The 107,690-nt window shown below is 71.1% G+C and carries 99 protein-coding genes and 3 pseudogenes; 52 read left to right on the top strand and 50 right to left on the bottom strand.

The features are described 5' to 3' along the window. Positions 1–60 precede the first annotated feature (60 nt). Both AB0959_RS38160 and AB0959_RS38155 read left to right on the top strand, forming a co-directional pair. The gene (locus AB0959_RS38160) at positions 61–936 is read left to right on the top strand and encodes a helix-turn-helix transcriptional regulator (RefSeq protein WP_366831366.1); all 876 of its coding nucleotides are present in this window, start codon (positions 61–63) and stop codon (positions 934–936) included. Continuing rightward, entirely contained in the window at positions 933–1,142 is a 210-nt protein-coding gene (locus tag AB0959_RS38155) for a DUF397 domain-containing protein (RefSeq protein ID WP_366831359.1), read from the top strand. Before AB0959_RS38160 ends, AB0959_RS38155 begins: the two co-directional genes overlap by 4 nt. Positions 1,143–1,204: 62 nt before the next feature. On the opposite strand, the gene AB0959_RS38150 is transcribed toward AB0959_RS38155, so the two are convergent. From AB0959_RS38150 to AB0959_RS38135, 4 genes are all read right to left on the bottom strand, one after another. Further along, positions 1,205–5,362, bottom strand: coding sequence for a DNA methyltransferase (locus AB0959_RS38150; protein ID WP_366831358.1), 4,158 nt, complete (start codon positions 5,360–5,362; stop codon positions 1,205–1,207). Continuing rightward, complete coding sequence (gene drmD, locus AB0959_RS38145; protein WP_366831357.1) at positions 5,362–8,631, bottom strand: DISARM system SNF2-like helicase DrmD; 3,270 nt, start codon at positions 8,629–8,631, stop codon at positions 5,362–5,364. Before drmD ends, AB0959_RS38150 begins: the two co-directional genes overlap by 1 nt. A gap of 208 nt (positions 8,632–8,839) precedes the next feature. Beyond that, complete coding sequence (metG, locus tag AB0959_RS38140; RefSeq protein WP_366831356.1) at positions 8,840–10,555, bottom strand: methionine--tRNA ligase; 1,716 nt, start codon at positions 10,553–10,555, stop codon at positions 8,840–8,842. 161 nt (positions 10,556–10,716) lie between these two features. Beyond that, positions 10,717–12,285, bottom strand: a complete 1,569-nt coding sequence (locus AB0959_RS38135) for a VWA domain-containing protein (RefSeq protein ID WP_366831355.1) — start codon at positions 12,283–12,285, stop codon at positions 10,717–10,719. A 246-nt stretch (positions 12,286–12,531) separates the two neighbouring features. On the opposite strand from AB0959_RS38135, the gene AB0959_RS38130 reads away from it, so the two are divergent. Next, positions 12,532–14,628, top strand: a complete 2,097-nt coding sequence (locus AB0959_RS38130; RefSeq protein ID WP_366831354.1) for a PhoX family protein — start codon at positions 12,532–12,534, stop codon at positions 14,626–14,628. A gap of 29 nt (positions 14,629–14,657) precedes the next feature. On the opposite strand, the gene AB0959_RS38125 is transcribed toward AB0959_RS38130, so the two are convergent. Further along, positions 14,658–15,674 (bottom strand): LysR family transcriptional regulator, encoded by a 1,017-nt coding sequence (locus AB0959_RS38125; RefSeq protein ID WP_366831353.1) that lies wholly within the window; start codon positions 15,672–15,674, stop codon positions 14,658–14,660. 239 nt (positions 15,675–15,913) lie between these two features. Between AB0959_RS38125 and snpA the strand changes: the two genes are divergently transcribed. Next, positions 15,914–16,576: a snapalysin gene (gene snpA / locus AB0959_RS38120; RefSeq protein ID WP_366831365.1), complete on the top strand. Its 663-nt coding sequence runs from the start codon at positions 15,914–15,916 to the stop codon at positions 16,574–16,576. A 103-nt stretch (positions 16,577–16,679) separates the two neighbouring features. Here the strand turns inward: snpA and AB0959_RS38115 are convergent, their stop codons facing one another. From AB0959_RS38115 to AB0959_RS38100, 4 genes are all read right to left on the bottom strand, one after another. Continuing rightward, positions 16,680–16,877, bottom strand: coding sequence for a hypothetical protein (locus AB0959_RS38115; protein ID WP_366831352.1), 198 nt, complete (start codon positions 16,875–16,877; stop codon positions 16,680–16,682). Positions 16,878–17,046: 169 nt separating this feature from the next. After that, complete coding sequence (locus AB0959_RS38110) at positions 17,047–18,048, bottom strand: endonuclease/exonuclease/phosphatase family protein (RefSeq protein WP_366831351.1); 1,002 nt, start codon at positions 18,046–18,048, stop codon at positions 17,047–17,049. Positions 18,049–18,199: 151 nt separating this feature from the next. Continuing rightward, positions 18,200–19,102 carry a hypothetical protein gene (locus AB0959_RS38105; RefSeq protein WP_366831350.1) on the bottom strand — a complete coding sequence of 301 codons (903 nt, stop codon included), beginning with the start codon at positions 19,100–19,102 and terminating at the stop codon, positions 18,200–18,202. A 150-nt stretch (positions 19,103–19,252) separates the two neighbouring features. Further along, the gene (locus AB0959_RS38100; protein ID WP_366831349.1) at positions 19,253–19,711 is read right to left on the bottom strand and encodes a hypothetical protein; all 459 of its coding nucleotides are present in this window, start codon (positions 19,709–19,711) and stop codon (positions 19,253–19,255) included. A gap of 296 nt (positions 19,712–20,007) precedes the next feature. Between AB0959_RS38100 and AB0959_RS38095 the strand changes: the two genes are divergently transcribed. Then, entirely contained in the window at positions 20,008–21,423 is a 1,416-nt protein-coding gene (locus AB0959_RS38095) for a hypothetical protein (protein ID WP_366831348.1), read from the top strand. A gap of 205 nt (positions 21,424–21,628) precedes the next feature. Here AB0959_RS38095 and AB0959_RS38090 read toward each other — a convergent pair whose 3' ends face one another. Both AB0959_RS38090 and AB0959_RS38085 read right to left on the bottom strand, forming a co-directional pair. Beyond that, on the bottom strand, positions 21,629–22,951 hold the full coding sequence (locus AB0959_RS38090; protein WP_366831347.1) for a HAMP domain-containing sensor histidine kinase: 1,323 nt from the start codon (positions 22,949–22,951) through the stop codon (positions 21,629–21,631). Beyond that, the gene (locus AB0959_RS38085) at positions 22,939–23,670 is read right to left on the bottom strand and encodes a response regulator transcription factor (RefSeq protein WP_366831346.1); all 732 of its coding nucleotides are present in this window, start codon (positions 23,668–23,670) and stop codon (positions 22,939–22,941) included. Before AB0959_RS38085 ends, AB0959_RS38090 begins: the two co-directional genes overlap by 13 nt. Positions 23,671–24,299: 629 nt before the next feature. On the opposite strand from AB0959_RS38085, the gene AB0959_RS38080 reads away from it, so the two are divergent. The 7 genes from AB0959_RS38080 to AB0959_RS38050 all read left to right on the top strand — a co-directional run bounded on the left by AB0959_RS38080 (position 24,300) and on the right by AB0959_RS38050 (position 30,622). Beyond that, positions 24,300–25,652 carry a tetratricopeptide repeat protein gene (locus tag AB0959_RS38080; protein ID WP_366831345.1) on the top strand — a complete coding sequence of 451 codons (1,353 nt, stop codon included), beginning with the start codon at positions 24,300–24,302 and terminating at the stop codon, positions 25,650–25,652. 350 nt (positions 25,653–26,002) lie between these two features. Then, positions 26,003–27,013, top strand: a complete 1,011-nt coding sequence (locus AB0959_RS38075; protein WP_366831364.1) for a permease — start codon at positions 26,003–26,005, stop codon at positions 27,011–27,013. Next, positions 27,010–27,753, top strand: a complete 744-nt coding sequence (locus tag AB0959_RS38070) for a TIGR03943 family protein (RefSeq protein ID WP_366831363.1) — start codon at positions 27,010–27,012, stop codon at positions 27,751–27,753. Before AB0959_RS38075 ends, AB0959_RS38070 begins: the two co-directional genes overlap by 4 nt. Before the next feature lie 30 nt (positions 27,754–27,783). Next, positions 27,784–27,939, top strand: a complete 156-nt coding sequence (locus AB0959_RS38065) for a hypothetical protein (RefSeq protein ID WP_366831344.1) — start codon at positions 27,784–27,786, stop codon at positions 27,937–27,939. 266 nt (positions 27,940–28,205) lie between these two features. Then, positions 28,206–28,709, top strand: coding sequence for a SigE family RNA polymerase sigma factor (locus AB0959_RS38060; RefSeq protein WP_366831343.1), 504 nt, complete (start codon positions 28,206–28,208; stop codon positions 28,707–28,709). After that, positions 28,699–29,556 carry a L,D-transpeptidase gene (locus AB0959_RS38055; RefSeq protein ID WP_366831342.1) on the top strand — a complete coding sequence of 286 codons (858 nt, stop codon included), beginning with the start codon at positions 28,699–28,701 and terminating at the stop codon, positions 29,554–29,556. The genes AB0959_RS38060 and AB0959_RS38055 overlap by 11 nt, the downstream gene beginning before the upstream one ends. Before the next feature lie 121 nt (positions 29,557–29,677). Next, a complete protein-coding gene (locus AB0959_RS38050; RefSeq protein WP_366831341.1) occupies positions 29,678–30,622 on the top strand; it encodes a hypothetical protein in 945 nt (314 codons plus the stop codon). A gap of 54 nt (positions 30,623–30,676) precedes the next feature. Here the strand turns inward: AB0959_RS38050 and AB0959_RS38045 are convergent, their stop codons facing one another. Continuing rightward, entirely contained in the window at positions 30,677–31,741 is a 1,065-nt protein-coding gene (locus AB0959_RS38045; RefSeq protein ID WP_366831362.1) for a hypothetical protein, read from the bottom strand. 160 nt (positions 31,742–31,901) lie between these two features. Then, positions 31,902–32,420: a hypothetical protein gene (locus AB0959_RS38040; RefSeq protein WP_366831340.1), complete on the bottom strand. Its 519-nt coding sequence runs from the start codon at positions 32,418–32,420 to the stop codon at positions 31,902–31,904. A 299-nt stretch (positions 32,421–32,719) separates the two neighbouring features. Here AB0959_RS38040 and erm point away from each other — a divergent pair, with 299 nt between their 5' ends. Continuing rightward, positions 32,720–33,529 (top strand): 23S ribosomal RNA methyltransferase Erm, encoded by an 810-nt coding sequence (erm, locus tag AB0959_RS38035; RefSeq protein WP_366831339.1) that lies wholly within the window; start codon positions 32,720–32,722, stop codon positions 33,527–33,529. Here erm and AB0959_RS38030 read toward each other — a convergent pair. From AB0959_RS38030 to AB0959_RS38020, 3 genes are all read right to left on the bottom strand, one after another. After that, the gene (locus AB0959_RS38030) at positions 33,512–36,055 is read right to left on the bottom strand and encodes a SpoIIE family protein phosphatase (protein ID WP_366831338.1); all 2,544 of its coding nucleotides are present in this window, start codon (positions 36,053–36,055) and stop codon (positions 33,512–33,514) included. The genes erm and AB0959_RS38030 overlap by 18 nt on opposite strands. 126 nt (positions 36,056–36,181) lie before the next feature. Further along, on the bottom strand, positions 36,182–36,634 hold the full coding sequence (locus AB0959_RS38025) for an SCO5389 family protein (protein WP_366831337.1): 453 nt from the start codon (positions 36,632–36,634) through the stop codon (positions 36,182–36,184). 47 nt (positions 36,635–36,681) lie between these two features. Next, a complete protein-coding gene (locus AB0959_RS38020) occupies positions 36,682–37,641 on the bottom strand; it encodes an ATP-binding protein (RefSeq protein WP_366831336.1) in 960 nt (319 codons plus the stop codon). A 255-nt stretch (positions 37,642–37,896) separates the two neighbouring features. Between AB0959_RS38020 and AB0959_RS38015 the strand changes: the two genes are divergently transcribed. The 4 genes from AB0959_RS38015 (at position 37,897) to AB0959_RS38000 (ending at position 42,103) form a co-directional block, all read left to right on the top strand. Next, a complete protein-coding gene (locus AB0959_RS38015) occupies positions 37,897–38,883 on the top strand; it encodes a helix-turn-helix domain-containing protein (protein ID WP_366831335.1) in 987 nt (328 codons plus the stop codon). Positions 38,884–39,004: 121 nt separating this feature from the next. After that, positions 39,005–39,400: a hypothetical protein gene (locus tag AB0959_RS38010; protein WP_366831334.1), complete on the top strand. Its 396-nt coding sequence runs from the start codon at positions 39,005–39,007 to the stop codon at positions 39,398–39,400. 1 nt (position 39,401) lies between these two features. Beyond that, entirely contained in the window at positions 39,402–40,718 is a 1,317-nt protein-coding gene (locus tag AB0959_RS38005; RefSeq protein WP_366831333.1) for a tetratricopeptide repeat protein, read from the top strand. Then, a complete protein-coding gene (locus AB0959_RS38000) occupies positions 40,718–42,103 on the top strand; it encodes a Clp protease N-terminal domain-containing protein (RefSeq protein ID WP_366831332.1) in 1,386 nt (461 codons plus the stop codon). Before AB0959_RS38005 ends, AB0959_RS38000 begins: the two co-directional genes overlap by 1 nt. Here AB0959_RS38000 and AB0959_RS37995 read toward each other — a convergent pair. Together AB0959_RS37995 and AB0959_RS37990 are read right to left on the bottom strand one after the other, a co-directional pair. After that, entirely contained in the window at positions 42,052–42,207 is a 156-nt protein-coding gene (locus tag AB0959_RS37995; protein ID WP_366831331.1) for a DUF397 domain-containing protein, read from the bottom strand. The genes AB0959_RS38000 and AB0959_RS37995 overlap by 52 nt on opposite strands. Beyond that, complete coding sequence (locus tag AB0959_RS37990; protein WP_366831330.1) at positions 42,155–43,102, bottom strand: helix-turn-helix transcriptional regulator; 948 nt, start codon at positions 43,100–43,102, stop codon at positions 42,155–42,157. Before AB0959_RS37990 ends, AB0959_RS37995 begins: the two co-directional genes overlap by 53 nt. 112 nt (positions 43,103–43,214) lie before the next feature. Between AB0959_RS37990 and AB0959_RS37985 the strand changes: the two genes are divergently transcribed. From AB0959_RS37985 to AB0959_RS37970, 4 genes are all read left to right on the top strand, one after another. Further along, positions 43,215–43,658 (top strand): hypothetical protein, encoded by a 444-nt coding sequence (locus AB0959_RS37985; protein ID WP_366831329.1) that lies wholly within the window; start codon positions 43,215–43,217, stop codon positions 43,656–43,658. A 210-nt stretch (positions 43,659–43,868) separates the two neighbouring features. Then, positions 43,869–44,810 carry an LAETG motif-containing sortase-dependent surface protein gene (locus AB0959_RS37980; RefSeq protein WP_366831328.1) on the top strand — a complete coding sequence of 314 codons (942 nt, stop codon included), beginning with the start codon at positions 43,869–43,871 and terminating at the stop codon, positions 44,808–44,810. A 212-nt stretch (positions 44,811–45,022) separates the two neighbouring features. Continuing rightward, positions 45,023–45,451, top strand: a complete 429-nt coding sequence (locus tag AB0959_RS37975) for a nuclear transport factor 2 family protein (protein WP_366831327.1) — start codon at positions 45,023–45,025, stop codon at positions 45,449–45,451. 116 nt (positions 45,452–45,567) lie between these two features. Further along, the gene (locus AB0959_RS37970) at positions 45,568–46,035 is read left to right on the top strand and encodes a hypothetical protein (RefSeq protein WP_366831326.1); all 468 of its coding nucleotides are present in this window, start codon (positions 45,568–45,570) and stop codon (positions 46,033–46,035) included. A 42-nt stretch (positions 46,036–46,077) separates the two neighbouring features. Here AB0959_RS37970 and AB0959_RS37965 read toward each other — a convergent pair whose 3' ends face one another. Together AB0959_RS37965 and AB0959_RS37960 are read right to left on the bottom strand one after the other, a co-directional pair. Further along, the gene (locus AB0959_RS37965; protein WP_366831325.1) at positions 46,078–46,533 is read right to left on the bottom strand and encodes a DUF6174 domain-containing protein; all 456 of its coding nucleotides are present in this window, start codon (positions 46,531–46,533) and stop codon (positions 46,078–46,080) included. 69 nt (positions 46,534–46,602) lie between these two features. After that, positions 46,603–46,749 (bottom strand): annotated as a pseudogene (locus AB0959_RS37960) (Uma2 family endonuclease); the annotation flags it as partial. Between the two features lie 107 nt (positions 46,750–46,856). On the opposite strand from AB0959_RS37960, the gene AB0959_RS37955 reads away from it, so the two are divergent. Next, the gene (locus tag AB0959_RS37955) at positions 46,857–47,807 is read left to right on the top strand and encodes a hypothetical protein (RefSeq protein WP_366831324.1); all 951 of its coding nucleotides are present in this window, start codon (positions 46,857–46,859) and stop codon (positions 47,805–47,807) included. A 26-nt stretch (positions 47,808–47,833) separates the two neighbouring features. Here the strand turns inward: AB0959_RS37955 and AB0959_RS37950 are convergent, their stop codons facing one another. From AB0959_RS37950 to AB0959_RS37935, 4 genes are all read right to left on the bottom strand, one after another. After that, positions 47,834–48,712: a carbohydrate ABC transporter permease gene (locus AB0959_RS37950; protein ID WP_366831323.1), complete on the bottom strand. Its 879-nt coding sequence runs from the start codon at positions 48,710–48,712 to the stop codon at positions 47,834–47,836. A 6-nt stretch (positions 48,713–48,718) separates the two neighbouring features. Next, a complete protein-coding gene (locus AB0959_RS37945; RefSeq protein ID WP_366831361.1) occupies positions 48,719–49,588 on the bottom strand; it encodes a sugar ABC transporter permease in 870 nt (289 codons plus the stop codon). 196 nt (positions 49,589–49,784) lie between these two features. Beyond that, positions 49,785–51,155 carry a sugar ABC transporter substrate-binding protein gene (locus AB0959_RS37940; protein ID WP_366831322.1) on the bottom strand — a complete coding sequence of 457 codons (1,371 nt, stop codon included), beginning with the start codon at positions 51,153–51,155 and terminating at the stop codon, positions 49,785–49,787. Positions 51,156–51,209: 54 nt separating this feature from the next. Continuing rightward, the gene (locus AB0959_RS37935; RefSeq protein WP_366831321.1) at positions 51,210–52,232 is read right to left on the bottom strand and encodes a LacI family DNA-binding transcriptional regulator; all 1,023 of its coding nucleotides are present in this window, start codon (positions 52,230–52,232) and stop codon (positions 51,210–51,212) included. Positions 52,233–52,413: 181 nt separating this feature from the next. Here AB0959_RS37935 and AB0959_RS37930 point away from each other — a divergent pair, with 181 nt between their 5' ends. Continuing rightward, positions 52,414–53,766, top strand: coding sequence for a mucin-1 (locus AB0959_RS37930; RefSeq protein ID WP_366831320.1), 1,353 nt, complete (start codon positions 52,414–52,416; stop codon positions 53,764–53,766). A 134-nt stretch (positions 53,767–53,900) separates the two neighbouring features. On the opposite strand, the gene AB0959_RS37925 is transcribed toward AB0959_RS37930, so the two are convergent. Then, complete coding sequence (locus tag AB0959_RS37925; protein ID WP_366831319.1) at positions 53,901–54,659, bottom strand: helix-turn-helix domain-containing protein; 759 nt, start codon at positions 54,657–54,659, stop codon at positions 53,901–53,903. Positions 54,660–55,195: 536 nt separating this feature from the next. Here AB0959_RS37925 and AB0959_RS37920 point away from each other — a divergent pair. The 4 genes from AB0959_RS37920 (at position 55,196) to AB0959_RS37905 (ending at position 58,313) form a co-directional block, all read left to right on the top strand. After that, positions 55,196–56,104 carry a hypothetical protein gene (locus tag AB0959_RS37920; protein WP_366831318.1) on the top strand — a complete coding sequence of 303 codons (909 nt, stop codon included), beginning with the start codon at positions 55,196–55,198 and terminating at the stop codon, positions 56,102–56,104. Positions 56,105–56,257: 153 nt separating this feature from the next. Continuing rightward, the gene (locus AB0959_RS37915; protein ID WP_366831317.1) at positions 56,258–56,827 is read left to right on the top strand and encodes a hypothetical protein; all 570 of its coding nucleotides are present in this window, start codon (positions 56,258–56,260) and stop codon (positions 56,825–56,827) included. Positions 56,828–56,871: 44 nt separating this feature from the next. Continuing rightward, on the top strand, positions 56,872–57,237 hold the full coding sequence (locus AB0959_RS37910) for a DUF4180 domain-containing protein (RefSeq protein ID WP_366831316.1): 366 nt from the start codon (positions 56,872–56,874) through the stop codon (positions 57,235–57,237). A gap of 218 nt (positions 57,238–57,455) precedes the next feature. Beyond that, on the top strand, positions 57,456–58,313 hold the full coding sequence (locus tag AB0959_RS37905; RefSeq protein WP_366831315.1) for a calcium-binding protein: 858 nt from the start codon (positions 57,456–57,458) through the stop codon (positions 58,311–58,313). 206 nt (positions 58,314–58,519) lie between these two features. Here the strand turns inward: AB0959_RS37905 and AB0959_RS37900 are convergent, their stop codons facing one another. Further along, complete coding sequence (locus AB0959_RS37900) at positions 58,520–59,725, bottom strand: sensor histidine kinase (protein ID WP_366831314.1); 1,206 nt, start codon at positions 59,723–59,725, stop codon at positions 58,520–58,522. 151 nt (positions 59,726–59,876) lie between these two features. Between AB0959_RS37900 and AB0959_RS37895 the strand changes: the two genes are divergently transcribed. Continuing rightward, complete coding sequence (locus tag AB0959_RS37895) at positions 59,877–60,266, top strand: DUF4333 domain-containing protein (RefSeq protein WP_366831313.1); 390 nt, start codon at positions 59,877–59,879, stop codon at positions 60,264–60,266. Between the two features lie 23 nt (positions 60,267–60,289). After that, positions 60,290–60,388, top strand: a pseudogene (locus AB0959_RS37890) (ABC transporter ATP-binding protein); the annotation flags it as partial. Between the two features lie 58 nt (positions 60,389–60,446). Here the strand turns inward: AB0959_RS37890 and AB0959_RS37885 are convergent. Further along, on the bottom strand, positions 60,447–61,388 hold the full coding sequence (locus tag AB0959_RS37885) for a MerR family transcriptional regulator (RefSeq protein ID WP_366831312.1): 942 nt from the start codon (positions 61,386–61,388) through the stop codon (positions 60,447–60,449). A gap of 171 nt (positions 61,389–61,559) precedes the next feature. On the opposite strand from AB0959_RS37885, the gene AB0959_RS37880 reads away from it, so the two are divergent. After that, positions 61,560–63,161, top strand: coding sequence for an alpha/beta fold hydrolase (locus tag AB0959_RS37880; RefSeq protein ID WP_366831311.1), 1,602 nt, complete (start codon positions 61,560–61,562; stop codon positions 63,159–63,161). A gap of 44 nt (positions 63,162–63,205) precedes the next feature. Here AB0959_RS37880 and AB0959_RS37875 read toward each other — a convergent pair whose 3' ends face one another. The 3 genes from AB0959_RS37875 to AB0959_RS37865 all read right to left on the bottom strand — a co-directional run bounded on the left by AB0959_RS37875 (position 63,206) and on the right by AB0959_RS37865 (position 64,871). After that, the gene (locus tag AB0959_RS37875; protein WP_366831310.1) at positions 63,206–63,676 is read right to left on the bottom strand and encodes an NUDIX domain-containing protein; all 471 of its coding nucleotides are present in this window, start codon (positions 63,674–63,676) and stop codon (positions 63,206–63,208) included. 77 nt (positions 63,677–63,753) lie between these two features. Then, positions 63,754–64,143, bottom strand: coding sequence for a hypothetical protein (locus tag AB0959_RS37870; protein WP_366831309.1), 390 nt, complete (start codon positions 64,141–64,143; stop codon positions 63,754–63,756). Then, a complete protein-coding gene (locus tag AB0959_RS37865; protein WP_366831308.1) occupies positions 64,137–64,871 on the bottom strand; it encodes a TIGR03086 family metal-binding protein in 735 nt (244 codons plus the stop codon). The genes AB0959_RS37870 and AB0959_RS37865 overlap by 7 nt, the downstream gene beginning before the upstream one ends. A gap of 52 nt (positions 64,872–64,923) precedes the next feature. On the opposite strand from AB0959_RS37865, the gene AB0959_RS37860 reads away from it, so the two are divergent. Beyond that, positions 64,924–65,448, top strand: coding sequence for a MarR family winged helix-turn-helix transcriptional regulator (locus AB0959_RS37860; protein ID WP_366831307.1), 525 nt, complete (start codon positions 64,924–64,926; stop codon positions 65,446–65,448). A gap of 23 nt (positions 65,449–65,471) precedes the next feature. Here the strand turns inward: AB0959_RS37860 and AB0959_RS37855 are convergent, their stop codons facing one another. The 5 genes from AB0959_RS37855 to AB0959_RS37835 all read right to left on the bottom strand — a co-directional run bounded on the left by AB0959_RS37855 (position 65,472) and on the right by AB0959_RS37835 (position 74,683). Next, positions 65,472–66,290, bottom strand: a complete 819-nt coding sequence (locus AB0959_RS37855) for a YceI family protein (protein ID WP_366831306.1) — start codon at positions 66,288–66,290, stop codon at positions 65,472–65,474. A 300-nt stretch (positions 66,291–66,590) separates the two neighbouring features. Continuing rightward, positions 66,591–68,975, bottom strand: coding sequence for an MFS transporter (locus tag AB0959_RS37850; RefSeq protein WP_366831305.1), 2,385 nt, complete (start codon positions 68,973–68,975; stop codon positions 66,591–66,593). Between the two features lie 233 nt (positions 68,976–69,208). Next, positions 69,209–72,331, bottom strand: a complete 3,123-nt coding sequence (locus tag AB0959_RS37845; RefSeq protein ID WP_366831304.1) for a beta-N-acetylglucosaminidase domain-containing protein — start codon at positions 72,329–72,331, stop codon at positions 69,209–69,211. A 956-nt stretch (positions 72,332–73,287) separates the two neighbouring features. Continuing rightward, positions 73,288–73,725 carry a hypothetical protein gene (locus tag AB0959_RS37840; protein WP_366831303.1) on the bottom strand — a complete coding sequence of 146 codons (438 nt, stop codon included), beginning with the start codon at positions 73,723–73,725 and terminating at the stop codon, positions 73,288–73,290. 436 nt (positions 73,726–74,161) lie between these two features. Further along, a complete protein-coding gene (locus AB0959_RS37835; RefSeq protein ID WP_366831302.1) occupies positions 74,162–74,683 on the bottom strand; it encodes a substrate-binding domain-containing protein in 522 nt (173 codons plus the stop codon). 128 nt (positions 74,684–74,811) lie between these two features. Here AB0959_RS37835 and AB0959_RS37830 point away from each other — a divergent pair, with 128 nt between their 5' ends. Continuing rightward, complete coding sequence (locus tag AB0959_RS37830; RefSeq protein ID WP_366831301.1) at positions 74,812–76,464, top strand: TlrC/CarA/OleB/SrmB family ABC-F type ribosomal protection protein; 1,653 nt, start codon at positions 74,812–74,814, stop codon at positions 76,462–76,464. A 207-nt stretch (positions 76,465–76,671) separates the two neighbouring features. Then, a complete protein-coding gene (locus AB0959_RS37825) occupies positions 76,672–77,412 on the top strand; it encodes an NAD(P)H-binding protein (RefSeq protein WP_366831300.1) in 741 nt (246 codons plus the stop codon). 154 nt (positions 77,413–77,566) lie between these two features. Here the strand turns inward: AB0959_RS37825 and AB0959_RS37820 are convergent, their stop codons facing one another. Beyond that, on the bottom strand, positions 77,567–77,764 hold the full coding sequence (locus AB0959_RS37820) for a DUF397 domain-containing protein (RefSeq protein WP_366831299.1): 198 nt from the start codon (positions 77,762–77,764) through the stop codon (positions 77,567–77,569). Between the two features lie 12 nt (positions 77,765–77,776). After that, positions 77,777–78,631 (bottom strand): helix-turn-helix transcriptional regulator, encoded by an 855-nt coding sequence (locus AB0959_RS37815; RefSeq protein ID WP_366831298.1) that lies wholly within the window; start codon positions 78,629–78,631, stop codon positions 77,777–77,779. Between the two features lie 270 nt (positions 78,632–78,901). Here AB0959_RS37815 and AB0959_RS37810 point away from each other — a divergent pair, with 270 nt between their 5' ends. The 3 genes from AB0959_RS37810 to AB0959_RS37800 all read left to right on the top strand — a co-directional run bounded on the left by AB0959_RS37810 (position 78,902) and on the right by AB0959_RS37800 (position 80,045). Further along, a complete protein-coding gene (locus AB0959_RS37810) occupies positions 78,902–79,372 on the top strand; it encodes an ATP-binding protein (protein WP_366831297.1) in 471 nt (156 codons plus the stop codon). Positions 79,373–79,440: 68 nt separating this feature from the next. Further along, entirely contained in the window at positions 79,441–79,797 is a 357-nt protein-coding gene (locus AB0959_RS37805) for a hypothetical protein (protein WP_366831296.1), read from the top strand. Beyond that, complete coding sequence (locus AB0959_RS37800; RefSeq protein ID WP_366831295.1) at positions 79,794–80,045, top strand: hypothetical protein; 252 nt, start codon at positions 79,794–79,796, stop codon at positions 80,043–80,045. Before AB0959_RS37805 ends, AB0959_RS37800 begins: the two co-directional genes overlap by 4 nt. 159 nt (positions 80,046–80,204) lie before the next feature. On the opposite strand, the gene AB0959_RS37795 is transcribed toward AB0959_RS37800, so the two are convergent. Together AB0959_RS37795 and AB0959_RS37790 are read right to left on the bottom strand one after the other, a co-directional pair. After that, on the bottom strand, positions 80,205–81,053 hold the full coding sequence (locus tag AB0959_RS37795) for an SDR family NAD(P)-dependent oxidoreductase (protein ID WP_366831294.1): 849 nt from the start codon (positions 81,051–81,053) through the stop codon (positions 80,205–80,207). A 46-nt stretch (positions 81,054–81,099) separates the two neighbouring features. Then, complete coding sequence (locus AB0959_RS37790) at positions 81,100–81,513, bottom strand: PPOX class F420-dependent oxidoreductase (protein WP_366831293.1); 414 nt, start codon at positions 81,511–81,513, stop codon at positions 81,100–81,102. 121 nt (positions 81,514–81,634) lie between these two features. Between AB0959_RS37790 and AB0959_RS37785 the strand changes: the two genes are divergently transcribed. Further along, positions 81,635–82,174: a TetR family transcriptional regulator gene (locus tag AB0959_RS37785; protein ID WP_366831292.1), complete on the top strand. Its 540-nt coding sequence runs from the start codon at positions 81,635–81,637 to the stop codon at positions 82,172–82,174. 110 nt (positions 82,175–82,284) lie between these two features. On the opposite strand, the gene AB0959_RS37780 is transcribed toward AB0959_RS37785, so the two are convergent. Continuing rightward, entirely contained in the window at positions 82,285–82,602 is a 318-nt protein-coding gene (locus AB0959_RS37780) for a hypothetical protein (RefSeq protein ID WP_366831291.1), read from the bottom strand. 201 nt (positions 82,603–82,803) lie between these two features. Here AB0959_RS37780 and AB0959_RS37775 point away from each other — a divergent pair, with 201 nt between their 5' ends. Further along, positions 82,804–83,187, top strand: coding sequence for a helix-turn-helix domain-containing protein (locus AB0959_RS37775; RefSeq protein ID WP_366831290.1), 384 nt, complete (start codon positions 82,804–82,806; stop codon positions 83,185–83,187). 13 nt (positions 83,188–83,200) lie between these two features. On the opposite strand, the gene AB0959_RS37770 is transcribed toward AB0959_RS37775, so the two are convergent. Then, a complete protein-coding gene (locus AB0959_RS37770; RefSeq protein ID WP_366831289.1) occupies positions 83,201–83,884 on the bottom strand; it encodes a glyoxalase in 684 nt (227 codons plus the stop codon). 101 nt (positions 83,885–83,985) lie between these two features. Then, the gene (locus AB0959_RS37765; RefSeq protein WP_366831288.1) at positions 83,986–84,834 is read right to left on the bottom strand and encodes an alpha/beta hydrolase; all 849 of its coding nucleotides are present in this window, start codon (positions 84,832–84,834) and stop codon (positions 83,986–83,988) included. Between the two features lie 81 nt (positions 84,835–84,915). Here AB0959_RS37765 and AB0959_RS37760 point away from each other — a divergent pair, with 81 nt between their 5' ends. Further along, positions 84,916–85,518 carry a TetR/AcrR family transcriptional regulator gene (locus AB0959_RS37760; RefSeq protein WP_366831287.1) on the top strand — a complete coding sequence of 201 codons (603 nt, stop codon included), beginning with the start codon at positions 84,916–84,918 and terminating at the stop codon, positions 85,516–85,518. 178 nt (positions 85,519–85,696) lie between these two features. Here the strand turns inward: AB0959_RS37760 and AB0959_RS37755 are convergent, their stop codons facing one another. Further along, complete coding sequence (locus AB0959_RS37755; RefSeq protein WP_366831286.1) at positions 85,697–85,909, bottom strand: DUF397 domain-containing protein; 213 nt, start codon at positions 85,907–85,909, stop codon at positions 85,697–85,699. Then, positions 85,906–86,358, bottom strand: coding sequence for a DUF5753 domain-containing protein (locus tag AB0959_RS37750; protein ID WP_366831285.1), 453 nt, complete (start codon positions 86,356–86,358; stop codon positions 85,906–85,908). Before AB0959_RS37750 ends, AB0959_RS37755 begins: the two co-directional genes overlap by 4 nt. A gap of 30 nt (positions 86,359–86,388) precedes the next feature. Between AB0959_RS37750 and AB0959_RS37745 the strand changes: the two are divergent. From AB0959_RS37745 to AB0959_RS37720, 6 genes and pseudogenes are all read left to right on the top strand, one after another. Next, a pseudogene (locus tag AB0959_RS37745) lies at positions 86,389–86,613 on the top strand (LuxR C-terminal-related transcriptional regulator); the annotation flags it as partial. Positions 86,614–86,751: 138 nt separating this feature from the next. Next, positions 86,752–87,117 (top strand): DUF4333 domain-containing protein, encoded by a 366-nt coding sequence (locus AB0959_RS37740; RefSeq protein WP_366831284.1) that lies wholly within the window; start codon positions 86,752–86,754, stop codon positions 87,115–87,117. Between the two features lie 20 nt (positions 87,118–87,137). Beyond that, positions 87,138–87,821: an ABC transporter ATP-binding protein gene (locus AB0959_RS37735; RefSeq protein WP_366831283.1), complete on the top strand. Its 684-nt coding sequence runs from the start codon at positions 87,138–87,140 to the stop codon at positions 87,819–87,821. Between the two features lie 79 nt (positions 87,822–87,900). Further along, entirely contained in the window at positions 87,901–89,961 is a 2,061-nt protein-coding gene (locus AB0959_RS37730; protein WP_366831282.1) for an FtsX-like permease family protein, read from the top strand. 149 nt (positions 89,962–90,110) lie between these two features. Beyond that, positions 90,111–90,806 carry a type 1 glutamine amidotransferase domain-containing protein gene (locus tag AB0959_RS37725; protein WP_366831281.1) on the top strand — a complete coding sequence of 232 codons (696 nt, stop codon included), beginning with the start codon at positions 90,111–90,113 and terminating at the stop codon, positions 90,804–90,806. A 132-nt stretch (positions 90,807–90,938) separates the two neighbouring features. Further along, complete coding sequence (locus AB0959_RS37720) at positions 90,939–91,823, top strand: NAD(P)-dependent oxidoreductase (protein ID WP_366831280.1); 885 nt, start codon at positions 90,939–90,941, stop codon at positions 91,821–91,823. A 25-nt stretch (positions 91,824–91,848) separates the two neighbouring features. Here the strand turns inward: AB0959_RS37720 and AB0959_RS37715 are convergent, their stop codons facing one another. Both AB0959_RS37715 and AB0959_RS37710 read right to left on the bottom strand, forming a co-directional pair. Further along, the gene (locus AB0959_RS37715; RefSeq protein ID WP_366831279.1) at positions 91,849–93,135 is read right to left on the bottom strand and encodes a SpoIIE family protein phosphatase; all 1,287 of its coding nucleotides are present in this window, start codon (positions 93,133–93,135) and stop codon (positions 91,849–91,851) included. Positions 93,136–93,295: 160 nt separating this feature from the next. Continuing rightward, on the bottom strand, positions 93,296–94,780 hold the full coding sequence (locus tag AB0959_RS37710; RefSeq protein ID WP_366831278.1) for an alpha/beta fold hydrolase: 1,485 nt from the start codon (positions 94,778–94,780) through the stop codon (positions 93,296–93,298). A 194-nt stretch (positions 94,781–94,974) separates the two neighbouring features. On the opposite strand from AB0959_RS37710, the gene AB0959_RS37705 reads away from it, so the two are divergent. Both AB0959_RS37705 and AB0959_RS37700 read left to right on the top strand, forming a co-directional pair. Continuing rightward, positions 94,975–96,273 (top strand): serine hydrolase domain-containing protein, encoded by a 1,299-nt coding sequence (locus AB0959_RS37705; protein WP_366831277.1) that lies wholly within the window; start codon positions 94,975–94,977, stop codon positions 96,271–96,273. Between the two features lie 177 nt (positions 96,274–96,450). After that, on the top strand, positions 96,451–96,813 hold the full coding sequence (locus AB0959_RS37700; protein WP_366831276.1) for a DUF952 domain-containing protein: 363 nt from the start codon (positions 96,451–96,453) through the stop codon (positions 96,811–96,813). Between the two features lie 16 nt (positions 96,814–96,829). Here AB0959_RS37700 and AB0959_RS37695 read toward each other — a convergent pair whose 3' ends face one another. After that, positions 96,830–97,870, bottom strand: a complete 1,041-nt coding sequence (locus tag AB0959_RS37695) for a hypothetical protein (RefSeq protein WP_366831275.1) — start codon at positions 97,868–97,870, stop codon at positions 96,830–96,832. A 408-nt stretch (positions 97,871–98,278) separates the two neighbouring features. Between AB0959_RS37695 and AB0959_RS37690 the strand changes: the two genes are divergently transcribed. Next, positions 98,279–99,976 (top strand): lysyl oxidase family protein, encoded by a 1,698-nt coding sequence (locus tag AB0959_RS37690; RefSeq protein ID WP_366831274.1) that lies wholly within the window; start codon positions 98,279–98,281, stop codon positions 99,974–99,976. Between the two features lie 95 nt (positions 99,977–100,071). On the opposite strand, the gene AB0959_RS37685 is transcribed toward AB0959_RS37690, so the two are convergent. The 3 genes from AB0959_RS37685 to AB0959_RS37675 are packed head-to-tail and all read right to left on the bottom strand — an operon-like array spanning position 100,072 to position 103,625. Beyond that, positions 100,072–102,639 (bottom strand): FtsX-like permease family protein, encoded by a 2,568-nt coding sequence (locus AB0959_RS37685; RefSeq protein ID WP_366831273.1) that lies wholly within the window; start codon positions 102,637–102,639, stop codon positions 100,072–100,074. A gap of 3 nt (positions 102,640–102,642) precedes the next feature. Further along, positions 102,643–103,395, bottom strand: a complete 753-nt coding sequence (locus AB0959_RS37680; protein ID WP_366831272.1) for an ABC transporter ATP-binding protein — start codon at positions 103,393–103,395, stop codon at positions 102,643–102,645. Beyond that, on the bottom strand, positions 103,392–103,625 hold the full coding sequence (locus tag AB0959_RS37675) for a hypothetical protein (protein ID WP_366831271.1): 234 nt from the start codon (positions 103,623–103,625) through the stop codon (positions 103,392–103,394). The genes AB0959_RS37680 and AB0959_RS37675 overlap by 4 nt, the downstream gene beginning before the upstream one ends. A 185-nt stretch (positions 103,626–103,810) precedes the next feature. Here AB0959_RS37675 and AB0959_RS37670 point away from each other — a divergent pair, with 185 nt between their 5' ends. The 4 genes from AB0959_RS37670 (at position 103,811) to AB0959_RS37655 (ending at position 107,599) form a co-directional block, all read left to right on the top strand. Beyond that, complete coding sequence (locus AB0959_RS37670) at positions 103,811–105,148, top strand: sensor domain-containing protein (protein ID WP_366831270.1); 1,338 nt, start codon at positions 103,811–103,813, stop codon at positions 105,146–105,148. A gap of 1 nt (position 105,149) precedes the next feature. Continuing rightward, positions 105,150–105,809, top strand: a complete 660-nt coding sequence (locus AB0959_RS37665; RefSeq protein WP_366831360.1) for a response regulator transcription factor — start codon at positions 105,150–105,152, stop codon at positions 105,807–105,809. A 118-nt stretch (positions 105,810–105,927) separates the two neighbouring features. Beyond that, entirely contained in the window at positions 105,928–106,854 is a 927-nt protein-coding gene (locus AB0959_RS37660) for a type II CAAX endopeptidase family protein (protein ID WP_366831269.1), read from the top strand. Positions 106,855–106,903: 49 nt separating this feature from the next. Further along, the gene (locus AB0959_RS37655; protein ID WP_366831268.1) at positions 106,904–107,599 is read left to right on the top strand and encodes a DUF4328 domain-containing protein; all 696 of its coding nucleotides are present in this window, start codon (positions 106,904–106,906) and stop codon (positions 107,597–107,599) included. Positions 107,600–107,690 lie beyond the last annotated feature (91 nt).

Here is a 107,690-nt window from a genome sequence, read left to right as displayed (position 1 = left end):
GCCCTACCGGTCCTACGGGTACGGGCGTTGCGGCACGGCGGTACGACGAAGGGGTGCGGTATGTCGGTGGACGGCGAGGTACGGCGGCTCAAGAGCGAGGCGGACGAGCCGGGGTGGGAGGTGGACCCGGACGACGACTGGGGAGTGGCCGTCGTCGCCACCGTGGGGCGGCAGTTGAGGCTGCGGCGGGAGTCTGTGGGGATGCGGGCCGCCGAGTTCGGGGACGCGGTCGGGTACGGCGAGGACATGGTCTACAAAATTGAGGGAGGGAAGCGGATCCCCCGGCTCGACTATCTGGACAAGGCGGACGAGGTGCTGGGGGCGGGTGGGCTGCTGGCGGCGATGAAGGAGGACGTGAAGAAGGTCAGGTATCCGAAGAAGGTTCGGGAACTGGCCAAGTTGGAGGCGCAGGCGGTTGAGATCGGCGTGTACGAGAGCATCAGCATCAACGGCCTGTTGCAGACTCCGGAGCATGCACGAGCGCTGTTCGAGTCGTGGCAGCCTGCGTACTCGCCGGAGGAAGTCGAGCGGTTGGTGGCCGCCCGAGTGGGCCGGCAGTCAGTCTTCGAGCGATCACCCGCGCCAGCACTCAGCTTCGTGCAGGAAGAGGCGACGCTCCGGCGTCCTGTCGGAGGCACAATGGTGTGGCGACAGCAGCTTGAATGGCTGCTGGAGGTAGGGCGGTTGCGCAACGTCACACTGCAAGTAATGCCGACAAGCAGCGATGCTCATCCCGGCCTCAACGGGAGGATCGAGATGTTGAAGTTCGAGGATGGTACGGCGACTGGGCGCTCGGACAGCGCGTTCAACGGTCGGCCGACCTCAGATCCAAAGCAGATCCGGATCCTGGAACTGAGGTATGGCACCATCCGGGCCCAGGCTCTCCCACCACGGGAGTCGCTGGCGTTCATCGAGCACCTGCTGGGAGAAACATGATCGACAAGGCCTCTGTCGGGGGCGCCTCCGAACTGGCGTGGTTCAAGAGCAGCTACAGCAGCGGCCCCGAGGGTGACTCGTGCGTCGAGATCGCCACCGCCCCCGGTACGGTGCACGTCCGTGACTCCAAGAGCATCGAAGGCCCGCAGCTCGCGCTCATGCCTGGCGCTTGGGCGCACTTCGTTACGTACGTCTCCGAAGGCTGACGCCTTAACGGTACGCGCTCCGAACCTGGTTGTCGCCAGAAGCGGAGCGCCTTGGCACACGCTCAAAACAAGGCGTCCGGTTTGGAGAACAGCCCGCCGTCGTCGAAATTTTCTTGGGAGCGCTGGGGACTCCGCGCTGTGGCCCTCGCTTTCGCCTTGACCTTACGAGCGGCGGCCCGCCGCCGCTTCGCTTCTGGCGTGTGCTCCCCCAGCTTCACTTCTTCCTCATACCGGCTGTGGTTCAACTCAAGGAGTAGGTCCAAGACCTCAGTCTGGGCGCCGGGGGACATCGTGTAACGGGTGCCGCGTCGTGTCTCGTGAAAGCCATAATTGAGGTCTACGTCCCAGCCGTACTCGGCCAATACGGCATAGTCGATCCTCTGATGGACTTCTCTGAGTGCGACGATATGGGTAGAGGCATCCTCACGGGAGTGAATGCGCTGCGACAGTGGTGTTAGAGCGAGACCTGTCTTCTTTTGGAGAGTTTCCAGCTCCATGCCAAGCCCGGCGAGTTCGTCGCTCAGTTCCGGGAGAGGAAGTGGGGAACAGCATGTTGTCGGCGTATAGACGAGGTCAGCTGTGCGTTTCGGGCCGTGCTCTACGGTCCACCAATACTGGAATTCGCTGCTGCGGAAAGCAAGCTCGGCGTAGCTTTCGGTTGGGAAAACTACTAGTTGTTGATCGAATACGGATGTGTTGGGTACAAAAGATGGCAGCTGGGTGCTGCTAGTTTGGGCAATTACCATCACCCGCGCTAGGCCGTTAATGGCATCCAGCATAGCGGGGCGCTCTTTCTCGTACCGCCACCAGTGGTCCCTATTTGACTTGGTCTTGCTCAACATCCTGGACGGCTTGACATCGCGCTCCGCGATGGCGAAGACGTCAGCGTAGCCTTCTGCTTGGGCCATGGTCATTTCGGAAAAATTGATCACCCATCTGCTGGCGGAGCGGTCTGTGCGGGAGTTGAGATCGCTTCCATTAAGGTACGGGAACAGGACATCCTTATTCTTAGGATCCTCAGAAATCAGCTGGTGGGCCAGGGGGGTTTCGATTGCGAAGCCGATTCCTGTAAGGATTACGCCTTGAAACGAAGTCCCCTCGTTCGCGGCAAGTTGGATCGGCCTTCCCGTTGCCCGCGATTTAGGTGTCAACAATGTTGTGATCTCGTTTACGCGCTCATTAGCGAGAAACACGCCCTCCCGGGGGGCCGCCGTCGCAGTGAGCCATACGAGCGCAACCTCGATGCTGGCGGTACCTGGCCATGGGAGGGATTTGATCGCTCTATAGATTCGCCATCCGTTCTCAGTCGCTTGGTTGAGTCCGACCTCACGAGTTTTTCCCTCGGAAATGCTCTTTGTGGCGATAATTCCACAGCGTCGTTCGCGGGCCAGAGTCAGATTGCGCAGCATGAAATATGCGCACAAGTCTGCACTCCCTCGCTTCCCGTCACCAATCCGACTGATTAGATACTCGCGATAATCCTGGCCCAGGGAGCCCGTAATCAGCTGACCGCCACTGAATGGCGGATTCCCCACCACCACATCAAACCCAGTTGAGCCCCCCACCCCCATAATCTCCGGAAACTCCAACGGCCAATGCAACGGCCGCACCGCCTCCGCCCGAGGCCCCTTCAGCCATCCCTCAACGATTCCCCGCGCCCGAACCGCCGCCTCCTCAGCCCCAGGACCACCCCCCATCGCAGTCACGATCAGCCCGGCCACAGCCTCCAACCGGTTCCGATACGCCCGCGCCTTCGCGTCCTCCTTGGCCTCCGCGAACGCCGCGCGCCCCCGCGCCCCGCCCACGTTCTCCTCACCGGAGATCTCGGATGCTTCCTCATCAGAGATGCCCTCGGCCGCCAAGGCCGCGCCCACCACCGCGTCGGCCGCCAGCCGCAGCCGGTCACTCAGGGACTCGGCTTCCGCCAGCAACTCCGTCTTGTCCCGGACCACGCGGATGTCGTTCACCGGAGTGGACTCGATCTTGCGCCGCAGCTCCGCAGCCTCCGACAGCAGCGTCTCCGTGATGTCCAGAGCCCGCGACACCTCCGGACTCAACTGCCGTGCCCCGGAGTCCAGATGGAACGCCTTGATCTGCTCGATGTCGATGACGCCGACCAGCGAGTCCCCGCACCTCAACGCATGGTCCAGGAACGAGAACGGACGGCCCTTCGCCAGCGTCACCAGCCACAGCGACAGCTTCGCCAGCTCCACCGCCATCGGGTCGCGGTCGACGCCGTACAGGCACCGATCCGCCACCAACCGCCGTGCGATCTGTTGCAGCTGCTCGTGGTCGTCGCGGTCCACGTCCTTCGCGATCTCAGGAGGCAGCTCCTCCTCCCGCAGCCACGCCTCCACCACCCGATCCGACAGATACCGGCAGGCGGACACCAGGAACGCCCCCGACCCCATCGCCGGGTCCAGCACCCGCAACTTCAGCAGCGCGTCCGCCGACTTGGCCTGCCAGACACCCGGCGCCGCGCCCTCGGCAGGGCCCGGCGCGTAACACAGCGGAGCCAGCGTGTGCTCGACGATCTCCTCGGCCAGCGCCTTCGGCGTGTAGTGCGTGCCCGTGTCGCGGCGGTTGCCGGAGCGGACCACGACGACCGAACCGGCCGGCCACACCTTCGGCTCGTCCCGCAGATCGAGCCCGTACAGGCCGGAGAAGGCCACCGCCCGCTCCACCAACGACGCGTCACTGCCGCACGCCGTCTCCAGCTGGGCCGTCACCGTGCCGGACTTGGCCTGCGCGGCCGTCACCGTGGCCGGCTTCGTGCCCGCCGCCGCCGCGACCGCGTCCGCCAGAGTCCCGGCGGCGGCCCACTCCTCCAGGCGTGCCAGCGGCAGCACCGCCTCGTACTTCCTGTCCCGCCCGAACGAGACACCGACGTACGGCTCGTCCGCCCACTGGCAGCCGTACTCCAGCAGACCCTCGTAGACGTGGCCGATCTGTTCGACGTCCAGGCCCTTGTAGGAGAGGCGCTCCTCGCCCTTGAAGCCCTTGCGGGCGCGCAGGGTCAGGAGCGCGTCGAGGATCTCGTACACCACCCGGTCGGTGACCGTGGCCCCGACCAGCCACGGGTAACGCGACGGGTCGAAGAGCGAGCCGCCGTACGCGGGGATCCACAGCCGGTCGTGCGTGCAGCCGCCGTGGATGGCGGCGAACAGGGCGAGCAGGCGTGGCCAGGTGGCCTCCTTGCGGTCACCGAGTTCGTCGCCGTGCAGACGCTTGGCGGTCCTCAGTTCCTCGTGGAGCGGGCCGACGGCGTACGACTCGTCGTACAGCTCGTCCCCGGCGGGCAGCAGCCGCTGCTCCTCCGCGTACAGGAGGAAGACGAGGCGCATCATCACGGTGAGCGCGCCCTCGTACACGTCCTTTGCGGGGACGCCGTCGAGGAGCTGCCCGCGCGCCTCCCGGTCAAGACGGGACACCTCCGCCACCAGCAGCGACACCGCCTCGCGGACCTGGCGGCCCAGCGTGTCGGTGACCTCGGACTGCGCCTTGGCGGTGCGTTCGAACAGGCCCGCCGTCGACTCGGTCGGCTTGCCCTCGGCGTCCAGCGGCGGACGGATCACCCGGCGGGCGGTGAGCAGGCTCGCGAAGGCGCGGGCCAGGATCGGTTCCTCGGACCACAGGTCCGCGTCGAAGACGGCGACGGTCGTCGCCTCCTTCGGGCGGGCGTGGACCAGTGCCCACTCGCGGCCGTTGGTGACCAGCGCCAGCGGTACGTTGCGGGCCCGGCACAGGTCGGCGGCCCGGTCGGTGAGGCCGGGCTGTTCGCCGCGCGGGCGGTTGAGGGAGGCGCCCCAGTCGTCCGTACGGAAGAACAGGGCGCGGGGAGCCAGTCCCGACTGCCCCGGACCGAGCAGGACCGCGTCGGGCGTGTTCGCGCCCGCGCGCAGCGACTCGGGGATCGCGGCGCCCTCGCGCAGGCCGGGCGCACGCCAGTCGAGCAGCTCGGTCAGGACGAACCGCTCCCAGGAGGACCGCAGCAGGGCCGGGTCCTCCTGGACCTCCGCCCAGGCCTGCCGCAGTCTGGCCCGTACGTCGTCGGGGATGGTGTCGAGGCCCGTCTGGAAGGCGCTTACCAGCACCGGCAGCGAGACGAACGGGCCGTCGGGGCGCAGCAGCCGCAGCCAGTCCTCGTGCTGCTCGGTGGGGGTGGGGACCGAGCCCTTCGGCGGGAACTTCCTCCGTGCGGCGGGGGCGGCGGTCGGCATCAGTGGCTCTCCTGGCGGGCGGTGGCGGTGGCGGTGGCGGTGGCGGCGACGGGCGAGAGGGAACGGGGGACTAGGAAGGTCACGGCGACCGGGAACCAGCGCGGCGAGGGATCGGCCCAGCGCCGGCGCAGCGCGGCCGTTTCCGTCTCCATCACCTGCGGCAGCCGCTTCCAGCGCTCCTCCAGGGCCTCACGGTCCGCGTGCAACTGGTTCCGTTCGTCGTCGATCTTGAACAACGACTCCTGCTCCCAGTACTCGCTGCCATCCAGGCGGTCCCGGATCGACTGCCTCAGGTCCGTGAGGACCGCCCGCATGCCCTCCACCTCCTCCTCGCAGCGCTTGGCGAGCAGTGTTTCGAGGGAGCGGAAGCGGCGGTTGGCCTGCGTGTTCAGGGCACGGCCGAGGCGGTCCTCCAACTGTGGCCACAGCGCCGTCAGTTCGGTCCGTACGCCGTCCGCCGGAAGTTCCTCCGTCGCGGCCGCCAACCATGCCTCGACCTCGTCCTTCTTCGCCGCCGAGAGCTTGCCGCCCTCGATGAGCCCGCCCGCCGCGATCACTTCCTCGTGCAGGCGCGCGCCGCCGCTGCCGGTGATGACCACGCGGCCGTGCGCGACCACGGCGGGCTGCCGCAGCAGCCCGTCCGGCACCACGCGCGCCGTCACCCGGGACAGCTTGGCCCTCGATGCCTTCTTCCAGAGATCGGCCCGCAGCAGCGTCAGACACATCTGCACCAGCCGGTGCCCCAGGTGCAGGTGCACCACGTCCGTACGGTCACGCGCCTCGGTCTCGTCGAAGACGACCGGGCGCTCTTTGCCGGTGAGGGGGTGCCGTAGACCGTCGTTGCGGGCCCGCGCCCAGGCTCCGGTCAGCTCCGGAAGCCGGAAGCAGCGGGCGCCCAGCCGGGGCTGGGGATCGGGGACCTCGGTGAGGTCCTTGCCCTGGCCCAGCAGCAGTCCCGTGCGGACCACCCGCTCGACCGTCGCCGCGCTGAGGTGCAGCTCCTGACGGCTGCCGGCCAGTGCCTCCACCAGGCGTTCGAGATCCCGCGCCAGATCCCGCTCGACCTTCAGGACGGCCCTCCCGGACCGCTTGGTGATCTCGGCGTCGGCGGTGGTCCAGCTGGAGCGGCGGCCCAGCATCTTCTGCTCCACCTGCGCGGCGATCACCTCGCCCGCGCTGCCCAGGTCCTCACGGATGCGCTCGGTCTTGCGGGCGGCCACGGCGAGGAAGTGCAGCTCGTCCTCCAGGGCCCCGTCCTCGTAACCGGAGTCCGTCTGGAGGTCGTGGGCCGGGTCGAAGCCCTGCCAGCCGCCGGGCACGAAGTGGAACACGTCCACCTGTTCGGCCTTCTGCCCGTGCCGGTCCACGCGGCCGTTGCGCTGCTCCAGACGGTTCGGGTTCCAGGGGATCTCCCAGTGCAGGACCCGGTGGCAGTGTGCCTGGAGGTTGATGCCCTCGCTGGCCGCGTCCGTGCCGAGCAGGATGCGTACGGGCGACAGGTCGGGGCTCTCCTGGAAGACCTGCTTGACGCGTTCGCGGTCGTCCCGGTCCTGGCCGCCGTACAGCTGGGCAATCCGATCCGCCGGGTAACCGGCGGCCAGCAGCTGCCCGTACAGCCAGCGCTGGGTGTCGCGGTACTCGGTGAAGACGATGACCCGCTGGTCCTCCCAGTCGCCCTTCGGCCCGTCGGGGCAGACGATCCCGTCCAGCCACTCACGGAACCGCTCGAACTTGGCATCAGGGCGCTTGCCGGCCTCGCCCGCCCAGACGTCCAGCTCCTTGAGGAGGGTGTGCTCCTGGACGCTGAGCGGGCGCATCGCCTGACGGGCCGCGGTGAGCGCGCGCTCGGCAGCCTCGGCCTGCTCCTGCTCGTCCGCCTCCTCGGCCTCCTCGACCCCTTCGATCAGCGGTCGCAGTACGCGGACGCTCGGGGCGGGCTCCTCCTCCGTGGTGGCCCGCCGTGCCGTCATGGTGCCCAGGTGGGTGTGCACGGTCTCCGCGAAGGCCTTGGGTGACGACAGGAAGCGCTTCTTCAGCAACGTCGTCACGAAGTCGGCGGCCGTCCCTCCCGCCTTTCCGTCGCCCTGGTCACCGCGCCGGGAACGGGCGTACTCCGCCAGCTTCGCGTACGCCGCGCGTGTCTCGTCGCTGTGGTCGATCTCCAGCGCGTGCGGCAGACGGCGAGGGAAACGGGGCTTGCCGTTCCACAGCGGCGGCAGCTCCGACTTCATGCGGCGCACCATCACGCGCTTGAGCTGCTCGTCGGTCGGCTTGACGCCGACGGCGAACCGGTGCGGGTCCAGCATCTCCAGGAGAGCCGTGAAGGAGTTGAGGAAGCCGTTGTGCGGGGTCGCGGAGAGGAAGAGCCGGTGCTCACAGTGGGGAGCCAGCAGCTTCACCGCCTGGGTGCGCTGCGAGTCCACCGCGTACTTGCCCGTCCCCGACGGGGCACAGGTGTGCACCTCGTCCACGACCAGCAGGTCGAAGGCGCGCGGGTACTCCGGCACCTGGGGCAGTACCTCGCGCAGCATCCGCAGCGGACGCTCACGCTTCAGCCAGTCGATCGAGACGATCAGCCGCGGATGGTGCGTCCACGGGTTGGCGTATGGACCGGCCGCCCGGCGCAGCTCGCGCAGCATCTTCGTGTCGACGATCCGGAAGTCCAGACCGAACTTGTCCCGCATCTCGTCCCGCCACTGGAGGGTCAGCCCGGCGGGACACACGATCAGCATGGAGCGGGCACGGTGCCGCAGCATCAGCTCCTGCATCACCAGACCGGCCTCGACGGTCTTGCCGAGACCCACGTCGTCGGCGATCAGCAGATTCGTACGGGGCATGGAGAGGGCACGGACCACCGGGTCCAGCTGGTAGTCCTGGATCTCCACACCGGAGCGGAACGGCGCCTGGAGCGCGGTCTTGTCGGCGGAGGCGATGGCGCCCCAGCGCACCGCGTCGAGAAAGGCGTCCAGCCGACCGGGCTCGTCGAAGCCGTTGTCGGGGGACGGCAACTCGTACTGGTCGTGGACGTCCGTCGCCTGCTCCAGCTCCCACACGACCCGCAGTTCCTCGTCGCGGCCGTCGCTCTCCAGTGAGGACAGCTTGACCAGGTGGGTTGTGGCGGCCTCGGCGGCGCGTGCGGGGTCGTCGCTCGCGGCGGTCGAGCGGACGACGTCGGTGACCACCCAGGGGCGGTGACGAACGGTGACGCGTTGACCGGGGGCCGGTACCGGTGCGATTGACGCATCCGGATTCGCCGACTGCGTGGTCATCTCGCTCGTCCCCCCAGCTTTCACGGACATCCCTTTCCCCAGCGGTCGTAAAAGTCTAGGTGCGGAGTGGGCGCTGATAAGCGGGTTGGACGGATGTGCTCCTGCTGTACCTGCTGCCCGTGAATGTCTCGTCAGCGTCTCCCACGGCAACAGAAGGGCCCGGTGACGCCGTATGACGTCATCGGGCCCCTTCTTGGAGGTGTGTGCGCTACGCCGCCTCGCCGCCGAAGCGCTCCCTGTACGTCTCCAGGTCCTCGTCCGTGAGCTTGGCGAAGAGAACCGGGGGGACCGTGAAGGGGGTGCCGGCGGGGACCGAGGTGAGGGTGCGGGCCTCGTCGGCCGTCACCCAGGTCGCCGTGTCGTTCTTGAGGGCGAAGGCGGTGCGCATGGCCGCCGACGACGTCGGGATGAAGGGCTCGGAGACCACCGCGTAGAGGTGGATGAGGTTCATCGCCGTACGGAGGGTGAGAGCGGCGCCGTCCTTGTCGGTCTTGATCTCCAGCCAGGGGGCCTTCTCCTCCAGGTAGGAGTTGCCCGCCGACCACAGGGCGCGCAGTGCGGCCGCGGCCTTGCGGAACTGGATGGCCTCCATCTGGGACTCGTACTCGGCGAGCAGGCGGGCGATCTCCGCGCCCAGCTTCGCCTCGGCCTCGCCCGGCTCGCCGCCCTCGGGGACGGAGTCTCCGAAGCGCTTGCGGGAGAAGGACAGGACGCGGTTGACGAAGTTGCCGAGGGTGTCCGCCAGGTCCTTGTTCACCGTGGCCGTGAAGTGCTCCCAGGTGAAGGACGAGTCGTCCGACTCCGGGGCGTTGGCCATCATGAAGTAACGCCAGTAGTCGGCAGGGAGGATCTCCAGGGCGTCGTGGGTGAAGACGCCTCGCTTCTGGGAGGTGGAGAACTTGCCGCCGTAGTAGTTCAGCCAGTTGAAGGCCTTGATGACGTCGACCTTCTTCCACGGGGCGCGGGTGCCCAGCAGGGTCGCCGGGAACATCACGCTGTGGAACGGGACGTTGTCCTTGCCCATGAACTGCGTGTAGTGGACGTCCGCGCCGGACTCCCACCACCACGAGCGCCAGTCGCGGTTCTCCGGGTCCTGGTCCGCCCACTCCTTCGTCGAGCCGATGTACTCGATCGGGGCGTCGAACCAGACGTAGAAGACCTTGCCCTCGGCGGCCAGGTCCGGCCAGGTGTCGGCCGGGACCGGGACGCCCCAGTCCAGGTCACGGGTGATCGCGCGGTCGTGCAGTCCCTCGGTCAGCCACTTGCGGGCGATGGAGGAGGCGAGGACGGGCCAGTTGTCGGCTCGCTCGTCGACCCACGACTCCACCTCGCCGGCCAGCGCCGACTGGAGGAGGAACAGGTGCTTGGTCTCGCGGACCTCCAGGTCGCTGCTGCCGCTGATCGCCGAGCGCGCGTCGATCAGGTCGGTCGGGTCCAGGACGCGCGTGCAGTTCTCGCACTGGTCGCCACGGGCCTTGTCGTAGCCGCAGTGCGGGCAGGTGCCGATGATGTAGCGGTCCGGGAGGAAGCGGCCGTCCGTGATCGAGTAGACCTGGCGGATCGCCCGCTCCTCGATGAAGCCGTTGGACTTCAGTTCGCGGGCGATCTCCTGGGTGATCTCGTGGTTCTGCGGGGAGGAGCTCCGGCCGAAGTAGTCGAAGGCCAGGTTGAAGCCGTCGTAGATCGCCTTCTGCTGCTCGTGCGCCTGGGCGCAGAACTCGTCGACCGGGATGCCCTGCTCCTTGGCGGCCAGCTCGGCGGGGGTGCCGTGCTCGTCCGTGGCGCAGATGTAGAGGACGTCGTGGCCGCGCTGGCGGAGGTACCGGGAGTACACGTCCGCCGGGAGCATGGACCCCACCATGTTGCCCAGGTGCTTGATCCCGTTGATGTACGGAAGGGCGCTGGTGATGAGGTGTCGAGCCATCGGGGGATGCTCCCAGGTCGGGTTCGTGGTTCTCGTTCCTTGCGAACCTTGAAATCGTAGCCGACATGGGTGGGCCGCCCGCTTCCCGTTTTGTGGGTGGGAAGGGGCGGCCGACTGGTGAGGGGTGGTGAGGGGTGGTGAGCGGTGGTGGTCCGTGGTGGCTACGGGCGCCAGTTCGCCAGTACGCCCTCGTAGAGCTCGTTGTCGGTCAGCTCGCGCGGGGTCTCGCCGGCCAGGAAGTGGGCCGTGTTGTCCGTCTTGAGCTTGCGGAGGTAGTCGAAGGCCTTGTTCTCCGGGTCACCGAAGGCGACGAAGGAGAAGAACACGGCGGGGTGCTTCTTCGCCGCCTCCGTGAGGGCCTGGGTGGCGGGGGTCTTCGCGTCGGGGGCGCCGTCCGTCTGGAAGATCACGAGGGCGGGGTCCTTGGTGCCCGACTTCTCGTAGTGGGCGAGGATCTCCTCCACGGCGGCGTGATAGCTCGTACGGCCCATGCGGCCGAGGCCCGCGTGGAGGTCGTCGATCTTGTTCTCGTGCTCTTCGAGGGTGAGCTCGCCGGTGCCGTCCAGCTCCGTGGAGAAGAACGTGACGTGGACCGTGGCCTCGGGGTCGAGGTTCGCGGAGAGGGCGAGGGCCTGCTCGCCGAGGGCCTGGGCGGAGCCGTCCTTGTAGTACGGGCGCATGGAGGCGGAGCGGTCGAGGACGAGGTACACCTTGGCGCGGGTGCCGGTGAGGTCGTGCTTCTTGAGGGCGGCTGCGGCGGCCTTGTAGGCGGTGGTGAGGGAGGGGGCGCGGGTCTTGAGGCGGGCGAGGGTCGCTGCCGCGGGCTCGGGGGTCTTTTCGGCCTCGGCTTCGCCTTCGGCCTGGGTTTCTTCCCCGCCCGCACCACCCGTGCTGCTTTCGTCGTCGGGTGCGGGTGGCCCCTGTGGGGCCTGGTCGCCGTCGGCGGCTGCCGGCTCGGACGCCGCTGCGGCCGCACTGACGGGCTCGGGCTCGGGCTGAGCTTCGGCTTCCGGCTCGGGCTGAGCTTCGATTTCCGGCTCGGACTGAGCTTCGGTTTCCGGCTCGGGCTGCGGCTCGGGCGCGGCGGTGGCCTCGGGCTCCGGGGTCTTCTCGGGCTCCGGGGTCTTCTCGGCCTCCGAGGACTTCTCGGCCTCCGGTTCCGGGACCTCGGTGGCCGTCGGCTCGGGCTCCGTCGTCGGCGCTGCGGCCTCCGGCTCGGCCGCCACCACAGGTTCAGGCTCGGCCACCACGGGCTCAGGCTCCGCCGCGAGGGCGGGCTCGGGGGCCTTCTCGGCCACCGGCTCCGGCTCGGGCGTCACCTCCGGCTCCGGCTCCGGCTCTGGCTCCGCAGCCTTCTCGGCCACCGGCTCGGGGGCCTTCTCAGCCACCGGCGTGGGCGCGGGCTCGACGACGGGCTCGGGCTCGGGGGCCTGCTCGGCCGCCGGAGGCGTCGGCTTCGGGACCGTCACGTTGTCGAAGGCCGCCGAGACCAGGTCGTCCACCGGGGACGGGGCCTGCTTCGGCTCGGGGGACGGGGCCGGGACCTTCGGTTCCGGCTTCGGTTCCGTCTTCGCCTTCGGCTCCGGCGAAGGCGCCGGCGCAGGCTCCTTCGCCGGCGAAGGAGCCTGCGTGGACTCGGGCGAGGGCTCCCGCGAAGAGGCCGTCGCGTCGGCGTCGCGCCCCTTGCGTGAGCGGCCGAACGCGTTCCGCAGGAGAGAAAGAATGCCCATGTTGCGCAACCCTTCGCGTGAGGTGAAGCCCGTCGATCCCTGGCCAGGACGGACACGTAAGGTTAGCGGCCGATCTCGGTGATCTTGGGGTGGGGCGGAGGGGAGGCTGTAACCCTCGCCTTGTCATGGTGTCAATACCGCCTCAACTTCCTCAGGTTCACCCCCTGTTCACCCAGCGTCCGTGTGCTCGAACGCGTTCGCCCTTACCGTCACGAACACATCAAGGGCACGTATGGGGAGAGCAAAGTGCGCAAACTGCTGCCAATGGTCGGAGTGAACGGGGCGAGCGCGTCCCACCCCGGCGGGCGGTCCGCCATGACCTGCCGGTTCCGGTGTGGTGACGCCTGTTTCCACGACGTCCCCAACACCTCCACCAACGAATACGTCGGCGACGTCATCGCCACCGCGCTGAGCCGGCGGTCGATCATGCGTGCCGCCGCCGTCGTCACCGTGGCCGGTGCCGCGGGCGGCGCCGCCCTCACGCCCGCCGCAGCGGCCGGGACCGGGGCAGCCGGGGCAGAGGCCGGCACCGACGCCTCCGCCACCGCCGCCAAGACCCGCAAGAGCGCCCGCGGACTCCGTTTCAACCCCGTCGCCCCCAACACCGCCGACGCCGTGGTGATCCCCGACGGGTACCAGCAGAACGTCGTCATCCGCTGGGGCGAGCCCATCCTGCGCGGCGCCCCCGCGTTCGACCCCGAGAACCAGACGGCCAAGGCCCAGGCCGGGCAGTTCGGTTACAACAACGACTTCCTCGCTCTCCTCCCGCTGCCCGGTGAGCGCGGTCGGCAGCTCCTCGTCGCCAACCACGAGTACACCGACGAGGTGCTCATGTTCCGCGGGTACGACGCGGCCAACCCCACCCGTGAGCAGGTCGAGGTCGCCTGGGCCGCCCACGGGCTGTCCGCGGTCGTCGTCGAGGGCGACAAGCGCACCGGCAAGCTCACCGCCGTGCCCCGGCACCCCCTCAACCGCCGCGTCACCGCCACCACCGAGTTCCGGCTCACGGGGCCGGTCGCCGGGTCGGACCTGGTGAAGACCTCCGCCGATCCGAGCGGGACCAAGGTGCTGGGCACCCTCAACAACTGCTCCGGTGGCACCACGCCCTGGGGAACCACCCTCCATGGCGAGGAGAACTTCAACCAGTACTTCGCCAACAGCAGCCGCGCCACCGACAAGCGGTACGGCATCGGCACCGGGGCCTCCGAGCGCAAGTGGGAGAGGTTCGACAAGCGGTTCGACGTCGCCCAGGAGCCGAACGAGGTCCACCGGTTCGGCTACGTCGTCGAGTTCGACCCGTACGACCCCTCCTCCACGCCCCGCAAGCACACCGCCATCGGCCGCTTCAAGCACGAGGCCGCGACCATCCGGCTCACGGCGGACGGCCGTCCCGTCGTGTACTCCGGTGACGACGAGCGCTTCGACTACTTCTACAAGTTCATCAGCAGCAAGCGGATGAAGCACGGGACCTCCCGGGCCGTGCGTGAGCACAATCTCTCCCTCCTCGACGAAGGGACGCTGTACGTCGCCAAGCTCACCGGCGACTCCCCCGCGATCGAGATCGACGGCACGGGCAAGCTGCCGGCGGACGGCGAGTTCGACGGGAGCGGCGAGTGGATCCCGCTGGCCACCGCCACCGCGAAGGGCGCCGTCTCGCACGTGGACGGGATGACCGCCGAGGAGGTCTTCGTCTTCACGCGGCTCGCCGGTGACAAGGTCGGCGCCACGAAGATGGACCGCCCCGAGGACTTCGAGCCCAACCCGGTCACCGGCAAGGTGTACGTCGCCCTCACCAACAACACCAACCGCGGTGTCGGCTCCAACGCCAAGGCGGACGAGGCCAACCCGCGCAACGCCAACAAGCACGGCCACATCCTGGAGCTCACCGAGCGCTGGAACCGGCCGGAGAGCACGAAGTTCGCCTGGCTGCTCTTCCTCGTGGCGGGTGACCCGAACGACCCCGCCACCTACTTCGCGGGCTTCCCGAAGGACCAGGTCAGCCAGATCTCCTGCCCGGACAACGTCGCCTTCGACCCGCACGGCAACCTGTGGATCTCCACCGACGGCGCCCAGCTCGGCTCGCACGACGGCCTGTTCGGCGTGGCGACCAAGGGCGAGAAGCGCGGTGAGCTCAAGCAGTTCCTGACCGTGCCGAACGGCGCCGAGACCTGCGGCCCGATCATCCAGGACCGCCGTGTCCTCGTCGCGGTCCAGCACCCGGGCGAGATCGACGGCGCCTCCGTGGAGAACCCGAAGAGCGCCTGGCCGGACGGCGAGGGCAAGATCGTACGGCCCGCCGTGGTCTCCGTGTGGCGCGCGGACGGCTGCGACATCGGCGTCTGACGGGCGAGTACCAGGCAAGTACCGCTCGCCTACGCGGGTTTCGGCTCGCGGTACGTGTGCTCGTACGGCTGATCGTAGGGCTGCTCGTAGGGCTGCTCGTACGGCGGAGGGGGCGTTCCCAGGCCCGGGGACGCCCCCTTCGCCATGAGCCACTCCCGGTACGCCGGCGCCTGGCGCACCGTGTCCCAGTACGCCTCGACCAGCTGCGGGTACACCGACTCCAGCACCTCCTCGGTGCGGGCCGCGAGGATGAGGCGTACGCCGAGGGGGTCGCCGTACAGGCGGCGTACGGCCATGCCGGGGCGGGACTGGCAGGTCGGCTGGCAGACGGTGACGACCTCGCCGGTCGCGACGAGGGACGCGGTGGTGTGGTAGTCGCCGTGCAGGATGCGGGGGCTGAGGCCCGCGGCGCGCAGCATGCGGTGCACCGCGTCCCACTCGCCGTCCACCGTCGGGTCGACCATCCAGCGGTCCTGGGCCAGATCGGTCAGGCGTACGACGGACCGGGCGGCGGCCGGGTGGTCCTCGGGCAGTGACACGAACTGTGGCTCGCGCTCGACGAGGACGCGCAGGTCGAGCTCGGGCGGGACGCGCAGCGGGCAGCCCTCCACCTCGTGCACGAACGCGACGTCGAGCTGGCCGTCGGCGACCATGCGCAGCAGGGCGTTCGCGGAGACGTCCATCTGGAGGAGGGGTTCGCGCCGGCCGTCGCGGAGGCGGCGCAGCCAGCCCGCGAGGGCGGGGCTCGCGGTGGAGCCGACGCGCACCTGGGGGCCCGTCACGGCGGCGGCCCGGGCCTCGGCCACCAGGGCGCGCATCTCGGCCACGAGGGGGCGGGCCCGGCCGAGGACGACCCGGCCCAGCGCGGTGGGGCGGCAGCCGGTGCGCTCGCGCAGGAACAGGGCGCCGCCCAGCTCCTGCTCGATGCGGCGCAACTGGGTGCTCAACGAGGGCTGCGCCACACCGAGTTGACGTGCGGCGCGATGCAGGCTGCCGGTGTCGGCGATGGCGCACAACGCGCGTAGATGCCTCACCTCAAGCTCCATGCCTGTGGAGGGTAAAGCGGAAGCAAGGGATTCACCAGACGCACAAACCACTCACAACGCAGGCGAGTTGGGCGTTGCGTACGGCACGGTTGCCCACGGAGCGGTACCGGGCTGCTGCGGCCTGGCAGGGGTGATAGCTCCGTGCTATCGCCACTTGCCATCATCACAGCCCTCGCACAGGCGCCGACACTCACCGATGACGACTTCCACCCCCCACACAGAAGGAGTCATCGATGCGTATGCGTACGCGCATGCCCAAGTCCGCCCGCGCCATGGCGATCGGTCTCGCTCTCGCGGGTGCCGGTCTCGGCACGGCGGTCCCCGCCACGGCCGCGCAGGCTCCCGACTCGTACGCGAGATACGCGGGTTCGGCGGAGGAGGCCAAGGCCAACGAGGCGTTCTTCGAGGCGGTGGTCCGGTCGGTCGCCGAGAAGCGTGCCGCCGCCCCCGAGGCCGCGGCCGTCACCGTCGTCTACGACGCCTCCCGCGCGCCCACGTTCGCGAGCCAGATAGCCCGCAGCACCCAGATCTGGAACAGCTCGGTGTCGAACGTGAAGCTCCAGTCGGGCTCGGCGTCGAGCGCCGACTTCAGCTACCGGGAGGGCAACGACTCGCGGGGCTCCTACGCCTCCACGGACGGCCACGGCGGCGGCTACATCTTCCTCGACTACCGGCAGAACCAGCAGTACGACTCCACGCGCGTGACCGCCCACGAGACCGGGCACGTGCTCGGTCTGCCCGACCACTACTCCGGACCGTGCAGCGAGCTGATGTCGGGCGGCGGTCCCGGCACGTCCTGCACGAACGCCAACCCGAACGCGGCCGAGCGGGCCCGCGTGAACCAGCTGTGGGTCAACGGCTTCGCCCAGGCCCTGGACAAGGCCCTGAGCAAGGCTCGCTAGCGGGGCCGCCCGTCAGCCGCCACCCCCCACGGGTGCGGGCCGCCCTCCTGCACAGGGCGGCCCGCACTCATTTGTCCGTCTCTCTGTCTCTCTGTCCGAGGGGTCACGGAGCCAGGCAGGACACCCCCGGGATCTCGGTGGGCACGGCGGGGGCGGCGGGGTCGACCAGGCCCACGACGTCGGCGGGGGTCTGGACGAAGCAGTTGACGGTCGCGACCGGGTCCGGCACCGCGACGGCGGGTGCGGCCAGGGCCCCGACGAGGGCGAGGGTCCCGATCAAGACGGCAGCGGCACGCTGCATGAACATCCCCTTATCGGTAGGAAGAGTGACAAGGGCGATCATTGCCCTCTCGGCTCCCGCGCATGTGAAGCCTCACCCCTGCGGGAGTGACGTAACGATTCGCCAGGGGTACGGGGTTGACCGGTGCGGAGTAACGCGAAGTAACGCGGAGTAACACCGTGCCCGGGGATCAGCTCCGCCGGTGCAGGGTGAGGTCCACGAGCAGGGCACGGTGGTCGGTGCCGTCGACGCGGAGGAAGCGGGCCCGCCGCGCGGCGAAGTCCGGGGACACCAGGACGTGGTCGATCTGGGCGCCGAACGTCGGGGTCGTCCGCGCGGGCCAGCTGGGCGTACGGGTGTTCCCGGCGAGCCGGGCGCCGTCCCGCAGCCCGGCGTCGAGGATGCGGCGGAAGGCGGCGTGGTCCTGGGAGGCGTTGAAGTCCCCGGCGAGGATCGTGGACGTGGAGGTGTCGGCCGCGGCGTACGCGCGCAGGCGGCCCAGCTCGCGGCGCCAGGTGTCCACCTGCCCGGGCAGCGGCGGCATGGGGTGCGCGAGCTGGAGCCGTACCGTCCGGCCGTTCACCTCGGTGCTGGCGCCGGGCATGCCCATGGTGCCCGGGACGCCGGGGGCCCGGGTGAGCGGGAGGCGGCTGAGGATGACGGAACCGTCGGAGCCGTACCCCTCGACGGCCTGCCGGTACGGGTAGCCGTCCTGCTCGAAGGCGTCCCTGAGGGCCGCCGAGCACGTCTGCTCGCACTCCTGGACGAACACGATGTCGGGGTCGTCGCGGCGGACGGCGTCGATCAGCGCGTCGGTCCCCCGCCCGAACTGCACGTTCGACGTCAGCACCCGCAGCTCGGCGAGCGGCGGCCCGCTCGGCTCGTCCGTCCTGCCGTACGGCTCGATGTACCACGCGAGGCCGCCGAGGACGACGACGCCCCACACCAGGCCGGTCCGCCAGCGGGCGCGCAGGGCGAGGAGCAGGGCGAGGGCGGTGGGGGCGAGCAGCCACGGCAGGAAGGCGAGCAGCTGGGGCACCGGCGTGACGCCGTCGCTGTCGGCCACCCGGCATCCGAGCACCGCGCTGACCCCGGCGAGCAGGAGCCCCGCGAACCAGGCGCCCGACCTGCGCCGGGACGCCCGCTCGGCCTCCTCCGCCGTCGTCGTCCGTTCAACCGCCACCGCGTCCACGCCCCGGCCTCCGCCCGCTCGCTGGGTGCCCGAATCCTCCCTCAAGGACGGGGGTGGTGGTGGGACGGTTGCGAGGCGTGTGAGATGTCGGACCCGTGGGATGTCGGACCCGTGGGATGTCGGACCCGTGCGATGTCGGACCAGTGCGTTGTCAGACCTGGGCCTGTGGCCGCTCCTGCGGGGCGGGAGCCGGCTGGTGCTCCTGTGAGTGGCGGTGCTGGTGGTCCTGGAAGCCCGTGATCCACGCCACCAGTGCCACCGACAGGCCCAGCACCACCAGCAGCCACGTCACGGTGCGCAGGGTGGCCGTCACGGCGTCGTAGACGGAGGCCGCCGCCGCGCGCGACACGTCGGGCGGCAGGTCGGTCAGCGTCACGCGGCGTCCCACGGCCACGGCGATGCCCAGCAGGGCGCCGCCCAGCGCCGTACCGAGCCCCGTCGCGAACACCGCGCGACGGCGGCAGGCGGACACGAGGAGACCGGCCGCGGCCAGTGCCAGGGTGAGCGACGGCAGCCAGAACGAGGTGAGTTCGAGCACGCGGTATCCCTTTCGGAGCCGGTCCAGGTTCTCGGGCGACAGCACGACGACCTCGGTGTGCTCGACCGGGATGCGGTGCGCGAACGGCACGCCGTCGTGCACGAGCCGCTGCTTCACCCGCTCCGTGACGGGCGCGACGTCGAGCGTCACGGGCGCCGTGCCGTCGTCGTGCACCGCCCGCAGCACCGTGTCGTGCGCGGCCCGGTTCGCCGCGGTCCACGCCACGCGGTACGCGTCGGTCTGCGTGAAGGAGCGCACGGCGTCGTGCGTGAACGCCCGTAGCGGCCCCTTCAGCGGCGGCCCCACGTGGATCTCCCGCATGATCCCGGCCGTGACCGCGTCCGCGATGGCGTTCCGTACGTGGGGGTCGGCGGCCAGCGGCGCCGTCGCCGCCTCGTACCGTCCGGTGTCCCCGATCTCGTACGTCGCCCACGCCGCCAGCGCGCCGAGCGGCGCGAGCAGGGAGGCGAGCGCGGTCAGCAGGGCCGACAGGGCGCTCCGGACACGTCGAGGCACGCTTTCAGGCAAGGCCCCCGGGGCGGGGCGCGCGACCGGTCGGGGCGCCGATGACTGCATATGGGGGCATACGGCAATCCGTACGGGGGCAACGGGTCCCCGTACGGGGAGAACGGTGCGTCATTGTCACCTTCACCTTCACCGCCACCGTCACCGGACTCGGTGGCCCGCCGCGTCCTCGTGCGTGTAGTACCAGTAGTAGGTCATCACGCCCACGAGCGCGGCGACCGGCAGGGACAGGAGCGAGGAGCGCTCGATGCTCGCGTCGGTCAGGCTGTAGAGGAAGCCGAAGGCGATGCCCGCGAACGAGGCCCACAGCGCGGCGTGCGGCTCGCGGGGCAGCCAGGGGGTGACCATGCGGACGGCGGTCAGGACCAGCATGAACGCGAGCGCGCTCATGAAGCCGAAGAAGATGTTCCAGCCGGTGATGGGGCCGCCGTCGCGGTCGACGGCCGCGGCCCAGTAGCCGTACACCAGGCCGGACAGCACGGTCAGGGTCCAGAGCGCGATGGTGTGGGTGCGTGCGCTGAAGACGTCGGGGAGGGGGGCGCGGGGGGCCGTCTTGGGTGTCCCCGACACCGGTGTCGCCTGAGCGTGAGCGTGAGCCATGGGAGCACTCCTCTCTCTCCACCGCCCTGCCTTCCAGCGCACACCTGGCGGGGTCGGCTGGCAAGTCGGGCCGCACGTGTTTTTTCGCCCCCGCCGCCCCTACCCGTCCCATCCTCGGGGGCTCCGCCCCCATGCCCCCGGGCGGGCTGTCTGGGGTGGGTGGGTTGGTGCGGGTTGGGTGTGGCCGGTCGCGCAGTTCCCCGCGCCCCTAAAACCCCTGTGAAGCCCACGGCGTCGCCCCTTTGCACGCGCACCGGTTACCGTGCTGCTGTACGTGATCGATGGGGGAGGAACCGATGCCCGGAACCGTCCTACTGCTCGCCGCCGCGCCCACGGGCAAGGGGTGCCTGGTGGACGCGGCCTCCGTGCTGCCCATACTCGCCGCCGTCGCCCCACCCGTCCTGTCCGGCACCGACACGGCCAACGTCGTCGAACTCGCCGACCCGCTGGAGCCCCAGGCCGTCCTCACCCGGCTCCGCGCCGCGGCGGGAACACCCGGCCCGCTCACCATCTTCCTCACCGGCCAGCTCCAGCTCGACCGCCGCCAGCACCTGCCCCATCTCGCACTCGCCCGCACCACCCCGGCAACCGTGCGCTACACCGGCTTCCCCTGGCACTGGATCCGCGAGGAGCTCCGTCTGCGCACCCCGGGGACCACCGCCCTCGTCGCCGACCTCCACGCCGACGCCGAGACCTGGCAGCACCTGCGCACCCTCTCCCTCGACGTGGGCCCCGGCATCACCGTCCTCGGTCGGGTCGCCCCGCCGCCCCCGCGCCGCGCGGTGGCGCAACCCTCGTACATGAAGGCGATCGCGACGATCCTGCGCAGCGGTCAGCGGCCCCCGCTGTCACAGCTCCATCACCAGGCGCTGTCCCGGATCGCGAGTGACGGACAGGGCGCGTACGGCGATGTCGTGCTCTCCTGGGGGGAGCCCACGCCCACGGCCGGAGGTCCGGTTCCCGGAGGTCCGGTTCCCGGAGGCTCCGCCCCCGGCGCCCCGTACCGTTCGGCACCGCCGCGCCCCCGTACGCCTCCCGCACCGACCGGGACCACGGGAACCACAGGGGCCACCGTGACCACCGAGCCTGCCGTGCCCACCGCTCCTGGCACGGTCACCGTCAGCGGCCCCCGGAGCCCTCAGAGCCCTCAGAGCCCTCAGGCGGACCAGGCACCCCGGGCACCCCAGGACCCCCGCATCCTCCTGGACCCCCGAGACTCCCAAGAACCGCGCGACTCCCAAGACAGCCACGACCCCCAAGACCCCCACGCCGCCATCACCGCAGCCGTCCACGCCGAGCGTCACGACGAGGCCGACGCGCTCGCCGCGCGGCACGAGGCCGATGCCCTGCGTGCCCACGGGCCCGCCTCCGAGCAGGCGCTGCACTGGACCGAGGTGCGGGCGGATCTGGCGATGTTCGCGGGGGACGCGGGGCGCAGTTGCCGTACGTGGATGGCGGTCGCCACCGCGCGGCTGGCCGCGGGGCAGGCCCCGGACGCGCCCGCCGTCGAGACCGCCGTGGACCGGGCCCACCATCAGTGGGGACAGGTCGAGGACGTGGCGCGGGCCCGTGAACTGGGGCCCGCGCTCGCCGAGTTGCGGCACCGGGTGCCGGGTCGCCGCGAGGGCGCTCTCCAGCACGTCCAGCGGCACTTGGAGGACCTCCGGCAGGACCCGCCGGAAGTGAGGCCGGCCCAGCACGTGCCGGGATAGCGGACCGATGAGCCGTCGGTCCACCGCCGGCCGATGAGCCGTCGACCGGGGCAGGGTGCCGGACCGGCCCGCCGGGGGGAGGGGCGGGACGCGGAGTACTCGTCCACAGTCAACCGGGCGACGGTGTCCATGTGATCGGAAACGCATCGGAATTCGATCAGAAATCCCTTCGCGCGTAGAGTCGGTGCCCGTCCCGTCCCACCCGTTACGACGGTGCCGGCAGCTTCACCCTGAACCATGCCCCGCGGTCCGACGGTTCCAGCGTCACCGAGCCGCCGTGCGACGTGGCGATCGACGCGACGATGCTGAGGCCGAGTCCGCTGCCCGGGGCGCCGGTGTCCTCGCCGCGGACGAAGCGGTCGAAGATCACGGACCGGAGGGCGTCCGGGACTCCGGGGCCGTCGTCGGTGACCTCCAGGACGCGGTGGTCGTCCTCCGTGCCGAGGCCGAGCGTTGTGGTGGTGCCCTCGGGGGTGTGGACGCGGGCGTTGGTGAGGAGGTTGGCGACCACCTGGTGCAGGCGCAGGGGGTCGCCGGTGACGGTGTGTTCGCCGGGGGCCACCAGCAGGCGTACGCGGTGGTCCGGGTGGACGTGGCGTTCGGCCTCGACCGCGTCGCGGCAGATCTGGGCCAGGTCCACGCAGTCCAGTCGCAGGGGCTGGCCGAGGTCCAGGCGGGAGAGCAGGACCAGTTCGTCTATCAGCGAGTCCATGCGGCGCACCTCCGCCGCGACCCGGCCGAGCGCCTCCTGCCGCATGGGCTCGTACGACTCACCGTCGGTGCGGGCGAGTTCGGTGTACCCGGAGATGGTGGTCAGCGGGTTGCGCAGTTCGTGACCGGCGGCGGCGAGGAACTCGCGCAGCCGCCGCTCCGAGTCCGCCCGCTCCCGGGCCGCCCGGCGCCCGACCCGCCGGGCGCCCACCAGCACGAGGCCGACCAGCGGCAGCGAGACCGCGGCCTCGGCCTGGACCAGGCGGTGGACCGCGCTGGTCGTGTCGGACATCGAGCGGGCGTGGATGACGTAGCTGCCCTGGTGGCCCTTGCCCGACCGGGACTCGCGGATCACCTGGGCCCGGTAGGCGCCGCCGAGGGCCACCGGGTGCTCGTGCCGGGCGTAGGTCTTGAGCCGGTCCGGGGTGAGCGAGGGGAAGTCCGGCATGTCCCCGGAGCCCGCGTACCGCTCCAGAACCCGGCCCTCGGTGTCCACCACGAGGATCAGGCAGCCGTCGAGCAGGTCGAACCGCGCCATGTCGGCGGGCAGCGGGTTGGCCGCGAACTTCTGGATCTCCTCGTCGGCGCGGGCCACGAGATAGTGGCCCAGCAGCATGGCGGAGAGCGTGGTGACCGCGCCGAGCGTGGCCAGCGTGGCGACCAGCCAGAGGGCCACGGTCCGCCGGACCGTCCGGTCCCGGGTCGCCTCCTCTTCCCTCCGGCGGGCGTCGGTACGGCTCGACGCGGTGCGCGTACGGGTCGTCCCCGGGCGGAGCAGGCCGATGGACAGGGCCGGCCCGCCGCTCAGTCCCCGCACAGCCGGTATCCCACGCCGCGCACCGTACGTATGAGCGACTGTCCGGTGCAGCCCAGCTTGCGGCGCAGGTAGTAGATGTAGGTGTCCACCGCGCCGGAGCCCTCGTTTCGGTGGTTCCAGACGCGTTCCAGTATCTGTGTGCGGGTCAGCACCCGGCCGGGGTTCTCCATGAGGTAGCGCAGGAGGGCGAACTCCGTCGTCGTCAGGTCGACCGGCTCCCCCGCGGACCACACCTGGTGTGCCTCCGTGTCCAGGTGCAGTTCGCCGACGCGCAGTTGGCGCCGTTCCGGGTGCAGGCTGCCGGAGGAGCGGCGCAGCAGGGCGCGGATGCGGGCGGCGACCTCCTTCAGCTCGAACGGCTTGGTGAGGAAGTCGTCGCCGCCCAGGTCGAGGCCGCGCACCCGGTCGTCGACCCGGCCCACGCCGGTGAGGAAGAGCACGGGCACGGTGACGCCGCGTTCGCGCAGCGTCCGGCAGACGTCGAAGCCGCTGACGTCCGGGAGGTTGACGTCCAGGAGCACCAGGTCGGGGTTGTGCCGGCCGACGGACTCCAGTGCCTGTCGGCCGGTGGCGGCGCCGGTCACCGCGTAATCGAGGAATTCCAGCGCCATGGTGAGCATGGAGCGGACGTTCTCCTCGTCGTCGACGACGAGAATGCGTGCCGTGGGGGTCGAGGTGGGGGCCAGGCTGTGGCCGACCGCGCGGACAGGCTTGGTCATGTCCTGTTCCTTTGCTGACCGTGACCAAATTGAGGGCTCAAGTACCTGCGGGCCTCGTATCGTCACACGTACCCGCAGGTAGGGAAGAGCCCTTCCCCGACGCGTCGTTCCGCACGGTGACGAAACGCCCCGCGGGCTCGTCCACGCATCCCGCGTAGATTCACCGTCGCGAACTCCGCATACCGTCCTTGATCCGGACGATTGCCTTCCGTGCGTGGTCGTTCTGCGCGCGCGGCGGTTCGCGTGTGATGTGGCGGACATCACCCAGGTCGCATATGCCCCCAGAGGGCTCTCGAAACCGCTCTGACCGATCGGCGTCTCCCCTCCGGTGGGGCTCGGCAGGAAGCGGTTGTCCGGGGAGGTGTGAGGGAGAGTGGCGGATCAGTGCGGACGCACGGCGTTCGCCGCCGCGATCAGGGCCGTCACAGCGAGCAGCGCGGCGAAGACGGGGCGGGCGTGGCGGATGAGCAGGTGTCGGAGCACGGCAACCTCGCGGCGTTGGCGTCAGCAGCGCATTAAGCGGGTTTAACGCGTTGCTTAACGTAGGGCGTTGAAGGCTCAACAGCAAGAGCGCCTGGGGGAGTTGAGGAAAGCGCGAGCTCAAGTGCGTTTACTGGCATGCTTACTCCATGGCAGCCACGGCCGATCGCGACGACCCAGAGACCATTGGGCGAAGAGTCCAGCAGCTGCGTGCCGAGCGCGGGTTGACCCAGAAGCAGTTGGCCGACCAGGCCTACACCCCCGCGTACATCTCCACCGTGGAGGCCGGACGGGTGCGGGCCTCCGACGACGCGCTGAAGCACATCGCGCAGCGACTCGGCATCGCCTACGAGGAACTGGCGACCGGACGCCCGGCCCACCTCGCCATCGACCTGAGGCTGAGGCTGACCGACGCGCAGCGCACGCTCGCGACCGGCGAGGCCGCGGTGGCGGCGGAGAGTTACGCGGCGCTCCTCGCGGAGGCCGAGACGCACGGACTCGTCGCCGAACAGGCCACCGCGCTACTGGGGTTGGGGGAGTGCGGGCTGGACACGGGGGACCTGACCGCCGCCCGGCAGTACTTCGAGCGGGCGGAGAGCGTCCTGCACGACGCGCCGCTGACCGCCCGGGCACCCGCCCTGCGCGGCCGGGCCGTCGCCCACTACCTGGCCGGTGAACTCCGGTACGCCTGCTACCTGCTGGAGTCCACGCTCGACGAGCTGAACCGCGGCGGCCTGCACGACCCGGACGTGCTGCTCCCGCTCTACGCGAGCGCCATCGCCCCCTACATGGACATGGGCGCGCACGCGCGGGCGGCCAAGGCGGCCGAGCTGGCCCTGGCGCTCTCGCCCCAGGTGCAGGATCCGGCGCTGGTGGCCCGGATGCACCGCCAGGTCGCGCGCACCCTGGTCGCCGAGGGGCGCGTCGCCGAGGCAGACGCCTCCCTGGCCAAGGCTTCCGAGCTCTACCGCCAGCTCCAGATCCGCACCGAACTCGCCAACTGTCACTGGATGCGCGGGTACCTGTACGCCCAGAACGGCGAACTGGGCCGCGCGGAGGGCGAGTTGCGTGAGGCGATGGCCATGCACAGCGGCCGCAACGCCGCGCTCTACAGCAGCCAGGTGGCGGTGGAACTGGCCGACGTCCTGCACCGGCTCGGCAGGTCGGAGGAGGCCGCCGCACTGCTCCGCGACGTCCTCGGGGACCTGTCACCGGAACGCGGCGCCGTCCACTCCGCGGCCGCGCACCGGCTGCTCGGCATCATCGCGGAGGACGCGCGGGATCCCGAGACGGCGGAGGAACACTACGTCCGGGCCCTGAGCCTGCTGGAGCGCGCGGGCGCGGCCGGCGACCTGGCCGACCTGTGCCGGCTCCTCGGTGACCTGCTCCGCCGCACCGGGCGGGTGGAGGCGGCGCTGGACGCGTACCGGACGGGACTCGGGCACCGTACGGTCCCCGGGACGACGACTCTCGGGCCGGCCCCCGCACAGCCTCCTCTCTGACGAACCAGAGATGCCGCACAGTTCCGCCGGATAATCTGCGCACGACGCACACACGGGTGAGGCGTGAGGCGTGAGGGGCGCGAGCGGCGAGCTCGGAGCGGCACGAGGCGGAAGCAAGGCGCGTGGAGAACCAGCGGAGCGCGGTCGACGACGGCCGGAGCGCGGTCGACGACGGCCGGAATGTGGCCGACGGTGGTCTGAGCGTGGCGGACGGCGGTCGGAGGCTGGCGGACGGCGGCTGGAGTCTGGCCGACGGTGGTCTGAGCGTGGCGGACGGCAGCCAGACCCTGGCCGACGGCAGCCAGACCCTGGCCGACGGCGGCCGGAGTCCGGCCGATGATGGTCGGAGGGTGGCCGACGGCGTACGCCTCGTCGTGCGCGCCCTCGTGTACACCGTCCTCGGCGGTGTCGCCCTCATCGCCATCGCCACGGTCGCCTCGGTCCTCGGCCCGGCGCTCGCGCTCGACCTCGCCACCCCCGCGATGGCGGCCTGGTGGACGGTCTTCACGGCGGTCGTCGTCCAGGGGGTGCCCTTCCTGCTGCTGGGCACCCTGGTGTCGGCGGCGATCGGCGCGTTCGTCCCCGAACGGGTCTTCAGCCGCCTGCTGCCCCGCAACCCCGCGCTCGCCGTCCCGGTCGCGGGCGCGGCGGGCGTCGTCCTGCCGGGGTGCGAGTGCGCGTCCGTCCCGGTCGCCGGGAGCCTGATGCGCCGGGGCGTCGCTCCCGCCGCCGCCCTCGCCTTCCTCCTCTCCGCGCCCGCGATCAACCCGGTCGTGCTCGTCGCGACGTCCATCGCGTTCCCGGGGCAGCCGATGATGGTGGCGGGCCGTCTGGTCGCCTCCCTCTCCGCAGCCGTGGTGATGGGCTGGCTGTGGGTGCGCTTCGGGAGGGAGGAGTGGCTGAGCCTCCCGAGGAGCCGTACGGCTCGTACGTCCCCCGAGGCACCCTCTTCCCGCTGGTCCCGACTGCACGACTTCCGCTCCGGCCTGCAGCACGACTTCCTGCACGCGGGCGGGTTCCTCGTGGTGGGCGCGGCAGCGGCGGCGACCTTCAACATCGTCGTACCGCGCTCCGTCCTCGACGTCTTCACCGGCTCGCCCTGGCTGTCCGTCCTCCTCCTCGCGGCCCTCGCCGTGGTGCTGTGCGTGTGCAGCGAGGCGGACGCCTTCGTCGCGGCCTCCCTGACCGGCTTCTCCCCGACCGCGCGGCTGGCCTTCATGGTGGTGGGCCCGATGGTGGACCTGAAGCTGATCGCCCTGCAGGCGGGCACGTTCGGCCGCGCCTTCGCGCTCCGCTTCTCCTCGGCCACCTGGCTCGTGGCCGTGACGAGCAGTGTCCTGGTGGGGTGGTGGCTCCTGTGAAGCGCTACGGCCCCACGGTCGTCCTGCTCCTCTCCGGCGCGGCGATCCTTCGCATCTCCCTCATCTCCGACCTGTACCTGCGCTACGTCCAGCCGGGCCTGCGCCCCTACCTGATCGCCTCCGGGGCACTGCTGGTCCTGCTGGCCCTGGCCTCGGCACTCAGAACGGCCCGCGGCGGCGAGACCCACGACGCGCACGACAGCGAATACGCCGGCCACGACCACCAGCACTCCGGCGGTGGCCCCCGGGTCGCCTGGCTCCTGGCCGTCCCTGCCCTCGCCCTCCTGCTCTTCCCTCCCCCGGCTCTCGGCTCGTACAGCGCGGACCGCGAGGCGGCGAAGTACGCGGCGCGGGGCGTGGGCACGTTCCCGGAGCTCCCGGCCGGGGACCCGGTCGAGCTGACCCTCGGCCAGTTCAGCTCCCGGGCGATCTACGACCGGGACCGGTCCCTGAAGGGCCGTACGGTCCGCATGACGGGCTTCGTCACCCACGGAACCGGTGCCGACGCCGGCACCTGGTACCTCACCCGTCTCCTGGTCTCCTGCTGCGCCGCCGACGCCAGCCCCTACAAGGTCGAGATCCGCGGCGCCGACGCCCCGCCCACCGACACCTGGATCACCGTCACCGGCACCTGGCACCCCAAGGGCACCCTCGGCTCACAGGCGGCGTGGCCACCGGTACTGGACACCGGGTCGGTGAAGAGGGTCACGGAACCGGAGAACCCGTACGAGAAGCGCTGATCGCGCCCCGCTGCCGTCCGGTCCACCACGATGCTGGACATCGGCGTCTCGGTCTGGGGCGTCTCGGTCGGGGAGGTCTCGACGGAGGTCACCTCGATGCCGTACGCCGCTTCGCCCTGGGCGACGGCGTACGACACCCAGGACGCTCCGGCCAGCACGGCGAGGAGCGCGGCGGTGGTGACGTAGGTGTCTCTCCGTGCCATGAGTGGACAACTCCAAGTGATCGATGGTCAGTTGCTGACGAGCAGTGGTCGGCCGAGGTGTTTTCGTTCCTTCCGACTGCACGTGTCCGGCACCCCGGCGACAGTGACACCCGAGTTTCTTGTCGGCGTCACGTCAGGGTGTGTTTCGATGTAGGCGTCGTACGAGACCGACGTACGGGACCTGTACGCACCACGGGGGCTGCCGGGTTGCATGGAACTCGGAAAGAACTGGACACGCGTGGCGGGGGCATGACCGAGGAAGAGTTCGACGCGTTCTACTCCAGCGCGTTCCCCCGGCTGACCGGGCAGCTCTACGCGTTCACCGGGGACCACGGTGAGGCGCAGGACGTGGTGCAGGAGGCGTTCGTCCGTGCCTGGGACCGGCGGCGGGAGTTCCTCCTCGACGGGGCGCCCGAGGCGTGGATCCGGACCGTGGCGATGCGGCTCGCGGTGAGCCGCTGGCGGCGGGCGCGGCGCTGGCTGGAGCTGGTCCGCCGTACGCCGCCGCCCCAGCACACGCCCGGCCCCGATCCCGAACGGGCCGTGCTCGTCGCGGCGTTGCGCAAACTTCCCGAGGTCCAGCGGATGGCGGTCGTTCTGCACCATCTGTGCGACCTCAGTCTTGAGCAGGTAGCCTCCGAGACCGGTGCTCCCGTGGGGACGGTCAAGGCCCGGCTGTCGCGCGGCAGGGCGGCGCTGGCGCGGGAGCTGGCCACCGGCGAGGGTGAGAGGGAGGACGACCGTGTCCGATGAACTCACCCGCGAACTCACCCTGGGGCTGCGGGAGCTGGCCGAGGGCGCCGAGGCGCCGCCGCCCGGCCCGGGGGCCGAGGTCCGCCGTGCCGCCGTACGCCGTCGTCGACGCCGCCGTACGACCGCGGCCGTCGCCGGGGCATCCGTCACGGCCGCCCTCGCCGTGCTCCTGGCGGTGCACCTCACCGGCGGCGGCACCGAGGAACGCCCCGCCCCGGCCGCCAACCCCACCAGTACCCCTTCTACCTCGACTCCGGCGGCACCCGACGCGACGGTGGACCTGTCCCGCAGGGTGCTCGTGATCGGTGAACGGGAAGTCCCGATCTCCTCGGGCGCGGAGGAGGCGCCCACGCCCACGGGCCGTATGACGGTCACCGGCAAGGTGCGGGCCAAGGCCGAAACGGGCGCGGATGTCGGCTTCGAGGACTCCTACGCCGTGAAGATTCCCTGGATGACCGAGCTCAGGGCGCCGGACGGGAGCACCACGTTCATCGGTGCCATGACGTACGACGAGAAGGCGCCGGGCGCCTACGACAGGACGAGCGGCTGGATCGGTCTGCGCGACGGCGACGCGCAGTTGGTGTACAAGCTGCTGGCCGAGGGGGCGGTGGTGGAGGTGACGGGGACCGCGCCGACCCCGACATCGACCACGACGCCTTCACCCACACCGACGTTTTCACCGGCCCAGAACCGGGTCGCGTCACCGACGGCGAGGACGTCGGCCGCCGAGCCACCGGCCGACGCGGCGGCCGAGCCACCGGCCGAGACACCCGCCGAGGCGTCGGCCGAGCCGGCGGCGACGCCTTCCTCGGCGGTGGACGAGGGGTTCTTCGGCGGAGTGCCGTAACCCCGGGGCACATTACGCCGCCCGGGGGACCCGCTCACCCGGACGACCCCCCTGCGCTGGTGGACGCTCCCCGGCGGTGGTGGCCTGGGACGAAACGTCACGTTCTCGGGAGACCGGCGCCATGCGACATCCGTATCGACTTCCCGTCCTGGTGTTCGTCGCCGTGGTGTTCGTGGTGGGGGCGGCCTGGCTGTGGCAGGCGGGACAGGCGGGACCCGAGGCCACCGCCCCGGCGCACCGGCGGACCTCCGCCCCGCCGTCGGCGACCGGCGCCCCCGTCCGTCCGGACGCCCGTCTCGAACGCGCCCTTCTGAGCGCGGGCGACCTCGGCGCGGACTGGGCCGCGACGGGTGGCGCGGCCACCTGGCGGGACGGGCTGCTCAAGGGGCAGGCGGACCGGTCCGAGTGCCAGGAGCTGCTGGACGCCGTGTACGCCGAGGACCTGCTGGGCGAGCCGAGCGGAGCGCCGGCCGTCGCGGGCTTCGACGACACCGAGTACGGCGCCCAGGTGCGGTACCAGGTGGGCACGTACCGGAGGGACGAGATCGACGCGAGGCTCGACCACTTGGGCCAACTGGCCGAGGAGTGCCAGGAGTTCACCTCGACCGGGGCCTCGGGGCGGACGTACGGCATCCAGGTGGCCCCCATCGGGCTCCCGGGCATCGGCGACGCCAGCCAGGCGCTCCGCATGACCGTCAAGGGCGATGTCGACGGCTCGCGGGGCGCGTTGACGCTGGACGTCGCCGCCCTGCGCGTCGGCGACAGCGCGGCTCTCCTCACCCACGGCGGCCTCTACGGCGTCAGCGTCGACACCACCCGCCAGGCCGCCCAACTCGGCGCCCAGCGCCTGCGGGACGCCCTCGGGGGCAGGTCGACGCGCTCCGCCGCCCCCTCCGAGCAGCCGACGGAGGCGGGGCAGCGGGAGGACCCGGCGTACGAGGAGGACCAGGTGTACGAGGACGACCCGGCGTATGAGGAGGCCCCGGCGCAGGATGAGGACCCCGCGTACCAAGAGGACCCCGCGTACCAGGAGGGCGGGTCGGGCGAGGGCGACCAGGAGCGGTAGCCAGGACCAGTAGCCAGGACCAGTAGCCAGGAGCCCTCGCCCAGGAGACGGGACTCAGCCCGCCGGTGTCACGGGCGCTCCCGGTGTCGCCGGTGCTCCCGGTGTCGCCTCCGGCTCCGTCGCCTTGCGCAGGTTCTCGATGCAGACCGACAGGGCCTGGTGGAGGGACTCCAACTGGTCGAGCATGTCGGCCTCGTAGATGTCGTCGAGGTCGGCCGCGTCGTCCAGGGTCAGTTCCTCGAAGACCTTCGTGGCCCGCTGGAGGCTGTTGTAGAACTTCGTCCGGCGTTCCTGGACGCGTAGCTCCGGGTCGGCCTCGACGGTCTGGGCGACGAGGGACTTCACGGTGTCGTACGCCTCCGTCGCCCACTCGCCGGCGTCCTCGTCGTCGTCCAGCTCGTCGAGGAGGGAGAGGCGGCGCTCGGCCTCGGCGCGCAGCTCGGCGGGTGCGTCGATGGTCTGCCCGGCCGGGGTCTTCACCTGCCCGCTGTCCACGACCTGGCGGACGTACCCGATGCGGTCGGCGGCCCGGTTCTCGGTGGCGACCGCCTTCTTCAGCTCCTCGGTGTGGACGACGTCACGCGCCAGCTCGGCCTGGAGCGAGGGATCCTCCCGCATCCGGTCGAGGAGCGCGGCGCGGGCCGCCTGGGCGGTGGAGGGGTCGGCGAGGATCGCGGCCCGCAGCGCGGTGGGGTTCTCCGCGACCTCCAGCGCCTTGGTCGGCCGGATGCCCTCGGCCTCGGCGGCGGCGGTGATCGCGGTACCGCGCACGGAGGTGGCGCTGTTGCGGGAGCTGTAGTACGACAACCACACGTCGGCGTCCGGCAGTTCGATGTCGTCCCCGGGGCCGAGCGCCTCGAACTGCGGGACGAGCCCGTCGTCGGCCGCCATGTCCCACGCCTTGTAGTAGCGCATGACCCGCTCCGGCGAGCACCCGGCCAGCTCGGCGAACTCCTTCGCCGACACCTTCGGCGTCTCCCCGGCCGCCTGCCCGCCGGGCCGCACACTCCGCGCCACTTTCAACGCGAACGCCCAGCCACCGGTCCGCGCGTACACCCCGAACTCCCGGGCGTCGGCGGCCACGAGCTCGTGCACGCCGCCCCCGGACGACTCGGTCACGCCGCCTTCGGCGGCCGGCTCGACCCAGTACTCCTCGCTCGCGGAGCCCTCGGAGTTCTCGGACGTCGGGTGGATCGCTACGGTCAAAGGACACTCTCCCGGGGAGTACGGAACGCAGTTGCCGGAGCGACCGGCAGAAGGCGCATCCTATAGAGGACGGTCAGGTCTGGTCCGCACCGCTCTCCGGGACCTCGGTCTCCTCGGCGAACAGGTCCTCGGCCGTGGTAGCCGTGAGGGACCGGTCGAACCAGAGGGTGAGGGTGGCGAGGTCGGTGCAGCCGAGGACCCGCTCACGGACGTCTTTCGTGACGGCGATGCCGCGCCGTTCCAACAGACGCAGGATCAACGTTGCCTCGCCTTCGGCCTTGCCCTCGGCTTTGCCCTCGAGGTACGTCTCCTCGAAGAGGGTCCCGTGGCCCGGGAAGTAAGTGGCGACCATCTTCTGCAGCGCTTTCCATGTCTCTCTGGCCGGAGTGTCCTTCAGGCCGACTTCCAGGAACTCGCACCAGTACTTCGCTGTGGCTTTGTCGAACGACCGCATCCCGCGGGCCAGCATGTCCAGTATGGCGGCGATGTTCTTGCTTTCGCTGTGAACGATGGCCGAGATCGTGGCCAACGCCGGTTCCCGTGTGATCACCGACTCGTCGGTGATCTCCGGCACGCTGTCCGGTCCCAGCACGAAGGTCGTGGATCGAAGAAACGTCTCAGTGCTCCCCCAGTGCGGCCCGGAAAACCAGTTGCCCGAGGCGGTGCGACACCTTGTAGCGTGACCCGCATGTGTGCGAGCGCAGCAATGACCAGGACCCGCCGCTTCTAGCGGTGGTCCCTTCCGTGACCCTCGGTTCGAGTCGGCCGCACCTCTGCTGACGCCGCTCGACCTCCCTCAGGTGATCCGCGAAGTGATCCGCCGTTCCCGAGAGACCTCGTCGGGCGGCCGCTGAGTGCTGCCCGGCTTCCCCTCGAAGCCGCGGAGATCCCTTGCGCACCCCACGACCCGGCCGACACGAGCTCGGCCAGAACTTCCTCGTCGACCGCACCGTCATCGAGCGCCTCATCGATACGGTCACCGGCCTTCCGTCCCGCTCCGACGCGCCCATCATCGAGATCGGCGCCGGTGACGGCGCGCTGACCCTGCCGCTTGAGCGGCTCGGCCGTCCGCTGACCGGAATCGAGATCGACGGACGGCGTGCCGCGCGGCTGGCCCGCCGCACCGGTCCGGCGACCGAGATCGTCCACGCCGACTTCCTCGACTTCCGGCTCCCGGCGACGCCGTACGTCCTGGTCGGCAACCTGCCGTTCCACCAGACCACCGCGATGCTGCGCCGCGTCCTGCGGGCGCCCGGCTGGACCGAGGCCGTGCTGCTCGTGCAGTGGGAGGTGGCGCGGCGGCGCGCCGGGGTGGGCGGGGCGACCCTGATGACGGCGCAGTGGTGGCCGTGGTTCGAGTTCCGGCTGGTGTCCCGGGTGCCCGCCTCGGCGTTCCGCCCGCGCCCCGGTGTCGACGGCGGACTGATGACCATGGCCCGCCGGTCGCGGCCCCTCGTGCCGGTCCGGGACCAGCGGAGCTACCAGGACTTCGCGCACCGGGTGTTCACCGGTCGCGGGAACGGCCTGGAACGGATCCTCGCCGTCGCCGCCCCGGAGATCCCCCGCCGCGAGGTCCGGCAGTGGCTGCGGCAGCACCGGATCGGCCCCGCCACCCTGCCCCGCGGCCTCGGTGCCCACGAGTGGGCGGAGCTGTTCGCCCTCCGGGACCGCGGACGCCAGGGCCTACGGCCCCGTCAGTGACTGTTCCGCCCAGATCACCTTGCCCTCCGGCAGGAACCGGCTCCCCCACCGCTGGGTGAACTGGGAGATGAGGAACAGGCCGCGCCCGCCCTCGTCGGTGGTGCGCGGGTGGCGCAGGTGGGGAGCGGTGGGGCCGCCGTCGAAGACCTCGCAGATCAGGGTGCGGTCGAGGACGAGGCGCAGCCGGATCGGGCCCGTGGCGTGCCGGATCGCGTTGGTGACCAGTTCGCTGACGACCAGTTCGGTGGTGAACGCGAGGTCCTCCAGGCCCCAGGCGCCGAGCTGACGGGTCGTGGTCTTGCGGGCCTCGGCGACCAGCGCAGGGTCGGCCGGGACGTCCCAGGACGCCACCCGGTCCACGGGCAGCCGCCGGGTGCGGGCCAGCAGCAGGACCACGTCGTCGTACGGACGGGCGGGCACCAGCGCGTCGACCACGGTCTGCGCCCGGCGGTCGAGGGAGGCCGGGGCAGTGTCCGGCGGGGATCCGGGTCCCGTGCGGGCCGTGCGGGCCCCCGCCGTCGCCGACCCCGAGAGCGCGCGGCACAGCATCTCGGGGGTGGCCTCGGCGAGCAGGCCGTCGGTGTGCAGGGCGATCAGCGTACCCGGCGGCAGGTTCAGCGTGAGGGACTCGAAGGGGGCGCCGTCCACACCGAGGGCCGGCCCGATCGGCAGGTCGTCCGGGAACGACACCGTGCCGTCCGGTGCGATCAGCGCCGGCGCCGGATGCCCGGCCGCGGCCATCGCGCACTCGCCCGACACCGGGTCGTGGACCACGTACAGACAGCGCGCCCCGACCGTGTGCCCGCTGCCCGCGTCCGGGTCGGAGCCCTCCTGCCGGGCGGACTTGGCGACCAGGTCGTCGAGGTGGGCGAGTACCTCGTCCGGCGGCAGGTCGAGGTCGGCGAGGGTGCGTACGGCGGTGCGCAGGCGGCCCATGGCGGCGGCGCCGTCGATGCCGTGCCCCTCGACCTCGCCGACGACGAGGGCGACGCGGGCGCCGGAGAGCGGGATGACGTCGTACCAGTCGCCGCCCAGGCCGGTGAGTTCGTCGGCCGGCCGGTAGCAGGCGGCGACGTCCGCCGCGTCCTGCTGCGGCAGACGGCGGGGCAGGAGACTGCGCTGCAGGACCAGGGCCGCGCCGCGTTCGCGCGTGTAGCGGCGGGCGTTGTCGACGCAGATGGCGGCGCGGGCGACCAGTTCCTCGGCGAGGCTCAGATCGATCTCGTCGAAGGGGTCCTGGCGCCGCTCGCCGCGGAAGAAGGTGGTGATGCCGAGCGTGATGCCCCGCGCCCGGATCGGCACGATCATCACGGTGTGCAGCCCGAGGTCCATGAAGGTGGCCTCGCGGCCGCCGGGCACGGTTTCGGACCACTCTCTGGCCAGCGGGTCGAGCCGCTCCCGGTACCAGGACGTGCCACCGGTCAGGGCGCGCGCCGGGGGCGTGCCGGGCAGGTACGAGGCCAGGCCGCCGATGCCGACGACGGCCTCCGGTACGCCCGAGTTCACCGACTGCTGTCCGGCCCGCCGCAGAGGCACCGCGTCGGCGCCGCGCACCGGCCCGGGGTCGGCGCCCGTCAGGACGGACTCCAGCAGGTCCACGGCGACGAAGTCGGCGAGGTGGGGCACGGCCACGTCCGCGAGCTCCTGCGCGGTGCGCGCCACGTCGAGGGTGCGGCCGATCTGCTCGCCGGCGCGGTCGAGGAGGGCGAGCCGCATCCGCGCACGATGGCGTTCGGAGACGTCGACGACCGTGTAGTACACGCCGAGCGGGTTGCCCTGGTCGTCGTCGAGCCGGACGAACGACATCGCGTGCGCCGTCTCGCGGTGCGGGGCCGAGCGGACCCGGCCCACGTGCTCGTAGTCGAAGACCGCCTCGCCGGTCTGCAGCACCCGCCGCATCACGGTCTCGATGCGCTCGGCGTCCAACCCGGGCTGTACGTGGGCGAGACGGCGCCCGATCCGCTCGTGCGCGGGGCCGCCGCCGAACGCCTCCAGCGCGGTGTTCGACCACACGAACCGCAGGTCGGTGTCCACCATCGCGATCCCCACGGGCGACTGGACGACCATCCGCTCCAGCACGACCCGGCTCATGTCCCACCCGGGCGCGTCGGCCATGTCGGAGAGCAGCAGGACCCAGCGGGAGGTCCCGCCGCCGCCCGCCGGTGCGGGTCCCGCGGGTGCGGGCCCTGCCGGGATGTTGCCGGCCGGGGTGCTCCCCCGCATCGGCACGGCCCGCACCATGAGCCGGACGACCCGGTCGCCGTCACGGTGGCGGGCGGTGAGGACGCCGGACCAGCCGTCCTTGTCGCGGTACGCCTCGGCCAGGGGCGCGAGGCGGGCCGCGTCCTCGGGTACCAGGAGCTCGGCGACGCTCCGGCCCACCACCTCGGCGGCCGGATACCCGAGGAGGCGTTCGGCGTCCCGGGTCCAGCTCGTCACCGTCCCGCGTGAGTCGAGCAGTAACGGCGCGGCATCGGCCACGTCGAACCGCTGTCCGGTGACATCACTGTCCCTGTCGGTCCCCACGGCGACCCTCTCTGCTCTGAGACGCCCAGGGGCACCATTATTCACCTGGTGTGATCGCCGGACAGCACTCCTGCACTACTTCTGCCCTTTTTGGATGGCCCGCCTCAGCAGTCGCGCAGCAGTTGCTCAGCAGTCGCGGAACTCCGGGGACTGGTTGAGGATCTGGGAGCGCAGGGAGGTGAAGCGGGCGTACGTCTCGCCACCGCGCGCCTGTGGCGGGAAGACGGCGACCCGGTGGCAGTTCTGGAAGGCGAGCGCGACACCGAAGTGCCGTTCCAGGCTGCCCCTGATCGCGTCGCTGGACAGCGCCCGCAGCAGCTGCCCGCGCTCCCTCTCGGACGGCGGCGGGGTCTGGTTGTCGGCGAACTCCGCGGTACCGGACGCCGAGCCGACCGCGGTACCGGACGCCGAACCGACCGCGGTACCGGACGCCGAACCGGCGCGCAGTTCGGTGACGAGACCGGCGATCAGGTCGTAGGCGTAGGGCAGGGACGTACGGACCGTTTCCACGAAGTCCTCCTCCCGGACCTCGCCGTTCTCGGCTTCGGCGAGCAACTGCGGGGAGACGTCGAGAGACATGGGGGTGCTTCCTGTTCTGTGAGTGCTGTGGGGGATGGGGGTGGGGCTCAGTCGGAGGCCGCGAGGGCCTCGGGGCCGTGCCGGAAGTCGGGGTCGACCTGGGTGGCGAGGTTCTGGCCGGTGGCCTCGTCGGCCCAGGCGGTGGCGTTGCGGAGGTGGAACTCGACGGCGTGGCGCTGGAAGGCAGCCCAGTCCTTCGGACGGGAGTCGACGGCCGTACGGAGCCGGCGCAGCGTCTCGGTGTTGTGCGCCTCCAACTCCCCCTCCTCACGCCCCTGTTCCTGGGCGCGTACGAAGGACGACTGGACGCAGTGCGCCAGCAGGTCCTCGCCGACGTGCTCCTTGAGGAAGAGCAGGTCGTCCTCGCCGGTGACCTTGTTGCCCACGACGGCGACGGGGACCCCGAACTCGGCGGCGTGGTCCCGGTACTGGCGGTAGACGGAGACGCTCTTCCGTGTCGGCTCGACGACCAGGAAGGTCATGTCGAACCGGGTGAACAGTCCGGAGGCGAACGCGTCGGCACCCGCGGTCATGTCGACGACGACGTACTCCCCGGCCCCGTCCACCAGGTGGTTGAGGTACAGCTCGACGGCCCCGAGCTTGGAGTGGTAGCAGGCCACGCCGAGGTCGCTCTCGCCGAAGGCCCCGGTCACCATGAGCGGCACGCCGCCCACGTCCCGTACGTGGTGGCCGTGGATCTCGTCGTCCCCGAGCAGCCGCAGCAGCCGTGACCCGCGCCCCGGCGGCGTGGTCTTCACCATGGACTCCCGGGACGCGATCCTCGGGTTGGTCCCGCGCAGGAAGTCCTTGATCTCCCCGGTCCGCGAGCTGAGCGGCGGGGCAGGGAAGGTGTCGTCCTCATCGAGCCCCAGCGCGTACGCCAGGTGCTGGTTGATGTCACCGTCGATCGCGACGACCGGCGCACCGGAGCCGGCCAGGTGCCGCGAGAAGAGTGCGGACAGAGTCGTCTTGCCGCTGCCGCCCTTACCGACGAAGGCCACACGCATGGCCAGGCACCTCCCCGAGCCCCGAGGCCTCCGAGGCACTATTGAAAATGAGTTTCATGAGCATAGACTCGGGAGGAGCGGGTGACCTTGTCAAATCGCTCGAGTAGTCAACTCACCTGATGAGATGGGGAGTTGGGGGACATCTCGCGCTTGACCCCCAATTGCGTGCACCGACCACGCGGTTGTTCACCCGGCAGCCGTAAGATTTTGGCCACCTGGCAGTAAAGCGACCACGAGCGCAAGATCAAGTGGGCGGTGAGAAGCGTGGTGGCCGAGATCGTGTTCCGCAGCGAGGACGTTCCCGCGGGCGACCGTTTCGAGTGGTGGCGTGAGCGGATGAGCCGGACGCACGCGCCCATGGACCTGAGCAGCGACTATGCCGCGGACTTCCGCGCGCACCAGCGGATCATCGGGCTGGGCGAGGTGTCGGTGTGGCCGGCGGTGTTCCAGCCCCTGGTCAACACGAGAACCCCGAAACACATCAGACAGTCCGACCCCGAGGTCTACCACCTGTCCCTCCTGCTCGGCGGGAGGGCGACCATGACCTGGGACGACCGGCAGGCCGTCTACAGTCCCTCCGACTTCCTGATCAACGACTCCTCCCGACCGGTCGAGATCCGTGCCGGTCAGGAGCCGATCAGGACCATCGGCGTCGAAATCCCCAAGGCGCGGCTGCCGTTGCCCCCGGCCAAGGCCGACCGGATCGTCGGACACCGGTTGTCCCGGCTGTCCGGGCAGGAGGGCATCGGCGCCCTGCTGGCCCAGTTCCTGACCCGGCTGGCGGCCGACAGCGGCAGCTACCAGACCGCCGACGGCCCCCACCTCGCCACCGTCGTGGTCGACCTGGCGTCCGCGCTGTTCGCCCACGTCCTCGACGCCGAGGACGCGCTCTGCCCCGAGTCCCGCCGACGGGCCCTGGTCCTGCGCATCCAGGCCTTCATCCGACAGCACCTGCACGACCCGGGTCTGACGCCGCGTACGGTCGCAGCGGCCCACCACATCTCGCCCAGCTACCTGCACCGGCTCTTCCAGGACGAGCACGACACCGTGGCCGCCTACCTGCGCCGCGAACGCCTGGAACGCGCCCGCCACGACCTGGCCGACCCGGCCCTGCGCGGGATGCCCGTGCACGGCATCGCGTCCCGCTGGGGCTTCAGCCACGCCGCCGCGTTCAGCCGGGCGTTCCGTACCGAGTACGGGTACCCGCCCAGCCATCACCGGGAGCGGGTCGGCAGCCCTTGACGTTCTGAGAGCTCCTCGGGGCAATCCCGGGGACTGCTTGCGAGTGGACGGACGGAAGGGGCGCCCGGTCGTACACTGATGCTTCTCAACTGCGCTGATTTACAGGTAAATCGGGGGAACAGTGGCAGCTGCACAGGTCTCGGTCCTGAGTGAGGACCCGGTCGCGGACACCGAGTCCCTGGCGGACTGGCTCCGGGGCGAGCCGCGGCTCGCCGGACGGGTCCGCGCGTCGGGAAGCGCGCCGAAGCCGGGGGAACTCGGCGCCGTACTCGACACCCTCACCGTGGCGCTCGGCGCGGGCGGCGCGGGCGGCCTGGTCACGGCGCTCGTCCCGGCACTGCGTACGTGGCTCGCGCAGCCGCGCCGGAGTGACGTACGGCTGAAGATCGGGCGTGAGGGCGGGCCCAGTGTGGAGATCGACGCCAAGCGCGTGAAGACCGGTGAGATCGAGCACCTGCTGCGGCGGGCCCTGGAGCACGACCGGAACCACGGCCAGGACTCTGACGTACAGGAGTGACGTGCGCCTTCCCGACCGGCACCGTTCCCGGGTCGTGCTGATCGGCGCCAGTCAGTACGCCGACCCGAAGCTCCCCGATCTCCCGGCCGTCCACCGCACCATCACGGACCTGGCGGAGCTGTTCACCGACCAGTACTACGGCCTGGTCCCCGAGGAGCACTGCACCGTCCTGCTCGACGAGGGCGACCTGCGGACCGTCGGCCAGCGGCTGAGGGGCGCCGTGGACGAGGCCGAGGACCTGCTGCTCGTCTACTACGCGGGGCACGGGCTCGTCAGTGGTCGGCGCCACGACCTGTATCTGGCCCTGCCCGACAGCGAGTGGACCGGCCCGGAGTTCAACTCGCTCGAGTACGACAAGCTCCGCAACGCCGTGCTGGACAGCCCGGCGGACAACAAGCTGGTCATCCTGGACTGCTGCTTCTCCGGCCGGGCCGTGACCGACTCCCTGGCCGCGGACGAGGCCGTACAGCTCGGGCAGCTCGACGTGTCGGGCACCTATGTGCTGACGTCGGCGCAGCGTGACCAAGTCGCCCTGGCGCTGCCCGGAGAGGACCACACCGCCTTCTCGGGGCGTTTCATGCGGCTGCTGCGCGAAGGGGTGGTCGGCGGGCCCGAACTCCTCACGGTGGAGGACCTGTACAAACGTCTCCGGACGTTGATGGAGGCGGAAGGTCTCCCCGTGCCGCTCAACCGGGGCGCCGGGACGGCGAGCCAGATCGCGCTGGGCGTCAACCGGGCCTTCGCGGCGACCGTGGGCCCTGAACTGCGCAAGCGCCATATCGCCGCCGTGCAGCAGGGTGAGGGCGGCGACTGGATGGGTGCCTCGGACGCCCTGCGGAAGATCCTCGACGAACAGACCCGCGTCCTGGGCCCGGCCGACCCCGACACCCTCCGCACCCGCCAGTCCTATGCCCACAGCCTCGGCGGCGCGGGAGACCCCATGGAGGCCGCGCGGTTGTTGCGACAGCTCCTGGCGGACCAGTTGGGCCGGCTCGGGCCCGATCACGAGGACACGCTGCGGACCCGGCAGTTCCTCGCGGTCAACCTCGGCGAGGCGGGGTACCGGGAGGAGGCCATCGGCATGCTGCGGGTGCTGGTCGCCGACCGTGGGCGGGTCCTGGGCGCCGAGGACCCGCACACCCTGCGGACTCGGCACATGCTGGCGCGCAATCTGATGCTGTCCGGCGCGAAGGACGAGGCCGTGGCGTTGTTGCGGCAGTTGGTCGCGGACCGGGAGCGGGTGCTCGGGGCGGAGCATCCGCATGCGGAGCGGGCGCGGGCGGATCTCGCGGACGTGGAGGGGGAAGAGGGCGGCTGATGTTCGAGAGGTTCACCGATCGCGCACGGTGGGTTGTCCGCGTTTCGCAGGACGAAGCGCGGAGGCTCAACCACGATTGCATCGGTACTGAGCACATGCTTCTGGCCCTGGTCCGGCAGGATGAGGGTGTCGCCGTCGAGGTCCTGAAGCGTCTCGGGATCTCGCCCGAGGACACCGGCCGGCAGGTGGAGGAGGCCATCGGCAGGGGCGGGCAGACGCCCCCGGACGCCATCCCCTTCACCCCTCGTACCAAGAAGGTCTTGGAGTTGTCGCTCCGAGAGGCCGTCGGGCTGGGCCACAACTACGTGGGCACGGAGCACATCCTGCTCGGCCTGATCCGTGAGGGCGAGGGCGTCGCCGCCCAGGTCCTGCTCAAGCTGGGGGCCACAACCCTCGACCCGGTACGGAAACAAGTCATCCAGGTCCTCTCCATCCGCCGGGACAAGAAGACCACCACCGCTGACGGAGCCGGCCGGAGCGCCTCACCCCGGACCCCGATCCTCGACCGGTTCGGCCGGAACCTCACCCTGGAGACTCAGATCGGCGCTCTGGGCCCGCTCGTCGGGCGCGAGAGGGAGATGGAACGCGTTGTCCAGATTCTCACCCGCCGGAACCGCAACGTCCCCCTGCTGGTCGGCGAGCCCGGGGTGGGGACGGAAGCCCTGGCCGCGGGCCTCTCGGAGGCGATCACGCAGAAAGAAGTTCCACCCGTCCTCCAGAGCCGGACCGTCCACTCACTCGATCTCGGCGCTCTGGTCACCGAGGCGCAACACCGGGGCCGCGTCAACGAGCTGACGACCGGCGTGCTGGACGAGGTCCGCAAGCACTCCACACTCGTGCTCTTCCTCACCGGCGCTCTCACCCCGCTCTACATCCCGTCCGGCACGACGAACCCGCTCGCGGTGTTCCAGTCGCTGCTGGGAGAGCCCGGCGCCTTCGTCCTCGGCGCCTGTGGCCAGGCGGAGTACAGGCGACGGGAGTACCGACCGGGGCTGGACCGGCTGATCCAGACCGTCCTGCTGGACGAACTGCCCACCGGCGACGTGCTGGCCGTGCTCAGGACCGTCCGGAAACGCCTGCAGCGGCACCACAAGGTCACCATCACCGACGAAGCCCTGGAAGCCGCCGCCTCGCTCGCCCGCGACCACGTTCCCGACCAGGTGCTCCCCGGCGCGGCCGTCGACCTGCTGGACGAGGCGAGCGCGCAGGTGCGGGTCCGTGCGGTGCGGTCCGAGGGGGACTCGGTGCTGGAGATCACCAGGTCCGATGTCGTCACGGCGCTGGCCGTGTACTCCGGCACCCAGTCCCCGGCGCCGTCACGCCCCACCACCGCTCAGCGGATCGAGCCCGTCGAGCACGACCCGTACGTCTGGTCCATGAGCTGACTGGAGAGGAACGCCTTCCAGGCCGAGGGGGCGAAGGTGAGGACCGGGCCGTCAGGGTTCTTGCTGTCGCGGACGGGGACGGTGGTGGGGAATGCGGGGGCCACCTCGATGCAGTCGCCGCCGTTTGGACCGCTGTGGCTGCTCTTGACCCAGGCTGTCGTGGTCAGCTCGCGCTTGTCCATCCTGCTCGTACCCCTCCATCACGCCGCTGATCAGGGCGGCGGACTCGCGGGCTGACAGAGCGTCTGCCCTGAGCACATGATAGGTCTGGCTGTGGAGGGCGTAGACGGACGGATCGTCGTTGAAATGCCCACGGTCCAGAGATTCCGAGTACACCCACTGGTGCCCGTCGGGCAGCCTGATCAGCGACATGGATGTACTGAGGCGCCGTACGCCGGCGAAGTCGGCCGGGACGACTTGGACGCGGATGTTGGGCAGTTGTCCGACCCTCAGCAGGTGCGCACATTGGGCACGCATGATGGCGGGGCTCCCGACCACGGTGCGCAGACAACTCTCGTCGAGTACGGCCACGTAGAGCGGACCGTCAGGGGCCAGGAACCGTTGCTGACGACTCAACCGTGCTCGCACCCACTCTTCGACCTCGCCGCCACTGAACAGTGCCCTGGCGTAGTCCTCGGTTTGCAACAGGCCCGGGACGAACTGCACTTGGTAAGCGAGGACCTCGACCGCCACCGAGTCCATCTCCGCCCGCCTCCGAAACCAGTCCGGATGCTCCACCTGCGGATACCAGTCGATCTTCCCCCACAACCGCACCAACACCCCACCCGTACCCAGCACTTCGTCGCACGTCTTCGCGAACGTGTCCTGGGGGACGCGGGTCCCCGCCTCCACGCGGGCCACGTGCGAGCGGTCGCACGGGACCTCGTTCGCGAGGCCCTCCTGGGTGAGGCCCGCGGCCTCGCGGAAGTGCTTCATCACCTCGCCGAACACGGTGGCGGTGGTCGCCCCTGTCCCCGCTTGGCCGTTGCGTCGGCTCATGGCGCCCCCTTCGTGACAGTCGGCCAGTGGCACGCGTCAGGCGTTGTGACGGGCGGTGCCACTGAGCAACCCTTGATGCACCCAGAGTAATCGTGTGTGTACGGAGTTGCCCATGGAACAGCAGGCGGAGCCCACGGCACCGGAGTGCGGGACGCTCGTCCACGATCCGGTGACGGGGAGGGTGGGCGAGTACCGGGGCGCGGCGGGCCCGTACGCGATACTGCGTCCCGTGGGTGGAGGCCGCGAGTGGCAGGCCGATCCGCGGCGGATCCGGCGGGCCACCCCCGAGGAGCGGCTGCGTGCCGAGGTGAAGGCGGCCAACGACCGTGCCGTACGGGGGAGTTCGACGGTGCTCCCGCCGGAGTGGGGGCGTCCGCCCCAGGCGGAGCCCGGGTGCGAGGCCTGCGCGCAGTTCGTCGTGCAACGCCAGGCCGCGCGCGCCCGGTTCGACTGGAGCGGGGAGACCGACGCGAACGTGCTGCTGCGTCAGCACCGCGGCGAGGAACACCCCGAAGGCTCGCCGGAGCGACCGCTTCCCCCTGTGTCGGAACTGTGATCGCAAATTGAACTACTCGTGGGTTCAACGAGGTTGACAGCACTTTTGCCGGTGATCGACGATGTGCCCACGCTGTGGCTCATGTGACCGGTGGGCACGGCGTCTCTTCGACCATTTCACCCTGGCGCGGCCTGGCTGCGGCTGCTTCGTGCTGCCCGCCCGCCCTGCTGCCGTGCACCATGGGATTCGCACCTTCAAGATGGGGTCTGCATGTCCATAGCGAGACGTGTCACCGTGGGTCGCCTGCTGGGGACAGGCGCTGCCGCGCTTGCCCTCTCCGCTGTCTCCGCCGTCTCGGCCGGTGCCGCCTGGGCGACCGGAACGCCCGGTGGCGACGGCTGGGGCACGAAGACGTACGCGCCCGGCAAGGGCGCCGGCACGGTGACCGAGACCGATCGCTGCCAGTTCTCCCTCGACGGGACGAACTTCTACGACTCGGTCAAGGTCGACGACCAGAACCTCAAGCCCACCGAGGACGGCAAGGTCCACATCAAGGTCCGCGCCGCCGGTGACGCCACCACCTGCACGGCCTCCCTCGCCTCGTACCAGGCGCACGGCCCGACGTTCGCGACCTCGGGCGAGCAGGTCTTCGTCGACTTCGACACGGTCACGGTCAAGCCCGGCCAGACCGACTCGCTCGACATCGCGGTGCCGGACGCGGGCTGCTACGCGCAGATCGACCTGTACCGCGGGGCCGTGAAGTTCGACGGCAAGCTGGACGCGAAGGACGGCTTCGAGCACGGTGAGCTGCCCAAGGGCCCGGACCGCACGGTCATCAAGGACAAGCTGATCGCGGCCTGGAACGGCGGGACGAAGGACTGCACGACCAGCGAGAACCCGCCGCCCGCCGACAACCCGCCGCCGGCCTCCTCGACGCCGACGCCGACCCCCTCCGCCCCGGGCGGGTCGACGCCGCCGAAGCCCGACGAGCCGAAGACCGAGACCTCGACGACCCCGCCCGCGGGCGCGTCGAAGACTCCGGCCCAGCCCACCCCGAACGGCGGCTCGTCCACCCCGCCCGCCGACGGTGACCTCGCCGAGACCGGTGGCGGCAACGCGATCCCGATCGCCATCGGCGCGGCCGCCCTCGTCGCGGCCGGCGGCGGCATCTTCGTCGTCACCCGGCGCCGGACGGCGGGCAACCGCGGCTGAGCCCGGCCTGACGCAACGCATCTGGCGCGTCTGGCGCATCTGATCCGAGGCCCCGGTGGTCCCGTACGACGAGGTACGGGACCGGCCGGGGCCTCATGCGTGCGCGTGTGAGCCGGATCACTGTTGGTCAAGTTTGTGTAGTTGCCGACGAGGGCATAGTTTTCTTCGCGGCAGCTAGTCAAACTTGAATAACAGAGAGACAAGGAGACCATGTGATCCATCTGCCCGAGACCGGATACGCCCCCACCGACGAGGACCGCGCGAGCCTGGAGGCCTGGTTCGCGGAGTACGACGCGGCGAGCGCGAAGCGCGACGTCGAGCGCATGGCCGACATGGCCGTGTTCCCGCTCAACCTGGTCAGTGACGACGCGGCGGGCGACGGCCGTTCGGCGCAGTGGGACCGCGAGCGGTTCGTCGCCGTGATGGGGCAGGTCATGGGGGAAGGGGGCGAGGACATCACGTTCGAGTCCACGCGCACGCCCGTGTTCCTGTCCCCCGCCATGGCCGTGGTCTTCACCGACTCCACCATGACCATGGAGGGGAACACCCAGCAGCTCCGGTACGCCGACATCCTCGTCCGGCGGGGCGGGACATGGGCGTTCCAGACGATGCTGCAGAGCGGCTGGGGCGACAACCTCTAGATCATCTCTGGATCACCTCTGGATCCGCTGAACACCTTCCCGTTTCCGTGCGTACTTCCCGGGAGGGAGCTTTGCGGAGAAGGACGAAGGACGTACGACCGACACGGAGACGGGACGTGCTGAGGAAACAACGGCTGGTGCGCGGCGCCGCGGCCGTGGTGGGACTGCTGGTCCTGCCACTGGCCGCGGGCTGCAGCGGCGGAGATGGCGCGAAGTCGGACGGCAAGGCGGCGAAGGCCACGGCGGTGCCGGACGCCGAGCAGGCCGCTGTGGTGGCGCCGGCGAAGGTCGAGGTGATCGCGGATCTCACCGGTTGCAAGGTGAAGATCCGCGTCGACGCGGACGAACTGCGCGAGGGTGTGTGCCACACGCCCAAGGGCGACTACCTCATCACCACGTTCCCCAAGGAGAAGTTCAAGCTGACCTGGCTGGACACCGCGTCCATCTACGGCGGCAAGTACCTCGTCGGGCCGCGCTGGGCGATCACCGCCAAGCCCAAGTTGCTGGAACCGCTGCGCAAGAAGGTCGGCGGATCGATCCAGTCCGTGGGCAACGGCAACGCCACGCCTCCGACGGCGCCGTGAGCGAGCTGCCCGGCCCGGCGCCGGACGGTGCGTGGCGGGACGTCAGGACGCGGTCGGCTCGTAGTCGCTGATCACGTACAGCGCCTCGTCGTCGATCGCGTTCTTCTCCCAGTCCAGGGAGATCCGCACCGGGTGCCCGTCACCCGCGTACTCCACCTCCGCCGTGTCGGCGCCCTCCGCACGGGCCCGCTCACACTCCTCCAACAGCCCGCGGATCGTGGGCACATCGCGGCGCGACCGCTTCGCCACCAGCTCGCCGCTCTCGTCCAGCCCCACCGCCGAGACCACCTCACCGTCCCGCACGGTCACCCGGAACTTCCCGATCAGCGCCCGCTCCCCCTCGCTCGACTCCAGGGTGTAGGTGTACGAGGACGGCTCCGACCAGCGGGGCAAGCGGCTGGCCCCGGGGCCGGCCTCCTCGGCGGCCTCGGTTCCGCATGCGACGGCCGCCGCCCCCATGAGCAACGCAGACAGAGTGATGGTGCGTACGGCACGCATGTGGGCCCCCTTGGACGACGGTCACTTCTGTGACGCGGTGGGGGCGGGGAACGTTCGGGTGCCCGGCGGTCAGAGTTCCTTGAGCGCGTCCAGCGTGATGTCGACGGCGACGTCGAACGGCACGACCAGCTCGAGCTTGTCGTGGTGGATGCCGGTCAGTGCGTACGTCTTGTTCGCCGGATCGATCTCATAGGCCCGCACCACGGGGTGCTGGTTGCGCGAGCGTCATCACAAAGGGTGACCGGTGTGGGTGCTCGCGGGGGCGGTGCCTCAACTCTGAGGTCTGTCTTGTCACGAAAAAATGAAAATGTCAGGGTCGGCGCATGACCTCTCCCTCTCCCTCTCCCTCTGCCTCTCCCTTCCTCGGTTCTGTCCCTTACTGCTACTCCAACTCCCTCGCGATGGTGCTGGGCGCCGACGCGCCGCCGCCCTCGGCGATCGAGGTGCTGACCGGGTCGCCGTTCGGTGCTCAGGTCGTCGAGGGGGCGTTGCCGTACTTCGATCCGCTCGGGTGGGAGCCGGATCTCGGGCTGGACCAGGCGGTGGGGCTGCTCGGGTGGAGCTGCCGGAAGGTGGGTGGCGGGGAGGAGACGGAGGCCGTCGCGCGGTTGCGGGAGGCGTGCGGGCGGGGGCCGGTGCTCGTCGGGCCCGTCGACATCGGGCTGCTTCTGCACCAGCCGTGGGCCGGCGGTACGGCCATCGGCGGCGACCACTGGGTGGTCGCGCTCGATGTCGACGACGAGCGGGTGTTGTTCCATGACCCCGACGGTTTCCCGTACGCCACGCTGCCCGTCGACGCCTTCGTGGCGGCGTGGCGGGCGGAGAAGGTCGAGTGTGCGGGGCCGTTCACGATGCGGAGTGATTTCGAGCGGGTGCGGGATGTTGATGGGACCGACGCTCTGCGGCAGTCCTTGCCCGTGGCGCGGCGGTGGCTGGCCGAACACCGGGGAGGGCCCGCCCTCCGGCCGGGGGCGCTGGGTGGGGATGACGCCGTGGAGCGCCTTGCCGAGTGGGTGGAGGGAGGGGTGGACGACCGTACGCACGGGCACCTGGCCGGCTTCGCCGTTCGCCTCGGTGCCCGGCGGTTGTCCGACGCCTCGTACTGGCTCGCCCAGGTCGGGGCGGACCGCGCGGCCGAGGTCGCCCATCGCCAGGCCCGGCTGCTCGGTGGTGTGCAGTACGGCCTCGTGACCGGGGACCGGAGGGCGGTCGCCTCCGGGCTTCGGCAACTCGTTGGTACATATGGGGAGTTGACGGCTGCCCTGGATGGGTGAGTACCGGTCCGGCCGCACCCCCGTCCTCAGCCCTTCACCGCCGAGCTCGCCACCCCCTGGACGAACCACCGCTGGAAGAAGGCGAAGATCACGACGACCGGCAGGATCAGCAGGACGCCGAAGGCGAGGATCTGGCCCCAGTCCGGGGGCTGTTGGCCCTGGAAGACGCTCATCTCCAGGGGGAGCGGGCGGACCGACGGGTCGGACACCATCAGGACCGGCCACAGGAACGAGCCCCACTGGGTGAGGAAGGTGAGGATCGCGACCGAGGCGAACACCGGCTTCGACATCGGGACGATGATCGCGAAGAAGGTGCGCCACGGACCCGCGCCGTCCAGGCGGGCCGCCTCCTCGATGCTCGGCGGGATCGAGCGGAAGAACGTGTGGAACTGGTACACGGAGAAGGCGTTGGCGACGAAGGGGATGGCCTGGATGAAGAGGGTGTTCCGCTGGTCGTTGAACATGTAGAAGAGCGGGACCGCCACCGACTCGAACGGGACCAGCATCAGGAGGAGGACGAGAGTGAAGACCGCCTCCCTGCCGCGCCACTTCAGCCGTGAAAGCCCGTACGCCGCCATCGAGTTGACGAACAGTCCGCCTGTCACGACCACGAACGCCAGCAGCAGTGAGACGCCCATGAAGCGCCAGAAGTAACCCGTGCTGTCGGAGTTGAGGCTGTCGAGGACGGCCGTGTAGTTGTCGAAGGACAGGTGGGTGGGGAGGAAGCCCGTGAGGCCGTTCAGGACCTCGTCGGACGGCTTGAGGCTGCCGAGGAAGAGATAGAGGACGGGGAGCGCGAAGACGAAGGCCAGGACGGAGAGGACCGCGTAGTCCAGGAAGCGGCGCAGCGGCGTACGGATCCGGGTTCGGGTCAGGCCGGTGCTCGTGTGCGTGCTGGTGCTCATGGTCGGTCAGTCCTCGTTGTCGGAGCGGACGACGCGGCGCTGGACGAGGGTCAGGACCACGACGATCAGGAAGAAGACGACCGTGATCGCGGACGCCTGGCCGATGTTGTTCTGGTCGAACGCGGTGGTGACGGCCTGGTACATCACCGTGCGGGTGGCGTCCTCGTCCAGACCGCCGCCCCGGATCAGCACGTACACCTGGTCGAAGACCCGGAAGGACAGCACCGACGTCAGCAGCGCCACGAAGACGAGGGTGCCGCGGATGCCGGGCAGCGTGACGTGGCGGAACTGCTGCCACCGGCTCGCCCGGTCGAGCTGGGCGGCCTCGTACAGCTCACCCGGGATCTGCTGGAGTCCGGCCAGCAGGATCACCATCTGGAAGCCGACGCCCTGCCAGACGGACAGGACGATGACCGAGGCCATGGCGGTGACGGAGTCGCCGAGCCAGTCGAACGCGCCCCAGTTGCCGAAACTCAAGCCGTGCAGCACGGAGTTGAGCATGCCCTGGTCGCTGCGGGCGAGGATCAGCCGCCAGATCACGGCGACCAGCGCCATGGGGAAGACGACCGGCAGGAAGAAGAGGGAACGGAACAGGCCGATGGCCTTCAGCTTGCGGTTGAGCAGGATCGCGAGGCCGAGCGCGAGGCCCGTCTGCAGGGGGACGACGACCACGGCGAAGGTCAGGTTGTTCAGCAGCGCCCGCAGGAACGGGCCGGACAGGTCGGGGTCGGTGAACAGCCGCCGGTACTGCTCCAGACCGAAGAACGTGGGCTCCAGCGGCGAGCCGAGGCGCACGTTGTAGAAGGAGAGCACGACCGCGTAGACGAACGGGATGCCGACGAAGGCGATGAGGCCGCCGACCGCGGGGGCGGACATCAGCAGGCCGTGCAGCCAGTCGCGGTTCCCGCGCCCGGTGCGCGTGGGCTTCACGGAGGCTGAGGCTGCGGGTGGGGTCTGCGTCCGGCCGTCGGGGAGCGAGGCGTGCGTGGAATCCACGGTTTTCACGAGGGGGTCCTGTTCCCGGCGGGGGCGGGTGCGGTGTGACGTGCGCGCCCGCCCTCACCGACGGTTCCTACGGGATCTCGTAGCCGGCGTTGTCCGAGAAGTCCTGGTCGATGGCGCGGGCGGCCTTGCTCAGGGCGCTCTTCGGGTCGGCGCCGCCGTAGATCGAGTTCAGGGCCTCGCTGAACTTCGCGGTCACCACGGGGTATCCGGCGGTCACCGGGCGGGTGACGGCCACACAGGACGTGGAGATGTCGCTGTCGCCGCACGGCTTGGCGAGCTGGTCGGCGAAGAGCTGGAGCGGGCCGCCCTTCTTGTACAGCTCGCTCGCGGCGAGCGCCGACTTGGTGGCGGGCGGAGCGCCGTTGGCCTTCGTCATCGCGCTGACGTTCCGGTCGTTCAGCAGGCTGTCGAGGAAGGCACCCGCGGCCTTGGCGTTCTTGGTGTTGGCGCCGATGCCCCAGGCCCAGGAACCCTGACCGGTCTTCGGCCCGTCACCGAAGTCGGGCAGCGGCAGCACGACGAGGTCCTTGCCGAGCGCCTCGCTGTACGCCGGGTACATCCAGTGGCCGACCCAGCTCAGGGCGACGCGTCCCTTGGCGAAGGCGTTGCCGTCGGTGTTGGGGTCGGTGTACGGCTTCCAGGACTGCCACGTCTTCAGCGCCGACACGACGGCGGGCGAGTCGATCGCGCCCTCGGCCTTGCCGTCCTTGAGGAGCCCGCCGCCGGCGGACCAGACGATCGGGGCGAAGCCGTAGGTGCCCCACTCGTTGGCGTAGCCGCTCGTCTCCTGGAGGTCGACGACCTTGCCGTCGGCGTCCTTGGCCTTCAGCGCCTTGAGAGCGGCGGTGAACTGGTCCGCCGTCCAGTCGTCGGCGAGGCCCGTGGGGTACTTCACCCCGGCCGCGTCGAGCAGCTTCTTGTTGCCGTAGATGCCGAGCCCGGAGTCGTACATGCCCAGGCCGTAGTGCTTGCCGTCGATCTCGCCCTGCGCCTTGGCCGCGTCGGTGGCGTTGTCCAGGGTCTTGGCGGAGACGTAGTCGTCGATCGCGGCGAGCTTCTTGTTGTAGACGAAGTTCGCCATGGTGGGGCCGTCGAACTCCATCACGTCCGGCAGCTTGGAGGCGTCGGTGGCGGTGATGGTCTTGGTGTAGTCGGTGTCGGGTATCAGCTTCAGCTCGACCTTGACCTTGCTCTGCGAGGAGTTGAAGGCCTTCACCGCGCTCTGCAGTGCCTCTGTCTCGCTCTTCTGGCCCTGGTGGGCCCACACGCTGATGGTGCCCTTGCCGCTGCCCGCCTCGGCGGTCGCGTCGCTGCCGCCGCCCCCGCCGCACGCGGCCAGCGCCGCCAGGGGGAGGACGAGGGCCAGGCCCGTACGGGCCGTGTGTCGGTGCCTTCTGGGTCCGCTGGGCATGCTGAACCTGCTGGTTCCGGCGTTCATGGGTGCGTGCCTCCGTGCGTCGGTGCTGGTGAGGGTGTGAGCACTCGGGTGGGATTACTGGGGCCCGCGCGGGCTGGGCGGGGCGGTGGTCTCGCGCAGGACGAGGCGGATGGGCATCCGCACCTTGTCGGTGGGCGCCTCCGCGTCCGGCTCGTCGAGTTGCCGCAGCAGCAGCCGGGCGGCCTCGGCGCCCTGGCCCGCGACCGGCTGGGCGACCGTCGTCAGCCCGACCACCTCGGCGAGTTCGTGGTCGTCGAAGCCGACGACGGAGACGTCGTCCGGCACCCTCAGACGGTGCCGGCGCAGGGCGCGCAGCGCGCCCATCGCCATCTCGTCGGACTGCGCGAACACGGCGGTCGGCGGTCGTGAGGCGGCCAGCAGCCGGGTCATGGCCTCCTCGCCGCCCTTGACGGTGTAGCCGCCGTCGGCCTCCAGCGCGGGATCGTGTGCGATCCCGGACTCCGCGAGAACGCCGAGGTACGCGTCGCGGCGGTCGATGGGAGCGGTCCAGTGCAGGGGGCCGCTGGCCCCGGAGATCATGCCGATCCTGCGGTGGCCCAGGTTCACCAGATGCCGTACGGCCATCTCGGCACCCGCCCGGTCGTCGATGCCGACCACGGTGAAGCCCTCGCCCGCCCCGCCGACCGCGCCGGCCAGCGGCACCCCGAGGGAACGCAGCGCGGCGCTCTCGTCCGGGTCCAGGATCAGCAGCGACCACAGGGCGTCCACCCGCTTGCGCACCGGAAGCCGGGTGAAGAAGCGCTTGCGTGCCTCCGGCGATCCCAGGTTGTACAGCAGAACGTCGTACCCGGCGGCGCTGAACACCTGCTCGGCGGCGTCCAGGACGGTGCCGAAGAACCAGCGGCCGATGTACGGGGCGACGACCCCGATCGTGTACGTGCGTCCGCTGGCCAGGCTGGAGGCCGACCGGGAGGCGGTGTATCCGAGCCGGTCGGCGACGGCCGCGATCTGTGCCCGTACCTCCTCGGACACGCCCGGCCGGCCGCGCAGTGCGCGGGACACGGTGGACGCCGAGACTCCGGCGGCGCGGGCGACATCGGTGATGCTGACCGTCACGGTGCGGTCCCTCCCGTCGATTTCACGTCGGTGTGATCTGTGGGTGACGTGACCGTAGACCCGCCTTGGCTGTTGCGCAAGCGTTTGCGTTCAGTTTTACTTGCACAGATTCTGAAGATCTCGATGGTTCATCACTGTTCAGCGCATGCGTTTGAGCGCTGTGAGCCGACAGGAAGTCCGCATGCGATACGCCCCGCCCGGTCTGTGCCTGAACGACTTCGCCCTGCTCCGCGACGGTGACGGCACCTACGCGGTGCTGCACCTCCAGGGCCCCTGGACCGCCGAGTTCGACCATCTGCGGATGGAGACCTCCTACGGCCGGGCCACCTCCACGGACCTGGTCCACTGGCAGCCCCAGGGCACGGCCTTCGGCAACGGTCTGCCGGGGCGGTTCGACGGGCAGGCGGTGTGGACGATGCATCCGTTCCAGCATGGAGACGGGGGCGGGGGCGGGATGGCGATGTTCTACACCGGTGTCTCCGGGTTGACGCCGGACGGTTGGCCCCTGCAGTCCGTCGGTCTCGCGTACTCGGACCGTACCGACGGCACCGGCTGGCGCCGCCACGGCACCGGGCCGGTCGTCGAGGCGGATCCGCGCTGGTACCGCACGGGGGAGCGGATGGGCTGGCGCGACCCGTTCGTCGTACGCGACGACGAGTCCGACGGCTGGGTCATGGTGATCTGCGCCAGTGACGCCTCCCTCCCGGTGGAGGTCAGCGGCTGCGTCGCCCTGGCCACGTCCGACGACCTGGAGCACTGGACGGTGCATCCGCCGCTGGTGTCCCCGGGTGACGTGGACGAGTTGGAGTGCCCGGTGCTGGAGCGGCTCGATGACGGTGGCTGGCTGCTGCTCGGGTCCATCGGCCAGACCCGGGGCTTCGAGGCGTGGACGGCTCCGCGGCTGCGGGGTCCGTGGACGCGCCACGGCATGCTCGGCCCGACGGGCTCGTACGCCCCCCGCGTGATCCGGGATCCCGCGGGCTCCCGGGTGGTCCTGCACACCACGCCTCGCCGTGTCGGCCTCACGGACGCGGGGGAGCGGTGCCGTGGGATGCTCGCACAGCCCAAGTCCCTTGTGGTGGGGACGGGTTCGGTGCCGCGGCTGGAGTGGTGGGCGGGGGTGGATGCCTGGCTCGGCGAGGTGACGGAGGGAGTGGTGCCGCACGCCGTGGGTGACGTGGTGCTGTCGGGGCGGGTGGAGGTTGTGCTGCGTGCGTGTGGTGAACAGCCTGCCCTCGTCGTTGGCTGCGACGGTAAAGAACTCTGGGTCACTGGTCCGGACGGGGTTCGCCTCGGTGAGACCGTGCTGGCCGAACCTGCCACGACGCTGCGCGTTCTGACGGTCGGTGAGTACGTCGAGGTCTATGCCGACGGGGTGTTCGCGTTGACGACCCTCTGTTACTCGGGGCGGGCGGTGCCCTGGACGGTGGTCACCGGTGGGGAGGTCCGCACGGTTCCCGTACGGGCTGTTCGCCTGCCTGATCCTGGCCGCGATGATGCCTCGGCGGTTTGGCCGGGGGTGTCGGCGAGCTGAAGCCCGGGTGGGGGTGGTTGGGGTGGGCGGGTTGGTGCGGGTTGGGTGTGGCTGGTCGCGCAGTTCCCCGCGCCCCTGAAAACCCCTCCGGCGCCCCAGACTCCGCCGACCTGTGACGCCCCCGGAGGGAAGCGTCAGGCTTCAGATGTCGACGTGCCCCGAGGGCGGGTCAGGGCGTGGGCGGCGAGGGCCGTGCACAGGGTGTGGAGTCCGCGGACCCGGACCGGTGAGTGGCCGGTCAGGGCCTCGATGCGGCCCAGCCGGTAGTCGATGGTGCTGCGGTGGATGATGAGGTCCGCCGCTGCCCGGGCGCGGTTGCCGTCGGCGGCGATCAGCGCCTCCAGGGTGCGCAGCAACTCCGGCCGCTTGACGACGGGTTCGATGAGCGCCGCCAGTCGCCGCGACACGTCGGCGTTGCTCGCCACCGCCAACTCCACGGCCACGTCGTCGAGTTGGTGTACGCCTGGCCGCCGCCCGAGCGCACACACGACCCGCAGGACGTCCTCGGCCTCCCGTACGCCGCCCGCCAGTTCCTCGTACGGCCGCCAGGCCACCGAGATCCACACCGCGTCACCGAACTCGGCACGCAGCCGGCGTGCCAGCCGCAGTGCCTGCTGCCGGTCCCCCGCGGGCGCCAGGACGTGCCCGCGTCCGCCGCTCAGCCGAACCAGGGTGCCGGTCCCGCAGAACCGTCCGATCACCCTGGTCAGCGCGTGATCGGTGAAGCCCATCGCCTGGATGCCCAGCACGGCCCAGGCCTGCGTCGGAGCCACGGGCCCGGCGCCCGCCGCGAGCGCGACGAACCCCGGGAGCAGGGGGCGCACCGGCGCCGACCGGTCTGATGGGGCCGACCGGGCCGGCTCCGACTGGAGGAGAAGAGGCTGTGTGGCCATGGGCGTCGTCCTTGGACCAGGGGGGCAGCGCCGCCGCCCGGCGCGGCCTTCATGTACAGACAACAGGACGAGTGTCACAGGAGCATCCGAGCCACATCAAAGCTTCATCAGAGGGGTGAAGAGCCGTGGGGCACCGAACGTAGCCACTTCCGTCACTCTGAACTCTCTTGTCACACACTGCATCAGAGTTCTTCGGACAATCGCGGCACGGCCTTCCCCGCCCGCCGACCCGGCCCCAAAGATGCTTGTGGGCACCTCCCCGAGACCGTTCCCGCGCGGCAGGACAACTCCCCCTTGGTCCTGCCGTCCCGCTGGTCCACTCGTGGCGGAGTCCGGCAACGGGAACGGAACGCAGGTGTCCGGGCGCCGGCCGTACCTACGGGAGGCCGTACCAACGGGCCCGGACACCTTCGTCTCCGGCCGTCCTGTGCCCGAGGGTTCGCCCCTGCCCGAGAGCTCTCCCGTGCCCGCGGGGCAACCTCTTCCTCCTCGGCGGCGACCTGTAGGCGAAACCTCCCCCACACGAGGAGTTCGCCATGCGCAAGCACCTCGCACGACTGCTCACGGTCTTGTCGGTCTTCGCCGCCCTCGTCATGACGGCCGGCACGATGTCGGCCGGCGCTCAGGCCGCCGAGCCCCGCACCCAGGCCGCCGAGCCCCGCACCCAGGCCGCCCGCGCCCAGGCCGCCGACGACTGGAACCCGCCCTCGAACCTCGTCCAGCCGCTGAACGAGGTGTGGCGGCACGTCGAGTCGACGTACCCCGACCTGTACGGCTTCCGCAACTACGGCTGGGACCAGGTCATGGCCAACCGCGGCAGCATCAACTACTGCGTCCGCTGGGAGTCCGACGCCCCCGTCAGCGCCGCCCTGCGCGACAGCATCCACGCCGCGCTGAAGAAGCAGTTCGCGAAATGGATGTCGGCGATGGTGGAGAACGGCAAGGGCCACAACGCCTGGCCGTACACGAACGTGCCGGTGAACATCGTCGGCTGGGCGGTGAAGAACCGCTCGACGCTCCAGTGGACCGACAACTCCGTCGACATCTACTCCGGCGTCCTCGACGGCGCCGGAGCCCCCCAGTGCCTGCCGGACTGCGGCCGCTTCTTCCACCAGGACGGCAACTACTCCCGCTGCCCCGGCGGTGTGGCCCGTCACTACGACCAGTCCCTCTGGCTGACGAAGGGCTTCCAGGGCGGAGCCGGGGGCGACTGGGGCCAGCGCGTGGGCCAGGAGTACTTCACCGGCGCCCTGAACCAGGAGAACATCCACATCTACCTGCACGAGGTGGGCCACACCTTCGGCCTGGACGACTTCTACGACTGGACGCCGACGGGCCAGTGCTGCTTCCTGATGAAGGCAGGCTCCGCCGCCCAGATCACGGACTTCGACAAGTGGATGTTCCGCGACTTCTGGCGCCACGTGAAGAGTCGCTACGGGCTCTGAACGGCTCTGAACGGCTCTGAACGGCTCTGAACAGGCTCTGATTTGAGCCGCCGTTGGTGGACTGCGTGGTCCGGCGCGTCCATGCTGCAGCGGTGACGGCCGCAGCGGGGCCGCGCCGAGTGGCTGAGCCGAACGGCTGAACGGTGGTGGGGCATGGAGCGGTCCTCGAAGGAGGCGCCGTCGCCGGAGAGCGTGCGCTACCGGCTGACCCTCGCACAGAGAGGGCTCCCTGCCCTGCCCCTCGCCGTAACGGGCATGGCCCTCCAGTCCCTTTTCCGGCTGCACGGGCCGCCGCCCCCCGGGCTCGTCCTCATGACGCGCGTGTGGATCGGCATGCCGTTGTTCAACCTGCTCCTGGCCCCGCGCTTCGGCATCACCCTCACCTCGTCGGCCGCCGTCGTCCGCAACCTGCGCCGACGCACCATCCCGTGGTCGAACGTGCAGGCCATCCATATCGAGCCCTACATGGGCACCCGTAGGCTCGTCCTCTACGAGGCAGGAGGGCGCCGTACTCCCCTGCGAGCTCCCATCACCGGGTTCCTCGCCTGGGACAGCGGGTTCGAGGAGAAGTACCACACCATCGGGAGGTGGTGGCTCGCCCACCGCGGCCCTGACTGGACTCCCGTACCACCACCGTGGGCGGTCCGAGACAGCGGCAACAGCGGCAACAGCGGCCGGCCGACCCCGGAGGACCCGTTCGCACCTCCCCCGCAGGCGCTCTGAAAATGCCGTCTCCCCCGTCCGCGGGCACAACTACCTTGGCGACCATGAGCAGCAGCCTGGAGAAGATCCTCGACGTCCCCGTCCTGATATGCGCCCCCGAGGGCGAGCGCATCGGCAGCGAAAGCGATGCCCTGGACCTCATCGGCAACGCCTCGTACCAGGGTGCCGAGTGGGTCGTCGTGCCCGTCGAGCGGTTCGACGAGGCGTTCTTCCGGCTGAGCACCCGTGTCGCGGGCGACATCGTCCAGAAGTTCGTCCAGTACCGCATGGGGCTCGTGGTGCTCGGTGACATCTCCCGGCACACGGAGGCCAGTTCGGCACTGCGGGACTTCGTCCGCGAGTGCGACAGGGGGCGGCAGACCTGGTTCGTGGCCGACATCGAGGAGCTGCGGGAGAAGCTCGGGGGTTAGGCCCGCCGCGCTCAGGGGGTTGCCTTCCGGTGGTCTCCAGCAGAACGTCAGGAAGCCCTGGGGTGACATGTTCGCCCCAGGCAACTGAAGTGGCGCGTGGGGCGCAACCCCCGCTCCTGGCGTGCTGTCTTCGCGGGTGATCGAAGACAACGACCGGTCGCACGATCACGTTCCTGACCGCGATGGACCAACACCAGTTCCCGAAGGGGCACTTCTGCATGCGTAAGCACGGAATCATCGCCGCCACCGCCACGCTCGCCCTCGCCTTAGGAGGGGCCGTGTTCTCGGCCTCGGCCGCCCAGGCGGACACCGCGGCCGAGCCGGGCCCGGCCACCCTTGTCCATGACGACGGCGCGCTCTGGTACAAGGCCGCCGCCGGCCAGACGAACCGGCTGGCGGTCTCCGTGAAGGTCGTCGACGTCGACCCTTCCCAGTTCGGGGAGGACTTCCAGATCACCTTCCGCGACCAGGTCGACATGGCCATCGACGCGTCCGCGAGCCAGTGGGACAGCTGCGTCCACCCGTCGGCGACCGACCGCGGCGTCGTCCAGTGCACGATCGCGGCCCCTCTGGGATCCGACGACTCGACCACCTACGAGGCCGACCTCGGTGACGGCGACGACACCGCGACGATAGGCCCCGACGGCGGTGCGATCGCCGCCCTCCACGGCGGCGCGGGCGACGACGTGCTCAAGGGCGAAGGACAGATCCAGTACAACGGTGACGACGGCGACGACCGCATCGACGGCGGCGGCAGCGGCCTGGGCGCCAACGGCGGCGACGGCGACGACACCATCACCGGCGCCTGCGCGTACAACTGCCACGGCGACGCCGGAAACGACTCCCTGACCGGAACCGGCGACATCAACGCCCTCTACGGCGACGACGGCAACGACGTCATCCACGCCAAGGCCGACAACGACGAGGTCTACGGCGGCAAGGGCAACGACACGCTGTACGGCGAGGACGGCAACGACACCATGTACGGCAACAGCGGGGACGACGTGCTGTACGGCGGCCGGGGCACCGACACGCTCTCCGGAGGTCCGGGCACCAACAGGGTGTACCAGGACTGAGATCCGGTCCGTCCGTCACCCGTGAGGCAGCCCGGCGACCGGCGACCGGAGACCGCCATCGGCGACCGGCGACCAGCGACCGGCGACCGGTAACCGAAGACCGGCCATCGGCGATCGGCCACCGGCGTACCGGTGGCTCCCTCACGGGTGACCCGCGTCCCGCGCGCGACGGGCGCGCCTCACGGGCGACCGGCGCCGTCGACAACCTACGGCCGATGACCGCCGGACACCGCCACCGACCTCGGGTTGTCGATTCCCACAGGGATGTGCGCCCGGACCTGCCAGCCCTGCCCTGACCGCGGTCCCGCACGCAGTTCGCCGTCGAGGGCGCTGACGCGTTCGGTGAGGCCGACGATACCGAAGCCCCCTCCGTGGGCGGCGCCCGGAAGCTGGGTGCCGCCGCGGCCGTCGTCCGTCACCGTCACCGTCAGGAGGCCGCCGTCGTAGCCCAGTGCGACGGTGATCTCGGTGGCGTCGCCGGCGTGGCGTCGCACGTTGGTCAGCGCCTCCTGGACGACCCGGAAGGCCGCCGCCTGCACCTCGTACGGCAGGTCGTCGGGCAGGGCGGGGTCGCGGTGCACCACCACGTTCTGGCCGGGCACCGCGAAGTGCTCGGTCAGCTCGGTGATGCCCGCGAGGTCGCCCACCGGCCGGCGTTCGGCCGCGTCGTGGCCGGTGTCCCGCAGTACGCCGACGGTGCGGCGCATCGACGCCAGCGCCTGCGTCGCCGCATGCTCGATGCTCCCCAGGACGGGGTCGAGTTCGTCGGGCCGGGTGGCGGCCATCATGCGGGCCACCTGGGTCTGCACGAGGATGCCGGTGACGTGGTGGGCGACGAAGTCGTGCAGGTCGGCGGCGATGGCCAGGCGCTCGGCTCGACGCGTCTCGGCCTCTGTGACGGTCCTGCGGTAGTCCAGCGAGCGGACGTAGCCGGCCACCCCGGCGGTGGCGCCGATCAGGAGGAGGCCCACCACCTCGTACAGCAGGGCCTCGCTCGACAGCCACGGCGACCGCGTGACGCGCTCCGGCATGGCGAGCAGGGCGACCGCGTTGAGCACACCGCACACCACGGCCCAGCGCGGCGGGCAGTGCCGTACGGCGACGAAGAGCAGACACAGCAGCACCGTCAGTTCGCCCGGACCCGCCGGCTCCGGGCGGCCGGTGACCGCCGCCACCGCGGTCAACAGGACGGAGACCATGGCCGGCACGAGGGTGCGCACCTGTGGGGTGAGCCAGGCGGGCCTCCACCTGGCGGGCCACAGCACGCAGGTCAGGCCGACGAGCAGCACGCACACCGTCGGCCAGTGACTGTCGCCGAGACCGTTGACAACTGCCAGGTCGAGGGCCGACGCCGCGAACAGTGCACCAGCGCCGAAGCCGCGTGTGCAGCCTCGGGTGGAAGGGGGTCTCATGCGGATCACGCTATGCGAGGCCGTGGGCGACGGTATCGGCCGAACGGCCGAGGAGCCGTGACTGCGGTTATGGCCGTTCGGATGAGGCGCGCGCCCGTGCCCGCGGGCGAGAGTGGAGCCGCTTCTTCCCCTTGGCCTCCAGGAGTACGTGATGCAGCGCAGCTTCCTCGTCGGTGCCGTCGGCGGCGTGGCGGTGGTGGGGGCGCTCGCAGGCGTCCTCACTTATCTCGCCGCAGGCAAGAACATGCAGCACACCGAGGTCGAACGCATTCGCAAGTACTTGTACGTGAAGGTGGACGGCCACCCGGCCGTCCACCACGGCGTTCTCGAATCCCGGATCGAGGGCTGGTACCACCCGCTGCCCTGGGTCGGCCAGGAGATCCGGAACGTGTCCTGCCCGAACGCGCTGCCGGCGGTCGTAGGGGCGTCCGAGACCTGCACGGCGAAGGCCGGCGGCAAGCGGATCACCATCCCGGTCCGGACGGTGAAGGTCACCGGCTCGGCGGACGAACCGACGGTCTTCTGGAAGTTCGAGCGCTGAGACACCCTCGGGAGCAGACCATCATGAGCACCGTCCTGGCCGGACACGACCTCGTCAAGAAGTACGACTCCGCGACCGCACTGGACGGCGTGGACACAGAGGTCGGCGAGCGTGACTCACTGGTCCGAGCCCGCGAGGCAGCCGCGGTCGTCATCACGCCGGGGCGGTCCCGCACCGTTCTCAGTCGCCAAGGGCAGTTTGCCGGTCTGAACAGAAGCGTTTGACGGGGAGGTCCAGGGCGGCGCGGAGCCAGTCGTGGGCGGCGCCGAGGGTGGGGGCGTGCGGCGTGGCCAGTTCGCCGGCGAGGCGCCAGTAGTGGTCCATCACGGGGTGGGCCGACCGGTCGAGTCTCCGGCTCAGCCGGCGGCGGAAGCCGGGCGTGTCCCGGGCGCCGTGGGCGTGGGCGTAGGCGGAGACGAAGCAGTCGAGTGCCTCGCCCTCGTGCGGCGCCCGCCCGCTGCGCAGGGCCGGCGCGGCCAGCTCGTACGCCTCGCCGAGGCCGCCGTACAACACCGCCGGGCGGTACTCCGGGTCCTGCTCCGGAGGCGGGGGCCGCCAGTCGTGGCCCGGAGGGCAGGGCATCGTGGCGAGGGCGTGCAGCCGGGCGAAGGCCAGCACCTGGTCCGGGGTGGGGTCCTCCGGCGGTTGCGGCACGGCGGCGTCGAGGATCCACGAGACCTGCCGGGCCGGGAGCCGTACCGGCAGCACGCGCCGCCAGAAGCGGGCCAGCGCGGCCGTGTCCGGCGGGAGGACGCCGTCGAGGAAGGCGCCGACCAGCCGCAGTCGGTCGGCGCGCTCCTCGGCCGTGCCCTCCCCCAGGAGGTGCAGCGCGGCCTGGCGCCAGCGCAGCGCGGCCAGTTGGGAGCCGAGCTCCTTCAACTGCCCGGCGAGGACGTCCTCCCAGGTGTCCTCCCGGTCGAGAACGCGGTCGATGTCGCCGACCGGCAGGTCGAGGGCCCGCAGCGAACGGATCAGGCGGAGCCGGTCGAGCGCCTCGGGCCCGTAACGGCGGTGGCCCCCGGTACTGCGGGCGGCCTCGGGCAGCAGTCCGCGGTCGGAGTAGAAACGGACCGTCTTCACGGTGACGCCCGCCCGCTCGGCGAGCTCCCCGATGCTCAACATGCCGTCTGGAAACACCGCTTGAACCTCCCTCAGGGGGAGTTCCTACCGTACCGGCGGACCAAGTGGACCGAGAGGACCGACCGGACCGAGTGGACCGAGCGGACCGAGAGGACCGACCGGACCGACCGGACCGAGTGGACTGAGCGGACTGAGCGGGGCGAGGAGGCGGACATGACGGCGTTCGTACTGGTGTCGGGCTGTTTCACCGGAGGCTGGATCTGGCGGGAGGTGGCCGAGGGGCTGAGGCAGGCGGATGCCGAGGTGCACCCGGTGACCCTCACCGGCATGGGGGACCGCCGCGACGAGGCGATGCCCGCAACGGACCTGGAGACGCACATCGAGGACGTGGTGCGGGTCATCGACGGCGTGGACGCCGCCGAGGTGGTGATCGTCGGCCACGACTACGGCATCCACCCGGTGCTGGGCGCCGCCGACCGCCGCCCGGAGCGGATCACCCGGATCGTGTACCTGGACGCGGGCCTGCCGAAGGACGGCGACACGGCCCAGCAGTTGGTGCCGGACGAGGAGGTCCGCCGACAGCTCCGCGACGGCCGCGACGGCCGCTCCGGGCAACCGGGGCAACCAGGGCAACCGGGGCAACCGGTGCGGCCCGGGGAGGACGACTGGCGGATCCCCGCGCCGACATCCGCCGACGGCTGGCAGCGCTGGGGCAGCACCGCCGGTCTGACGGAGGCGGCACTGGCCCGGCTCACGCGCCTCGCCGCACCGCAGCCGGCGGGCACGCTCACGCGGCCGCTCAGGCTCTCGGGCGCGGTCGGCGCACTGCCCACGACCGGTGTCCTGTGCACCGGGAACGGCCTGAACATCGCCCTGGTCGAGGACCTGGTCGCGATGGGACGGCCGGAGCTCCAGCCCCTCGCCAGGCCCGAGGTGGGCTTCTTCGAACTCGCCACCGGGCACTGGCCGATGCTCTCCTGCCCCGAGGAGCTGACCGAGGTGCTGCTCAGGGCGGCGGAGGGAGAGGGACACCGCATCACCGCGACCGACAGGGCGCCCTCGTACCTCCGGCCCTTCGTGCTGGACGTACCGGAGCGGGCCCGTGAGCGCGTAGGACGAGTAGACCTCTACGTACCCGACGGGCTCGGCGGGCTCGGCGGGCTCCGCGGGCCCGCAGCGCCCGACGCCGGCCCCCGCCCGGCGGTGGTGTTCGTGCACGGTGGCCCGGTCCCCGCCGACATGCGCCCCACACCGCGCGACTGGCCGTCGTTCGTCGGCTACGGCCGGTACGCCGCGAGCCTGGGTGTGATCGGCGCGACCGTGGACCACCGGCTGCACGGCCTCGACGACCAGGAGCGCGCCGCCCAGGACGTCACCGAGGCCGTCGAACTACTCAGGGCCGACCCGCGCGTCGACCCCGAGCGCATCGCGCTGTGGTGCTTCTCCGGCGCCGGGCTGCTGGCCGCGCACTGGCTCGCGGTGCCCCCGTCATGGCTGCGGTGCGTGGCCCTGAACTACCCCCTCCTCGCGCCGCTGCCCGGCTGGGGGGCCATCGACCCTCGCTTCCGCCCGGCCGAGGCGGTCAGCGGTGCGGGACGGCTGCCGATCGTGCTGACCCGGGTGGGCCTGGAGAACCCCGAGATCGCCGCCACGGTCGAGGAGTTCCTGGCCGCCGCCAAGGAGTGCGGGACCGACGTCGAGGTGATCGACGTGCCGGCCGCCCACCACGGCTTCGAGACGATCGATGACACGGAACAGTCCCGCCACGCGGTGGAGCACGCGATGCGCTCGGTGGTGTCGCACCTACGCGGCTGAACTCCTGCAGCCGGGCGTCAGCCGAGTCAGCGGCGTCAGCGGCGTCAGCCGAGGTGAGGGTGCTCCCGGTGTTCCAGGAAGTGCTCGAGGCGCAGGCGTTGGGTGGGGTGCATGGGGAGGGTGGTGAGGTCTTCCGGGGGGACGAAGCGGAGGTCCGTGGACTCGTCGGAGAGGGCGAGCCGCCCGCCCGTGACGCGCGCCGTGAAGCAGATGTTGAACTGGCGGCGTACCTCGCCGTCCGTGTAGGCGATGATGTGCTTCGGGTCCGTGTACGTGCCGACCAGGCCCGTGATCTCCACGTCCAGGCCGGTCTCCTCCCTGACCTCGCGTACCGCCGCCGCGGGGAGGGACTCGGTGAGGTCCATGCCTCCGCCCGGCAGGGCCCACAGGTCGTTGTCCCGGCGCCGCTGGAGCAGGATGCGGCCCCTTTCGTCCGTGACCACGGCCGAGGCCGCGACGACCATGCTGTTGGGCCGGGGGGCGTCCGGGTCGTCGTAGTACTCGGTCCTGGCCATGGTCAGCCTTCGGTTTGCGGAATGGCTGGTACGAACTGCGTCACGACACCACCATGCCCGTAACAGCGGTGGGACCGTTACCGCCGTGGCGTCCGCAACGCGGCCCGGGCGCGGGTCCAGGTCGCCCCCGGGTCGAACTCGTCCGCCTGCCAGGTGGTCGAGGTGAGCGTGCCGCGGCCCTTGTAGGCGCGCATGATCGCGACGTGGGGCGGCCAGGCGATGAACTCGTGCAGGGCGGCCGTGTCGCGCCAGACGGCCACGGCACCGCATCGGCGGGCGGTGGGGACCGTCCACAGCCACATCCCGTACGCCCCCGCGAGGTCCGGCCACCGCGCGGCCAGCCCGCGGGCCTCCCGGTAGACGCCGGGGAGGTCCCTGATGGTCCTGAGCTCGAAGTCGGTGACGCTGACCAGGAACGGGCCCTCGTGGCCGTGGGCCGGGCCGGGCGTCCACGAGGACCTCAGCATGTCGTGCTCCGGACGACGGCGGAGCCCTGGTCCGGGCTGGGGCTCGAGATCGGGCTCAAGATCGGGCTTGAGATCGGGCTTGAGCCAGAGCCCGATGCCCTGTCGCCGGTCGGGGCGCGCCAACCCGGCGACCGGCCCAGGGCCGTCAGGATCCGCTCCAGCGCGCTCGCCCCGTCCCGGGCGGGCAGCGCCGGGCGGAACGCGCTGTCCGGGGCGAGGCGGAGGCCGCCGTCCGGGACCGCGAGGGCGATGGGCAGTGCGGCGGCCAGGAGTTCGGGATCGGGGTCGTACGCGAGGCCCAGGCTGCGGGCGATGTCCCAGCCGTGCACCACGTGGTCGAGGAAGTGGAAGCCGATGGCCCGGGCGGCCGGGAACGTCTGGACGGCCGGCAGTTCGGGGAGGGTGAAGACGCGGTCGGGGGCGGTCACGGACGCGAACGCGGTGATGGCCAGCTCCGCCGCCTCGGCGTACTCCGTTGCGGCGTCCTCGGCGGGCGGGAGGACCTGCCAGTGCGCCAGGTCCTCGCCGTGCCCGAGCGCGGCCGCGGCGAACCCGTGGTGCTGGGCGGTCATGTGGGCGAGCAGATCGGCCAGCGTCCATGCCGAGCAGGGCGTCGGGCGGCCCAGGCCGTCGGAGGTCACCCCGCGCACCAGGGACACGGTGTGCCGGACCGCCTGGGCATCGAGGTGTCGTAACCGGTCCAGGTCCGCGAGAGAATTGATAGGCATGCGCTTACGATGTGCTCGCGCCTATGATTTGTCAACGGGTATTTTCTTGGCCATGGTCGAGAACGCAGTCCAGGGAGACGCCGAGGGCACCCCGCCGGAGGGACGGGCGCCCCGCCCCGATCTCGCCGAGATGGTGATGCCGCTGCTGCGCACCCTGATGGCCGCCGAGCAGCCGGTCCTCGACGCGCACGGGCTGACGATGTGGGCGTACGCCGTGCTGCTGCACCTCGACGAGACACCGATCCGTACCCAGGCCGCGCTGGCCGAGGCCATCCGTGCGGACAAGACCCGCATCATCGCGGTCCTCGACGACCTGGAGAACCGCGGGCTGATCCGTCGCCGGCCCGACCCCAAGGACCGGCGCGCACGCCTGCTCTCCCTCACCACCGAGGGCCTGCGGCTGCGGGACTCCGTCCAGTCCGCCATCCAGCAGGGCGAGGAACAGCGGCTGCTCTCCCAACTGCCGGACGAGGACCGCGAGACCTTCCTCAGGAGCCTGCGGACCCTGTCCGCCCTGGCCGAGCAGGAGGCGAGCGGGACCGCACGGGACACGGCTCGCCGCCCGGGCCGCGCCTGAGGCGTGTCCCGCCGAACACGGGGTCACACCTCCGGCAGTTCCTCCCCCTGCACCGCCTGGATGTTCAGCTCCACCCGCAGCGTCGCCCCGATCGCCGCGATGCCCGCCTGCAGGACCTGGTTGTAGGTGATGGCGAAGTCGTCGCGGTGGAGTTCCGTGGTGGCGCGGAACGCCGCGCGGATGCCGCCCCAGGGGTCCGGGCCCGTGCCGAGGTAGGCGAGGTCGAGGTCGACGGGGCGGACGACGCCGTGCAGACCGAGCCGGCCGTGGACGGTCCAGCGGTCGCGCCCGGCGGGGGTGAGGCCGGTGGAGCGGTACGTGATCTCGGGGTGATGGTCGGTGTCGAGGAAGTCGGCGGAGCGCAGGTGGCCGTCGCGCATGGCGTTGCCGGTGTCTATGGAGGCCGCCTGGATGACCGCTTCCACGCGGGAGCGCACCGTGTCGCGGGCGACCTCGAAGCGGCCGCCGAACTCGGTGAAACGGCCCTGGACGCTGGAGAGTCCGAGGTGCTGGGCGACGGCCACGACCGAGGAGTGCACCGGGTCGATGGTCCAGGGGCCCGGAGGGGGCAGATCGACGCCGCCCTGGCGGGCGAGGACGACGTGCCCGAGCTCGGCCCGGCCGCTCGCGGTGACGAGTGCCGTCGACGCGGTGGGGGCGTATCCGAGGGCGGTGACGATCGCGGTGTAGGGGCCGGGTTCGAGGTGCGTGTCGTCCTTCACCCTGCCCTCGGGGTCGGCCTCGGCGCGCAGCACCTGCAGGCCGGACATGTCGGTCACGGTGACCACGGCGTGAGGTACGGCCCAGCCGTCCCGGGTGCGGACGCGTGCGCTGAGGGCCATGGCGCTTCTCTTTTCTGTTCGGTACGTGCCGTACGGTCCGTTCGCTGTGGGGCGGGGAGGGGGTGGCTCGTACGGACACGCGGTGGGGGTGCACCCCCGAAAGGGGAGGCCGGGGGTGCACCGACCCTAAGCGACTCCGGGGAAGTGCGGGGGGTCTCCGGCGACGGGGACACGGCCGTCCCCTGCCGCTCCTGCCGTGGCCGGAGCCCTTTCCCCGGCCGGCCCGCGGGCGGTGCCCTCCGCTCAAGGTGCCGCCCGCGGACCGGGGTTGTGGAGGCTGGTGTGCAGCCGGGGTGCGAACTACCCCTCGCCGTGGGCCAGTTCTATGTCGTGGTCGTCGATGCCCGCGCCGGAGACCGTGACCCCGGCCGCCTGGGGCGGGTAGCCCGTCGCGATGACCGTGTACGCGCCGCTGTCCAGGTCGGAGAAGGCGTACGCACCGTCGTGGCCGGTCGTCGTCGAGGCGACCACGTTGCCCGCCGCGTCCACGAGCGTCACCCGGGCGTCGGTCAGCGGACCACTGGCGGAGCCGCGGACGGTGCCGCGCACGTGCGCACCCGGGTGCAACTCCACCTCCACCCGCGTGGATCCGGCGCCGCCGATCTCCACCGGCTGGGCCAGCGGGCGGTGCTTGGCGGAGTTGACCGCGAGGGTCACGGTGCCCGGCACGAGGTCGGTGATGGTGAACTCGCCCAGGGAGTCGGTGTGTCCGGTGGCGAGTACGTCACCGCGTACGTCCGTCACGATGACCACGGCTCCGGCGACGGGTGCCCCGCTGTCGGCGGACCGGACCGCGCCCAGCAGCCTGCTCGTGCCGCTCAGCAGGATGTCGTACGTCACCGGGGCGTCGCCCACGACGATGTTCGTGGCCTGGGGCTGGTAGCCGTCCGCGGAGGCGATGAGGACGTACGGGCCGGCGCCGGGCGCGGCCACACCGTACGAACCGTCGTCGTGCGTGACCGAGCGGCTCAGCTGCCGTCCTTCGAGCGAGATCAGCGTCACCGCCGCCGCGCCGACGGGCACCTTCTCGGTGCCGAGGACGTGCCCGCGCACCCGGATGCCGCCGCTTCCGACACCGACCGATCCGGCCGGTCCGGTCGATCCGTCCGGCGCGTCGTCCAGGGCGGGTGACGGGGCGGGGACCGGGGCACGGGCCGGGGCAGGGGCCGGAGCGGGGGCCAGTGACTTCTCCGCCGTCGGCGGCACCGTGGGCCCCGCGGACGCGTCCGCGGCCGCCGGCTCGGCCGCCGCCTGCTCCGACTGGGCGGCCGGGCGCTGGCGCGGGATGAAGATCGCGATGGTGAAGGCGAGGAGCGCGGCTCCGGCGCCGACCGCGAGGACCACCTTGAAGCCGTTCTCGGACGGCAGGGCCGTGGATCCGAGGGTGGTGGTCATCTGGGCGAGGATCACACCGGCGATGGCGCTGGCCGACGACGTACCGATGGAGCGCATCAGGGTGTTGAGGCTGTTGGCGGCGGCCGTCTCGGACGCGGGCACGGCGCCCATGATGAGCGCGGGCATCGAGCCGTAGGTGAAGCCGATACCGGCGCCGATGACGCAGGAGACCAGGATGAAGTGCCAGAGCTCCGACATCAGGACGATGTTGAGGCCGTAGCCGGCGGCCACGATCAGGGCGCCGATCATCAGCGTCACCTTGGGGCCCTTGGCCTTGGAGACGGCGGCGGAGACCGGGGCGAGGGCCATCATCACCAGGCCGGACGGCGCCATGACCAGACCGGCCACGAGCATCGACCTGCCCAGACCGTAGCCCGTCGCCTCAGGCAACTGAAGGAGCTGAGGGAGCACCAGGGACATCGCGAACATGGCGAAGCCGACGGCGATCGAGGCGAGGTTGGTGAAGAGCACCTGGCGGCGGGCGGTGGTGCGCAGGTCCACCAGCGGCTGCGAGGTGCGCAGTTCGAAGAAGCCCCAGAGGAGTAGGACGACGACCGAGGCACCGAACAGGCCGAGCGTGGTGCCGGACGTCCAGCCCCAGTCGGCGCCCTTGGAGATGCCCAGCAGCAGGCAGACCAGTCCGGCCGCCATACCGATGGCGCCGACCAGGTCGAAGCGCCCGCCGGTGCGGACCCTGGACTCCGGTACGAAGCTCGGGACGAGGACCAGGGCGACCACGCCGAGGCCGGCGGAGGCCCAGAACAGGACGTGCCAGTCGAAGTTGTCGGCGATCAGCGCGGCGGTCGGCAGACCGAGGGCGCCGCCGACGCCGAGGGAGGCGCTCATCAGGGCGGTCGCGGAACCGAGCCGTTCGGCGGGCAGTTCGTCGCGCATGATGCTGATGCCGAGCGGGATGACGCCGGACGCCAGGCCCTGCAGTGCGCGCCCGACGATCATCGGGGTCAGGGAGTCGCTCAGCGCCGCCGTGACGGAACCGGCGACCAGCATCACGAGGCTGACCAGGAGCATGCGGCGCTTGCCGTACATGTCGCCGAGCCGTCCCATGACCGGGGTGGCGACGGCGGCGGCGAGCAGGGTCGCGGTGACGGCCCAGGCGGTGTCGGAGGCCGGGGCGTCCAGGAGCCTGGGCAGCTCCGGGACGATCGGGATGACGAGGGTCTGCATCAGCGAGACCACGATGCCGCCGAAGGCCAGCACCGCCACGACGAGGTTGGCCCGTGGTGCCGGGGCCCCCACGTCGGGGGCGGGACGGGCGAGGGCATGGGACACGGTCGGGCCTCCGTAGGGGCGGATCGGGCGCAGGGGTGGAACGGGCGCGGTCGTTCGGATGTGCGCGACAGGGTAAATCTAAGTCAATTGATTGACTTAAGCAAGCGGCCCTGGTCGTCCCGCGCGTGAAGATTTGACGCAGAGGGGGCCGCAGCCGGAGCCGGTCCCGCCGCGCCCGTCGGCGTGGGCGGCGGCGGGACCGGTGGTCACTGCCCCATCGGCATGGGCGGCCGCTACCCCACCGGCACCGGTGTCACCGCGGCCGCCAGGGGATACGCGCCCGTCTTCAGCGCCGTGCCCACCTTCCCCGTCGCCGTCGTGACCGGTACGAGCGTGCCGGCGTCGGCGGTCGTGACGTACGCCGTCGTGCCGTTCCAGTCCAGGGCGACGTCGAACGCGGACCGGCCGACGGTGACCGGGGCGCCCGGGGCGCCCGTGACCGTGTCGACCGGCGTGATCGTGTCGCCCGTGCTGGCGCTGACCCAGAGCGTGCGGCCGTCGGGGGAGAGCGCGAGGCCGTACGCCTGGCCGGTGACCAGGAGGGTCGGGCGGGTGTCGTTCGTGGCGGTGTCGATCGGAGTGACCGTCGAGCCGCCGGAGTTCGACACGTAGACGGTTCGTCCGTCGGGGGAGGCCAGCACGTTGAACGGGTTCGGGCCCACCGGGATCGCCTTGCCCGCCGTGCCGGAGGCGCCGTCGCCCGTGAGTTTCACCGGAGTCACCGTGCTGTCGTGGATGTCGGCCACGTACAGGGTGGAGCCGTCCGGGGTGATCGCCATGTTCTCGGGGCCGTCGCCGACCGCGATCTTCGCGCCCGCCGTGCCCGTCGTGAGGTCGATCGGCTGGAGCGCGTCGTCGGAGTAGTCGGCGACCCAGAGGGTCTTCCCGTCGGGGGTGAGGGCGAGGCCCGCCGGTACGTCGCCGACGGCCACCGTCTTCGTGACCTCGCCCGAGGCGACATCGATGACGCTCACTGTGTCGGAGCCTTGGTTGGCGGCGTACGCGGTACGGCCGTCCGCGCTCAGGACGACCTCGCCGGGGTTCTTCCCGACCGCGATCTCCGTCGACGCACCCGAGCCGAGGTCCACCGAACTGACCGACGCGCCGCTGAAGTTGGCGGTCAGCGCACGGTCGCTGCCCTTGCCGTCCGTGATCCGTACCGGGATCGCGCGGCTGACGAGCCCGTCACCCGCCACGACGACGGACCGGACTCCGCCGCTCGCCCCGTCGGCGGCCGTGAAGGTCACCGCCGCCGTGGCCTTGCCGCCCGCCGGGACGGTCAGGGTGCCGGAGGCCGGGGAGGCGGTCAGGCCGTCGGGGGCGTCGAGCGCCCACGACACGGTCTTCTGGGCCGTGGAGCGGTTGTCCGCCACCGTGAGCGTGACCTTGTCGCTCTTCCCCGGCGCCAGTGACAGCGACGACGGCTCGAACGAGGCGTCCGGGCCCGGGTCGGGCGCGGCCCGCAGCGTGGCGTCGAACAGGAAGCGGTCCATGACGCCCGGCGCGACCTGCTGCGGTACGGCGTCCAACTCCTTTCGCTGCTGCTGGAGTTGGTCGTAGTACGTCGACACGGCCGCGTCGTCGCCGTCGGCCTGGGCGAGCATCAGTTTCACCGCCGTGCCGCCCGCCTCGCCGTACGCGCCGAGCTTGTCCAGCCACGCCGACGTCTCCTTCAGGAACCCCGGGTTGTCGAGGTGGGCGCGGAGGCCGGCGGGCGCGGCGGCCATGGAGGTGAAGTAGGCGGAGAGCCTGCGGGCCGCCTTCGTGAGCTCCGGGCCCTTTCCGTCCCCGTACGCCGTCGTGAAGGCCTTGATGAGCGGGGTGAGGGTGGGGGACTCGGTGGAGTCGAGGAGGGAGGAGTAGCTGTTCTCGGCGAAGATCCGCAGGGGCGCGGCGGCTGGGCCGCCGAAGTCGCGGACCGACGCGAGGAAGGCCGCCCTCGGGTCGTAGGCCTGCGGGTTCCAGGTGTAGTCGGCCGACGTGAACAGGGCGAGTTTGCTGGCCTCGGCCTGGACCATCGGGTTGGCGGTGATGCCGGTGACCTCGGCGGGTACGCCCGGCTCGCGGCCGGTGTAGGGGCCGAGGAGGAGGCGGCTGGTGGTGTAGTCGTTGACCGGGTAGTTGTCCCAGATCAGGATCGGGTGCCCGAACACCTGCCGGGCCTGGCGGGCCTGTTGGGCGCTGATCGTGGGGGCGATGACCCCGACCCCCGTCCACTCCACGACCACCGAGCGGTCGAGCTTCTCGCGCAGGGCCGTCTTGTACGGGGAGTCGGCGAGGTCGGAGTACTCGGTGGGCACCATCTCCAGCGGCTGGACGTCGTCGTGGGCGCCGATGAAGTCCTTGACGACGGAGTTCAGCAGCGCGGCCTGCGCCGTGCCCGCCGCGCCGCCTCCGGTGCCGTACTCCTTCTCGTCCTCGGGGCAGTTCCAGGTGGTGTAGCTGATGTCGTCCAGCGGGACGGCGAAGGAGCGCACGCCGATCGCGTACAGCGACTCGAACTTGGTGACCAGGGCCTTGCGGTCGCTCGCCGAGGAGTAGCAGACCGACAGGCCGGGCGAGAGGGCGTACGTGAACCGGACGTGGTTCTCCGCCGCGCGGTCCACGAGCTGCTTCAGGCGGGCGAGCTGGTCGGCGGGGTACTCGTCGCGCCAGTTCGCGCGCAGGTACGGGTCGTCCTTGGGCGAGTAGACGTACACGTTCTGCTTGGTACGGCCGTAGAAGTCGAGCTGGGAGAGGCGGTCCTGCTGGGACCAGGGGGCGCCGTAGAAGCCCTCGATCACGCCGCGCAGAGGGGTCGTGGGCCAGTCCCGGACCGTGGTGGCGGGGACGGACCGGCCGGTGACCAGCTGACGGAGGGTCTGGGCGGCGTAGTACGTGCCGGTGGTGTCGACGCCGGAGAGGGCGACCGTGCCGTGGCCGGAGGCGAGGGAGTAGCCGCCGGAGGGCAGGCCGCTCGGGGGCTTGGCGCCGAGACGGGAGAGGGCCTTGCCGGTCGCCGGGTTCTCGGCCGGGCCGCCGACGTAGACGGTCAGGGCGGCGGGAGGCACGGGGGTGCCCGCCGTGACGGTGGTGATGGTGCGGGCGCCGGCGGCGCGGAGGGTCTTCTCGACGAGTCTGCGGGCGGGCGCGTCGGTGTCGGGGCCGACGACCTCGACGACGCGGCGGGGGACGGGGACGGACGGGGAACCGTGGCTCGGCCGCATCTGCTGCGGGGTGGGCCACACCGTGGGGGAAGGTGTCGTGGCGGTGGGCTCCGCCGCCACGGCGGGGGCCGGGGCGAGGCCCGGCGCACAGAGAGCCAGGGCGGCCAGGAGGCCGACCACTGCCGGCCTCAGGGCCGGTCTCCGGTTCAATGTTTTATCCATCGAGGGGAATAGTGGTTGATGGATTCACCGGCGACAAGACCTGTCGTGCGAGTAAGCCGCGTGAGGTGTGGTGGAGTTGGTCGGACGCGGGTGTTCTGTGGCTGGCCGCGCCCGTCAGGTGGCGCCGCGTGACCGCCACTGGGGTCAGGGGTGACTTGGGCCCCGATCTCCGCCGGGTGCGCACGAGGTCCCAGCCGTTGCCGACCCGCAGCAGACGGAGTTCGGGCACGTCACTGACCATGGGGCTTTCCGCGGCGCCTCGCGCACGGAGATCACGTGTCCCCCTCGTGCGGGAGGCCGGGGCGCTGGCTTCGTCTATCCGCCTCTTCCGTACAGCCGCGAGGCGTTTGGGGCCGAGGTGGCTGAGGGTCGGGACTACGGTGCCGTAGATCTCGGCCAGTTCGAGGAGTCACGGTTCGTGCAGTGGTGCGCATCTGGCGCGGTTGTGGCACGTCTCCGTCTGATCAATGCCTACAACAAGAAACCCCAGGCCGCTGACCTGGGGTTTCAATCTGGAGCGGGTGACGAGAATCGAACTCGCGCTCTCGGCTTGGGAAGCTGTGAGCATTTGCAAGATTTCTTGCAGGCCCAGTCGAGATACGATGAACTACTCGCTGCACCCCGCCAAGCCATGCATGCCGACCTGGCTTTGCCGAGTGGAATCCACGAGCAGTTCGTTTCATCGAGAGGCCGAATTCCTGACGAACGCCTCACGCCCGTCGTGATCTCCCGTGTCTCACCGTCTGGCGGGGCCCACAGGACCATTGCGCGGCAAATGGGAGCGCGAATTACAGCTGCATCGAGGTGTGCCTCAGACGCCTGCGTGAGCACCGCGTGAGGAGTTCGAGTAACAAGCCCGCTCTCGCTTCTCGTGACCTGTGCTGTGGCCCAGCCTGTCCCACCGGACGCGGCACCGCGCGCAGTGGGACGGGCTTGCCGGCACCTCAGGCAACGCCGTGCTGGCCGCCCTGGGTGAAGTCGCAGTCGTGACCTGTGCCGAGGTAGCCGGTGCCGCTGTTGGAGTAGTTGTCCTCCACGCTGCCGCAGGCTCTCACCCACACATCCGCACCCTCAGGGATATCCCCCCATGGGTGTCTCGTGTCCGTGGTGTTACATCCAGACGTATTGCGAATCGTTCGGAAATTATATCCATACCCCGACTTGTACCACGTCAGCTGAGCCCAGACGGTGTCGCCGTCGCACTTGTTGTCGTGAATGAGGAAATCATCGCCGTTGGCCACGAAGTACGCATAGCCGTCACCGTTGGTCGCGTCAGAAACGGGCGAGTTCGTGCCTGCGCTGGCGGACGTGGCGGTTCCGATGACCAGGCACGCTGCCGCAGCGGCGACAACCGAGAGACGACCCCGGGATATTGCTTTCATCTCGGTGATTTTCCGATCTGGAGGAAACAGAGAGTGTCTACGCATTAATCGCCTGAATCAGCGTATTGCGCACCACAAGATGTGTCAGCGTAGGCTCTCACGCGGAGTGCGTCGCGATCAAGGGATATGCATGGCTTTGGTCGCCGTCACCGAGTATGCGTCACCGTGGCCCCGGCCCTGGTCTAACGCGGACCACCCCAGCAGACGCCTTGGGCGCCCGAAATGGATTCCGTTCGTCTGGTTGCTTGACGCTGGGCCTCGACATCCCAAGCTCACGGAGCTTGAAGAACCGCGTCTCTGGGTCTGGGCCCACATACGCGGCTTCGACGACCACCTTCCTCGGAACCCGTGTATCGCCCTGTTCGTCCGGCGCCGACCGACCTTCACCGGGTCGCGCGGCGGTCACGTCCTGCCTCGTCCTTGACTCCTGGCTCGCTCAGGCGGCCGGTGCCGTCGTGCCGCGTACCACCAGCTGGAGCGGCAAAACGATCTCGCGGGGCTCGGTGCGGCCCTCGTCCAGGCGTTCCAGGGCGGCCGTGACCGCGTGGCGGGCCTGTTCCTCGGCGCTCCGGCTGACCGTCGTCAGGTTGAAGCAGCTGAGGCGGGAGAGGGCGTCGTCGTCGTACCCGGCGACGGACACCGCGCCGGGGACCAGGTCGCCCGCGCGGCCCAGGGCGGTGAGGACGCCGATGGCGCACTGGTCGTTGAACGCGACGACGGCGCTGGGCAGCTCGGTGCCGCCGAGGAGCTGGCGGGCGGCCCGCTCGCCCGCGTCCTCCGTGTTGTCGCCGTGATCGGCCCCGACCCTGCGGGCCTCGCTGACCCTGCGGGCCTCGCCGGCCCGGCCGGTCCGGCGGCATTCGTCGGCCTGACGCAGGCTCGCTTGCCTCAATGTGCCCAGCAAGGCGAGACGTCTCGTCTTGTCAAACCGTGCATCGTGTTGTACGGTCCTTCGCATGGGTTCCCTGTGAGACAGCCGGCGCCGACCGCGTAGAGCACCGCTCCGCAGTCGCCGCGCCCCGCCGTGCAGCCATCCACCCCGATCCGGCCCGGGCTGAAACCCGTGTGCCCAGGAGGGACCCGATCTTGCACACCTCACAACTCACCCTTCACCACGTCACCAAGCGCTACCCCGGCCGCACCGTCCTCGACCAGGTCTCCTTCACGCTGAAGCCGGGCGAGAAGGCCGGGCTCATCGGTGACAACGGCTCAGGCAAGTCCACTCTCCTCCGTCTCATCGCAGGGCAGGAGCGCCCGGACAGCGGTGAGTTGACCGTGACCGCCGCCGACGGCATCGGCTATCTGCCGCAGACCATCCCCCTGCCCCCGACCGCCACCGTCCAGGACGCCGTTGACCTGGCCCTTGCGGACCTGCGCGCCCTGGAAGCGAAGCTGCGCCGGGCCGAGCAGGCGCTCGGCGACGGCGCGGACCCGGCGGCGCTCGCCGCGTATGCCGTGCTCCTCGAGCGCTATGAGGCCCGGGGTGGCTACGACGCCGACCACCGGGTGGACATCGCCCTGCACCATCTCGGCCTGCCCGCCCTCCGCCGTGAGCGCCGACTCGGCACCCTCTCCGGGGGCGAGCGCTCCCGCCTTGCCCTGGCCGGCGTCCTCGCCGGCCGGCCGGAGCTGCTGCTGCTGGACGAGCCGACGAACGACCTGGACGACCAGGCCGTGGAGTGGCTGGAGGCGCAGTTGCGGGCGCACCGCGGCACGGTGCTCGCGGTCACCCACGACCGTGTCTTCCTGGAGCGTCTGACCACCACGGTCCTGGAGGCCGAGGCGGGAAAGGTCACCCGCTACGGCGACGGCTACGCCGGCTACCGCACGGCGAAGGCCGCGGAACGCCGCCGCCGGCTCCAGGAGTACGAGGAGTGGCGGGCCGAGCTGGCCCGCAACGAGCGGCTGGCCGCCGGCCACGCCGTCCGCCTCGACGCCATCCCGCGCAAGGCACCGCTGGCCAACTTCGGTCACGGCGGCTTCCGCGCCCGCGGCCGGGCGCACGGCACGATGGCCCGCATCCGCAACGCCCGCGAGCGGGTCGAACGGCTGACGGCGAACCCGGTGGCGCCGCCGCCGGACCCGCTGGCCTTCAGCGCGCGGATCGCAGCGGCAGGGGAATGCGCGAGTGGAGGCGCCGAGCCCGCTCCCGCCGAGCTCCCCGCCGTCCAGCTCTCGGACGTACGCGTAGGAGACCGACTCCACCTGGGCGCCCTCACCCTCGGCCGCAGCGGCCGGCTCCTGGTCACCGGCCCCAACGGCGCCGGCAAGACGACGCTGCTGCGGCTGCTCTCCGGCGAGTTACGGCCGGACGCGGGCTCGGTGCACGTGCCGGGTCGGGTAGGCCATCTGCGCCAGGACGAGACGCCGTGGCCGCCGGGCCTGACGGTGGCCGAGGCGTTCGCGCTGGGCCGCGTGGACTCCGCCGACGAGCAGACGGATGCCCTGCTTGCCCTTGGCCTCTTCCGCCCGGCGGAGCTGCGCCTGCGCATGGGCGAACTGTCGTACGGCCAGCGCCGCCGCGTGGATCTGGCGCGACTGGTCTCGGAGCCCGCCGATCTCCTGCTGCTGGACGAGCCGACCAACCACCTGTCACCGGCGCTGGTCGAGGAACTGGAGGAGGCGCTGACCGGGTACCCGGGGGCGATCGTGCTGGTCACCCATGATCGCGCACTACGGACGCGGTTCCAAGGCGGGCATCTGGAACTCCCGGAGACAGCGAGTGTCCGGGTGGGGTGACAGGCGGCCGTGCCCCGACCCGAATCGGTCGCTGTCCTCTGCCCGACCGTGACGCTCGGAGTGGCCCTCTGAAGCACTCAGTCACACCCGCCGCCCGGAGCCGCTGCCTGGTGTTCGCTCCCCTGGCCCATCACGGCTGTCACAGATCCGGCCGTTGCCCTGTCCTGTAGGTGGTTCATCGAATCAGCTCAGCGAACGGAGACAGTGATGAGGATCGTGGTCGTCGGCGGTACAGGGCTCATCGGCTCGCAGGTGGTCGCGCTGCTGCGCGATGGCGGTCACCACGTCGTGCCGGCCGCTCCCTCGACGGGTGTCGACACCCTCACCGGCCAGGGCCTGGCAGAGGCTCTCAAGGGCGCGGACGTGGTCGTGGACGTGTCGAACTCCCCGTCCTTCGACACGGAGCCGGCGCTGGACTTCTTCACGCGCTCGGCGCGGCACCTGATCGAGGCCGAGAGGGACGCGGGTGTCCGCCACCACGTCACGCTCTCGATCGTCGGCGTCGACCAGGTGCCCGACTACGGCTACTACCGGGCCAAGGTTGCCCAGGAAGACGCCGTGCGCGGGGGCGGCGTCCCGTACAGCATCGTGCGCGCCACCCAGTTCTTCGAGTTCATCGCTCCGGTGATGGACATGTCCAGCGAGGGTGGGGAGGTGCGCCTGCCGTCCACGCGGCTGCGGCCGATGGCCTCCGCCGATGTGGCCGCGGCCGTCGCCGAGGCGGCGCAGGGCGAGCCGTCGAACGGCATCCGTACCATCGCCGGTCCCGAGGTGTACGGCCTCGACCGGCTCGGTGAGATCACCCTGGCGGCGAAGCCGGACGGACGGACCGTCGTCACCGACGAGTCCGCCGGCCTGTTCGCGTCGATGCCCGAGGGGGTCCTCGTCGGCGACGACACCGCGCACGTCGCGTCCACGCGCTACGAGGACTGGCTCCGGCAGCACTGACCCCGGGGCCAGGGGGGCCTCTCAGAGGTCGTGGGCGATGTCGCTCCAACTGGGTGTTTGGCAGTTTTGGGACACGGGTCGTGCGGCCCGTGTCCTTTGAAGTCGGGCTTCCGGGAGCGGTTGGCTGGCCCAAAGCTGCCAATTGCTCGTTCCCTCAGTGGGCGCCTTCGGGTGGGAGGGCTTTGAGGGTGTGTATGAGGGCGTGGAGGGGGGCTTGGGTGGTGGTGAGGATGGTGTCGGGGGTGTCGCTTTCGCGGAGGTGGACGGCGTTGCCGGTGGGGGTGGCCGCGACATGGAGGCAGTTTGTGCTGTCGCCGCTGTAGGTGGACTTCTGCCAGTGCAGTGTGTGCACGGTGGGTACCTCTCACGTGTCCCGGACGAGGTTCTGGATGAAGTCGCGTGACTCAGTGGGGCCGAGCGCGCAGGACTCCATGTGATCCAGTACGGCACGGTACTTACTCAACAGTGCCTCTGCGTCGAGGAATTGGCAGCCTCCGTGATGCGTGTCCAGCTCGACCGTGTCGAGTTGTGGGACAGGGCCCTCGACGTAGTCGAAGGACTGGCCCGTGCTGGGGAAGTAGTCCGTCCCGAAAGGGATCACTCTGACGGTGACGCGGGGCAGTTCGCTCATTTCCAGCAAGTGCTTGAGCTGGCCACGGGTGACGTCGGGGCCGCCGAAGCCCATGCGGAGCGCCGTCTCGTGGATGATCGCCGTGAACGGGGGCGGGGTCTCGCGGTGCAGCACGCCCTGCCGCTTGATCCGATACGTGAGGCGGTGCTCGATTTCGTACTGCCGCATGGGCGGTACCACTGCCCGGAAGAGGGCACGGGCGTGATCGGTGGTCTGCAGCAACGCCGGGATGTGGATCACGAGCGCCACGCGCAACGCCGCTGCGTGATGCTCCAGCTCGGCCACGTCGACCAGCGCGGCGGGCAGGTGTTCGCGGTACTCCTCCCACCAGCCGCGTGTACGCCGTCCGGTCATCGAGGCCAGCGCGTCGACGTACGCATCGTCGGAGCACTCGAAGACCCGTGCCATGGAACGAACACGATCGGCGCTGATGGGAGTGCGACCGGTCTCCATCATGCTGACACGTGCCTGGTTGACGCCGAGCAATCCGGCGGCGGCGGTGGCGGTGAGCCCCGCCCGCTCGCGGAGCTTTCGCAGCTCGGCGCCCAGTCTCCGCTGGCGCACCGTGGGGCTGTTGGTGGGCGGCAAGGCGTCTCCTTTCAGGCCGCTGGGCGGCGCAGGCATCCCTCACACGAGGGACTTATGGATGCTTTCAGCTCGTTTAGTTAGAAGCATCCAACCACCTGGTCTACGGTCTTTACATACCGCTCAACTCGTCCCGCCCGTAAGCCGGAAGCGCACCACCCCAGGCATTGCCACCGCTCGGCGTAGCCATTGAGCGTGCCCAAGTCCCGTTCCTTCCCAGAGGTGTTCATGGTCACCGTATCGCCGCCCGCGCGCTCGTTGCCCGAAATCTCCATGTCTGAGAACTGGTGCTACGCCCTCCGCCTCCCTCACTCCGTGCACTCCGCCCGCGTAGCCCGCATGACCGTACGGGCCGCCCTCACGAGCCACGGCATGCGGGAACTCCTCGACGTCACCGAGCTGTTGACGTCGGAGCTGGTCACCAACGCCTACCGGTACGCGGAGGGGCCCGCGTCGCTGCGGCTGCGGGCGCTCGGGGAGGGGCGGCTCAGGGTCTTCGTGTGGGACACCAATCCGTACGTCCCGCCGCCCTTCGACGCGCCCGCGCCGACGGGCGCGCCGCCACCACCCGTCCCGCCCCCGGCCGACGCCACCCAGGGGCGCGGACTGCTGCTCGTACGGCAGTACGCGGACGCGTGGGGCGCGTGGCCGCTCGGAGGGGACCGGCTGGGGCGGAGTGCGGGGAAGCTGATGTGGTTCGAGGTGGGTGGGGCGGGAGCTCGGCGTCCGGGAGTGGCCGCGTGAAGCCGGCGCTGTTGTCCGACTGCGCCGCTACCGTGGTCGGCAAGGAGTACGGACCGAAGGAGCCTCGCGTGAGCACTCAGCCTGATCATGGGCAGGAGCTGATCCCCCGGCCGGAGCGAACCCCCGAGGCCGTTCGTGTCGCCCTCGCTCGCATCGCCCCCCATCGGCTGGGCGAGCTGGAGCGGCACAAGGAGCAGGCGCTCACCGCCGCGATCGCAGACGGCAAGATCGGTCACCTCCAGCACTGGCTCACGTACTGGCACGCGCAGGTCGAGATCGAACGCCGCCCCGACCTGTCCGCTCGCTACCGCACCGCACTCGCCGCCGTACACGCCACGGACGGCAGGGACGACCCCGCGTTCCGGTCCGGCATGAACGAACTGACCGCCGTCGAAGCGGAGGCCCAGCAGGCGGTGTCCGCGTGACCTGGCAGTGGGAGTACGACCCGGACGAACAGCACGTCGCAGGTGGCGCCTCTCCCGCGTTTCTCGCCGAGGTCGAGAAGAAGGCCGACGAGCTGGTCCGTGCCGCTGCGGCCTTCAACCTCGACGGCACTGCCTACCAGGGAGAAGGGCCGAAAGGGGGCTTCGCCCATGTACCCGGTGGCTTCTTCAACTACCTCATCGTCCCCCGGCATGAGCGGCTCTACATCATGCAGGTGACCTTCCTCTGAAAGGTGGGGGCGGAGTGCAGCCGAGTGGTCCGCACTGCGGAGCCCCAGGTCTCACGAAACCTTTCCCGTAGACATGTCGAAGTCACGTTGGGTGGCGACCTGATTACAGGTGGGCGGTTAGCTGTTCGCACGGGGTGAGGGGACCTCAGGTCCGCTGCCTCAGCCCGTCGTCGTCCCGGCCGCCCAGTCGGCCAACAGCCCTTCGGTGAGCCGGTGCAGTCGCCGCGCCTCCTCGACCCCGAACCCGGGGCCGTGCGGGCTGAGCGGTACGTCCCGCACGAATGCGCTGAGCGGGGCGGGGGGCGGGGTGTCCAGGAGCCTGACGATCGGGACGACGGCCTCGTGGACCGGCTGGGCGGACCTGCGAATGACGTCGATCTGCGCCTTTACGTCCGGCGTGTACTGCCCCGAGAAACTGGTGTCGACCGTGCCCGGGCTGAGCAGTACGTACCGCACGTTCGTCCCTGGCCGGGCCTCCACGAAGCCGACGCCGAGCAGATCGTTGAGTCGCCCGCCCTGCATGAGTGCCCGTTGCCCGTCGTACTCCCTGACGAGTTGGAGGTCGTCCCAGTGGATTCCTCCTTCCGCGCCGGGGCCGGCGATGTTGAGGATGACCGGGGTGTCGGCGGATTCGAGCAAGCCGGCCAGCTCGTGGCTCAGAACGAAGCGGCTGAGGTAGAAGTGGGCGAAGGTGTTCTCGAAACCATCGGCGGTGACCAGGCGGGTGGTCCGGAAGTGCCGGGCACCCAGGACGAGGGCGTCGACCCGTGCGCAGGAGGACCGGATGCGGTCCACCACTGCTCTGGTCTCGGACAGCAGGCTCAGTTCGGCGGGTATGAAGTGCGCCCTGGCGGCAGCGCCGCGTCGTCGCGCGCCATCGAGCCACGCCTGGCCCTTCTCCACGCTGCGCCCGACCACCACCACCTCCTGCCCCCTGTCCAGGTAGGTGTCGGCGATGGCCTTGCCGAGGCCGTCCGTGCCGCCGGTGACGACGTAGGTCTTGGTCACGGGTGCTCCTGTCCTCGGGCCATTCCGCCCTTGCTGCTTGCTCGCCTCACAGGAACCGGGACGCGATCTTTTCCAGGGTGACATGGACGGTGACGAGTTCCGGGAGGGTGGCATGCGCCTCCGGGTTGTGTTCGGCGTAGGGCACGCCGGTGTACTTGATGGCGAGTTCGTCCATGAGTTCGCGACTGCCCGCGCTCTCGAAGCGGGCGGTGCCGCTGAGGACCGCGTACCCGTACGGCTCGTCGGGCGGGTTGACGGTCACGCTCAGCCGAGGATCCCGCCGCAGGTTGCGTGCCTTGACCTTGTCGACCCCGGTCACGAAGAACAGGCCGTCGCCGTCCCGCCCCACCCAGACCACGGACTGGTGCGGGCTTCCGTCCGGCTGAAGGGTCGCCACGGTGACGAAGACCCTGGAATCGAGGACTTCCCTCAGTTTTTCCGACATGCGGACCAGGCTCACGTGACTCTCCTTGGGCGAGGGATTTAGTGGCACAACTATGTGACATTTAATAGGTGAATCGCAACAGGTGCGCGCCACTTCTTGGCTCATCAGCCGCACAACCGCGTATGCTCCGGTCTCGATGAGAGCTGACGCGGCACGCAATCTGGACGCGGTCCTGCAGACCGGAGCGCGCCTGCTGGCGCTCGACCCCGGCGCGAGCATCGCGGCGATCGCGGCGGCGGCGGGCGTTGACCGACGTACCGTCTACCGCCGCTTCGCGACCCGCGAGGCACTCCTCGCCGCCGTCCATGTGGCCAAGCTCGACGCCTGCGAGAAGGTCGTCGCCGAGGCGCGGCTGACCGAGGCGCCCCTGCTGGTGGCGCTGCACCGGTACGCGGAGGGCATCATCACCGTGAGCAGGCGGTGGCCGGTGGACGTGCGGCAGGTACAGGACGAAACCGCGGCCGGCCGTCTCAGCCGACTGATCGAGCACCTCGACACCTTCATGGTCCGCGCAGTGCGTGAGGGCGTCATCCGCCCCGGCCTTCCGGACCGCTGGGCCCGCTCCCTGCTCATCCACCTCACCAACCTCGCTTCACACGAGATGCCGGAGCTGACCAGCGCACAGGGAGCCGACATGGTGGTTCGGTCCCTGATCAGCGGACTCGGCCCCGGCTGACGAGGTGGGAGTCGGTGGCGTCCGCCCGCCGAGCGTCGGCTCATCAGCCGTGTCGAGGGACATCAACCCCCTCGACTTTCGGAGGCGCATCATGCAGCGCAAGACCCTGATCAGCATCGGCGGCGCGGCCGCCGTCGTTCTCGCCGGTGGCGTCGTGCTGACGTACACGCTCGGCCGACGACCTCGACGACCTCGACGACCTCGACGACGCGGCGGGGGACGGGGACGGGGACGGACTGGGAACCGTGGCGAGGACGCATCTGCTGCGCGGTGGGCCACACCGTGAGGGCCTTGAGGGCCTTGGGGGCGGGTGTCGTGGGGGCGCGCTCCGCCGCCACGGCGGGGGCCGGGGTGAGGCCCGGCGCGCAGAGAGCCAGGGCGGCCAGGAGGCCGACCACTGCCGGCCTCAGGGCCGGTCTCCGGTTCAATGTTTTATCCATCGAGGGGAATAGTGGTTGATGGATTCGCCGGCGATAAGACCTGTCGTGCGAGTAAGCCGCGTGAGGTGTGGGGGAGTTGGTCGGACACGGGTGTTGTGTGCCCGCTGTCACACTCTCTTGTGGTGACTCAGGAACTGTAGGAGAGTGGCAGGCGACCTGGAACGCACATTTCGGTGACTGAGGAACCTTATGGCGAGCAAGCAGCTACTCAAGGGTTTGCCCGAGGACGCGGACCTGAGGCGTTCGGACTCCCTGGCGCGGGAGATCTTCTCGGACGTCGCCAACAAGTGGGCGCTTCTGATCATCGAGACGCTCGGCGAGCGAACCCTGCGCTTCAGCGAGCTGCGGAACGAGGTCGAGGGCGTCAGCCACAAGATGCTGACCCAGAACCTGCGCATGCTGGAGCGCAACGGCCTGGTCGAGCGGACGGTGTACCCCACCGTGCCGCCACGGGTCGAGTACACCCTCACCGAGCCGGGCCGGGCCCTGCGCACCACGGTTGACGCCCTGTGCGGCTGGACCCACCGGTACCTCGGTCACATCGAGGACGCGCGCGAACGCTTCGGCGACTGACGGGGGTCAGGGGTCAGGACTGTGCGGCCGGGGTGGACGGCGCGGGGGTGTGTGACGTGGTGGACTCCCACGTGAATCCGTCCGGGTCGGTGAAGGGGCCGGCGGTGCTGCCGAGGACGACGCGATGCGAGCCGGTGCCGTCGGCGGGTACGCCGAGGTCCTTGGCCAGGCCGCGCCGCTTGTACAGCGCCAGCTTGACGGGGCCGGCCTCGCCGGAGGCGAACTCGGCGTACTTGCCGCCGAAGCTCCTGGCCACGGTCAGGCCCTGGCCGACGTAGAACTGCTTGGTGGCCTTCACGTCCTCGACGCCGAGCAGAAGGACGACCTCGTCGATCTCGCGCGTGGCCGGGCCGGTGTCCTTCTTCGCCGATGTCGCGACCTTCCAGATGGTCCCGTCGGGCGCCTGGACGACGCCGCCGTAGCCCCACAGCGACTTCGCGGCGGGCTTCAGCACCGTGGCGCCGGCGTCCACGGCGGCGCCGAGGAAGCTGTCGACGGTGGCGGGCCCGGACACGGTGAGCGCCAGGGTGAAGCCGCGGAATCCGGTGGAGGGCGCCTCGGACGCCCGCAGGCGTATGTACGTGTCCACTCCGAAGGCGGTGTAGAAGCGGCGGGCGGCCTCGGGGTCGGACACCTCGAGGGTGACGGACGCGAGGGACGTGGTGGATGCGGTGGATTCGGTGGTTGCTATGACCATCACGCTAGGGGCTGCCCGGCGGTAGGTGCTTCTTGATTCCTGACCGGTCTCGGCGCCTGCTTCGCCGCTGGCTCAGGCGACCGGCGCCGTCCCCCGCGCCGTCACCCGTTCCGCGACCAGAACGCGGTCAGGGCGCGAGCTCCACGCGCGGGGTCCTGGGTCATCCACCAGTGCCCGAGTCCGTCCAGCGTCTCGACGCGGGCGCCTGCGCGGTGGGCCGCGCGTCGGCGTTGCGGGTCGGTGCCGACCATGTGGTCCTCGGTGGCGAGGAGCGCCAGTCCGGTCCGTTGCGACGCCTGTTCCAGGTGCCGGCCGAGCTCGGCCATCACCGGCTGCGCGGCGGAGCGGTAGAGCGCGAGTACGGCTCGGCCCATCGCCTCGTCCTGCGCCACGGCGATCCGCTCGGCCACGGGCCTGCTCATGCCGCGCTGTACGAGCACCTCGGTGCGCGTCTCGACAGCCGCGCCGAACCGGTCGGCGACATCGGCTTCTCCGTCTCCGGGGGTCTGCCACCGCCTGGCGAGCTCATGCCAGACGTAGTCGCGGTCGAATATCCCGATGACGTCGCTCGCCCAGCTGCGCACCAGGTCCGGCCGGCTGACGGCGACGTTCACCACGTGTGCGCCGCCCCAGTCGTGGCCGACCAGATCAACGGGTTCGCCGAAGTCCTCCAACGCGCTGATCAGCCAGTCACGGTATTCGCCGACCGTCGCGCCGAACCCGGTCGGCAGGGGTGCGCCGAACCCGGGCGGCGAGAGGCGGATCAGCCCGTTACGTGGCGAACCGGCGCGCTCGAGCTCAGCGAGCAACGGGTCCCATACTGCCGCCGTCTCGGGATTGCCGTGAACGAACACCGTCGGCATCGCGCTCACTCCCCGATCGGCGAGGTCGGCCGCCGTGCCGCGTTCGGGCAGCGCACTGGCACGGGGATATCGGTCTCGATCACTCAAGCCCTCCGGGTCGGCCGGTTCGGAGCCGTCACCTTCACATACTTGTCGGACGACACGCAAGTTTCTTGTTAACGTACTCGCATGGTCACCACGCGCCGTACCCAGCAGGAGCGCCGGACCCAGGCGGAAGCCGCGCTGCTCGACGCCGCAGCCGAACTGGTCGTTGAGTGCGGCGTGCGGTCGCTGACTCTGGCGCGGGTCGGTGAACGGGCGGGGTACAGCCGGGGGATCGTCACCCATCACTTCGGGTCCAAGCAGGCCCTGCTCGAACGGCTGGCCCGCGCGACGCAAGCCGGCTTCGTCCCCGGGCTCGCGGATCTTCCACCAGGCCTGGACCGGCTCCTGAAACTCGTCGACGGCTACGTCGGCGCCCTCGGGGACGTCGGAATCATGAACCGCGCCTTCCTCCTTCTGTGGACCGAGGCGGCCACAGCGTCCGAACTGGCGCCGACCTTCCGTGAGCGGGACGAGGCGTTCCGCTCCGACCTGCGATCCGACGTCGCCGCGGGGATCGCCGACGGCGACGTACGTCCGGACGTCGAGCCCGACGACGTCGCCGTCGTGGTCGTCGGACAACTGCGCGGGATCGGACTGCAGCGCCTCCTCGACCCCGGCGCCGTCGACACGGCACGGCTGCGCCACACGGTCACCGACTACTGGCGCCGGGCACTGAGCGTCTCCTAGAGCTCGCACCGATTCGATCGCCCATCGCGGCCTCGGCCGGTTTCAGGAGTAGGTCGGGCGCGATGGCCCTTCAACTGGCCTTTGGCAGTTTTGGGACACGGGTCGTGCGGCCCGTGGCCTTTGAAGTCGGGCTTCGGGGAGTGATTGGTTGGCCCAAAGCTGCCAATCGCCTGTTCCCTCATAGGGTGCCTTCGGGTGGGAGTGGCTTGAGGGTGTGTATGAGGGCGTGGAGGGGAGCCTGGGTGGTGGTGAGGATGCTGTCGGGGGTGTCGCTTTCGCGGAGGTGGAGGGTGTCGCTGGTGGGGTCGGCTGCGACGTAGAGGCAGTTGGCCGCTTCGGCGCTGTAGGTGGACTTCTGCCAGGTGGGTTCGTGCGTCAGGGGGCTCCTCACAGGTCGCGGGCGATGCGCTGGATGAGGTCTCGGGACTTTTCCTCGGGGAGGGCCCGCGACTCCATACGGTCCAGTACAGAGCGGTAGCGTTGCAACTGAGCCTCCGCGTCGAGGAATTCGCAACCGTGGTCGGTGTCCCGGACGACTGTGTCCAAGTGGGGAACCGGGCCTGCGGCCCACGTGATGGGCTGGCCCGACGCAGGGAAGCCCGCTTCTCCGAAGGGGATCACCTGGATGGTGATGGTGGACTGTTCGCTCATCTCCAGCAGGTGGTTCAGTTGCGCACGCGCGATGTCCGGGCCGCCGAAACCCATGCGTAGTGCCGCCTCGTGGACGATCGCCGAGTACGGGGTCGGGGTTCCCTCGAAGAGAATTGCCTGGCGCTTAACCCGGTACGAGACGCGGTGCTCGATCTCGTACGGCCGCAGCGGCGGCACTGCCTCGCGCATGGTGGCCCGGGCGACGTGGCCCGACGCCGGGAGGCGGCCGCACGGCTGACGGAGCTGACCGCCCGCGAGTCGGAGGTCCTGCGCCTGGTGGCCGAGGGTCTGTCCAACGCCGAGACCGGACGACGGCTGAACATGAGCGAGATGACCATCAAGACCTATGTGAGTCGCGTCCTCGCCAAGCTCGGGTGCGCCAACCGCGTCCAGGCGGCCCTGCTCGTCCGGGACGCCGGTCCGGGCCCTCTCGACCGAGACTGAGCCCGTGTCCCATCGGCCGTACGGCTGAGAGGACGCCCAACGAGAGCCCCGAACCCTGGCCGTTCGGCCGAGGTGGGCAAGCGCCTGCGGGGGCGAGAGTCGAGGGACATCAACCCCCTCGACTTTCGGAGGCGCATCATGCAGCGCAAGACCCTGATCAGCATCGGCGGCGCGGTCGCCGTCGTTCTCGCCGGTGGCGTCGTGCTGACGTACACGCTCGGCGGTAGTGAGTCCACGACCCATCTGGACAGCACCTCGTCCGCGACCGTGGACGGGCACAAGGCGCTCGCCGGGAACATCGTCGGCGGGCGCACCGAGTCCAAGTTCCACGTACTGCCGTGGGTCGGGACCGCGGTGAAGGACGTGACGTGCCCGGATCTGAAGGCCGTGGCCGGGGCGAAGGTGACCTGCACCGCGAAGGAGGACGACGGCAAGGAGCTGTCCATCCCGGTGAGCGTGGTCAAGGTCGACGGCTCCGCCGTCACCTGGAAGTTCGAGCGCTGAGCGGGACGGGGGCATTCGACATGAGCGTTGTTCTGGCCGGGCACGGCCTCACCAAGACCTACGGCGGCACTCCCGCCCTCGCCGGCGTGGACGTGGAGGTCGGCGAGCGCGAGTCACTCGCGATCATGGGGCCGTCGGGGTCCGGCAAGTCCACCCTTCTGCACACCCTCGCCGGGATCATCCGGCCCGATGGGGGGCAGGTGCTGTTGCGCGGTGAGCGCATTGACGAGCTGGGTGAGAACCGGCTCAGTGCGCTGCGGCGCAAGCGGTTCGGGTTCGTGTTCCAGTTCGGGCAGTTGCTGCCGGAGCTGCCCGCCGAGGAGAACGTGGCGCTGCCGCTGATGCTGGAGGGCGTGCCGCGCAAGCAGGCCGTGCAGCGGGCCCGGCGGTGGTTCGAGCCGCTCGGGCTGGCCGGGCTGGAGCAGCGCCGGCCGGGTCAGTTGTCCGGCGGGCAGGCCCAACGGGTGGCCATCGCCCGTGCGCTGGCCGTCGAGCCCGATGTCGTGTTCGCCGACGAGCCCACCGGGGCGCTGGACCAGAGCACGGGTACAGAAGTCATCCGTCTGCTGACCTCCGTCACCCGTGAGCAGGGTGCCTGTCTGGTGATGGTCACCCACGACGCCGACGTCGCCGCCCACTGCGACCGGGTCCTCCAGGTGCGGGACGGCCGCATCAGCCAGTACAGCCAGTACACCGTTGGCTGACGCGGCGGCGAAGAACATGTCGCAGAAATCGTCGCAGGACTCGTCGCAGCACTCGTCGGAGACCACCAGGAGATCACCCGTGCGTTCCCCCGTCCTTCCCCTGACCTGGCACCTCGCCCGGTCCTCCGGCCGGCGCGGCCTTCAGGGTCAGGCGCTCGCCGCCGCGGCCGCCGCCGTGAGCGCGCTGGTGCTGCTGGTCCTGTTCGCCGCGTACCTCGGCTCCGGCACCCGCGCCGACCGCACCGCCTGGCTCAACCCCCGTCCCGACGGGCACGGCACCGCCGTCCAGGTCGTGTCCACCACCTTCGTACGGGGCGAACCCGTCACCGTGGTCGACCTCGCCCAGCTCCCCGGCCGCGCGGCCACCGCGCCGCCGCCGGGCCTGGACCACTTCCCGAAACCTGGCGAGGTCTTCCTCTCCCCGGCCCTCGCCGACCTCGTGCACGAGCTGCCCGCGCGGCAGCTCGCCGACCGGTTCCCGAAGACCTCCTCGTACGGGACCGTCGGCGGCGCCGGACTCGCCGCGTCCGAGCAGCGGCTCGCCGTGGTGGGGCGTGCCGCCGGCGATCCCGCCGTCTCGTCCGACGCGGGGCAGGACATGCTCGGCGGAGCGCTGGCGGCACGAGCCGTCGTCTCCGGTTTCAGCGGAACCTCCCCGCACGTGTTCACCTCGAACGACCGGACCTCGGCGCTGACCGCCATCGGCCTGCTCGTCGTGCCGGTGATCGTGCTGGGCGCGGCCTCCGGGCGGCTGGGCGCGGCCCGGCGGGAGCAGCGGCTGGCCGCGCTGCGGCTGGCCGGGGCGACCCCGCGGCAGATCCTCGCGATGACCGGTGTCGAGGCGGCGGTCGTGGGTGCGGCAGGAGCGGCTGCCGGAGCGCTCGCCTACTGTGCTCTGCTGCCCGCGCTCGCCCGGCTGCCGTTCGGTATCGGCTCGTGGCGGACCTCCGACCTGTGGGTGGGCGTGCCCGCCCTGCTCGCGGTGGTCGTGGCGGTGGCCGTGCTGATCGCGCTGAGCGCGGTGACGACGCTGCGGCAGGTGGCCCGCTCGCCCCTGGGCGTCGCCCAGCAGGCCGACCCGCGCCGCACCCGGCTGGTTCGGTTCGTCCTGTTCCTCGGTCTGCTGGTCTACATCGCCCAGACCGCCCAGGACGGTGGTCTGAAGACCTCGCAGCAGCTCGCGCTGATCGTCCTCTTCTACGCGGCGTTCTGGATCGTCGGGCCCTGGGTGGTCGACCGCCTCGGCCGCCTGCTGGGCCGGTTCGCCCGCCGCCCGGCCACCCTGCTGGCCGCGCGCCGGCTCAGCGACGACCCGCGCGGCGCCTGGCGCACCGTCAGCGGTCTGGTGCTGGCCGGGTTCGTCGCCGGGTTCTTCTCCGTGGCCCACCTCGACCTCGACGGCCTCCACCACAAGGGCCAGATCGCGGTGCCCGTCGCCGCCGTGGACGGCACGGGGTCCGTGGACGGCAAGGGGTCCGAGGACGGCAAGGGATCCGTGCAGTCGGTGCGCGAGACGGCCGAGCGCGCCCGTGCGCTGCTGAAGGACGCCGGGGTGACCGCCACCGTGCGCGCCCACACCAGCGAGGACGACATCGACTCCTTGTTGTTCGGTACGCCCGGCATCACGGCCCAGGTGACCGGCGGCCAGGACCGCATGGACGCCGCCGTCACCGCGCTGACCCGGCTGGGCACCGCCACCCCGCCGTACACCCAGGAGCAGAGCAGCGTGCTCGACGACCTCTACGTCTCGGAACTGCGCGGCACGGGCCTGGCCGCCCTCGCCCTGGGCTTCGTCGTGGCCACCGCCTCCGCCGGGCTCACGGCCGCCGCGAACGTCCTCGACCGGCGCCGCGTCTACAACCGGCTGCGCCTCGCCGGTACGCCGCTGAAGGTGCTGGACCGGGCGCGGGTCCGTGAGACGGTGGTCCCGCTGGTGGTGCTCGCCGGAGGTGTCACGGCGGCCGGGGTGTACCTCGCGACGAAGCTGAACAAGGCGTTCGGCACGACGGTCGACACCGCGGGCGCGCTGCAGCTTGCCGTCTGCGTCCTCCTCGGCGCCGCCGTGATGTTCGCCGCGATCGGCGCCAGCCGCCCCCTGCTGCGCGCCGTCACCGCCGATCCGGCCCAGGAGGCGGACTGAGGACAGGCCTCCGCTCGCGGAAGATTCAGATCGGTGTGGGAGGGAAGCTGCCCCCGGTGGGGTCCTCCCAGGCCCTGGCCGGGTACGCGGAACAGCGGAACAGCGGAACACCGGAACAGCAAACGGGGAAACAAGAACGGAGCAAGACCATGGCGAAGATCCTTTTCGTGATGACCGGCGCCGACCGGTGGACCCTGGCCGACGGCAGCACGCACCCCACCGGCTTCTGGGCCGAGGAGGCCGTCGTCCCCTTCGAGGCGTTCAAGGCCGCGGGCCACGAGGTCACGGTCGCCACCCCCGGCGGTGTCGTTCCGCCCGTGGACCCCGCCAGTCTCGCCGCCGAGGCCACCGGCGGCCCGGAGAACGCGGCCAGGTTCGAGAGTGTCGTGGAGACCGCCGACGAGTTCCTGAAGCCGGTGGCGCTGTCCGACGTACGTCTGGACGCCTACGACGCCGTGTACGTGCCCGGCGGCCACGGCCCCATGGAGGACCTGTCGGCCGACGGCGACTCCGGCCGGCTCCTCGCGCGGGCCGTGACCGGCGGCATGCCCGTCGGCGTGGTGTGCCACGGCCCGGCCGCACTGCTGGCCGCGATGAACGACGACGGGAGCAACGCCTACGCCGGCTACCGCGTCACCGCCTTCACCAACGCCGAGGAGGAGCTGGCCGGCAACGCCGCGAAGGCCCGGTGGCTCCTTCAGGACCGGCTGACCGAGGCGGGACTGACGGTGGAGACCGGCGAGCCCTTCGCCCCGCACGTTCAGGTCGACCGCAACGTGGTCACGGGCCAGAACCCCGCGTCCTCCGCGCCGCTCGCCACGGAGCTGCTGAAGAAGCTCGGCTGACCGCCCCGAGCTTCCCGCCGCCGGACCGGAGTCCGGACCGGAGTCCGGGCCGGAGCCCGACGCCCACCGTGTCCGGCAGCAGCACGAACCGGCCTCCCCCGTCAGGGCTTCCCCCGTCAGTAAGGTGACGTCATGTCCGACCAGCTCACCGTGACCGTCCTCGGCACCGGCATCATGGGCGCCGCGATGGCCCGCAACCTCGCCCGCGCCGGACACGGCGTCCGCGTCTGGAACCGCAGCCGCGACAAGGCCGAGCCGCTGGCCGCCGAGGGCGCGCACGTCGCGGACACGCCCGCCGAGGCGGTCCAGGGCGCCGACGTCGTGCTGACCATGCTGTACGACGGTCCGGCCGCCCTGGACGTGATGAGGCAGGCGGCCGGTGCCCTGCGCCCGGGGGCCGCCTGGGTGCAGTCCACGACCGCGGGCATCGGGGCGATCGGCGAGCTCGCCGACTTCGCCCGCGAGCACAGGCTGGTCTTCTACGACGCCCCGATGCTCGGCACCCGGCAGCCCGCGGAGGCCGGACAGCTGATCGTGCTCGCGGCCGGGCCCGCCGAGGGCCGGGACGTGGTGACGCCGGTCTTCGACGCGGTCGGCGCCCGCACGGTGTGGACCGGCGAGGACGGCGCGGCGGGCAGCGCCACCCGGCTGAAACTGGTGGCCAACAGCTGGGTGCTCGCGGCGACCAGCGCGACCGGCGAGACCCTGGCCCTGGCCAAGGCCCTCGGCGTGGACCCGCAGGGCTTCTTCGACGCCATCGCGGGCGGGCCGCTCGACATGGGGTACCTGCGGGCGAAGGCCGGGCTGATCCTCGACGGCAAGCTCTCTCCGGCGTCCTTCGCCGTGACCACCGCCGCCAAGGACGCGCGGCTGATCGTCGCCGCCGCCGAGGAGAACGGCGTCCGCCTCGACGTGGCCGCGGCCGGCGCCGAACGCCTGGCCCGCGCGGCCGAGCAGGGCCACGGCGACGAGGACATGGCCGCCGCGTACTACGCGAGCTTCGACGAGAAACCGTGAGACAGCCCCGCCGTCCGGCAACCGGTCACAGGCGGAGCACCACGAGCGCCGTGTCGTCGTCGGAGCCCTTCTCGGGGTCGGGGGCCAGGTGGGTCAGTACGGCGTCGGCGAGGCTCTCGGCGTCGAGGGCGTGGTGCCGTTCGAGGGAGTCGGCGAGGCGGCGCAGGCCGGTGTCGATGTCCTCGTCGCGCCGTTCGATGAGGCCGTCGGTGTAGAGGACGAGCGTGGAGCCGGGAGCGTAGGACACGGTCACCTCGTCCCGTGGGGCGAAGTCGTCGTCGGCGCCCAGGGGCGGGTCGGTGGCCCCGTCGAGGATCTCGACGGTTCCGTCGGCGTCGGTCAGGAGCGGAGGCGGGTGGCCGGCGCGGCTGTAGGTGATCGACCGCCGGGAGCGGTCCACGACGGCCTGCACGACGGTCGTGGCGAGGGCGCCCTCGACGGTGAGCGCGTGCTGGGCGAGTGTCGTGAGCGCGGGCGCCGGCCGTCCGGTGGCCCGGATCGCGGCGCTGAGCGCGTTGCGGAGCTGGCCCATGACGCCGGCCGCCTCCAGACCGTGACCGACCACGTCGCCCACCGCGACGGCCAGCCGGTCCGCGTCGAGTTCGAACAGGTCGTACCAGTCGCCGCAGACGTGCAGGAAGCCGGCCGCGGGCCGGTAGCGCACCGCCACGGCGGGGTCCTCGGCCAGCGCGGGGGCGGGCAGCATGGCGCGCTGCAGGGTGACGGCGATCTTGTGGAGCCGTGCCTGGTCCTCGCGCAGCTGTTCGTTGAGCTCCTGCAGTTCCTGGGAGCGGGTGAGCAGGTCGGCGGCCATGGCGTCCATGCGGCTGAGCACGGTGCCGGGGGTGGTGCTGAGGGCCTGGCGGGCGTGGACGAGGGCGGTGACCTCCTCGACGCGGTGCACGATGAGCACGACCCGGCCGTCGGCGTCGAGGACCGGGACGTTGACCGGGCTCCAGTACCGCTCCTCGTACACACCGGGACGGTCCGGCACCTCGACGGAGTACTTCTGCAGGGCCATCGTGTCCCGTTCGCCGGTGGCCAGCACCCGCTCCAGCGACGCGCGCAGCTTGCGGGGGCCGTTGGCCTCCGGGTCGGACGGGTCGTCGCGGAAGACGTCGAGGACGCGCCGGCCGAGCAGCTCCTCGCGACCGTGCCCGGAGACCCGTACATAGGCCCGGTTGGCGTCGGCCATCACCAGCCCGGGTGTGAGCAGCAGCGTGGGAACGGGCAGCGCCTGGAAGACCGCCGCGTAGTCGACCGCGGTCGACGGGCCTCCATGTCTCCCGTCAGAAGCGTCACCGCTGCTCATGCCTCATGTGTACTCCGCCCGTGGCAGCCGTGCGACCTGGCGTCCCGCGCCCTTTGGGGGGCGCGGGGAACTGCGCGACAAGCCCCCCCCCCCCCGCGACCCGCAGCCGCCCACCGGCACCAACCAGGCAGACCTCAGGGCCCGGCCCACCCCCGGAGGGTCACCGCACCCTCAAGAGGAAACTCACGAGCGACCGAGTAGCCGTGTTCCGTTCAGCCGCAGCGAACAGCGGATCCAGGTGGTTCATGCCCTCGTCGGACTCGTACACCGCGTACGGGACACGCGACCCGGCCACGACCTTGCGCGCCGAGCTCACGACCGTGCCGTGGGAGTAGCTCGTCTGGAAGGCGTAGAGCGGTACGTCGAGACCGGCGCCGTGGAGCAGCCGGAGCCCGAGGGCGCGGGCGAGACGGGTGTCGGCGTAGGCGTCGGTGACGTCGAGGTCCACCGACAGCCGGGCCGGCCAGTACCACTCCCACACGGCCGGGACCGGACCCGCGTACGCCGTCGCGACGCGGCCGATCGGCGTGATGCCGTCGTCGACCCAGCCGCGCACGGCACCGCCACCGGCACCGCCACCGGCACCGCCGCCGTCAGCGAGGTGTCCCGAGTGCACGCTGATGTCGTTGGGCCAGCCGAAGCGCGCGTCGACCAGGGTGCCGAGCAGGGCCGCGTTGGTGACCGGGTCCGGCGGCCGCAGGGCGTCGGGCATGCGCGGCTGCAGCACCGAACGGCCCTCGGGGTCGGTGTGGGCGTACCAGCCGGCGAGCTGGTACCAGATCTGTGTGCTCTCGGCGCGGCTGCCCAGCCCCACAGCGCTGAGTGTCAGGTCGAAGACCGCTCCGCCGTCGATGGCCGCGAGCCGCTCCCGCACCTCCTCGGGTGAGTCCTGCACGGGCGCGCCCGTCCCCTCGAACGCCCCGAGGACGCCGCCGTCGAGCACGGCCAGGGCCGTCAGGTCCCGGTACCCGGGGCGGCCGTCGAAGTCCCAGGCGGCGTAGGCGAGCGCGGTGGTCGCGCCCCAGGAGTGGCCGCCGAGCACCACCCGCCGCCGGCCACCCGCACGGGCGGCCCGTACGACCGTCCGCAGGTCCTCCAGGGCGCGCCCGAGGCCCCAGCCGGCGACGTAGCCGGAGGCGGCCGGGTCCAGGGAGCGGTAGTGGCCGTCCAGGTAGTACGCGGCCGGGTCGGCGGTGGCGAACCCGGAGCGGTCGGCCAGGTTCTCCTCGCGCCGGTCGAACGCCCACACCTGCAGGCCGGGTACGGCCGCCACCAGGTCCCTCGCCACCAGCCGGAAGTCGTTCGCGGCTCCGAACATCCCCGGCACCATCACCAGCACGGTGTCCGCCTCGCGCGGCCCGACCTGGAGCACGTGGACGCGGTCCGAGCCGACGGGTCCGCCTCCGCTGCCGACCGGCAGGGGGACGTACGGCTCGGGGGCGGTGCCGTACCCGCTCCCGCGCCCAACGGCCCGGGCTGCCCCGGCCAGCGGACCGGCCGCCCCGAGGCCGCCCAGGGCCAGGCCACCGGCCATCCCGCCGAGCACCGTTCTGCGGGACAGCCCCGGCAGCCCCGACAGCCCCGGCAGCCCCGACAGCCGAGACAGCCGAGACAGCCGAGACAGTTGTGACAGATCCTCTGTCATCTTGGTTCGCTCCCTTGCGAGTTGGAGAGATCTCGCCCCCCGCGCACAAGCTTCCTCCGACCGATGTGGCGCTCCCCCACTGGGGCCCCGTTGATCATCCACGAGAAGGATGTAAGGCGCATGGTTCACCCATGACAATTACCCGGGCGTGTCCGACCCCGGGCACGCCCGGACCAGGGAAGGGAGACCCCACCTTGCGCATCACCCGGCTCATCGGCACCGTCCTGGGCACCACGCTCCTGCTGACCACCGCGTTACCGGCGGCGTCCGCCGACACGGGAACCGCCCCGTCCGCGGCCGGCCCACTGGACCGCACCACCCTGCGCACCACGCTGGACGCCGTCCACGAGGCGGGCATGTACGGCGCCTACTCGTCCGTCCGTGAGGGCACCGACCGGTGGACCGGCGCGGCCGGGCTCGCCGACGTGGACACCGGCCGTCCGGTCACGCCCGGCATGCGCCACCGCGTGGGCAGCATCAGCAAGACCTTCACCGCCGTCGCCGTGCTCCAGCAGGTGGAACGAGGCAAGGTCCGGCTCGACGCGCCGATCGGCGACTACCTCCCGGACCTGGTCCCGGGGGAACGGGGCCGGGACGTCACCGTCCGCATGCTCCTCAACCACACCAGCGGAATCGGCGACTACATCCGGGGCGCCTTCCCCTCCCTCGACCAGAACTCCACGGCCAGTCTCGACGAGGAACGTTTCCGCTCCATCGCGCCCGGGGAACTGGTGCGCCTCGGACTGGCGGCGCCCGCCACTGGACGGCCCGGCGAGAGGTGGTCGTACTCCAACACCAACTACGTGATCGCCGGCCTCCTCCTCCAGAAGGTCACCGGCCAGGACGCCGGGACGTACATCACCCGCAACGTCATCGACCGCGCCGGGCTGCGCCACACCACGTACCCGCGCACCCCTTACATCAAGGGCCCGCACTCCAAGATGTACGAGTCGTTCTACGGCCTGATCGACCCGCCCCGTGACTACAGCGTCTACGACATGTCCTGGGCGAGCACGGCGGGCGCGATCGTCTCGACCACAGACGACCTGAACCGCTTCTACCGCACCCTGCTGGGCGGCGGGCTGATCGGCCGGGCGGCCCTCGCCGAGATGCAGACCACCGTCCCCGCGAACGGCGTCGACTACGGCCTGGGCATCCTCTCCTTCGACGTGCCGGGCTGCGGCCGCTTCTGGGGCCACGACGGCGCGGTCTTCGGCGCGGGCACGATCGCGCTGTCCAGCCCGGACGGCAAGCGCCAAGTCGCCGTCGGCTGGAACCTCATGAAGTACCAGCGCGTCGGCGCGGACGGCAAGCTGGAGCCGAGCCCGATCGACGACGCCCTTAACGCGCACATCGTCCGCGCGCTCTGCCCGGCCGCGGTGTCCGAGGCGGAGCCTGAGTCCCGGACGGCGGTCGCCGAGACCCGCCGGCTGCTCCCGGAGGGGCTGCCCGGCGTCGACCTGGCTCCCGGCACGTGGGTCGCCCGTCGCTGAGCCGTGACGTCGCTGAGCCGTGACGTCGCCGAACCGTGACGGGCGCGGAGGGGCGGTCAGCGCGTGAGCCGGAGGCTGACCGCTCCTCGGTGTCGGTATGGCGAGGGGGCGCTCCTCGGCGTCGCTACGGCGAGGGCGGCGCGCCGGTCATGGAGCCCCGTGACGTATAACCGCGCCATGCTCTATCACATAGTGCCGCTCGCCGACTGGAACGCCGACCCCGGCCGGCCGTACGCGCCCGCCTCCCTCGCGGAGGAGGGCTTCGTCCACTGCTCCCCCGACGAGGCGACCACGCTGGCCGTCGTCAACGCCTTCTACCGGACCGGGCCGAGGCCGCTGCTGGCGCTGCTCCTCGACGAGGAACGGCTGACCGCCACGGTGGAGTGGGAGGAGCCCGTGCCCGTCCCGCCGCCCGGGGTCTCCGACGACGTCCGGTTCCCCCATGTCTTCGGTCCGCTCGACCGCGACGCCGTCGTGCGGATCATGGAGGTCCGGTGGGACGAGGAGGGGCGGGCGACCGGGCTGCGGGAGACGAGCTGAGGCCTCTCCCTTCCGGTCAGCCCAGGCAGATCACGAGCAGGCAGAGCTGCGCCGGCGAGGTCTCCTCCGGGGCGGGGCTCGACGGTGTCGTGCCGGAGTTCGAACCGGAACCGGAGCCGGATCCCGAGCCCGAGCCCGAACCCGTGTTCGCGTCGTCGGAGGGGGTGGGCGTGGGCGTCTGAACACCCGTGCCCGTGTCGCCGCTCTGGCCGGAGCCCGATCCGCCGGTGGAGGGGGAGGTGGGCTTCGGCTTCGGGAGCAACGGCAAGGTCGTACGGGGAGCGGAGTCGCTGTCCGGCCGGGCCTGCTGTCGGGAGACGTGGGGCGCGGCGGCCGCGGACTGCTCGTGCGGGGTGTTGGTCTCGGGCGACTTCGTGGGGGCGGGCGAGGAACGGCGCGCGTTCGTGTCCGGCGAGTCCGGGAGGGTGAGCTCCGCCGTCGGTTCCTCGGCGCCGCCGTTGGTGCGCGTCCGTTCCGGCGCCGTGGCCGCCTGTGCCTGGTCGGGGGACGACCGCTGCATCGAGGAGAAGGTCAGGCCGCCGCCGATGAGGGCGACGGTGGTCGCGACCACGGCACGGCGCTGGTTCTTCTTCCAGCGGGCCTTCTGGCGGCGCCGCGCGGCCCGCCCCTCCGTTACGGCAGGGACGCCTTCGGTGACGCTCTCGGCACCCTCGAACTCGAAGTCACCGGACGGGCCGGTTTCCGGGGCCTCGTGGGCACTGGCGCCGAGCGCACTGGCGCCGAGCGCACTGGCGCCGAGCGCACCGGCTCCCTGCGTACCGGCGGCCTGCGCGCTGGCGCCGAGTGCCGCGGCTTCGTGAGGGCGGCTCTCGAACCACGAGTGGGGCGACCTCGCGGGCTCCCACGGCGCCGGCGCGTCAGCCGGGTCTGCCGGACCGGCCGGGTCTGCCGGGCCGCTCGTCGGCGCCGCGGTGGTCCGGGCCGGGACGGTACGGCCGCCCGAGGTCACCGGAGCGATGTCCGGGGCGTAGGCGCCGCACCCGGGGCACACCAGGGCGCCATTGAGATGTCGACGGCACGAGGAGCAGTAGTCCATCAGTCGTCTTCCTGGGTTGACAGTCCGTCGACCCAGCCGGGCTGCGGCCTGGTCACGGTCGCGCGTGATATCGAGCGGCCTGTAACCCTAACGAGACATTCGAATGTGTGTGTGCAGGCTGTGTGGTGCTCCTGCACGGATTCTCACGGTGCGAAGCGTGGTTTTCGGCCATGTGCCGCCCGCCGAACGGCAGATGAACGGGATGTTCCGGACGTTCGGCCCGGACGCGTCACGTGCGTCGCCCCTGCTTTTCCCCGCCTCACCAGGCAACCCAACCCCTCTTTTCGGCAGTCTCACAGGTTGCTCACAGATCCGGCGCAGGGGTGCGTGGGGCGCGCCCCACCGTCGGTCGGCTGTGGGTTGTCCAGTCCGATGCCACTGACCATGGCACTCGCAGACGAGGAACCGATGACCAGACAGGAACACCGCAGTCGCTTACGGCGTGCCGGGCTCTCCACCGGAGCCGCGCTCACCGTCGTCGCCGCTGTCGCCGGGGCCGCTCCCGGGGCCGGTGCGGCGTCGCAGAGCACGCCCGGGACGCCGAAGCTCAAGCTGATCGCCGCGTCGAACTCCGTGACCCTCGACCGCTGGGACGAAGGGGTCTTCCTGGACCTCGGCACGTACCTCACGGTCGACGGCGCGCCGTTCGAGTTCAAGGTGACCCGCAAGTCGTACAAGGACCCGATCGTCGCCAAGCAGATCCTGCGCGACGGCACGACCACGAAGACGAAGAAGCTGCCCGCCGGCATGGTGAAGGACTTCACCGGCCTGTCCGGCTTCCTCAACGTGACGATCAAGAACGCGGCCGGCGAGGTCGTGACGAAGAGCAAGGGCACCTACTGCCCGAACAACGCCGCGGGCCGGATACGCCCGGACGCCCCGGCGACCGCGCACTACCCGGAGAGCTGCTCCACCAACCCGTGGACGCTGGGCTCCGTGTGGGGTGTCGAGAACGGCTGGGCGTCCAACACGAGCACGGTCGACTACGACAAGCCGGTGGACCTGCCGGCGGGCGAGTACACGGCCGACGTCTCGGTGGCCAAGAAGTACCGCGATCTGTTCGGCATCCCCGACGACCGGCCGACCATCAAGGTGACGGTGCGGCAGAACGACGACGAGGGCGGTGGCGGCGTGGGCGTGGCCCCCCAGCGGTCCTCCGCCCAGCACGGAGCCGGCCACGGTTCCGGTCACGGCGCGCCCTCCGCCCAGGCCGCCGGTGGCGCCGCCCACCACTACGGCCCCCGCGGCGCCGACGCCCCCACCCCGGGCGCCCTGTCGCACGCCCTTCAGGACCGCGGCACGGCGAGCCACCTGGGCGACGGGCGCGGGCACACCGACGGCTCGCGCGTCGCGCCCGCGCTCAAGCCCAATGCCAAGCGGCCCACCGGCCGGGCGGGCGTCCCCGCGGACGTGCCCAAGCCGGACCTGCGGTCCCTGCCCGCCTGGGACATCGCCATCACCGACGGCGAGGACGGCGACGTACCGGGCAAGGACTACCTCGCCTTCAGCGCCAACGTCTGGAACGCGGGTCCCGCGCCCCTCGTCGTGGACGGCTTCCGCAGCCCCGGCAAGGACCTGATGGACTCCTACCAGTACTTCTACGACGCGGACGGCAAGCAGGTCGGGTACAAGCCCAGCGGCACCATGGAGTGGGACCCGCGCAAGGGCCACGAGCACTGGCACTTCACGGACTTCGCCAGCTACCGGCTGCTGAGCGCGGACCAGACCGAGGAGGTGCGCAGCGGCAAGGAGGCGTTCTGCCTGGCCAACACCGACGCCATCGACTACACGGTCAAGAACGCCAACTGGCACCCGTTCAACACCGATCTGTCGACCGCCTGCGGTGAGCAGAACTCGATCTCGGTGCGTGAGGTCCTCGACGTCGGCTCCGGCGACACGTACACCCAGTACCGTCCGGGCCAGTCCTTCGACATCACCGGCCTGCCGAACGGCACGTACTACATCCAGGTGATCGCCAACCCGGAGAAGCGGCTGCAGGAGACCAACCTCGACAACAACGTCGCCCTCCGCAAGGTGATCCTGGGCGGTACGCCGGGCGCCCGCACCGTGCAGGTCCCGCCGCACGACCTGATCGACGCCCCGTAACGGCCACACGCCGTTTCGATCGGGAAGTGGGAACAGCAGGAACAGCAGGAACCCCCAGGCCGCCGGCCTGGGGGTTTCGCCTTGAGCGGGCGTGGTCACGGAGCGCGCAGGGCCTCGGCGGGAGGAGTGCGCAGGGCCTGCCGGGTGGGCAGGTCGATGGTGAGGAACGCCGTCACGACGACCGTGGCCGCGATGGCCGGCAGGAGCCAGGCGGGGCCCTCGGGCCAGGGGCGGCCGAGGAAGCCCTGGCCGAGCAGCGCGAGCGGGACGGCGGACAGCAGCAGGCCCGTGGTGAGCGCGGCGGCGGCGATCACCGCGGCCTCCCGGCGCATCATCACCCGGATCTGACGCGGAGTCGTGCCGACCAGGCGCAGGGCGGCGATCTCGGCCCGCCGCTGGGCGGTGGCGGCGACGAGCCTGTTGGCGATGGAGAGCAGCAGGTAGCCGAGCAGCACGACGATGACGGCCAGGTTGATCCACACCTCGGGCGGGGTGCCCGTGCCGCCCGTACCGGAGCCGGGGCCGGTGTCCTCCAGGGCCAGACCGGGGCGGGCGGCGGCCAGCGCGGTGAGGCCGCGCCTGGCGGCGGCGGTGCCGTCGGTGCGGACGAGGACGCTCTGGTCCAGGTCCGTCGTGGTGTGCCCGGCGGACAGGTCGCGGGAGAGGACCACCGGGCCGAAGCCGAGGCCGCGGTCGTAGACGGCGACGACCCGGGCGTCGGCCTCCGTGCCGTCACCGAGGACCAGCCGCACCCGCTGCCCGGTCTCCGCTCCGCGCGAGCGGGCGACCTCGCTGCTCACGGCGACCGTGGCGCCGGTGAGGCGTGACAGGTCGCCGTCGCGGACGCCGAGGTCGACGACGTCCGCCGCGGCCGGCGTCAGGATCATCGCGGAGCTCGACTCGCTCACCGTGTCGCCGAGTTGCTTGTACGACCACACCACGGTGGTCGTGCTGACGGGCGCCGCCGCCCGTACGCCCGGCACGTCCCGCACGGCGGACAGCGTGTCCGGCGGCAGCCCGCCCAGGCCCGGCGCGCTCACGCGGTGCTGGGCGAGGGTGCCCGTGCGGGTGTCCTGCGAGGTGGCGGCCAGCACGGTGGTCTGCGCGAGGGTGTACGTCAGCACGAACACGACCGCCATGGCCAGCGGGCTGACGACTCCGGTGACCCGTAGCGCGTACGCGCGGATGTTGGACACGGCGAGCCAGGTGGGGGCGGGGACGCCGGGGCGCAGGCGTCGTACGGCCGCGTCGCCCGCGCCCTTCACCAGGGCCGGGCCCGCCAGCGCCAGTCCGATCGCGGCGACGATGCCCGCGATGGACGTGGCGGAGGCGCCGATGAGCGTGCGGGACAGCAGCGGTGCGGCCGACAGGACGGTCGCGGCGACGATCAGCAGCAGACCGGCGCGGGTGCGGAGCCTCGACGGCTCGCGGGGCTCGCTGCGCGACTCGGCGACCGCCTCGGTGGCCGGCATACGGGAGGTGCGCCAGGCCGCGCACCGGGCCGAGACCCGCACGGCCGCCGTCATGAGGACGAGTGTGGCGAGCGCGGGCAACGGGCTGAGGGTCAGGGGGAGTTCGGCAGGGAGGATGCCCCGGTCCGTGAGTTCGTCCCGGAACTGCCCGGCCAGCGCATAGCCCAGGGCAACGCCCGGTACGACCGCCACGGCCGCGACGAGGGTCGACTGGGCGGCGGCCAGGCGGCGGATCTGCTTCGGGGTCGCCCCGACGGCGCGCATCAGCGCCAGGTCACGGCGTTGCCCGGCGACCGCCACGCCCAGCGCGCCCGCCGTGACGAACCCGGTGATCAGCAGGACGATCCCGGCGAGCGAACCGGAGAGGAGCACGAGCAGCGAACGGGCCGAACCGACGCCGGGCGCCACGGCCTCGCCGCGGTCCGCGCCGGTGAGGACGCGCAGTCCGGTGCCCGCGAGCCGGTGACGTACCGCCGAGGCGACCCACTCCTCGGTGCCGGGCTCGGTCCGCAGGCCGACCAGATCGACGGTTCCGGCGCGTGGTCCTCCGCCGTCGGCGCCGGCACGGCGTTCGTGGCCGGAGAGGCGTGCGGCGGTCGCGTCGGCGAAGTAGACGCCCGCGCCCGGCGCGTCGACCAGCGCGGAGACGCGGTAGGCCGTGGCGGTCCTGCCGTTCGCGACGACCTCGACGCGGTCGCCCGCGCGGATGCCGGCCGCGGTGGCGGTGGCGCGGTCCACGGCGACCTCGCCGGAACCGGTCGGCTCGCGGCCGTCGACACGCGGGGCATCGAGCAGCTTCGTCGAGGACCATCCGTGCCCGGCGGCGCGTGGGTCCCCGTCCGCCACGGGGACGACCCGTCCCCGCGCGTCGACGAGCGAGGCCGGGAAGCCGATGTCGCCGACCGCGTCGGTGACGCCCGGCAGCCCGGACAGCCGGTCGACGAGTCCCGCCGGGACCGCGGCACGCTCGGGCAGTGCGATCGGCAGGTCCCCGGCCGGGTGGTACTCCTGGTCGGCCGCGACCACGACGTCCGCGCCGGCGAGCCGGCCGGGCGGCAGCTGGGAGCGCAGCCCGGACTCCGCGAGCACCCCCGTGGCGGTGATCATCAGTGCGCCGCCGAGGACCGCGCAGGCCACGGCGAGCAGCGCGGTGACACGGTGCGCGGCCATGCGCAGGGCGAGATGCAGCATGGTCTAGCGCTCCCCCAACGCGACGAGGCGGTCGGCCAGTTGAGGAGCTGTCGGGGCGTCCAGGGCCTCGACCACCCGGCCGTCGGCCATCACCAGCGCCCGGTGCGCCCGCGCTGCGGCGGCCGGGTCGTGGGTGACCATCACCACCGTCTGGCGCAGCTCGTCCACGAGGTCGCGCAGCAGGTCGAGGACCTGGTGAGCGCTGCGCAGGTCCAGCGCGCCGGTCGGCTCGTCCGCGAACACGACGGCGGGTCTCGCCGCCAGCGCCCGTACCACGGCGGCCCGTTGCTGCTGGCCGCCGGAGAGCTCGGCCGGGCGGTGGCCGAGCCGGTCGGCGAGACCGACCCGCTCGACCAGCGTGCGCAGCCAGTCCCGGTCGGGGCTCCGGCCGGCCAGCCGCAGCGGCAGCGTGATGTTGTCCTCGACGGAGAGCGACGGGATCAGGTTGTACGCCTGGAACACGAACCCGACGCGCTCCCGGCGCAGTTCGGTACGGCGCGTCTCGTTCAGACCCGCGATCTCGTGGCCGTCGATGCGGACGCTGCCCGACGTGGGGGAGTCCAGCCCGGCGGCGCAGTGCATCAGCGTGCTCTTGCCGGACCCCGAGGGGCCCATCACCGCGAGGAACGTGCCGTGCTCCACGGTCAGTGACACGTCGTCGAGGGCGCGGACGCCGCCCGCGTAGGTCTTGGTGAGCCGCGCCAGCGCGATGGCGGGCGCCTTCCGCGCGGTGGCGGTCGCGACGGAGGTACTCATCGCCGTCCCCGCAGCTTGCGTGCGACGAGGGTGCCGGCGCAGAGGGCGGTGACGCCGCCGCAGGCCAGGTGGACCCCGAGGCCGGCGTCGCCGTACGAGGCCACCGTGTTGGCGACCACACTGATCACCAGGACGGTCCACAGCAGCGCGCGGACGACGTCCGAGCGGCTGACACCGCTCGGGCTGTCGTCGGGGGCGCCGGTCAGACGGTAGGGGTCGGTGGTCGTCATAGGGGTCTTCCTCCCGTGGGGGCCGCTCGCGCTGTCGGTCACCGACGCTATGTATCGGGACCCCCCTCGGCCGATCCCGCAGTCCGCTCTGTTCGAGGTACAGCAGGCTGTACTTCCGGGCTCCCCGACTGACAGCGAACTCGTGTGCTGCATAAGGTCGTTCGCCAACAAGGGGAGGAGGGCGCATGGCCATACGGGACACCGCGGCCGACGAGCGGGGCGACGAGCGGGGCAAAAACCGGGGCGGCGAGCCGGACGCCGGCCTCAAGGACGTCGTCGTACGGGCCCTGGGTGCCGCGGGCGGTGCGGTCGGGCAGCTCGCGTCCGGGCTCGGTACGGCCCTGCTCGCCCTGCTGGTACTGGCTTTGCTGGCCGTCACCGCCGTGACGAGCCTCGCCGGGGTCGGGCTGCTGATGGTGCCCGCCGTGCTGGGCGCGCTGCACGCCCTGGCCGGCCGGGAACGCGCCCGGCTCGCCCGCTACGGTCCCGAGGTCGTCGCCCCGGACCCACCGCCCATGCGGCTGCGGTCCGCCCTCGTCGACTCCACCACCCGGCGGGAGCTGCGCTGGCTGGTCCGGCACGCCACGCTCGGCCTGCTGCTGGGCCTGATCGGGGTGCTGCTGCCGCTCGTCGCCGTCCGGGACAGTGTCTTCCCGTTGCTGTGGCCGTTCGCGCCCGAGGACGCGACCGCCACGTCCCTGGGCTTCGGCACCGCGCAGTCCTGGCCGGAGGCCCTGGCCGTGTCCCTGCTCGGCGTGGGCTGGATCGCCATCATCCTCGGGCTCACCCCCGGCATGGCACGGCTGCAGGCAGGGCCCGGGCGGCGGCTCCTCGCGGCCGGCCCCGACACCGATCTCTCCCTGCGCATCGCGGAGTTGACCTCCACCCGCGCCGCCGCCCTGGACGCCCACGCCACCGAGCTGCGCCGGATCGAGCGCTCACTGCACGACGGCACCCAGAACCGGCTCGTCACGGTCACCGTCCTGCTCGGCGCCGCCCGCCGCCAGGTGGCCCGCGACCCGGCGGGCGCCGACGAACTCCTCGAACGCGCCCAGTCCGCCGCCGAACAGGCGCTGGCCGAACTGCGCACCGTCTCGCGCAGCATCCTGCCCCCGGTGCTGGCCGACCGGGGGCTCGCCGGAGCGCTGTCCGGGCTGGCCGCCGAGTGCGCGGTGCCCTGCCGGACCGATGTCGAGGCGCCCGAGCGGTGCGCCGCCTCCGTCGAGGCGACCGCCTACTTCGTCGTCGCCGAGGCGCTGACGAACATCGCCAAGCACAGCGGCGCCGGGCAGGCCGCGGTGACGGTCCGCGCCCGCGGCGGCCGGCTGCACCTCCGTGTCGAGGACGACGGCCGGGGCGAAGCTGGGGGCACCTCCCAGGCTATTGGCACTGGGGGAGAGAACGGCGGCTCCGGGCTCACCGGGATCCGCCGTCGCGTGGCGGCGCACGACGGTACGCTCCGCTTGACCAGCCCGGCCGGCGGGCCGACAACCCTCGAGGTGGACCTTCCCTGTGGATCGTGACCTGCGGATCGTGATAGCCGAGGACGACCCGTTGCTGCGCGAGGGCCTCGCCCTGCTGTTGCGCGCCGAGGGGCTCGACGTGGTGGCCACGGCGGGCACCGCAGACGGGATCCTGGACGCCATCGACACCCACAAGCCGGACGTCGCCATCCTCGACGTACGGATGCCGCCGACGCACACCGACGAAGGCGTCCGCGCGGCCGTGGAGGCCCGGCGCCGCCGCCCCGACCTGGCGGTCCTCGTGCTGTCCGCGTACGTCGAGCAGTCCTTCGCCACCGAGCTGCTCACCGGCGGTGTGAACGGCCTCGGTTATCTGCTCAAGGAACGGGTCGGGCGGGTGGAGGAGTTCCTCGACGCGCTGCACCGGGTGGCGTCCGGCGGCACCGCCATCGACCCCGAGGTCGTCGCCCAGCTGTTCACGCGCTCCCACCAGGACACCCGCCTGGAACGCCTCAGCCCTCGCGAGCGGGACGTCCTCGCGCTGATGGCCGAGGGGCTGGGCAACAGCGCGATCGCCGAGCGGCTCGTCGTGACGGACGGCGCGGTGCACAAGCACATCCGCAGCATCTTCGCCAAGCTCGACCTGTCGCCGACGGACCAGGTGGACCGGCGGGTGGCCGCCGTCCTGCGGTACCTGGAGGACGCCCGCCGCCGGGCGTGACGACCCGCCAAGTACAGCCTGCTGTACCGCCCGTTGGGGCACGAACGGCAATGACCCCCGGAGGCGGGGCTGATGTGCTGAAACACGTCACGTCAGCCCCCTCCGAAGGGACATCGCGGTGAGCACGCAAGCACCCGTCAGCACCGGGACCGGACCGGCCACCGAGGGCGGTGACGTCCGTGAGAACCGCACCACCGGCCTGCGCGGCGGCATCCGCCGCCGCCCCGTGACCTGGTTCTTCTCGCTGGCCTTCCTGCTGAGCTGGGCGGCCTGGACGCCGTACATCCTGTCCGGGAACGGCCTGGGCCTGTGGCACTTCACCTTTCCCGGGGGTGCCGGCGGCAGCCAGCTTCTCGGCGTTCTGCCCGGCGCCTACCTCGGCCCGATCGCGTCGGCGCTCCTGGTCACCGGGGTCACCGAGGGGCGGGCCGGACTGCGGGCCTGGCGGAGCCGGATGACCAAGTTCCGCGTCAACTGGCGCTGGTACGCCGTGGTTCTGGTCTCGGTGCCCGCGGCGCTGATCATGGCCTCGACCGCGCTGGGCGACCGCGAGCCGGCGATGCCGCCCGCCATGGTGCTGGCCGCGTACCTTCCCGGCCTGCTGATCCAGTTGGTCACCACCGGTCTCGCCGAGGAGCCCGGCTGGCGCGAGTTCGCCATGCCCCGGCTGCAGCAGCGCTACGGCCCGCTGGCCGCCACCGTCATCGTCGGCCCTCTGTGGGGCGTCTGGCACTTGCCGCTGTTCCTGACCGAATGGGGCGGCTACCCGGACGTGACCGGGACCCATGTGCTGAAGTTCGTCGTCACCGCGATCGGCTTCAGTTTCGTGATGACCTGGGTGTTCAACCGCTCCGGCGGGAGCATGCCGCTGGTGATGCTGCTGCACTGCGGCGTCAACAACTACTTCTCCATCGCGGCGGCGGACATGTTCCCGTGGCTGTCCCGCGAGGCCACGTCCAACGCCTTCCTGCTCAGTGCCACGACGGGGGCCCTGATCCTGCTCGTCGCCACGCGCGGACGCCTCGGCTGCTCCGCGAGTGTGTGAATCCGGGAAAGCCTGCATCCGGAGGAGCCGATTCCTCGTCACTAAGGGCATGGACATGAAAGTTGACCCGCCGAACGACCGCGAGCCCGAGCGTCCGCTCCGCCCGGTGCGCGGAAGCGCCCACGTCGCCGTCGCGGCCCTCGCCCTGGCAGCCGTCGCGTGGGTGGTGCGGGCCGTATGGCACATACGACTCGCCGTGGCGGGGATGCCGGCGTCCGGGCCGCTGGACCAGGGCGGCGGGCAGCACCGCCTGCCGACCTCGCTGGAGGACGGCTACCACATCGTCGACGGCCTGGGCTCCGCCGTCACGCTGCTCTGCGCGATCACGTTCATTTCCTGGATATGGCAGGTCCGGGACAACGCCCGCGCCTTCTCGGGAGAACGCCCCCGCTACTCCTGGATCTGGGTGTACGCGGGCTGGGTCGTGCCCATCATGAACCTCTGGGTGCCCCGCGGTCTCCTCGTGGACGTCCACCGGGCGAGCGCCCCGGGTGAGCGGCTGCCGAGCGTCGTGAACTGGTGGTGGGGGCTGTGGCTGGCCGGGATGGTCGGCGGGGTCGGCCTGATCTACGCCGACGACACGGACGACGTCATCGGGCGCGCCTACGCGGACGTCTGGCAACTGCTGCTGGCCGACGCGGCCGTCATCGGCGCGGCCGTGGCCGCCATCCTCGTCGTCCGCTCCCTCACGAAGACGCAGCAGGAGCGCCTGGACCGGATCGCCGCGGCGGCCACGGCGTCCTAGTGAGCCGGTTTTGAGTTCTCCCGCCACCACTTGAGTCGTGTTCTGTTTCGGATCGCGGCTTGGGCGGTGACGGGGCTGGTGGTTTGCGGTC

The organism is Streptomyces sp. NPDC046862, from assembly GCF_040704615.1.
Taxonomy (GTDB): domain Bacteria; phylum Actinomycetota; class Actinomycetes; order Streptomycetales; family Streptomycetaceae; genus Streptomyces.
The sequence above is the reverse complement of the archived record's forward strand: the minus strand, read 5'-3'. Positions and strand labels throughout refer to the sequence as shown.

Excerpts from the sequence above, each read along its gene's own strand:
- AB0959_RS38085 (WP_366831346.1), bottom strand. The coding sequence starts at position 23,670 with ATGACCAAGCCTGTCCGCGCGGTCGGCCACAGCCTGGCCCCCACCTCG.
- AB0959_RS37715 (WP_366831279.1), bottom strand. The coding sequence starts at position 93,135 with ATGAGCAGCGGTGACGCTTCTGACGGGAGACATGGAGGCCCGTCGACC.
- AB0959_RS38000 (WP_366831332.1), top strand. The coding sequence starts at position 40,718 with ATGTTCGAGAGGTTCACCGATCGCGCACGGTGGGTTGTCCGCGTTTCG.
- AB0959_RS37855 (WP_366831306.1), bottom strand. The coding sequence starts at position 66,290 with ATGGCCCTCAGCGCACGCGTCCGCACCCGGGACGGCTGGGCCGTACCT.
- AB0959_RS38080 (WP_366831345.1), top strand. The coding sequence starts at position 24,300 with ATGGCAGCCACGGCCGATCGCGACGACCCAGAGACCATTGGGCGAAGA.
- AB0959_RS37690 (WP_366831274.1), top strand. The coding sequence starts at position 98,279 with ATGACCAGACAGGAACACCGCAGTCGCTTACGGCGTGCCGGGCTCTCC.
- AB0959_RS37770 (WP_366831289.1), bottom strand. The coding sequence starts at position 83,884 with ATGGTCATAGCAACCACCGAATCCACCGCATCCACCACGTCCCTCGCG.
- AB0959_RS37875 (WP_366831310.1), bottom strand. The coding sequence starts at position 63,676 with ATGGCCAGGACCGAGTACTACGACGACCCGGACGCCCCCCGGCCCAAC.
- AB0959_RS37750 (WP_366831285.1), bottom strand. The coding sequence starts at position 86,358 with ATGCGCGAGGCAGTGCCGCCGCTGCGGCCGTACGAGATCGAGCACCGC.
- AB0959_RS38060 (WP_366831343.1), top strand. The coding sequence starts at position 28,206 with ATGACCGAGGAAGAGTTCGACGCGTTCTACTCCAGCGCGTTCCCCCGG.
- AB0959_RS38155 (WP_366831359.1), top strand. The coding sequence starts at position 933 with ATGATCGACAAGGCCTCTGTCGGGGGCGCCTCCGAACTGGCGTGGTTC.
- AB0959_RS37915 (WP_366831317.1), top strand. The coding sequence starts at position 56,258 with ATGGAGCGGTCCTCGAAGGAGGCGCCGTCGCCGGAGAGCGTGCGCTAC.
- AB0959_RS37885 (WP_366831312.1), bottom strand. The coding sequence starts at position 61,388 with ATGTTGAGCATCGGGGAGCTCGCCGAGCGGGCGGGCGTCACCGTGAAG.
- AB0959_RS37710 (WP_366831278.1), bottom strand. The coding sequence starts at position 94,780 with ATGACAGAGGATCTGTCACAACTGTCTCGGCTGTCTCGGCTGTCTCGG.
- AB0959_RS37985 (WP_366831329.1), top strand. The coding sequence starts at position 43,215 with ATGGAACAGCAGGCGGAGCCCACGGCACCGGAGTGCGGGACGCTCGTC.
- AB0959_RS38135 (WP_366831355.1), bottom strand. The coding sequence starts at position 12,285 with ATGGGCATTCTTTCTCTCCTGCGGAACGCGTTCGGCCGCTCACGCAAG.
- AB0959_RS37685 (WP_366831273.1), bottom strand. The coding sequence starts at position 102,639 with ATGCTGCATCTCGCCCTGCGCATGGCCGCGCACCGTGTCACCGCGCTG.
- AB0959_RS37810 (WP_366831297.1), top strand. The coding sequence starts at position 78,902 with ATGTCTGAGAACTGGTGCTACGCCCTCCGCCTCCCTCACTCCGTGCAC.
- AB0959_RS37930 (WP_366831320.1), top strand. The coding sequence starts at position 52,414 with ATGCGATACGCCCCGCCCGGTCTGTGCCTGAACGACTTCGCCCTGCTC.
- AB0959_RS37880 (WP_366831311.1), top strand. The coding sequence starts at position 61,560 with ATGACGGCGTTCGTACTGGTGTCGGGCTGTTTCACCGGAGGCTGGATC.
- AB0959_RS37980 (WP_366831328.1), top strand. The coding sequence starts at position 43,869 with ATGTCCATAGCGAGACGTGTCACCGTGGGTCGCCTGCTGGGGACAGGC.
- AB0959_RS37910 (WP_366831316.1), top strand. The coding sequence starts at position 56,872 with ATGAGCAGCAGCCTGGAGAAGATCCTCGACGTCCCCGTCCTGATATGC.
- AB0959_RS37680 (WP_366831272.1), bottom strand. The coding sequence starts at position 103,395 with ATGAGTACCTCCGTCGCGACCGCCACCGCGCGGAAGGCGCCCGCCATC.
- AB0959_RS37990 (WP_366831330.1), bottom strand. The coding sequence starts at position 43,102 with ATGAGCCGACGCAACGGCCAAGCGGGGACAGGGGCGACCACCGCCACC.
- drmD (WP_366831357.1), bottom strand. The coding sequence starts at position 8,631 with ATGACCACGCAGTCGGCGAATCCGGATGCGTCAATCGCACCGGTACCG.
- snpA (WP_366831365.1), top strand. The coding sequence starts at position 15,914 with ATGCGTACGCGCATGCCCAAGTCCGCCCGCGCCATGGCGATCGGTCTC.
- AB0959_RS37670 (WP_366831270.1), top strand. The coding sequence starts at position 103,811 with ATGGCCATACGGGACACCGCGGCCGACGAGCGGGGCGACGAGCGGGGC.
- metG (WP_366831356.1), bottom strand. The coding sequence starts at position 10,555 with ATGGCTCGACACCTCATCACCAGCGCCCTTCCGTACATCAACGGGATC.
- AB0959_RS37785 (WP_366831292.1), top strand. The coding sequence starts at position 81,635 with ATGAGAGCTGACGCGGCACGCAATCTGGACGCGGTCCTGCAGACCGGA.
- AB0959_RS38095 (WP_366831348.1), top strand. The coding sequence starts at position 20,008 with ATGCCCGGAACCGTCCTACTGCTCGCCGCCGCGCCCACGGGCAAGGGG.
- AB0959_RS37905 (WP_366831315.1), top strand. The coding sequence starts at position 57,456 with ATGCGTAAGCACGGAATCATCGCCGCCACCGCCACGCTCGCCCTCGCC.
- AB0959_RS37740 (WP_366831284.1), top strand. The coding sequence starts at position 86,752 with ATGCAGCGCAAGACCCTGATCAGCATCGGCGGCGCGGTCGCCGTCGTT.
- AB0959_RS37900 (WP_366831314.1), bottom strand. The coding sequence starts at position 59,725 with ATGAGACCCCCTTCCACCCGAGGCTGCACACGCGGCTTCGGCGCTGGT.
- AB0959_RS38065 (WP_366831344.1), top strand. The coding sequence starts at position 27,784 with ATGCTGGACATCGGCGTCTCGGTCTGGGGCGTCTCGGTCGGGGAGGTC.
- AB0959_RS37860 (WP_366831307.1), top strand. The coding sequence starts at position 64,924 with ATGGTCGAGAACGCAGTCCAGGGAGACGCCGAGGGCACCCCGCCGGAG.
- AB0959_RS37760 (WP_366831287.1), top strand. The coding sequence starts at position 84,916 with ATGGTCACCACGCGCCGTACCCAGCAGGAGCGCCGGACCCAGGCGGAA.
- AB0959_RS37955 (WP_366831324.1), top strand. The coding sequence starts at position 46,857 with ATGACCTCTCCCTCTCCCTCTCCCTCTGCCTCTCCCTTCCTCGGTTCT.
- AB0959_RS37870 (WP_366831309.1), bottom strand. The coding sequence starts at position 64,143 with ATGCTGAGGTCCTCGTGGACGCCCGGCCCGGCCCACGGCCACGAGGGC.
- AB0959_RS37950 (WP_366831323.1), bottom strand. The coding sequence starts at position 48,712 with ATGAGCACCAGCACGCACACGAGCACCGGCCTGACCCGAACCCGGATC.
- AB0959_RS37920 (WP_366831318.1), top strand. The coding sequence starts at position 55,196 with ATGCGCAAGCACCTCGCACGACTGCTCACGGTCTTGTCGGTCTTCGCC.
- AB0959_RS38025 (WP_366831337.1), bottom strand. The coding sequence starts at position 36,634 with ATGTCTCTCGACGTCTCCCCGCAGTTGCTCGCCGAAGCCGAGAACGGC.
- AB0959_RS37940 (WP_366831322.1), bottom strand. The coding sequence starts at position 51,155 with ATGAACGCCGGAACCAGCAGGTTCAGCATGCCCAGCGGACCCAGAAGG.
- AB0959_RS37865 (WP_366831308.1), bottom strand. The coding sequence starts at position 64,871 with ATGCCTATCAATTCTCTCGCGGACCTGGACCGGTTACGACACCTCGAT.
- AB0959_RS37675 (WP_366831271.1), bottom strand. The coding sequence starts at position 103,625 with ATGACGACCACCGACCCCTACCGTCTGACCGGCGCCCCCGACGACAGC.
- AB0959_RS38050 (WP_366831341.1), top strand. The coding sequence starts at position 29,678 with ATGCGACATCCGTATCGACTTCCCGTCCTGGTGTTCGTCGCCGTGGTG.
- AB0959_RS38115 (WP_366831352.1), bottom strand. The coding sequence starts at position 16,877 with ATGCAGCGTGCCGCTGCCGTCTTGATCGGGACCCTCGCCCTCGTCGGG.
- AB0959_RS37655 (WP_366831268.1), top strand. The coding sequence starts at position 106,904 with ATGGACATGAAAGTTGACCCGCCGAACGACCGCGAGCCCGAGCGTCCG.
- AB0959_RS37840 (WP_366831303.1), bottom strand. The coding sequence starts at position 73,725 with ATGAAAGCAATATCCCGGGGTCGTCTCTCGGTTGTCGCCGCTGCGGCA.
- AB0959_RS37775 (WP_366831290.1), top strand. The coding sequence starts at position 82,804 with ATGGCGAGCAAGCAGCTACTCAAGGGTTTGCCCGAGGACGCGGACCTG.
- AB0959_RS38150 (WP_366831358.1), bottom strand. The coding sequence starts at position 5,362 with ATGCCGACCGCCGCCCCCGCCGCACGGAGGAAGTTCCCGCCGAAGGGC.
- AB0959_RS37925 (WP_366831319.1), bottom strand. The coding sequence starts at position 54,659 with ATGGCCACACAGCCTCTTCTCCTCCAGTCGGAGCCGGCCCGGTCGGCC.
- AB0959_RS38100 (WP_366831349.1), bottom strand. The coding sequence starts at position 19,711 with ATGGCTCACGCTCACGCTCAGGCGACACCGGTGTCGGGGACACCCAAG.
- AB0959_RS37825 (WP_366831300.1), top strand. The coding sequence starts at position 76,672 with ATGAGGATCGTGGTCGTCGGCGGTACAGGGCTCATCGGCTCGCAGGTG.
- AB0959_RS37945 (WP_366831361.1), bottom strand. The coding sequence starts at position 49,588 with ATGTCCGCCCCCGCGGTCGGCGGCCTCATCGCCTTCGTCGGCATCCCG.
- AB0959_RS37895 (WP_366831313.1), top strand. The coding sequence starts at position 59,877 with ATGCAGCGCAGCTTCCTCGTCGGTGCCGTCGGCGGCGTGGCGGTGGTG.
- AB0959_RS37700 (WP_366831276.1), top strand. The coding sequence starts at position 96,451 with ATGCTCTATCACATAGTGCCGCTCGCCGACTGGAACGCCGACCCCGGC.
- AB0959_RS38020 (WP_366831336.1), bottom strand. The coding sequence starts at position 37,641 with ATGCGTGTGGCCTTCGTCGGTAAGGGCGGCAGCGGCAAGACGACTCTG.
- AB0959_RS37835 (WP_366831302.1), bottom strand. The coding sequence starts at position 74,683 with ATGCGAAGGACCGTACAACACGATGCACGGTTTGACAAGACGAGACGT.
- AB0959_RS38125 (WP_366831353.1), bottom strand. The coding sequence starts at position 15,674 with ATGGAGCTTGAGGTGAGGCATCTACGCGCGTTGTGCGCCATCGCCGAC.
- AB0959_RS38160 (WP_366831366.1), top strand. The coding sequence starts at position 61 with ATGTCGGTGGACGGCGAGGTACGGCGGCTCAAGAGCGAGGCGGACGAG.
- AB0959_RS37965 (WP_366831325.1), bottom strand. The coding sequence starts at position 46,533 with ATGCGTGCCGTACGCACCATCACTCTGTCTGCGTTGCTCATGGGGGCG.
- AB0959_RS37735 (WP_366831283.1), top strand. The coding sequence starts at position 87,138 with ATGAGCGTTGTTCTGGCCGGGCACGGCCTCACCAAGACCTACGGCGGC.
- AB0959_RS37720 (WP_366831280.1), top strand. The coding sequence starts at position 90,939 with ATGTCCGACCAGCTCACCGTGACCGTCCTCGGCACCGGCATCATGGGC.
- AB0959_RS37725 (WP_366831281.1), top strand. The coding sequence starts at position 90,111 with ATGGCGAAGATCCTTTTCGTGATGACCGGCGCCGACCGGTGGACCCTG.
- AB0959_RS37695 (WP_366831275.1), bottom strand. The coding sequence starts at position 97,870 with ATGGACTACTGCTCCTCGTGCCGTCGACATCTCAATGGCGCCCTGGTG.